The sequence below is a fragment of the Microvirga sesbaniae genome, from assembly GCF_025460805.1.
In the GTDB taxonomy this organism is placed as follows: Bacteria; Pseudomonadota; Alphaproteobacteria; order Rhizobiales; family Beijerinckiaceae; genus Microvirga; species Microvirga sesbaniae.
Map to the genome: position 1 here is coordinate 1 of NZ_JAMXFJ010000010.1, position 115,343 is coordinate 115,343.

Here is a 115,343-nt window from a genome sequence, read left to right on the forward strand (position 1 = left end):
TTCGTCAGGCGTGTGCCGGCGGATCAGCGCGCGGACCTGCGCTTCCTGCTCGGCCTCGAGAAACCGTCCCGTGCCAGGGGCCGGGCCGCGCGGCCCGCTGGCCAACCCCGCCCGGCCCTGCTCGGCGAAGCGGCGGCAGATGTCGAAGACGCCGGTGCGGGTCAGACCTACCTGCGCGGCAATGGCCTCATAGGTCAGCCCGCTCTCGCGCAGGCCGATCACCTGCCGCCGGCGCTCCTCTTGCGCGGCTGCTGGCAGCTTGCGCATATCCACATGCTTCATCCCGCCGACTTGGGGCAACTGACCGCGGATTTCAAGAGCACCCGAGCCGGATCAATAAAAAGCTTGAGGACAGATCAAATCCACAATGGCGCGATGTAACGAAAAGCCTTTCTGACAACCTGGTCAGCGAGACACCAACCGGGCGCTCTATGACGGCCAATGAGGTTCAGAAGCAGCTTCTCCGGCGCCTGGATCGGCAAGTCTCCACCCGAATTCCGACGGGTCTGCGAGCACTGGACGCGCGGCTAGGTGGCGGTCTCCACCCAGGTACCCTCACGATGCTGGGCGCCTTTGGGAAGACCGGGAAAACCACGCTCTGCGCCACCATCAGCTACAACATGGAGGCCGCGAATATCCCTCACCTGATGGCGTGCCTGGAGCGGGGTGGAACCGAAGTCGAGGAACTCAAAACGGCCAGACGGCTCGGCTGCAAGGGCTTCGACCTCGGTAAGTACAAGGACAAGATCGCAGCTCTCGCTCCAGCCAAGCGCTGCTGCCACTATGTCCACGACACGGCCATGACCGTCGACGACCTCCGACACGAAATCCTGTATCACAGACGACGCCACGGTATCGTCGCGGCCCTCATCGACTTTTGGCAGTTGATCCAGGGGAAGGAAAAAGGGGAGTCCCTTGATGCACACCTTACCCGGGTTGCTCAGAGGCTTCAGGCTACCAGTGTCGATGCCGATATCCCGATCTTCATGACCAGCCAGCTCAGCGACAACGGCCGGAGCCGTGACAGTTCAGCTGCGCTAACCGCCTCAAACCTCTTCCTCATCCTCCACCGGGACAAAGATGCTTCCGAGGCGTGGATGGAAACCATCGTGAGCAATATCACCGACGAACTCGATATCGGCAGCATCGGATCTCCCCAATTCATCCTCGACCGGGAGGCTGGGCCCCATTTCCGGGACATCACCACACTATAAGGGACGGAAGGAGCATTTCCGATGAACAAGCCGACCCAGCTCGCTCGCCTGAGGACACAGGCGGGGCTGACCCAGAGGGACATGGCCAGTCTGCTTAAGACCAGCCAGCCGTGGGTTTGCCGCCTGGAAGCGGACCCCGATGCGGCGACTGTCCGATCGCTACGGCGGTATCTCTCGGCGTTGGGCTACGATCTGGCTCATGTTCCCGCAATAAATGGCAATTCCGCTTCATAGTAATTCGTAAAACGGTTATAGAGTGATCCTCGGAACGAATTCCAAACCGTTCACGAATCATAGGTGGCATGTCGCCTATCAGCAGAGAGGGTTTCAATGAGGTACAAAACGCATCTGGCAGTCGCGGCCTGCGCACTTGCCGTAACGGCGCTGATGGCTGTCGACAGCTCGGCGTCCGCTCAGGTGTTCGGCGCCCTGGAGACAAAGGGCAAGAACGCCTTCGAAAATATCAAGAATCTGTCGTTTCTGGTTGGTGGCTTCGGCATCATCGGCCTCGCCGTAATGGCCTATTTCGGCCGTTTTCAGTTCAAATGGCTCTTCGCCCTTGTCGGCGGCCTTGCGCTGATCGCTGCCTCCGGCAGCATGATCGACTACGTTACCCAGAGCGGTAGCAACTCCGAGCAGGTTTCGATCACCCAGACGGACTTCGGCGATACGCTGACCGCGCGCTAATCTGTTGATCGACGGTCGAAAGTTTAACCAAGGGGGCCCTTTTCGGGCCCCTTTTTGTCGACGACTGCTCCCGAGCCGAGGTAAAAGGGGGGACCGAACTAAAATTCTCGAATCGTACAGAACAATTCGCTAAGCAGATAAAGGTGCCGTCGTGCAGGACATCGACACCAAGATTTACCGGCCCGTCTCGATGCCTCAGAAATTCGTCGGCGCTCCCCTGCTGCCGGCCGTGTTCTCCCTGTGTTTCTCCGTCCTCAGCTTCCTTTTCCTCGTCTTTTATGACTTTGGGTTGCCGAACGCGCTCGTCGTTCTGGGCTTCCTGGTCTCGATCTTTGTCGGCCACGGGGCTCTCGTCATGCTCGGGGGGAAAGAGCCGCACATGACAACCCTCATCCAGACAATGCGCTACTCGCTCCAGAAGTGCCGCCGGATTGCCGGCAAATCCCAACGCCGGTTCTGGCCCTGATCACTCGCCCTTCACGTCGTCACGAAAGCCGCTCACATGAGCCAAACCCTAGACCTTCTCCTCACCTATCAAACAAGCCTTCGCGCCGTTGCGACGGTTCTTGGCGCCGGGGCAGCGGCCGCGGGCCTCGCCTTTACGATTCCATCGGTTGTTGACCGCCTTCGGCCCCCTGCCCGCCAGGAGACCTTGGCCGACTTCTTGCCGTTCATCGAGTTGCTGCCGAACCGCAAACACATCAAGTGTGTCGCTGACCGGTACATATCCATCGTCGAGATCGGGGGTGCGGAGCTAAATCTCAGCTCCTTCGAAACCCGGGCCGAGCTCTTTCTGGCCCGAAAGTACATGCTGGACGAGGCCCAGCGGTCAGCTTTTGCTGAAATCCGGCTGTTCACGACCAAGGAGCGCCTCCCGATCAAGGCATCGCCAAACCGGACCAATCCTCTGCTCCAGGCAATCTCAGAGCAATGGAATAAGGATTTCAGCCACGCATACTCCTTGCGCCACTTCGCGCTATTGGTGGTCAAGTCCAGCGACGACCAGGAGGCCTCAGAACTGCTGAAGCAGTCCGAGGATTTCATCCTCCGTACGCTCAATGCTTATGACTGTCGGGTTCTCGAGGAAGGTCCGGATCCGACAACAGGTCCGGCGGCAGTACTTGCCCGCCTGATTAGCCCTGTCAGCCGCCCGTCCCCCAAGGTGGCGGGACTGGAAGAGCGGGCAATGAACCGAATGATCGCCGTGGATTCGATTGACTTCGGCTCTGACGACAGCGGCATCTTGCATTTCTCGAATGGCCGTGAAGAGAAGCTCGCAACCATTCTCGGCGTCCGGGATTGCGGCGAGAAGACCTCGGAGAATGCCTATAGGGAAATCATCGGCATCGATGCCGAGTTGGTCATTCACCATGCCATTCAGCCCCTGAATACCTCGCTCCAGATGGCGAAGCTGAAGCAGGAGCAGATGGCCGCCCCCATGATGACGCTGTCACAAAATGCGTCCTACGAGATCATGGAGGCTATCAGCCTTCTCGACGGGCAATCCGAGATGAAGGCTACGCTGCACAACTACTCGATGAATGTTGTGATTTACGGCCAGACCCCAGAGGATATCGGGGAGATTGAGAACGAGATCGTCTCGACGATTTCCCGGACCGGCGCCACCTGCGTTCGTGAGTTGATCACCGCTCAGGCCGTCTGGTTCTCGATGTTCTCCTTCGACCGGCTTTGGCCCCGCCAATTCAGGTTTATGAGCCAGAACGTCGCCACCAACCTGGTCCTGCATAAGCCGAACATCGGCCTAAGAAAATCGGACTGGTGCAACGAGCCCCTCAGTTACTTCCGTTCTGTAACCGGCGAGGCCTACGCCTTCCAGTTCCACGCAACCGAGGACAAGGAGGCGGTGCCCCACTGTGTCTCGATTGGGCCAACCGGAACCGGTAAGACGACCCTTGTGAGCTTCCTCGCTGCCCAGGCGCTCCGCTTGCCTGACCTTAGGGTTTACCTGTTCGACCGCCTCAACGGCTGTGAAGTGTTCGTCCGGTGCGCCGGCGGCGACTATGTCACTTTCGACGGCGATGCCTCCTCCGCCAAGATGAACCCGCTCCTGCTGGCGGACACCCCCGACAACCGTCAGTTCCAGCAGCGATGGCTGCGCCTGCTGGGCGACGCTAAGGATGCCTTTGATGAGGAGGAGATCACCCGAGCCCTAGACATCAACTATGCGCCTTACCTCGATGCCAGCTTCCGGAAGCTGGACTCTCTTCACAAGGCAGCCTTCTCGCCTCACGGCAATCTGAGGAAGTCTCTTCAGCCTTGGGTCGATCCCAACATGCTCGGCGGCTATTTCAATGCCGAAGAGGATAATCTCGACCTGACAAAGACCCGCCTTGCGGGCTTCGACATGACCAAGATCCTCGGGGACCACCGGTTGGCTCCCCCGATCGTCGACTACATCATCCACCGTATCAGGTCGAACGCCACCACCACCGGGTCGCCTTCGCTCGTCTTCGTCGACGAGACCGAACCCATGCTTCAGAACGAGCTCTTCCGGAACAACTTCGTGAAGGTTGGTCTGCAGGAGGCGAGAAAGCTCCGCCAGGCCTACATCTTGGCCTTCCAGCGGCCGGAAGCCATCAAGGCGACCGGGATGTCCGAATTGATCCGCGGCCAATGCCAGACCGTCTTCTTCTATCGAAACCGCAACGCCAAGGCTGAAGACTACGACGATTGGGGTCTCAACGAGAGCGAACTGGCCTTCGTCCTCGGCAAGGACTTCGCCGGGCCGGAGCATAAGTACGCCGTCCTGGTGAAGAAATACTCCACCGGCCAGTCGGCCATCCTCGACATCGACCTGTCCGTTCTGGGCCGCTACCTCAAAGTGTTCTCTTCCGGCCGTCCAGCGGTCATCGAGCTCACCAAGGCAATCGAGAAATACGGCAAGGACGCGTTCCTCGAGCCCTACCTGAACGGCGAATTCGCCGCCCGCTAGTCCGCCCCCCTGACCAACAGAGGCTATCATGACCCTACGCTCCCTTCGATCCCGGGCATCGGCCATCACGTCGATGCTGGCTGTTATGCTCATGTCCGTCTGGCTCAGTGCGGCAGGCGGAAGTTTCGCCAACGCCCAGGTGCCTGTTCTGGACTCCAACGTTTTCGGCCAGGTCCAGCAAACGATGAAGACCGTGGCTAACCAACTGGGTCAGTTGCAGAACATCCTTGGCACGGTGAACCAGTTGCAGCAGGCAATCGGCCAGCTTGGACCGAGCCAGATCTCCGGGATCCTCGGCCACCTCTCTTCCATGTTCTCGGAAATCAAGGGCGCCGGCGGCATCGGTCAGATGATGAGTTCTCTCCATGGGATCAAGGCCACTCTGGGCTCCCTCGAGAGCTTCGGTAACCTTGGACGCAATGGCAGCTTCACGTCTTCCTTTAACACCCTGCAGAATGCGTTTGGCCAAGCCTCACAGGGCGTCGGAACGGTCCAGAGCGGCATCACACAAGCGCTCTACGTGAACAAAGCCGCTGGTACCCAGGCGGATGTCGAAGCCATCAATGCAGTGCGGGCCATCAACACTCGCACCGCGGCAACCAGCGCCATGGCAATTGCCATCCAGGGCAAGGATCAGGTGTCCAAGACCTCTCAGGACATTCAAAAGATCTCGGATCAGGCCAAGCAGTCTCAGGACATGCGCGGTGACCTCGCGGTCAACAATGCCATCATGATCAAGATGTTGGAGCAAGTCATCCAGAGCAATGCCCAGCTCTCCGCCATGCTTCATCTTCAGTCGGCCAGTGCTATTGGCAACGACAGCTACAACAGCCAGTCCAGCGGCCAGTAAGTCGCCTGTTCCCGCCAACGAAATGAGAAGTGCCATGCAACGCAAGAAGGTCGTACTCGCTTCCACGGCGATTATCGTCGGGCTCTTTTCCAGCGATATGATCGGGCAAGCCAATCGGCCTCTCATCTCGGAGGCTGCCGGCAGGTACCATCCAACCCCATGCGAGATCGCTTCCGGCGGTACGCTGTGGGGTTGGTTCCCCTGCCCCATCATCGATCCCAAGCGTCTGGCAGATGAAGTCCAGACGACGCTGGACGAGAACTTGAAGCTGGGTGCCCTCGTGGAACAGCTTCAGGAATGGCAAAAGACCCTCAGCAGCGTCACGGCACCGATCTCCCAAGTTAAGGCCTTCCTCACCAGTCTCTTCTCATTTGCTGGTTCAGCCGGGCCTCTCACGACCTTCATGGATGACGGGAGGGTCAACCTTCCCCAGGTGATGGCCTCAGCCAACCCAGCGAACGTCCCCGACATGTCACGGGCGGTCGCAGACTTCTTTTTCCGCCCTGGAACGTCCAATCCGGCAGAACGGACGCAACTGTCCCGCTCGGTCTACACCGACGGCTTGGGGGCTGCAGTGGCCGCCAAGTCCGTGGTCACCAAGAACCAGGATGAAATCAAAAAGTTGTCCGAGGAGGTCGGAAAAGCCAAGACGCTCCGCGATGACTTTGTCGTTAACGCCAAGATCCGCCTGACGCTCCTCCAAGCTCTTGAGGAGCGCAATCGCCTCGTCGCCCGCCTCACATCAGGCCAGGCCGTCAGTCACCTTCGGCAGATGGGCCAGGATACCTTCGCTAGCAACAGCAGTTGGACCTCCAACTCCAACGCGTACGGAAATCCCCAAGCCTATGCGAACAGTGTGGAGCAAGAAGCCCGATCCGAAGAGGCTGTAAGCGCGAAAGCACTGTTGCAGGCTCAGGATGCTCTAAACGCCGGCCGCCAGTCACTTGTGTATGCCGTCGAGCTCCACAACGGCCTTATCACCGGCCACAATCTGAACCAGAGCATTCAATCCGGCGGCGCATCCGACTCCAACTACTTGAGAGAGGAACTGCAAACCCTCAGCCAACGGTATGGCGCTTCTCTCGATACACCAGAGCAGGTCCATGCCTTCATCAACAAGCTCGCAGCGGAGACCCAAAAGGGCATCCGCACCGCTACGCAAATCATGCAGCAGCATCCCTCTCTCGCTTCAGAAACATCGCTGCGCCGGGTGATCACCGACCAGCAGATCGTTCTGGAAAATCTACGAAACGATTCGAGTTACCAGTCATACATCTCGGTTAACGCAAACGTGCCTCCATCAGGCACTCTGACCGACTGAACCGGCCTGTATTAACCATTTGAAACTATTACATTTTAACTTACCTAGTCATTTCCTACTCATATCCCCGCGGATTGTTCCCGACCCCGGCGAAATAGATTGGACGACCGAATTTAAAGGTATAGAAGCGAATTAAAGAACACCGATCACCAGGAAAGATCGAATGTTGATTCGCATTTTTGTCGTCGCTCTTACTGCCCTTACTCTCAGCGCCTGCGGAACATTGACCCAGGACGACCCAATCGGCATCGGCCGCTCGCCCAACGACCTGAAGAAAAGCCCTTGCGCCTGCATTCAGCTGCCAAACGCAGCGAATGACGTGCCTGTGCTGCCAGTTTAATCCTTTCAATCGGCGTCGTTTACCATGACCTCCAGCGTCTCCCGCCTCCAGCGTCTCACCGATCGTATTTCTCCTAAGAAGGAAGGGGATGCTGCACCCGCAACCTCGGCGCCCGAGCCCCAGATTCATGCTGAGCGTGTGGCCCTCTTCCCCTCCGTCTCTAACCAGAAGCCCAAGGACAAGATCGGCGGCTACCTGCGTGACCATGATGCGCCTCATGCCGCTGGCCGGCGCGCTGCAGTCTCGGACAAGCTCCTGATTGCCGTCGCGGGCGTGTCGCTTGCCATCAATGTGGTGCAGGCTGTCGCGATCATGCAGCTTATCCCGCTCTACCGGGTCGTACCTTTCTTCGTCACCTGGTCCGACAAGTCCGATCAGGTCGTTCGCGTCGAGCCGCCGACCGGCAATCTGAAATCGCTGGCGATCCTCGAAGAGGCGAACGTCCGTGAATACGTGACGATGCGCAATACGATCACGGATGATCCGCAGCGCACGATCTATCAGTGGGGCACCATCGTCCGGCTGATGTCCTCTAAACCCGTTTACGACCAGTTCCTTGCTGAGACGAAGCCTGTTTATGACTCCCTCAAGGAGAGGCGCTTTACCCGCAGCGTGTCGCTCAAGAGTGTTCTGAAGATCCAGAATGGCTACTGGCAGGTTGAGTTCGACGTCATTGACCGGCGCATCGGCTCCGGCCTCACCGACGGTGGCGACGAACGCAGGACCTTCGTTGCCCAGCTCCGCGCTCAGAATGTCGAGCAAAGCATCAGCTACGACAACCGCTTCCTGAACCCACTCGGTTTCACTGTTACCGCTTACACAGTGGCGTCCAAAAAAGACTAAGCCGTCGCGGCGCCAACAAGATTACCAGGACCTTACACAATGACCTCCTCGCGCTCTCGTCACCTCTCAACCGCCGCGCTGGCTGCCTTCATTGCCACTTCTGGATTGAATGCTGCTCTCGCGCAGGGCACTCCGATGGGCCCTGCCGGGCAGATCACCCAGGCACAGGCAAATGTACCGGTCGACTACGCGAAACCGGGGGTTCCCGGCCTCGCGCCGGAGCCTCTCGATATGCCCTCGCAGGTGACGGCACAAGGAACGGCCAGAATTGCGACGGCCGTCGCCTCGAAGCCCCTCGGCCTGGAGCAGAAGGCTTGGCTCGACCCGAACAAGCATAAGTCCCCTCGCCAGACGCGCCCTGGTTTCGTGAAGATTTCCTGGCGTCCCGATGATGTGATGGAGGTCAACGCTCGTGAAGGCCTCCTGAGCGTGATCAAGTTCCCGCGCCAGGAAGAAGTCGTTCAGGTGATGTCCTCGGATCCCGGTTCGTTCGAGACCTCGACTGCCCCCAACAAGCGGTCGGTTGCCATTCGCGCCATTTATCCAGGCGTAGACGGTAACCTGATCGTCTATGGCAGCTCGGGCAACGTCTATAACTTCTATCTGCGCTCTCTTCCCTTCAATGCTGATCGCCTTCCCGACACGACGGTTGAGGTTGTGGTCGGCGGCATGGAGGCGGGAACCGGTGAGACCCTTGCGTCGACTGCACCTGTGTCGATGCCGTACACGAACTACAAGGATCTCTACGAGCCCGCTGTGAACAAGGCGACCGCCTATTTCGATGCCGGAGGACGGGAATATGCCCGTGGCGCTCCGGTCAATCCGGGCGATATGCGCAACAACATCAGCATCGAGGCCCGCTCGCAGGACGATGCGGTCATCGCCCCTATCCGCGCCTGGCACGACGGCCGGTTTACCTACCTGGATTTCGGCCCCAACGCCTCGTCAATGACCGAGTGGCCTGTGGCCGCGCTTGTCATCCAAGGTGTCGAGAGCCCGGTCGGCACCCGCGTTGCCGGCAAAGACCGATCGATGATGGTTATCGAAGCCATCGGCAATATTACGCTGCGCAATGGCGGCCGTCTTGTCTGCCTGCGCCTCGCTCGCCCTCTGGACGATAACCGTTACGCCAAGGACGCGCCGATCGTCGACCCGCGTCGTACTGTGGTGGTCAAAAAGCCGGTTTTCGTCGAGCGTGAGGTCCCGGTCGAGGTCCAGAAGACCATCGTCATCGAGAAGCCGGTCCCGGCGCCTGCGGTACGGCCTGTTCCACCCGCTCCCCAGCCCCCACTTGTCCGGAAGGGCGCGATTGAGCCCGTCGAGAAGAAGATCGTCGCATCTGCCGCTCCTCTCGTGGCTCCGATGGCCATTCCCGGCCCTGCCGTTGCGCCGGCTCCGGCCGCAGCTCCCACCCCTGCCGCGGCTGTAATTCCCGCCGCCCCGCCTCCGGCTCCCGTGTCCAGCGCGCTCATCCTCGGCCCCTACACAAAGGCAGAAGGCGAGCAGGTTTGGAATCTCTATCGGGCGGATAATCGCCTGCAGGCTGGCAAAGCAAAGCTGTCTTGGCAGTCCCAGGCCGGTGGCTCTCTCAAGGCAGCTCCCGCCTCGGGCCGGGCCATGATCAAGATCAGCGGTGTCGATCCTTCTGCGGCGACCTCGATTTGTGATGTCCGTCGTCGGCATGGCGACACCTGCCTGGTCGCGGAATAAGGGGCTAGACAATGAGCGATGATCCCAAGCGCAAAATCAAAATCCGGCTCCTTACCGCTACCAGCGCCTTTGCGCTTTTCGGTGTGACCCTGTTCCTTCTGACACTGCCTGAAAGGAATACAGCGCTTTCTATGAAGCAGGCTGCCCTGCCGCCGTCCGAGCCTGTCTTTGCACCTGCCCAGCCGGAGGCGCCAAAGGCGCCCCCACGTGAGGGTGATATCTCCCCTGATCGGGCCACGATCGAGGCACGCGACATCCCGGCCGGAAAGGAACGCTTCACGTCGACATTCTCGATCCGGGCGACGGATATGCCGGCGACCATCAAGACGGTCAACATGCCCTATGCCCAGGAAGCCGGTATCCGCCTCGATGCCAGCAACTGCGAGGGCGTCCGGCTCGAGGTTGAGCAGGCTTGCCTTGTCCAGTTCGTCTATGATCCTGCCATCCCAGGCCGCGTGGATGGCCGCATCCTGATTACGGCCGCCTCGGAGCGGTCGGACGGTTCGATCCGCAATGTCACGAAAGTGGTCAGCGTCGATGCTACCGCGATCACCCCCGTTGTCGCCGAGCCCGTAGTTCTTGCCCCGGCACCGCCGCCGGAACCCGAATACGATCCAGCAGCGGAGGCAGTTCTCCGAAACAGGCGGTCGGCTAGCCTTCTGACCTCGCAGTCGGATGCTGAGAACCTGACCTACCTGGGCCCTCAGCGGCCTAGCGAGGAGGATTGGGAGTCCATCGGCTATAAGCGGAACTCCTCAAGCTATCCGGTCGACATGAGCCGCGTCGTCACGATGGACAAACCCATCCCGGCGGTGATCAAGATCCCGATCGATACCCGCAACGCCTCCCGTGCGGTTGCTACCGTCGAGCGGGACATCTATGGCGGCGACGGACGTCTCGTGATCATTGAGCGCGGATCGACGCTCATCGGAACCGTCGAAGCTATCGGCTCAACGGGCGAGGAGAAGGTTGCGATCGCCTGGGAGCGATTGGTTCGACCCGACGGCGCGGCGTTCGCATTCCAGGCCACCAGTGGCGATGCGATGGGACGTGCCAGCATCCCCGCGCACATGGATAACCGTTGGTTCGAGCGCTTTGGGACGACAATGCTGATGTCGGCGCTCAACGTGGGCGTGACCTTGGGCCTCAACGGCTCCCAGACGGTTGTCACTTCGGTCAGCCCCTATGGAGCCGGGTCAGCCAATATCGGCCAAGACGCCAGAGGGATTGCCACCCAACAGTTCCGCGAGGATACCCAGCCCCTCATTCAGCAGTTCACCGAGGAGCAGTTGGCTCTGCCGCCCATCCGGACCGTTCCGGCTGGAACACGTATCACCGTGTTCCCAAGCACCGATCTCTGGCTCAAGCCGATCAATCCTACCCAAAAGATGCGTGAGGAATACGCCAGCAAGGTCCGCGCCACCCCAGAGTATCAGGCAGCGCGCAACAATCCTGCTCGCTCTCTAGGCCAGGGTGCAACTCAGCAGGCAGGTACGGCAGGCCCGAACCGCTTCAATGCACCGATCGGGACCAGTGTCCCGCAGTACATGCAGAACGGCGGCGTGGTTCAGAACCCGACGGCAGGCATGAACAGCCCAGTGGTTCAGGACCTAACCCGGGCGGGAAGCCAGAGGCGAGGACAAGCCGACGACAGCCTGGATTTCATCACTGCCCCATCGGCGAATGAAAAGCTTCAGCAGCGGCAGCAGTCTCGCCAGAACTCGCAGCAACAGTCGGCAGCTGGGACCCCGATGGGTCAAAACTGGTCGCCATTCTAGGAGATGGTCCCATGAGCAACACCAGCACCCAGGTCCTCCTCCAGAGATTCATCGGGCCTCTCTATGAGCGCCTCCTCCACCCTGACGTGGAGGAGATCGCCATCAACAAACCCGGCGAGATCTGGGTCCGCCGGCGCAGGCCTGACGAGCAGGGGCGCCAGTGGATCCCCGAAGAGGCTCCCGACCTCACAGGACGGTACCTCGAGAACATCTGTCACATGGTGGCCAACCTGCAGAACATCCCGAACTTCGGCGCAGCCGGAATGCCGGTGGTCTTCGGTACCGTTCCAGGCGGGCATCGTTTCGCGGCCGGAATTGGTCCCAACATTCAGTCCGAAACACCTGAGGGAACCAGCGAAGAGGGCTCGATCTGCGTTTGTGTCCGCCAATACAACAAGGAGCAGACGGTCGATCTGCAGGACTACGGCATCACACCAGGTCAGAGGCTTCGCCCTCCGGTGGCCTCGATCTTCACCCGAGCGACCGACCCTGATGATCCCTTCGCGCAGATTGTAAACTCCCTGACGCGAGGCGACCACATCCTCCTCTCTGGAGCAACCAGCAGCGGCAAGACCACCTTTCTGAACCGCCTTGTCTCGTTCCTCGACGACCGTAAGCGGATCCTCACGGTCGAGGACACCCGCGAAATCCGGGTTCTCCAACCCAACCGCGTCCACATTCTGATGAGCCGTACGCAGCAGGCCAACAAGTTCGACTATCGTGCTGTGCGCGATCTGATCGTTCGTATGACCCCCGATGTGGTTATGGCCGGCGAGATCTCGAACTCGAACGCGGCCACGATCTGGGAACTCATGACCACCGGTCACGGCCACTTCATGACGACGATCCACGCCAGATCCCCGGACGAGGCGCTGACCACCTTCATCAACTGTATCTCAAACGCCCGGTCGATGGCGGGAAACACGGATGCCATCGATCGCGACGAGCTCCGGGCTCAGATGGTCGAGCACATCCGCGTCATTCAGATCGAAAAAGACTCCCTCGGCCAGCGTCGCATTTCAGCCGTTGCCTAACATTGAGGCTCATATGATTTTCCTAGTCGCCATATTCGTTCCGCCGATCTCCCTCGTTATCCGAGACGCCAAGTATGACGCCATTGCCAGTCTGGTGATGATCTGCCTTTGCATTCTCCTCGCGCCAGCCGTTCTCCCGTACATCTGGATTGCGGCTATCGTGCACAGCTTCCAGGTTATCCGCCGACAGGACGATGACCGGAGAACCCAGGAGATTATCGCCGCGATCAAGGGGCGTCCTGCCGTGAGCGACCATGCTTCGGCTCCGGCTCCCGAAGCGACAGTAGGCGGCCAGATCGCCATGCAGGCGGGAGCATAGATCAATGGCTACGAAACTCCCGAAGGGGCAGAATCTGAACGCGACTTTGACGGCGGTCAACTCCATTGCTCTCAATGTCCTTCCTGCACAGCATTATGCGGCACATCTCCTCCCGGCTCGGATGCTGTTAAAGGGGCTGCTGCTGGCCTTCCTCGACGATCGTGCGCGAGAGCCCGCCCTGGACGACGAGGATGCTCCTGATCCGACGCTTGAGAGCTTCGCCGACGCCACACTCGCTGACCTTCACAGCCATATGGCGGGTACCAGTACCCCTCTACTGCAATGGCTCTCTGAGAAGGGCACACTCGGCAAATCGGACACACCTCTGCGCCGGATCGCCGCCACCCACCTGCTGACGGTTCTGCAGGATCAGCCAGCGGCCCGTTATGGCGTCATGGCTGTGTTCGATGCTCTAGGCCAACACATTACGGACGGCTTCGCGCTCGCAGGCGCCCAAGAAACGCCTGCTGAAGGCACTGGTGCCGAGATCCCTACAGTCCTTTCCGCAGCCGCGTGAGATCTGAGACCCGGGACACTCAACGTCCCGGGCAGCTACACCCTTCGCCCTCAATTCCGGTTTCTGTCATGAAGCTCCACAATCCGTTAAAAACCGAGTATCTGCCCGAACACATGACGGAAAGTCAGCGGAAGCATTACCGCTGGCTCGGAATCACCGCGGCTATTGGCCTTCCGCTCGCCGCTGGAACAACCCTATGCACTCCCCTTTTTCGGTGGCTCATTGATCAACCGTTGAACCAGCGAACCCTGGATGGGGTCGGGGCGTTCGTCGGCCGCGTGGCGGGTGGCGACATACTCTCGATGAACTATGCCTTTGTTGTCTCGCCCAACTACGGCGGGTTTGACGCGCTAAAGGCATATCTTGGGGTCGCATTTGTCAGCACCGTTGTTTACATGGCCCCGGCGCTCCTCAACCCCTATCTTCGCCAGGTTATGAAGGGCGGCTTTGCCGACTGGTGCGACGACGAAACCCTCGGAGAAATGGAGGCTCGGGAACAGGTCGGCATTAAAGGTGGGCACCTGATGGCCCTTGGTCGATGGCCAAAAGGCCCTCGCAAAGGGCAGATGGTCATGATGATCGAGACCCTTTCCGCTCTGTGTCTTGCACCTCCCGGAACTGGTAAAACCGCTGCCTTCGTGGTCCCAACGCTCCTAAAGGGCGACAACGTTTCCTTCATCGTCAACGACCCGAAGCCTGAACTCTACGAGATGACCGGGCACTATCGGTCGACGGTGAGCCACGTCTTTATGCTCAACTGGGCGAAGGTTGACGAGCCCAACTACATCCTGACGTTCGATACGAACAAAACGGGCCCGTTCTGGGACGTGTTTCTTGAGCTTTATGGCAAGGGCACCAAGGGGCAAATTCCCGAAGAACTGGTTGTCGGCTACAAGGCCCGCGAGGTTGCCGGAGGTAAGGAGGGCACATTCGAGGCCTCGGTCGCTCCTACTCGGATCAAATTCGTCAAGGATTGGGTTAATGAGCGGGACGGCGCGGGAGTCTATACAGTCCGCGATCCCGTGTTCTATCCGCGGTTTAACTTTCTGTCGCCGAAACTTGTCCCGCCGCAGGGACCTGACCGGGACACCTACCTAGACACCGTCGCCAAGACCCTGATCCCGAATCCGGATGGCGGTAAAGGAAATGACTACTTTGTGACCAAGGGCCGGGCCGCGCTCACCGGATTTATGCACTACCTGATCTCGAAGGTAGGCGACAAAAAGAACTATGACGGGCTGCCGGCAAAATGGAATGGTTATGAACCGTCTATCCCAATGTTGTCGGACTGGCTGGCCGTCTCCCAGTTCGAGAGCACCAAGAAGACGGGCGACGAGGATCCCATGGCAGCCATGGGTGCCGACAAGATGGGAGACTGGATTCGCACCCTCTGCGACGACGTTGTCCCTGCCGAGCAGGGCGGCAAGTTCCCCTCCCCGCGCGCCTTCGTTGAGCTAAGCTCGCTCGTCAATATGGCGGATAAGGAAAGATCCGGCGTATTCGGCACAATGGATCAGGCGCTTTTGCCATTTAAGAATGCTGCCGTTGCTCAGAGGACTTCGGCCTGTGACTTCACCCCGGATGACATGCGGGGCATGAAAGCTCCCGGATCGGACGAGATCAAGCCGGTGACGCTCTACATCTGCGTGAACCAGGCGGAGGCCGGGGCATTCGAAACCGTCACGGCCCTTCTCTATGAGGTGTTCTCACAAAGCCTGATCTCCTACGGCCCCGGAGAGTTCAATCACAAGACGGGCAACGAGCTCGGCCCCTTCCCAGTATGTTTTGCCCTGGACGAGTTCGCCAAGCTGCCGCGTATCGAGTCGGTGATCACCGGCCCCGACCTTGGCCGCTCTAAGAAGGTAAGCTACCTCCTTGCTGCACAGGACTTCGGCCAGATCCGAAAGAAGTACACGGCTGAAGACGAGTCGGTGATCATCACGACGACGGCCGTCAAATACGTTCTTGCGCAGAACAACACCGACACCATCGACAAATTCAAGAAGATGGTCGGTGAGACCACCATCCAACGGGCGCAGAAGACCTACAACGAAGGACTCTCGAAGTCCGCAAACCCAATGGCCTGGAGCCGGTCCGAGCAGATCGAAAACATCAGTTTCCTGCGCAATGAGGACGTGGCTTCTTTGAAACCTGGCAAGAACATCGTCCTCGTCCAGAACTTTCTGAACCGGCCAATGAAGCTGGATACGCCATACTTCTTCAAGGACAAGGAAATGGCCGAGAAGGTTCGCTCCCGCGGCAAGGGCCCGATTGCGACACAGACCATTCCAGACTTCATTCTCAAGGACCGCCTGAATGCCGTCGATCCCGCCGAAGCTGCGAAAAGGAAAGCCGGTCGGCTGAGGAGAGAGCGGGACGATCAGGACACACGACACCTGACGCCGGAGGTCGTGGCTTATGAGGGCTGAGGGACGGGCATAGCCCGGGTTAATGCTACTAATGCATGCTTTCCCTCCGGTACCCCCGATCTGCTAATGCCTGGATCTTGGTCGCTTCGCTGCATGCAACTGTGGCGATAATGACCTAGGTCTGATTAGGAGAGATTGATGATCCGCCTATCCGCACAATGTGCCGCACTTGCAGTATTCCTATGTTTGTCTTCCGGCCAAGTTCTGGCATCTGGTAGCTTTCCTGTCGCGTCCTGCGCCGGATGGAGTGGAACTGCTGTTGAGCAGGATGGAATAGACACGCCGTCAGCAACAATGACCGGCATGGTCACTAAGGCGGATCTACAAGAATACTGCGAGCGTGACCCCGGTGGGGAGACAAAGCAGAACGGTGGCAAGCTCACTGTCGCTCAGTGCGTTGCAAAGTATCAAAAAGAGGAAGGACGCACAGTTCTGACCTCCAAAGCCAATTGCAGGACTGGCACGATCGAGTTTCGGTATGGCAACAACGCGCCTCAGCGAGCGCGCTTCCCTCTTAAAGATGACGAGGATACATCCTGCGCCTCGGGAAAGCCGCCTCTTATTGCGCAGTTCGTTATTATGTGCCCGACCGCAGCACGTCGGATGAAGCTAAACTAAGCGAGCTGAACGGCGCGAGTTTCTGAATGCCCAGAATGGAAATATGGTGGATCCAAACACAACAGGATCCATCATGAATTACTGGCCCGAGGAACTCGCTCCAAAGAAAGCTCCAGACGACGCGAAAGAGCCATTCCAGGATTGGTGGCGGCGAGTCAGAAGTCGATTCCCCAATATCCCCGCTGACGTCGGAGAGCAGTGGCTTTATGATAATTGGGGCAGCTCCCCATACGGATATCTGATTTCCCAACCATATCGCTTCGACGTGGCTGTCTGGGACTCAGCCAGATTGGCTGAAATCCGGGAACGCACCTACGATTGGGAGATTGGCGGGGAAAAGTCAGAAAATAAGGGTCGGGTTATCATTAGGAACCTCGGCGAGTACGAATTCAGAACTGCCCGCTATTTGGTCGACCACCTGAGTTTTCCAAGGCCGATCATCGTTCTCGACAACCGAGACGGGCACCTTCGCAAAGGTATTCCTCCAGTCCCAGAGTCGGAGAACCTCCCCGCATCCTATTTACTCATTGAGGGACACCGCCGCTTCCAGATGGGGCTCTATCTCCAATCGATGGGGAAGCTAAATCCAACGGTTGAGCTATGGATTATGACAGCCGGTTCTCAAAACGCTTAATTGAACAGGGCCCAAAACCCAGAAAGTAACCGTTACGGCAGGGAACGAAATCAAGAGGGAGACTGAATCTCAGAGCATCTCGGAATTGGGAGCGAATTCGAATTGATCGATCAAACCCCTAGAAGAGAACGCCATGCCAGATTTAGCAGCCACGATCTCGGCACATCCGTCGAACGACACATCTCTCACAGACGGCTTGAACCCCCAACAAAAGGCAGCGGTCAAAGCTTTTCATAGACCGCTGCTGGTCCTATCCAGCTCCGGAACCGGCAAAACCCACGTTCTGGCGACCAAATTCATCTACGCGGTTCAGGTCCTCGGCTATAAGCCGGACGAGATCATGGCGGTTACTTTCACCAGGAAGGCTGCTCATGAGTTGAAGGAGCGCATCGGCCGGAAAATCGTCGCTGACGTCGAAAACCTTTATGTCGGGACGTTCCATTCTCTTTCATCCCGCATGCTCCGGATCCACCAGGCGATCCATACCGGCGAGAAGCCATTCACGATCGTCGAGCCGGAAGAGATCAAGATGACCCTCACGGGCATCCTCGCGAGCCTGGATGGGTTTGGGAACTCGTCGAGCAGCCGAGAGATCGATAAGCGGATCAACGCGCTCCTCAAGACCATCGATGCTGCAAAGAATATAGGCGTCAACCTCGGCTCCGATAGCAACTCGACATGGATCACGAGCGCTCCGGGAATCTCCAAGGAGGATAGTGATATCCTCGCCCAGTATGAAAAGACGATGCGGGAGAACCGCTGTCTCGATTACAACGATCTGATCCTGGATTTCATCCGGCTCACGAACAGCAACCCCATTGTTGCGCGGTCCTGGCGAAAGAAATTCAAGCTCGTCCTGGTGGACGAGTATCAGGACACCAATCCCGTTCAAGAACGCTGGCTGCAGATCTTCTCTGACGCGGGAAACAATCTTGCGTGTTTCGGAGACGATGATCAGGCTGTCTATGGATGGCGCCATGCGACTGTCGACAACATCCTGAACTTCGAGAAGCGGTATCCCAATTCCGTCGTCATCAAGCTGGGAATCAATTATCGCTGCCCTGAGCAGATTGTCCGGAAAGCAGGGAAACTAATTTCCGGCAACCAGAAGAGACACTCGAAGACGGTCCGATCCGGCAACAAGGGTCAGGGCGATGTCGCGAGCATTTCCTGCAACGGACAGCCGGGGATGCTCAACCAAGCTCTGGTCCTGATCCAATCAGTTGCGAAGGCCCAGCCCAGGGATATTACCATCCTTGCCCGCACGAACAGCGACGCCGATGAGGTGGCCCAGTTTCTCAGCCGCCACGGGGTTAACATCTTTCGGTTCAATCCCGATGCGGACTCTTCCCCGCAGCTCCAGACGTTTCTTGCCTGGCTCCGCCTGCTCGCAAACGAATCCGACAGCCCGGCAGCGATCAAGATCATGACCAGCCTCGCCGGTCTCGGGACCGCCCAAGCCGTCTGGCGGGCCGCCAGGATGGAGGGCGTTCCGGTAATGCAATGGCTGAGCAAGCGTGCAGATGCCGGCAGCCTGAGGCAGGACGGACTTCTCCGGCTGATGGATATCTATCAGGGCCTCAGGAGTGCGACGATGATCTCGAGCACATCCGAGATGATCGAGCTCGCCCTGACCTATACGGATCTCGACAAAGACATTGAGGCCCTCAACCCAGCCCGCCGGGCTCGCTTCTTCCGCCAGTACATGGCGATCTCGGAACACGCCCATCGGGTCGAGGATCTCGCCACAATCATCGCGACGGCCCAGACGGAGATCGCCGACGTCGATGGCCGGCCGGATAACGCGGTGGCGGTTTCGACGATGCACGCCATGAAAGGACTGGAATCGCCCGTTGTGATCTCCCCCGGATGGAGCAAAGGGAAATTCCCAAGTGGCTTCGATAAGGGAGATGAGATCGACGAGGCCCGCCGCCTTGCCTTTGTGACCATCACCCGCGCGTCAGCCCGATGCTTCCTGCTTTGGGATAGCCAACTCGGCCCCTCTCCGTTCCTGACCGAAATGGGTCTGGCCTGATACCGTCCGAATTTCAATCAGAAAGAAAATCTCCCATCATGACCAAATCACGGCTCGCTGGTCTTGCCAGCCTGGTCGGCTTTCTACTGACCGTTCCCCTCGCCAACTACTTCGTCTCGCGGATCGGCACGATTTGCCTGCCCGACGGCCCCTGTCTCATCCCAGTGGCGCCGGGGATCATGTCCCCGAGCGGCGTTATCTGGGCCGGGGCCGCCCTTATCCTCCGCGATCTTGTCCAGCGGCAGCTCGGGGTCGCGTGGAGTACGGTCGGAGTCCTGATCGGGGCCGCACTCAGCTATCTGATCAGCCCTGCCTTGGCCCTCGCAAGCGCGGTCGCCTTTTTGATTTCCGAACTCATCGATCTGGCTGTCTACACCCCGCTCCAACGCAAGGGTCTTGTCATCGCCGTCGTCGGGTCCAGCCTCGTTGGACTATTGGCGGACTCAGTATCGTTTCTCTGGCTGGGCTTTGGCTCGCTCGACCATTTCGCCGGGCAGGCCCTGGGGAAAGCGTGGATGATCGTTCTATCTCTGCCGCTCCTCTATTGGCTGAGAAACCGGGATGCACGAGAATTGAGATCAAGCAATCGCCTCCCGAAAGGACCGGCGGCCGCTCGTTTCCAGACATCGTAGTTCCAGCACGCCGGGGGAGCCCTCCTGGCTCCTCCGAGATCGCATTTCATGGCCCACTGTTCCTACCTGCGTGCCAGCCTCGTCCTTTCTGTTGTTCTTTTTGGAGCCACAGCGGCACATGCCAAGACCACAAAGAAGGCAGAGAACGTGGCCCAAGCTCCCAAAGTTGAGACCGTCAGCGCAACTCAGGTAGTCCAGCCGGAGAGTTCAACATGCCGGAAGGTTCGGCGCCGGCTTTGGGTTGAAGATCAAGGATGGGTCGTTAGACAGGTTTCGAGCTGTTCCTAGGCTCAGTGCCTCTCAGGGCGCGACCACTCCATTGGTGAGAACAAGGCTACCATTCGCTTCCTGCACAAGTCCCTCGATGCGGGCGTTACACTGAGACTTTGGAACTGGGCCACTACAGTTCGCCAAAACCCATTTCATGCTTCCCAGGTCCAGCGTACCCCGATCGAGAATGATGTCTCCCACCCGTTTCGACCCATCGTATACGGCACAGGAAGGCGTGCTCATCCCGATCAGGTAAACGGTACAGAATTCGACTGCGACGTGTTCTCCGATCACTTCCCGCCACAGGCTGATAAAATCACGGCTGTCGAGGGAGCCATTGGCAGCCCGCTTCAACTTCAGGGCCTTGCCGGAGGCGTCGGATCGATTTTCCTCCGTCCGCTCCACGGTGCATTCGGTTTCGTGAATGGTCTTCAAGTAGCGAAAGTCGCTTCCATCGAACACGAAATAGTGGAACCCGCTCTTTCCGTCGCTCGGATCATGCCAGGTACTTTCATCGTGCTCGAACTTCCCAGTCATCACGATGAGCGAACTGTCCAACTCAAATCCGAAATCTGGTCCACCCACATAATGTGTTTTGTCGCTACACCAATCCCCGGTGCCCGTGACGAGGCTGAACGGAAGCATCTTAACCTTTCCGGTCGCCACATTAACTACGGCTCCACGATTGCAGCCGGTCCCGCAGCCCCACGTAGTGATGACGTATCGGCCGGCGAAGTTCGGGGGTTGTTGAGCTGCTTCCCGGATACGGGTGCGGTAGTTGTTCTTGTCTGGATCGTCTAAAACTGGTTTTGCGTTGGTGCCCTTGTGGATTTTGCTGGCCGGATAATCCGGGAATTGTGGGACAGACACCCGAGATTTCTTTGGCAGGGCGGCCTCTGCCTTCGCGACCGCAACTTGCTCCTGGGCAGACGTCTTTGACGCCTCGAGTGTATGCACCAGTGATGGATCTGCTTCGCCCGGCTTAGGGTTTGGCTGATGAGTGCTGGGCACGGCTTGGACGGCCTCTGTCGCCACCTGGACACCGTGACCGGTACCCGATGTAACTTCGGCCTGCCGCATGACTTCGCAGCTCGTCCGTGCCCAATGCCCATCAGGCGGAATATCCGAGGTTTCTGGCTCCTGATCATTCCGCATACGGAATTGCCTAAAGGATTCCGAGATGGCGTTGAGGCTTACCGAGCCAATCTCACCAGCCGCGTCCTTATATAGGCGCAGCTCTCCTCCAAGCTCTTTCTCGGCCTCGGATGCTCCCACCGCAACCAGGATTTCCTGATTGTCGTTCCTCCGCCGTTGCTGCCGGAATTGGAAGGTCTCGCCCGTTTCGATGATTCTCAAGTCCCACGGCGCGTCAGCTTTCCGCGGATCGGAGATCAGGAAGAATCCGAAGGCGTCCTGGATAGGTGCGAAGACGATCTTATCAGTGTTGCACGGATAAGGACCGGGCGCGTACCGCAGCCGGCCGATCATCTGGTCAACCGCACGGGGCAGGTCCTGAAGGTATGCACCGGCCACGAAGCCAGACCCGGTTCCCGGGCCAAAGATCCGATCATGCTCGGCTGACATTCGGTCGACATCAGCCTTACACGCCTTGAGGCCCTCGCTAAGATGGGTAAAGACTTCCTCCGGCTGGTGCTGCCGCTTTAAGGTCCGCTGCACGTGGTCAGCGACACATTTCGTGGCAGCCCTGACAAAGGGCACGTGAGCCCTTCGTTTGGCCTCTCCGGAAGCCTCCTCCGCTGAGAGGCGAGCACCCATTCCGGTACTCGCACAGATAGCTAAAGACAAAACCCCAAGCACGAGCCCCTTAGATAGCATCCTTCTCTCGCCCCCACCCATAGCCGCCCAGTATGAATACCGTCCCAAGGGAAGTAAACGGATGCCGGGTGATCCAAATGGCGCATTGGTCGGGATCTTCTTGGGGAGCCCCTCTCGGAGAGACGAAGACAGTCAATCCCCATAAGAAAAGAGCGGCCCACCGGACCGCTCTCGTAGACGAATAGATTTGATTGATGGATCACATGCCCTGGCTATTCTGCTCCATCATCCGCCGACGCATCTGAAGGCGGGAGAGTTGTGCTGGCTGCGCGGCCTGGTTCTCCGCAGCAGGCTTTTCCTCTGTGGCCGGCGCGGGCCGATCCTGGGACTGAAGGGCAGCCTTATAGACGCCACCCTCAGACCGGCCCATCGTCAGCCGGTAGCCAGACGGCATGCCGAAACGCTCAACATGGATCTTTTCCAGCGCATTGAAGCCACGACGAAGGGAGTCCATCGGGATCTTGTCCTGCTGATCTAAAGTGACCCCGCCCCCCAAGCGCTTCTGATCGTCAAACTCGAACCGCATGAATGCGCCGCGTAGGACGAACTTTGCCTCCGTGCTCTTCCCAGACTTCAGGTTCTCGACAGCCGAGGTGATACGATCTTGGAACGCCTTATCATGGTCGATGGCTCGCGCCAGCTTCTCGACTTCCGGCAGATGGTTCTGGATCGCGTGGTCAAACCGCGCAAACTTCTCCTTGTTATCCAGTTCCTGGAAGCGCTTTACCGTCCGGTCGAGAACCTCGGTAATCTCCTCACGAGTCGCCTCACGGATCATATTTAGCTGTTGATCCCGCCGTTCCGGGTTTCGGTCACCCGCCAGCATGAGCCCGCCACGGATATAGGCCGCCACCAGCTTTAAGCCCTGCTGGCTGGCTGCCTCGGCCCTTGCGGAGTACGCAACCTGCTCGTCACTCACCTGACCCTGCTGCCGGCGCGGTGGGGTCGAAGCGACTTTGGTCGATACCGGAGTGGCAGCCTCACGGACCTTCGCCATCTCCGGCTCTCGGCTGATGGCATCCGCTGCGCCGAAAAGGATCGCCTCGAGATTAAGCTGACTCGCCCGGTCTTCCTTCCAAAGCGCATGCGATTTGGAATCCACTCCGTAACGCTGGACGGCAGTATGGTTAACATCCGGGATGGCGCCCATGGGGGCGGCGTAGCAGCCATACTCCTCGTTGTAGCTGGCCCGGATACCCGCTTGGCCGAGATCCTTAATCATTGTGTCTGCTTGGGCGCGCGGTGCGAAGAACCCGGTCAACCCTTCGGACACCAGCCCGAGAGCCACGAAATCAAGTCCTGACTTACCACTCACACCAGCTTCCACGCTCACCTGACTTGTCTGCATCGCGGGATCTCCGTCTCCGATAGCGAATTAACGACACAAGACCTGTAGCATAAATTCGGGTACAATGCACGTAATTCGGCACGATTTGCAAAACTCGGTCGCCCGAAAGGCAAAAGGCATGTCTGGTCAAACAAACCTATTGGTTTCCAATCCCCGGAAAAATCGATGAGCCCAGATCCAGACTATGTCATTCAGGCCCGATACGTCCCGACGCTCCTTGGCCTCAAAAAGACACCATCCCCTTGGGAGCTTTGGCACGTACTCAAGGGCAATATTCCCTCGGCGCAGGTCGAATCTAGCCGCGGCTTCTGGAGCCGCCGCCTCCACCGAGAGTTCGTGATCGGCCTGCAGGAACGATACTCCTGCATTCTGTTCGATCGGAGCAAGGAGCAGATTTACCCGACCAGGCAGATCCTCTCCCGCCACCTGGTAGAGGTCCGGTCTCGCGGACAGCTGCCCCTCAGCCACGATACCAAGCACATCCACTTGATCCAGATCTCATCCGAGAACTACGCGATCAACTGGAATGTAAACGGAGTTGTCCAGGCTCCTCCTTATATTGTGGCCGAAGTTCACCCGATCATGGCGGCGCTCGGCATCGAAAGCCTCGCGGTCGCTTTGATTGTGGCCGGCGGCGAATTCGAGGCATTCGTCGAGATCGATTTCGATCCTCCCCTCTGGGAAATGATCAAAGCGGCTACGACCGACTTCATCTTCTCCCTGGACATGGACGAGGAGCCGGCCCCTGATTTCGCCATCGACGGGGACGCTATCGAGAAGCGGTACCGCCCGACGAATAGCGATCCCGCCGATTACTCGGAGGATCGCGCCTTCAACAAGCTCGTCACGGAGTACGAGGCCATCACCCAGGAGATCCAGGGGCTCGAGCGGGATGTCCGGGAGAAGGACAAAGCCAAGCGCAAGCTGAAGGCTCAGCTCATCACAGCCCTGGGGAACCGGTCGGCAGCACAGGGCAAGGGCTTCAGGCTCCTCCGCGATGAACACCACGTCGGGGAGCAAAAGCGAGCCGCTTACTCCTATTCGACCCTCAAGATCGACCGCCAGACACAGGCGGTCTGATCGCAAGCTACTGATTTCAGATCAATTTTTAGAGGTTCAAATGCCTGCACGCACTAACTCAGACGTCGTGAGAGCTTTAAAAGAAAAGGTCGCCAACGAGAACAAAAAGGACCGCCAAGGCGATAATCGGTCGAAGCTCTATTATGTCAAAATGGAGTACGACGCGACCAAACTGGACGAGATTTTCGGTCCGGAGAACTGGAGCGCGGAGATTCTCAATCAGGAATCCCGTGTTTGGGAGCAGGATCTCGTCAGCTTCAAACAGAACAAGCAGGAGGTTTACAAAGCTCGGGTCGCATCGGCCTGGGTCACTGTTCGGTTGACCGTCAAATTCCCTGACGGAAGAGAAACCTTCCGCGACGGCGTCGGCGCCGGTGACGCGATCCGGCGCGCCGACAATCCAAACTCTGTGGAAGCCGAGGGTCTGGCCCTAAAAGCCGCCGGAACGGACGCCATCAAGCGTGCTGCAACCCTCCTCGGCAACATCTTCGGCCGCGGCATGGAGAAGGACGGTACGCAGCGGTACGATTATGATTACGTGCCACCTTTGGATGATGAGGCGGACGAGGAAACCCGTCCCACCTCGGACGTCGTGATCGCCAATGACGTCGGCCAGCCCCAGAATCCGCCTCAGCAGCAGGTCCAATCCCAATCTCGGCCCCAGGCGCAGACGCGGCCCCAGCCTCAGTCCCAGTCGCCGCAGCCGAGGACACAGGCTTCGGCCCAACAACCGTCGTCCCGTCCTCAACAGCATCACGAGCCAAATGTCACCAGCGGCCTGTCACGCCAGGCACCGGAACACGCTCCAGTGGCACCGACCGCCCAGCCGCAGCATGCCTCCCAGCCCGGGCCGGCGGACGACTTCGATAACGCCCTGAATCAGGCCTCCGTCGATGTCCGCACCCTCACCGATCCGCTCTCCGAGCACCTCCGGCTGATCATTCCACAGGGAAACCTGATCGAAGTTGGTATCCCTGAGCGCTGGAAGAACATCTTCTCGCAAATCAATGAGGCCCGGAAGAACTGGGTCACAACAGTCGAAGATGTAGCCACGATGAAGGCTCACATGGCCGACTTCCGGAAGCGTGCCTCTAACGAGAACATCATCTCGGGCACTTCTGCCGGTGCGAAAGACATCAAGCATTACTTCGACACGATGGACACGTTCATCGAAAAGCGCCGTCAACATATCCTTGGCATAGGCCAAGCGGCGTAGGCCTAAACGGGCCCCGCATCCTGCGGGGCTTTTTCTGTGCTCCCATCAATAATCCCTTGGAACCAGGGGAAAGTGAAAACCCCGAAAGCTCGTTGAGTACAATGTCAGAGAACCTCAAGCTCTCCGCAGGTGACCTTGCCAAACAGATCGGAAGTGGCAAGGAGCGCCGCTACAGCGACGACGAATGGGAAACGCTGTGTCCCGCCCATGATGACCGCAAGCCGTCCCTCGTCATTACGCAAAAGGGAGACCGACTTCTCCTCTACTGTCGGGCAGCCTGCGCCCAGACCGTTATCCTCGATAGGCTCCGGAGCAAGTACCAGATCGAGCCCAGGCAGCTCGGACGCACCCAGAAGCGCGAGTTGCGGTGTGATGGCACCCAACCGCGCCAGCGCGTTGCGCCCATGGAGCGCCGGAAGAAGAAGGGGCTCCCGGACGGCGCGATCTACGCGGGCACGTCCCAACAGGGAAAACCGCCTTCATTCCTCCTCAAGAACAACAATGGGGTGTGGTCTTGGCACGACAGGCATGGCCGCGAGTGCTTTTACACAGTGCGTTTCGATGACCCAGAAGGCGGCAAAGATATCAAGCCCCTCACCCCCTGGATGATTAAGGGCAAGGTGCAGTGGATCCGATATGCCCCTCCGGATCCGCACCCGATGTACGATCTTCACCTGGACGATGGTGAGTGCCCTGTCCTCGCCGTCGAAGGGGAAAAGACCGCCGAGGCTGCCAAGAAGCTTATTACCCGGCCTTCGGAGATCTTCGGCGGCGCCATCCCGTGGACCACCACCACCCTTGGAGGTTCTCGGAAGGTCCACATGGCCGATCTTGACCCGTTGGAAGGCCGGGACCTGTTCATTGCCCAGGACATGGACGCCGCCGGTCTCAGTTATGCGTCCCAGTTCCTGCGGAGTAAGGCAAGGTCCATCACTTTAATTCGGATGCCACGATCCGCGCTCCCTAATGCAAGGGGCGCTCGGGCAGAGGATATCGAGCCCGGATATGATTTGGACGATTTCCGGCAGGAAGGCTGGACACTCGACCATTTGGAGGAGATCGCCCGCAAAAAATACCTGCTTTTCCGCCTCAGATAACAGATCAAGTGACGAAACCGATATGAAAAGTGGCAAAACTGCGTTATAATTCGTTTTGCCGGGATACCCCATCCACCCTTTGTTCTTTTCATCGTGCCAGGAGCAAACTCCCGATGAGCGCTAAGTCCTTCCTGAACCACTCCGATGCCCCGTTCCGGCGAGACATTACTGTCATCACCATCGGCGATCGTCACCCGATCCAGGACCCCAACCGCCCGCAGTTCGGCAGCGACCGTGATAAGGCTGCCTCCTTCGCATTCCACATCGAGCAGTCCCTGACCCAGGACAACGAGCTTGCTCGCGCTTCCTACTGGAATGAGCTTCGCACCATCGCAGCTGTCGCCACCCGTGGCGTCCTCTCGGCCGAGCAGGGCCGTGGCCAGGTGCGCGACCGTGCCAATCAGGCTCTTGAGGCCAGCGACGTCGACCTGACCCCCCGTCAGATCGAAGGCACCATGAATGTCACGATGGCCAAGCGCCAGTTGACGGACCTGATGCCGAAGAACCTCACGGTAGCCCAGACCAATCAGGTCCTTACCCGGCTCGTCAATGAGGCGATCGGTACCGCTCAGGGCCACATCATCACTGATGACAGCGACTCGACGGTTGTTCGCCTCCGGAACACGCAGGCCTATCGCACCCTTAACAAGGCTGTCGGCGATATCTATGCCGATACGACCGTTCCCTTCAAAGATGACGAGGATGAGCTCGGGAACATCAAGGATGTCTCCGCGGACCGCCGCGAGCAGATGACCCGCCAGATCCTTCGTTCTTCTTTCGCTCCGGAGGGCAAAGCCCCGGCACAGCAGGCGGCAGACCCGTTTGTCGGCAACGAGACTTTTGAGCAGGCCGTCTACAACCGCCTGCGCCTCGGCTCGATGATCTCCGAGGTAATTTCTGACGAGAAGGAGCGCCGCATGTTCGCGGCCTTCATCGACAATGCCGCCATGGGCGTCCTCGACGGCACCAAGGACCGCCCCGAGTGGATCCTGCGTACCGACATGGACAAGCAGAAGGAAAACTACGACCAGCTGGTGGCAAGCGGCTCTGACCGGGCCGAGAAGCACAGGTTCACGGCTGACCTCAATGCGCTCGCCAAGGAGGTTCTCGCCTCAGACCTCTTCCAGAGCCAGAAGCAGGCCCTGGCCGACCTTCAGAAGAGCGGCCTGGAGCGCAATGCGATCACGGCTGCCATGGGCCGCCACGCCTCGCAGCAGATGGACCGGACTGATTTCGTCATGGCTTCCCGTCAGCAGGCGCTGATTGCCGAAGCCTGGGTCTCGTTTGCAGCCTCGGCTGGTCCGAACGTGCCATCCCGCACCGCAATCGCGAACGCCGCCAAGCAGATCCGGGAGGACTTCTCCCGCCCGGTCGAGATGGCGTCTTACAAGAAGGCCGAGGACGGCAAGATCGTCCCGGTGAAGATGACGATCCGCCCTGCCCTCTTCGGCCCCGAAACCAGCGGGCTGAAGTTCCCGACGGTCGCCGTTGAAGGCTCCCGCTTCTATAAGAATGCCGGCGCCATCAATGACTACGTGGCTCAAATCGCGGTGGCCAACAAGGCTCTTCCGCCCCACACCCGCACCAGCCTCGTCGTCACCGTGGATGACAAGTCCAAGTCCTATAAGGCTCTGACTGAGGCGGCCGAGAAGAACGGCTTTGGCGTGATCAACGCCACGGTCTCTGCCAAGACCACCCGGATGAAGATTGTCGGGGAGAACGGCGCCAAGTCGTTCAACGAGCGCAAGATGCAAATCACTGTGCCGAACCCGTCCAAGCCGGATGAAGCCTTTGATCTGTACTCCCGTGAGGGTCAGCGCGCCGCCCGTGGCAAGCTCATCGTCCTGCATCCGGATGGCAAATCCGACAACCAGGCCCGTATGATCGGCTGGCAGGTCGCCCAGTCCATCTCCAACAAGGTCGCCGTCTTCGGGCTTGAGCAGAACGACTACAACACCTGCCAGCACGTCCGGCGCGGTGTCGAAGGGGGCAAGCAGATCGAGGTTCGGGACAACGCCGGCGCTCCGGTCAACTTGGAGGAAGCCTACAAGACTGCCGTCATGGGTGCTCCGACCCCTCAGGAACGAGCTCGCCGTGAAATCCAGAGCTGCGCTGCCGGTCTCATCAATCCGGAAACTCCTGGCATCAGCCCGGAGCAGAAGACCATCGCCACGGTCAACAGCCTCGCTCTGGCCCAAGTGTGCGGCATCAAGAACCTCGAGGTCATTCAGAAGCAATTCTCGACCTTGGGCGATGTGGTCGAGTTCGCGTCGCGGTCCGGCAAGAACGTCGTGACGCTCAGCAAGGAGGAAATGGCATCCCTTCGCCCGGTCGCTGCTGCCCTCCGGGGTGGTGTCGAAAAGCTTCGCAACCCGGCCGCTCTGGAGGCCCTGCTTCTCGCTTCATCCATGAAGGTTGAGGCAGCGAAGCAGAACGATATGCGCTATGACCTGACGTCGGACTTCGCCAAGGCTCGCGCCCTGCCTGTCGTGGTCTACGGAGAGCCGTCTGTAGGCAACGCTGTTGCGATCATCGGTCACGACAATGAGATCGGAGCAAAGACGAAGGGCGCTATCGAGCAGCTTGTCGTCGAGGCCCGTGACAAGGGAGCGATCATCCACACCACCGCCGAAAAGGGCATTGGTGAGGCTGTGATCGAGGCAGCTTCGAAGCATGGGGCGAAGTTCGTGGCATTCTCCCCTGACCGGGACGCTTCGGGTCTGTCCGACAAGGCTGTCGACGCTCTGTTCGATGCCATCAACAACGGCAGCGGCTCCATGGTCTCAGCCCAGGGCTTTGGCAAGAACGAGATGGCTGCGAACCGGACCAAGGTTTTGCAGATGGCTACCGAGACGGCGAAGAGCGTCGTGCTCGCCGCCGCCAACGACAAGGACGTGTCAGCCCTAATCGCGGTTGAGTCCGGTCAGACCCGTCCGGTCGCCACCCTCTCGCCGAACCCTGAGGAGTTCTTGAATTTCACGGCGAATGTCGCCCTCACCCGCGAAATGGGAACCATCACGGCCAAGACCGGCCGCGGCGGAAACACCATCAGCCCGGTGGGTGTCGGCTTCCAGGGTGAGGACGGAGTCTTCGAGAGCAACGGCTACAACGCTGACGGTGGCATGGACCCACAGTCCAGCCCGATGGTTCGCGTTGCGTCCTTCTCTCGTCCGGCCACGGTCATCATGAAGACCGGCGAAATGGGGGCGTTCATCGAAAACGTTGAAGCCGGAAAGGCCAACACTCTGACCCGCGACGACCTCAATGGTCTGACGGCGGCTCAGATTGCTCTCAAGTATGGAGTTGTGAGGCACCCAAGCGAGTACGAGCAAAAAAGTGCTAAATCCCCTGAAGAGATCTCCGTTGCCCTCGCGGACAATGACAAGCGCGAGTTGGAAACGAAGCTCTCTAAGCTGGCAGCCAATGACAAATTCCGTGTGGTTGCCAGGGCCCAGCAAAATGGGGTCGGGATGTAACCTCTTCTAACAATCTGGTGACCATCAGCCCCGGCCCTCGGCCGGGGCTTTTTCGTTTCAAAGGAGGCAGACCATGATGCAGGATGTTCAGACCCGCCAGCAGGCTTTCTTCACTGTAGGTGAATGGGATGGCCGCTCGGTTCATGTCACCCGTCGGGTCTATCAGCGCGCCATTGGCACGGATCCCGATTTCACCGGCTTCGACGGAGCCGATATGCGAGCCTTGGCCCTGGTTGAGGCTTTCGCCAGTGCCGCAGCGGCCCTCCTCCGCTCTGACCCGGAGACAAAGTCCGTCACCTTCTCCCACACAGTTGCCGATCGCGACTGGAATGGAGATCCGGAGAAAATCGAGGATCAGCGCGTTGCGCTCGTCGCCACAATCTCCCGCCGGTCTGTCACCATTGATTTCAACGTTCGCCGCGTCTCCTACGACAAGGCCGACGAGGCCCGCTGGATCGATTTGTGCTCCAAATCCCGCCGGCGCTTTGCCAGGGATGTGTGATCCCCGCGACTATTAACCATCTAATCCGGCGCACGAAATAAGAAGCGTTATTTCTGCATTACACTTCGCGCTTGAGCGGGGTATACACGGATTATGAGCTACCAAGTTTCTTGATTTGCGAATCAACGGAGAAAGCCATGTCTTGGCTTAATCAAATCTCCCTCTGCGGGATCGTGAAGGGCGATATCAGCATTAAATCCTTCGACGGTTCGGGAGGGATGATTGCTGAGTTTACCCTCACGACCAAGGCGTCCTTCACCAAGGGAAAGGGCTCTCAGAAAGCCTCTGTCGTGGAAAAGGACGAGAACCACCGGATCGTGGTCTACTCAAAGGAAATCATCACCGATGAGATCCAGGGCGTTCTCAAAGAGGGCGACTGGGTTACCTTGAGCGGCCGTCTTCAGTATCGCGCGGACAATGAGGGGGATTCTGGATCTCCCTACATCTCCATCAAGCGCGGCAACCACTTCAATCGTTTCAATTTTGCTCCCGCCGACGCGGCGGAAGTGAATCCCGAGCTGGCTGCTCCCAGCGAGCTTGCCGCATGACCCTTCGCCTCGTCTCCTCGACGGATCGAGTTTCCCACCCCTCCAACAAGCCACGTGAAGGTTTCCTAGCTATGGTCCCCCAGCCCAAACCCAATGACTCAGGATCGCGCGTCGTCGTTACCAAAGTGGTCGTCGAGCAATACGCCGTTGAAGGCCAGCAGACGCCAGCCAGCATCATCTCCAGCCTCGAGCGGCAGCTTGGCGACCAGTTCACCCTGAAGCGCATTTCCATAGCCGAGCCATCCGAAGGCGGCCTGATGGGCGCTCACGTCCTGAAAGAGTATGACGCGAACGGCAAGGATCTGGCCCGTCGCAGTGCAGACATCGTCGACCGTGACAACAAGCTGATCGTCCGTTTCCGGTTCGACGGTGAAGAAATTGCCGGAATCGAGTTCAAGGGCAACGGAAGCGCAAAAGCGGTGATTGCGCCGCAGCTCGCAGCGCTTTGGCGTGACGGTTCAATCGAGATTTGAAAGTGGCGGGAACCCAAACCCCAAAAGTTCTGACGGCCGAGGGCCGGATCGTCTTTGTCGATTTCGAGACTAAGACGGTCCACCCGACCACCGATACAGGATCAGCGGACACCGTGATCATCGGAGCACTGACTCCGGAGGGCGCGGTGAACGTGGGCGGCCGGGTTTACCGATTCATCGACATCGCTGGCAAACGTCCTGACGTCGCTGTCAGGGCGGGCCGCCTCATCGCGCTTATCGGCACAGAGGCACGCCACGAGCCCGCCACCCAAAAAGTCGCCGTACGAAGTCCCGAGAGGGCCCTAGAGCCCACCGGAGGTTAGAAGGATGGGTTCCCATGTCTCTCGATCTCGTTTCTGCCAATCCCTTTGATCAGTTTGATCTCGACGAGTCCGAGACCCCGTTCCTGCCTTCAACCCCCGACTATGCTCTGGAGGACGATGTTTTCTCCGAGATCGAAGATCATAGCTCCCTTGGGCATGCTGCGGTCTTCGATGCTGAGGAATCCCGCGTCAAAGCCCTTACCAGCCTCATCGAGATCCAGGAGGCTGCCGTCACCCACGGGATTCATCCCCTTCTGATCCTGGCCGGCGCCGGAACTGGCAAAACGAAGTCCCTTACCTCCCGCATCGGGTTTCTCGTGGGCTCCCAGCGAGTTCAGCCCCATCAGGTCCTGGCTGTTACGTTCACCCGTAAAGCCTCCCAGGAGATGAAACACCGTCTTGCCGCCATGATGGGCCCGGTGGCGAAAGCCATGGACGTCGGCACCTTCCACGCCATTTCGGCTCGCCTCCTCCGGGACAATGCCGATCGCGCCGGGCTGGAGTCCAACTTTTCCGTCCTCGACGCTGACGACCAGAAGAACGTCGTCAAGGATTGCTATGCCAGCCTGTCCTATGGCGAGCACATTGTTCCCCCGGATTCCACCGACTCCCGCCGCCAAGTCGATTATGCGTTCATCCTCGACTGCATCGAGGCCAAGAAAACCGGTCGCGGCTTCCCGCCGAACTTTAACCGCGGCACATTCCTGACGCCTCACGGAATCGAGCAGATGTACCACCGCTATGAGCGTTCCAAAGAGCGCATGAACGCGGTTGATTACAACGATATCCTGATCAAGTGCCGGGACCTTCTGCGCGACGACGAGGCCGTTCGCCGGTACTATCAGACACTCTGGCGTGCCGTCCTGGTCGACGAGTATCAGGACACCAATGACATTCAGCAGGAATGGCTCGACCTGATCACCGACCACGGGCAGGGCTGCTATTTCACCTGCGTCGGAGACGACGACCAATCGGTCTATAGCTTCCGGGGCGCCAACATCGACAACATTCTCAGTTTCGCCGACCGCTACCCAGGTGCCCGGATCATTCGCCTGGAGCAGAACTTCCGCTCGACCCGTGCCATCCTTGATGCCGCGAACCATGTGATCGCCGGAAACGAGAGCCGCCACGGCAAGGCCCTCTTTACCAAGGGGACCCAGGGTAGCCCTGTTCTCGTCCATGAATTCTCGGAAGATCGGGGGGAGGTCTCCTGGATCGTCGACGACATCGAGCGCAAGCTCAAAGCCGGGATCCGCCCGAGCCAGATTGCGATCATCTCCCGCGCCTCCATGGAGCTCAACGGCTTCCAGCCGGCGTTGACCATGCGCCGAGTCCCCTTCACCGTTACGGCAGGGCGCAAGTACAACCAGACTGCGGAGATCAAGACCCTCTCGGCGTATCTCCGCCTGATGCTGAATCGTTGCGACAACGCCGCCTTCGAATATGCGATTGACGCCAAACCCAGAGGGTTCGGCAAGGAGAGCCTCGCGAAGCTGTCGGATACCGCCCGGATCACCGAGCTTCCGATGATCGACATCCTGGCGGACCAGATTCGGAATGGCGCTATCCGCAAGGCCGCCATTGAGAAGGTCAAGGCCTTCATCGAGTTCATCGACGAGATCGGTGACGACTACCGCCTTGGTGTCCCGCTCGACGAAGTAATCCAGAAGGTCATCGCTGAGTGCGGCATCAAAGAACATGTCCAGGAACTCCGCGAGAAGGCCGAGAACCAGTCGGACCGCAAAAAGGCCGATCAGTTCCGCAAGCAGGCTTCGGCCATCGAGGAGCGGGTCGAGCAGTACCTCTTCCATGCCAAGGAGCAGACGAACATCCAGGATTTCGTCGACTCGATGAGTTTGCTGGAGACGGACAGCTCTGTCGATGATGCCGTCTGGCTCGGCACGATTCACGCGGCCAAGGGCCTGGAGTTCGATTATGTCTACCTGGTCGGCTGGGAGGAAGGGATCTTCCCTGTCGTTCGCCCCGATACCGACCTTGAGGAGGAGCGGCGTTTGGCCTATGTGGCGATGACCCGCGCCAAGCTCAGCCTTCTGATCAGCTATGCCAAAAGCCGGATCAATCGAACCAACGACGGATCAGAACGGCGCCCGAACGTCTACATTAACGATATCATCGAAGCCAATCTGTGCACGTTCAAGCAGTTCCATTAGAGCAATGCCCTTGCTTCCTTTCCCGAAGCAGGAGTTGAGGATATGACCTTTTAATTCCCCAGGTAGGAATCCACGATGATGAAGACCCTTTTGACCTTTCTCGCAGCGACCTTCGCTCTGTCCGGCGCTGCTCTGGCTCAGGATTGGCAGGTCCTGACCTACAACAATCTGACCACGCCGTCCGCTGCGCCCCCCGCAATGTTGCAGATCTGGGGTGACCTTATTGCCGACAACAACCGGTATTTCCGCGATGAGTTAAAGGATCCCCGCTTTAAGACCGGCAACGCTCCGGCCGAGTTCCTGTCCCACACTTTCACGGATGGTCAGGAACAGATCACCGTCAGCCTGATCAACATCGCTCGTCGGTGTGATAACGGCGCGAACTCGGCATCGAGCACGGACCTCCACGGGATCTGCCCTCTGCGGGTTGTGGTTACCGGCCCAAGCGGCTCTAAGACCACACGGACTACGGGTTGCTTCCTTGTTGTCCCGCCAGGCGATCCCTCTGGCCTCGACCCGCGCAAGAACGCCACCTACGCCGCCTATGACCCAAAGCAACGGACCGTCACTGTTCGCGCTCTTCGAAACGGCCGTCCACTCAACGGCTGCACCGCGACGGTGAAGATCGGGTAACAACCGAGGCGAAGTAAAAGGCCAATATGGCGAAATAAAAAGCATATCCGGATAGAAAGAGGGCTGACGCCGTGGTAACCCACGATATGGCGTCGGCCCTTTTTTTGTGCAAGGGCCGATGATTTGAGAACGCAACCACGGTATCGGCTGAATGAGAATGAGCGCCCCCTTACGCTGGATTGCCTTCCTGGCGATCCTCATGGTCGGATATGTCGGCTTCATGTCAGAGGCTTGGGCTGGGAAGTCGCAACTCGGTCCCAAGACGAATTACTCGGCCAGCGACATCGCCAACGCCGTTCGCAACTCCAATCTCAATCCGAGCCTGCGGCAGTATGCCGACCAGATGGGCAACCTCGGGATGTTCGAATCCTCAGGTAATGCCGGCATCTATAACGGTAGCTGCTGCACAGGCGTTTTTCAGCTCAACCGCTCCAATTTGGCTGCCGCCGGCTACACGCCCGAGGAATATGCGAACGCAGGCTTAGACGAGCAGGTAAGGGTGTGGGCCAACCTCACCAACCAAGGAGCCAACACTGCCGTCGTGCGCCAGCTTCAACAAATGGGGACCTTCGACGGCCAGCCGGTCGACGGCGCGATGATCATGGCCTGCATTCAGCTTGGTACAGGCAACTGTCAAAGGATGGTTCAGTCCGGCAAATGCTCCGGCTTCTCAGACATCAACGGAACCACGATCTGCGCGATGGCTCAGAAGATGCGGAACGGAGCCTCTACCCCTACCGAGGTTTCCGACCCGTTCCAGAACATCGCGGAGGGAACCGACACCTCCGATCTGTCCTCTCGCCCGGATCTCCAGGTTCAGGAATGCTGGGGCTGCGACGGCGTCGCCCGCGTTGTTGAGATCACCGGCCGCATCGGTCCCGCTCTCATCAACAAGTTCGGCACGGAGGCAGCAAAGCTCATGGGGCTTATCTTCAGCATCGTCTTTGCGCTGCTGATCGCCGGCAGGCTGTTCTGGATCTCCCGGTCGGGCGGATGGAACGACATCTTCTGGCTGGTAATGCGGTTTACCTTCGTGATCACGCTCATTGGAACCGGATCCGTCTACACCGAAATCGTCCGCCCCTATGTTCTCGTGCCGTCCATGTCTCTCGGTGGGGAACTCGGAACAAAGCTGGCCAATGTTGGAAACAACGCCTTCAAGAACAACAAATCCACCGGTGTGTGCCGGTATGATCGGATCAGCGGAACCGATCAGGAAATCATCCGGGCCGGCGAGAGCGTGATCAAGCTGGTTTGCGCTGTCCATCTGACCGTCAACGAAGCAATCAAGAAAGGTTCGGAACCAGCAAGCAAAATCGAAACGGCTGACTCCTCAGCAAGGAGCACAATAGTCAGTTTCGCCCTCTCGATCTTCTTCTTCATCGTCTTTGGGCTTTACTGGCTGGCTCTCTTGCTCTTCGCCTTCCAGATCGTAGAGGCGCTGGTTCGCATGGGCTTTTTCGTGGCCTTCGCTCCCTTCCTTGCGTATGCGTGGGTCTACAAGACCACCCAGAAGACATTCACCAATGCTCTCCGGAGCTTCTTCTACGGTTCAATTCTGCTCGTCATGTCGGGCCTCCTGTCGGCTATCGTGCTCTTCGTTCTCGCCCAGGGAATTGAGAAGGCGGGTAATCCGACCGCTATTTCGATCGGCAGCGCACAGGGAATGGGCAACGCCATCTACTTCCTGATCTATTCCTTTGCTACCGCAACAATGGCCGCTTCGATTATGCGGGCCGCCCCCAGCCTTGCCGCATCGATATCCAGCTACCAGGGCATGGCCGGCGAAAACTCGTTCGCTGCGGGCGCTGTCTCGAGCATCATGCATGGAGCCCGTGTGGCGGCCTCTCTGGGCGGCACAGTTGCCCTCGGCGCTGGAGGCCTGGCAGGCAGGGGAGCCGGGTTTGCCGGTCCCAAGGTCTGGGATTTCCTCAAAGGTGCCGCGAAGAATTCCCTTGGGGGCGCCAAGGGGATTCCGAACATCCCCGGGGCGGCTTCGACCACGCAGACGGTCAGAGCCTTCTCCGCTGGCCCCTAGCCACATCGTTTTATAATCAAGAAGAGCCCTCGGCCGGCTGGCGCGAGGGCTTTTGATTTTTGAATTAGGTTGACAACAACAGGCCCGGGAAACTCTTATGGGGCAGAGATCACTGGTGACTGTTTTGAAATGTTATTGCTGATTAGTGAAGTGTGAAAATCGGGACGCTAGAATCCCCTAAAAGAAAGATCATCACATGTTCATCTTCGCCATCATCCTCGCTTTCCTCGCGCCGTTCTTCTGGCGTGTTTTCTGGAAGAGCTACGACGAGTTCGACGAGCTGGAAGACCGGTTTCTCGCCGGCTTGCCGGAGATCGTCGGACACATCATCGGCGCTCTCGTAGTTGCCGCGCTCCTTGCGCTGGGCCTTTACAAGTTCGCCGAGTTTTCGATCGAGGCTTCCGCTGGCACCGCAATCACGGTCGCGGCCGTGCTCCTGCGGCTTAATCTCGGCACCTTCGAGAGCCGGATCATCAGCAGGATCGTCGCTTCGGTCCATGGCGGAGTGATGGCCCTTAAGGCTCGGAGCATCCGGTAGTATGACCAAAACAAAGGGGGCGGCCCGCCGGCCGCCCCCTTTTCTTATTCGCCCTTCGTGTCCTCGTCTGGCCCCCTAGGTCGCCTCGGTTGTGCGTGGCGTACCAGCCCAACCAGTCTTCTGCGGGCCTCAGGCTCCCGCGCTTGCCAGCACAGCAAGCCAATCAGCCCGAACAGAACTACGACTGAAAGGCCTAAAACAACTCTGATCACCAACTCGCCCCCGGTTGACGTCAAGAACGTGAGGCTCAGGTATCCCACCACCCCGATTACGCCCAACAGGGCCAGTTCAGCGCGGCGGCGGTATTTTCTGTCCCGGGTGCCGGAGGACTCGAACCAGCTCATGGCTTAGGCCCTATGGGTCCGAGAGGTTTCCTCCTCGAGGAGCTTTCGCTCGACATACTGGCAGAGGCTCGGGTAGGTCACCAGAAATCCATCACCCGTGGGCTCCTCACGGCGACAGAGAGCAGGCTTTAGGTTCTGATAGTCTGCCACAGAGCCCCAACACGCGAGGATATAGTCATAGATCCGCCCCTGCTGGATTTCGCGCTCCGAGATCTCGAAGTGGTGGATGAAAGGGGCGCCGTCAGAGTTCCTGAGGAAAATCACGCTGCACTTGGTTTTCGGCTCATCCTGGACGGCTCTAATTTTGGCTACGGCGTTCATCAGCGACAAGGCTCCATGGGAAAGTTTCGACAACTTGGCGGAACTCAACTTCGCAAATCAAGATTTGCAATGCGTTGGAAGGTCGGTATAACTCTTACCATAAAGGTCGGGTTATAAGCACACATAAAAACCCAAAAGGGTTGGTTCCCATGCGCGGCACACCATTTGCGATTGCCAACAGCTTCAAGAGCGCCTCGCTCGCTTTCATCTTCCTGGTTGAGATCGCTGCCCCGTACTTGCCTGACTTCGCGGCAAGATACGTGGTCGGCACGCTTCTCCCGATCAACGAGCGTTATCCCATTCTCCTTGTTCTTGTCGTGATCCTTGCAGCCCTCTTCATCGCAGCCTCCATGAAGGAAGTTCGCTATTGGATGAGGTTCGTCTTCAACGGACTTGTCACGCTGACCGTGATCACTGCACCGATCGTGGTGCTCGCCCGCTTTGTCCCTCTCACTGTTGCTGTTGCCGTCGTAACGGTATTCTGCCTTCTGACTGGGCTTATCATCACCTTCCTCACACCCCGGTCAGATAGCCGACTCGCCTGACGCAGGTCGGCTTCAACACAAGATCTAGCTCAGGACTGAAATGCACATCAGGCTGTCACGCGCTGATATCGACCGCTATTGCCAAGACACCAGAGATTACGAAGACCTCGACCAGCCGGAGCTTTGGCTGTCCCGTAAAGCCCGGAAGATCTTGTTCCATGCTTGTGGAATAAGCCCGAAGCTGCAGGACACATTGGAAGCCTACTATGGTGGGCGGCTCCCGTTCGTCTTGGCAACCGACCCATTCCGCCTTTACGCGGAGATCGACGCCGTCTCCTTCGACAAGGCCGCTCGTCTTTGGCGGAGAACCGCGGAAAGCGCAGACCGGCGCTGCATGCTCCGAGCCGCAATCCTCGAAGCGTTCGATCACTTCGAGCGGGCCGGCCACACCTTCGCTGACAGCCAGACGATTCTTGACCGGATGGCGACGACGTCCGGCGCATCCATGCAGGAGATCGAGTGGGCGTGGCGCCAAGCCCTTGAAACTGGCCTTATCGTAGAGCTAAGCCTGCATGGTATCCGGCGAGCGATGCTCAATCGGGTGTTCTATGAGGAAGCAACCATAGCGAGTGAGGTCAAGCAGCGGCTTGGAACGATACCCTTCTCGGTCACGGCTGCGGATGTAATCCGCCACGCTACGCGTCTGGGTATCCCGCAGATCGACGACAGCCAGGTCAAGGCCGTCATAGCCGCCTGCACTCACCGTACCACGATCATCTCCGGCGGACCGGGAACCGGGAAGACGACCATCATCAAGATCATTGCATCGATCCTGATGGAGGCAGACCAAGCCCTTGTCCCTCTATGCCTCTCCCTTCCCGCCCGGATCGCCAGGACGATCCACGAGAAAACCGGTTTGGCCGCAGACACGCTCCACAACCGGCTCGAGTACATCGATGGCACGTTTGGACGAAACAAAGACAACCCACTCGATGAAGGGCTCATCTTCTTGGAGGAGGCCTTCATGGTCGGGAACTCCCTCGTCCTTGCCCTCCTCCGTGCGCTGCGCCCATCGGCGAGGCTCGTTATCATTGGCGATGCGGAGCAAATCGCACCGATTGGCCGAGGCAAACCGATTGAAGCCCTCCTTGCTTCGGGGGCGGTCCCCTCCGTCATCCTAAACACGAATCATCGCTCGGGAGCAGGATCTACGATCCCCAGCTCAGGTAAGCGGGTCATGAAGGGGCTTATGCCCATGGTCGGCCCCGACATCCTCTATACCCAGACGATAGGGCCCAAGGACACGCTGTTGGCTGTGACCAAGGCCTGGCACGCGGCCAAAAACGCAGTGGGCGTAGACAATGTCCAGGTGCTCACCGCCCGTCATGAAGGCCCAGTTGGGACAAAGGCGATCAATGACGCTATCACCGGCCGGAGGGAATTCGCCGTCGGGGACCGGGTCATGCAGCTAAAGAACGATCGTGATCAGGACTTCTTCAATGGTGAAACCGGAACTATCGCGGACATCAGTGAAGGCACCATAAGTGTGGTAACCGATGCAGGAGTTGTGGCCGAATTCGACCTTAGGGCCACAGGCACCCTGTCCAAGGCCTACTGCATCACCTTCCACAAGTCGCAAGGCTTAGAATTCCATACCTCTATCGTTGTTGCGGATCCGGGCAATGCGAACATGCTTGACCGCAATATGCTCAACGTCGGGATCACCCGAGCGCGCCAAAAGTGCGTCATCATCGATGAACGAAACCAGTTGCGCGTCGCCCTGTCCAAGTCATCCAGCGCCAAACGCCGGACGCTTCTCGCGCCCCTTATGGCGACCTCTCCTCAGGTTCACCGTCTCGGAACCTGATGTTTAATTCGGATTTCTGTGGTATATAGCGGCCTCCAGTGACTAGGAGCGCCTGCGATGGACGATGACAGCCTCGAAGACCAGATCAACCAGACCAGGCACAATCTCCCTGTGCGGCTTTCCGAAATCTATGGTGACTGGTCCCATGGCTGGACTACTGGACCAAGCCTTCGAACGGCGACAGTGGAGGCCGCAGGCGACGACAAGTCCAAGGAAGCGCGCGACAAGCCCGAGGTAAACGATCGTCAACGGGAGCAGTCGCGCCCGAACCACACCCTTGCGAACCAGGCGCGCAAGGTCGGAAGGTCTTTGAAGAATGCGGCGCTCTCTGCAAATGACCCTGGGCGCGAAAACCTGAACTCCGCTTCCCAGGAACTGAACACGGAAGCTGCGGATATCGCCTTTGCAGGAACTGCTGGGCTCATCCGAGGGCTGAAGGCGGGATACGCCTCGCACAAGAAGCATGCGGAAAGGTCCCAAAAGGGAAAGGAGGGCGAGATTGTCTCCGCCGATCCCGCAGCAATCGACGCCTTCATCGCGAGTTTGCCCCCTCCGCCAAAAGCAATCGCTCCGCCCCTTAGGCAGCTTCCCGCTCCGGGCCGCTACTCCGGAGCCGAAAGGGATTGATCATGCTGATGGATCGCCAAACTGTTTCAGATGCTGCTCTTGGACTTGTCTCCCAGGGCGTAGGGTCAGCCACGGATTGGGCTGCCGACAAAATCTCATCAAAGGTTGCCGCTCGCTTTGCCGCAAAAGCCGGTTCACGAATGATCCCGGGGATCGGAACCGCTCTCTTGGCCTACGATGCCGTTGACCTTGGCCTCTATGCGATCACCGGGAAGTCTCTGTCCGACCGTATCGGCGAGACTTCCGTCGGCCAGACAATCGGCTCAGCCGTCTCCAGTGCCGGAACAAGCATCTTCGGCGCAGCCGGAAAGCTCTTCGACAACATGGGATTCGCTTCGGCCGGCAACTATGTCCGTCAGGAGGCCTCCTCCTATTTCTTTGGAGCGGAGGTTCCAAATCCATCTCCAGCTGGACGCGCAGCAGCCGTCTCTCAGGATAAGGCTCAGGTAAACGTCCTCAAGGACTATCTCCCGTTCGGCACAAAGCAAAATCCCCGGAGCGTCATCGATCAGGCTCTCAAATTGTTCGGATCGGCAGAGCGCATGGATGATTCATCTATGCCTGCACTCGGCAGAAGGAGAGGTCGAGACTTCGGTCTCGAATAGACGAGGTCCAGGGGCACAAATGACAGAGGATGTGCTCTCGATGATGAACTATCTCTCCCCTCCCCAAGATGGCCGGTCCCAGCCGGCCATTTTCGTTGATAGGCCCACCTCAGTCTTCTTGGGTGAGAAACGGGCCACGAAGGATAACGGCGACGGACTGTTCTCGTTTACCGTTGCGGTTCGGCCGGCTGACATTCCCGACGACCTGAAGTTCGCTCCCGCACGCAGCAACTTTAGGCTCGCCGTCGCGGTGATCACTGATACTGGTCCGCTCATGGGCGCAACGAAAGCCCAGCGGCTGCCAATCAGTGATCTCGGAAACGGTTTGGTCTCCCTTGCGTTCGCAGTTCTTCCGAATTCTCTTGCCAACGAGATCCTCTATTCGAAAAGAGGAACGCAAATCAGGATATCAGCCCAGCCCGATCCGACCGACGACGTCGACCATACTGGTTACGCCCCTGAACAGCGCCGGAAAACAATGCAGAGGATTGTTCTCCTCTGCAAAGAGGACGAGTTTCGCCACTGGCTTGGGAAGCACCACGACCCGGCCGGCCTGATTGAGAAAGCCTCCCGCTCACCAGACCTGTCCGAGCAGGCCGCGGCGGAAGCCATCCTGAGGAGAATAGGCGCTCATAGCCGAGCCGAAATCCTGAGAAATGCCATCGTTTGTGAACGTGCCGAATTGTTAATTCGCCTTTGGAGAGAAACCCGCTTCGATCCTATCCCAATTTCCTTTGGCATAGCGGCCTGATCCGGCCTGCAAACGCTTGAATTGTTGCGCGTAAAAGTTCATTTTTGACATCAACGATTTACGATTTGAGTTTGTTGATGGCTGACGACGCCGAACTGAAAAAGTTAATATCAGGCGCAGCCGAGAAGGTGCTGGAGCTTGTGCAGAATAAGCATGAGCTGCAGCATACGATGCTGATGCTTGATCCCCAGGACGTGATCCGCTCGATCAGCGTTGCATCTGACCTCGTTGAGGAGATCACCTCCAGCTGTGACGATGAGGATACCGTCAACGAGTACCTCCGCGACAGCTACGCATCGATCCTGCGGGTTCACAAGGCAACGTCCTATGCCATAGTGACACCGGCATACTTCGAGGACCCGAAAACCAGCGCCAGCGAGCTCGTTGTCGTTCTCGGTGCCTATACGGATAGCAGCAGCGTTACTGGTTACTTCCCAGTCAGGCAGGAAGGCTCCACTCATAAGGTCGAGCCGTTTGTCGCTGATGCCGAAGTGGAGAAGATCTTCCATTTCAAAGGTCTTCTCGCGCCCATCACGGTTCACTGAATTAGCCATGGCAACCAGTAAGCCAGATTGGTGGCAAACCCCAAAACCAGACACTCTGAGATCACCTGTGAACGGGCTAAAACTCAAGCCCGAACCCAGATGGCAGGACCAATAAAGCCATGCGCAGTTATCTCCCACCCGGAACGCAAGCCGGGCCCATCAGCCCCCAACTCCCGACATCTTCCTGGAATGGCCTTGCCATTATCGGGGAGGCCCCTGGGCGCCAGGAGATCATCAATGGCGTCCCATTCACTGGACCGGCCGGCGATCTGCTCAATAAGGTCCTCGAGCGTGTCGGTATCAACCGCGACGAGACACTCATCACGAATTGCTTCGCTCACCAGCCGGCGTGGAGTGCCAATCAGGACGGCAAGCGTCGTAACAACGATATTCTGAATTTCTTCACCCTCGACCAGACGATCGCCAACCCCAACCTGCCTTCCTATCGCGGCCGCTATCTGCTTGAGGATCTTGCGGCAGATCTACGAGCTACCTGGCGCCTTCTGCGTGAGATGAAGCCGAAGGCGATCTTGGCGATGGGCTCAACAGCGCTTTGGGGCATCGCCCATTTGGAAGGCCTGACAGAGAACCGCGGCCAGACCCTGAGCACACGCGCCTGCGATGCTCCGCTCATTCCGACATTTCATCCGGCCTTCGTTCTTCACCGCAAGGACGACGCTCTGATCGACAGGATCGAAGAGGATATGAGGAAAGTGCTTCCTCTCCTCTGACGTAAGCAGAAGATCCAAACCTAAAACCCCAGAAATCATTGGCTGCTGCCTTAACCCGTTGAGGATTCTCAATGTCCGGGAACAATCCTGCCTATTCTCGCTACGCCGCAAATGCTGCCGCACTCGCACTACTCGCGGAAGAAACAAGCAATTACGCCGACATCGACAACCATATGTCGGATCTGTCCGCCAACAATGACAACGACTTAGCGGGGACCGGCACCCAAAAGCCGCAATTCGACAACCATAAACACCAACAAAGTGCACTCGATGCACTTGTAGGGGGCCTAATTTTAGATAGTTTCGCTGGAGGTGGCGGAGCATCTACCGGGATTGCAATGGCGCTTGGACGCCAGCCTGACGTCGCTATCAACCACGATGGCGAAGCCCTCTCAATGCATGAGGCCAACCATCCTGAAACGATCCACGTTCGCCATGACATTTGGCGTGTCGATCCGCGCAAATATACGAATGGTCGGCCCGTCGGTCTAGGGTGGTTCAGCCCAGATTGCCGGAGCCACAGCCGCGCGGCAGGCGGCAAGCCAAAAGCTAAGAATATCCGTGACTTAGCATGGGTTGTTGTGCGCTGGGCGAAGGTCGTTCGGCCCAAAGTAATCCTTCTTGAGAACGTCGAAGAATTTGCCGAATGGGGTCCGCTGACGCCCGAAGGAATGCCTTGCCCGAAGCGCAAAGGCCAGACTTTTGCGGAGTGGGTCTCCAAGCTCGAACGCTTGGGTTATCGCGTCGAAAAGAAAGAGCTCCGCGCATGCGATTTTGGAGATCCAACGATCCGCAAGCGTCTCTTCATGGTCGCACGCTGCGACGGTAAGCCCATCGTGTGGCCGGTTCCGACGCATGGTGACCCCAAGAGTGCCGACGTGCAATCCGGCAAGCTCCTGCCCTGGCGCACGGCCGCCGAAATCATCGACTGGGAACGTCCCTGCCCGTCGATATTCATGTCGAAGTCTGAAGCACTGCGCTTCAAGGCTGAGACTGGCATTCAGACGAAGCGTCCGCTGGAACGTGCCACCCTAGCTCGCATAGCGAAAGGGGTGCGCAGATACGTGATTGATGCCAAGGAACCGTTTCTGGTCTCCCTCACACACCAGGGCGGAGATCGGTCGGAGAGCATCAGCGACCCTATCCGCACAATCACCGCGGCCAATCGCGGCGAGAAGGCACTCGTACAGCCCTTCATGACGAAGTTCCGCCAGGGCGCCGTCGGATCCGCTGCGAACGACCCGCTACCGACAGTCACCGCCAATAGCTTCGAAAAGCGTCCTGGGTGTGGCGTTCCGATGGGGCTCGTCGCGCCGGTCATGACCTATGCTCAGCAGGGCGGCCTCAATCGGTCCCCTCAAAAGCCTCTGCATACGATCACTGCAAGCCGGAAGGATCAGAACGCCGTCATCGCTCCTTATCTGGTGCCCCGCTATGGCGAGCGCGCTGGCCAGGAGCCCCGCACCTACCCGATTGACCGCCCCACCCCGACGATCGTTCCCGATGCGAATGGAGGCTCGCTAGCAGCCGTATCGATGATCCGGCATTTTGGCGCGTCTATCGGATCAGCTGCTGATGAGCCTGTTGGCGCGGCGACAGCCGGCGGCGGCGGCAAGACTGGCATGGTCGCCACGTTCCTCGCGCAGAACAACACCGGCGTGATCGGCCACGCGGCTGACGAGCCCCTCTCAACAATCGTTGGCAAGGGCTGCACCCAGAGCGTCGTGGCCGCTCATCTGACCAAGTTCCAGGAGAACAGCATTGGCCAGATGCCGGACGAGCCGATCCACACGGTTATGGCGGGAGCCCCACGTCATGGCGTAGTCGAGACCCACATGGTCACGGCACCGCATGTGATCAACATGAAGGGCTCGGACATGCGGTCCTCGACCGCAACTGATCCGATGCCGACGGCAACTGCACAGGGCAACCACATCGGGACTGTGGGAGCGTCCCTCGTCGCCTATTACGGCTCTGACCAGGACACCCCGGTCAGCGATCCGATTCACACGATCACAACTCGCGATCGCTTCGGCCTCGCCGATGTGAAAGGCGGCCTACCGCCGCTCGCTCCCGAGCTCTTAGAGAAGGCTCGCAAAGTTGCCGATTTCCTGCGGGAGTTCGGCTGCTGGGATGATCGCGAGATCGTGACGGTGGGCGCATACGTCGTGGTAGATATCGGACTCCGCATGCTGACCCCTCGCGAACTTGCCCGTGGTCAGGGTTTCCCGGATGACTACATCCTGGAGGCCGTGCACGATGGTAAGCCACTCACGCGTACTTCGCAAACCCGCATGATTGGCAACTCGGTTTGCCCTGGTGTTGCCAAGGCTCTCGTGCACGCGAACGTCGTGGTCGCGTCGATGATCAAGGAGCCACCGCCGGTCTATCGCGCATGGGGTGCCCAGCTCAAAGCTCGATTGCAGGCACGCGAGCAGCAGGCCAGCATTGAACAGATGTCGTTGTTCGGTGAGGCGGCCTAAGGCCGCCTCATCACACTTCAGGGTCCAACATGATTGATGAAGGCGCCAGGGTAACTGCCATCGAAGCGTACTGTCTCGGCAAGCTTATCAGTGAGGCTGGTGAGCTTGGGCAAGTCGCCGGGAATGCCCTCTGCTTCGGGATCGACACACCTGACCACGGCAAAGCCGCTCGCGTGCGGATCGAAGAAGAACTCGGCGATTTGCACGCGGCGATGACGTTCGCAGCCTGCCATGGGATTATCCGCAGTCATGCTGTGGCTCATCACTCGATCCGCAAGCTCCAGAAGCTGCTCGATCCCAGGCAAAAGGATAATCTCGGCCGCCCACTCGCTCCCCAACCCGAAAACACCTCAGCAAGTCCCATCCCTCCGCTCTTTGACCCGCGCGTTCCAAAGAAAGAGGCTGCGGAGGAGCCCTTGATGGTCTCTGGCCAGGTGGCTGACGCCATCCGCACGCTTACGGAACACAGCCAGGTAACGGTCGATATCATGCTCCGCCGTCTCCTGAAGCTCGGCCCGGCGGTCTGCTTTGCGCAAGACGGCTCCGTGGGATACCGGGATCCTGGTACTGGACTGACGCTTCCTGAAGGATTCGAGATCTTTCGTGTCTGGCAGGGTAAGACCTACCGGGCGAAGGCCAAAGGGGGCCAGTGGGTCACGCCTGAAGGACAGCGGTTCGATAATCTCAATCGCTTGAACGCGAGCCTCGGGAAACCCAACCCGGAGAATGCATGGATCGTCTGGTATTTTCTGGACGGACAGGGACAGCGTCAACTCCTAAACAGCATCCGCCCTCTTCCGAAGCCTCGCAACCGCCGTCCCCGAACACGCCAAGCGAACTCATAAATCGCTTCCCAGTCAATCGAGATCAGGCCTGCAGTGAAAGCTGCGGGCCTTTCTTGTTCGAGCCCAGTTTCCCTTAAACCCCAATATTCAAAGGATCAGGTGTGAGCAATCCTGTCATTGAGGTCTCCGAGGACCTCCGCGATAAACTGCTTTTTCTGCTGAACGACCATCAGAGCGACGAGGTTCAGCAGTTCATCGACAAGCTCCGCAAGGACAGCCTACGGGACTTCAAAGGGTTTATAGCCGGAGTTTCCAATCTCCCTGATCTCTCCCCTGTCAATCGGGCCCTCCAGGCAACTTGGTGGTTCATCGAAAACGTGCGTGAAGACGACTGGCGCCGGAACGAGATCTACTTTGAACTCCGCAGCCTCGTCCGCCAGGTGTCCTCTCAAGAACTATCGGCACCCGAGAGTAAACCCTCCACGTACATCCGGTTCGAAACCGGCCGCGAAGATCGGTTCAGCGAGAACCACGGTCCCTTCGAATTCGTCCAGGCAACGAATGGGACAATCCGGGTCGGCTCCGACGGCGAGCGAGAAATCGCCCAGTTCGTAGATGGGCTCTGGCACACCACCGATGACGGTCAGACTTGGTCTGATTTTGTGATCTTCACCGAGAACAAGCCCAATGCCTGAGACCCGCAAACGTTTTCAGCAGGGTATGCGCGTCCGGTGCACCGCCCTCTTCGCCGGTATTCCGAAGGATACCCTCGGGACCGTTGGGACGGTCGCCACCGGTCGGGGACCTTCGGTCTACTGCGACCCAGCCAAGAACATGGTGTTTGTACGCTGGGATAATGGTCAGCAGAAGGGCGTTTTCCGCGGCGAGATTGAGACGTGCAACGAACCGCGCGTAAGAGCTTGAGAAAAGGAGAACGGCATCAGTCAAAGAACTCCACAGGGTCGCCGACTGCGAGCCATTCCCTCAACTTAATTCGCCGCGCAGCTCGCTCTATCCCGAGCTCAGCTTCGATACAGCTGTCTCGCTCCTTCTTTGCCAAGATCGCGTCTGCCGCTTTGCCGGATCGCATGTCACGCCAGAAGGTGTCGTCGGCTTCCTTCTCTGCGACAGTATTGCACCTCGCCATCAGCCATTCCGAGATTTCTGGCGGATAGCCGAAGAAATCCTTTCGGATCTCCAACGCGCTGGGCACATAGATCTCACGGGATGAAGTGCCAAACATAATATCAATGTACCTTGATGGTACGCTCATATCCCGCAGGTACTGAGAGATGGGTTCACGAAAAGAGTTTATCGCTTTGGTCGATTGCTCAAGCGTCAACTTCTGATTTGTGCGAGGATCGAGATAGGCCCGGTGGATTCCGACATACCCCTCATTCCTCCAAGCGCCAGCGGCATAGATTAAAAAGCATGCTGATGCGCAGATGCAGGGCTGATTCCTGTACCGAGGTGATCCAGGCAAGCCCAGAATCCCCTGCTCGATACAACGTGCTCTCTCACCTCCGGCATACTCCCCGTTGGCATAAACCTCATGATCCATCATCGGAGCATGAACATTCAGGAGCTGCGCCCTTACTTCCCGGCCAATCTGCATTGCAAGACCAACGTTTCCGCCAGGTGAGCGCAAGATCACCGATGACACCCGAGCCGGCGCAGCACCAAGCACCTTCTCGAATTCAACGAAATCACCTTTTTCAATCACGCCACTAATCAGAATGCTGTCGGGCTGTACATTGTCACAGGTGCCACCAGCAAAACATGACCAGGATACAAGTTCTATCGTCGCGCCGACTGCTGCGCCCGAAAAGGCTCCGAAGCAGCTTATCAAAATCGCCGCGGCAAATCTCAGCCTATGCAACATTCTTCCCCCCCCTGCACGACGACCCATCCTTTGACATTCAACCACAGCGGTTTGACCGTAGGAAGCACTCTCAAGTGGGTTGGTCATGACACATCAAGGCTTGGAAAACCGAAGTGGGCCGGTAGGGAGGCTACTCCAAGCTCTGAAATCGCTTCAGCCCCCTCGCGAGCCCGCCTCCCACGAACAGGCGGGCTTTTTATTGTGCATCTCCAATCACCCGGTGGAGAGAAACCATAGAACAAACCCCAAAAGCAGGAGCCGCTATGACCGAGCGCGAAATCGAGCAATCCACTAATGAGGGATCCGGCTACACGCTCCGCATCGTTGAGCTATCTGGGAACTACGCAGGCTTTCGTGTCCAACGCCTCGAAGAGGGAATTCTGCAGAGCCAGCCGTACTGGTACCAGCTTGCGTTCGAAGACACTCTTGATGCCGCCCGCGAGGAAGTCCGCTTGATTCATCTGGCCGGCGTCGAGCTCAAATCGCTCACCCGAGAATACATTTCCTTTGGCCGGAACGGTCCGTACACCCCCGATGGCTCATCGGCCGACTACGGCTACAAGTACGCAGAAGGGGTCTGGAAATACAATACTCCCGGGCATGGATTTATGGTCCTCGATGAGGAGCGGAACCAGCAGATCCACGAGGCGTGGAGGAATACCCGCGGCTTCTACGAGGAAGACGTCTGCTGGGCTATTGTCGCTCACCATTACCCGGAGCTGTTTACGACGCGGGATCGTCGCGACGCCAAGCGCACCCTCATCAATTACATGCCTCACGAGTACATGGCGGTGACTGGCGAGACACTCGCGCAGTCCGACAGCATGCGACTCCAGGAAGAAGCCTTTATTGAGGCATCCAGGGACAAGTGGGTGTCTATCTCGGCGAGCTCAGCCGGCAATGGCATGCTCAAGATCACCGCGACCATCGGCGGAAACAGAGCGTTTCGATCTGTTTCTCACAAGGAAAAGACCTTCCTTGTTGCAGAAGCCGAGTACGAACACCGCGCGAAGTTCGGCATGATCATCGATCCCGAAATTCACCAGGAGGTCCTACCGGACCACCCTGTCCTGGCCGCCGCCTGAAGCCGCACCCAACAATCGATTTGGATTCTTACATGATTGAGTTGACGGCGCGACCGCCGCAGTTGGATTTTTTCGAAGACGCCGAGAGCCCCGTCATGGCCGCCGCTGGCTTGGGGGTCGACAGTGTAGCGATGTTGATACACATGGTCGAGAATGGCGAACGCGTGGACGTTGCGCTATTCGCCGACACCGGAAGTGAACGACCCCAAACATATGAGTACCTCCCAATCTTCAAGGCATGGCTTGAGGAACGGGGCGTGCCATTCCACGTTGTCCGATACGAGCCCAAGAATTTCAAAAATTATCCGCCCTACCGGACGTTGGAAGCTAACCTCCTGGTCAATGGTACACTGCCGTCCAAGACGTTTGGCTATGGTTCATGCAGTCAAAAATGGAAGATCGCGCCGCAGGATCGGTGGACGGAAAGCTGGGAGCCTGCTCGTCGCTGTTGGGCTGCTGGTGGCAAGGTCATCAAACTGATAGGGTACGACTGCAGCCCGGCTGATCAAAAGCGCTACAAGGATAGGGAAGGATACGACGATCCGAAGTACTTGTACAGATACCCACTCAGAGAGCTGGGCTGGAAGCGCGAAGATTGCATCGAACGCATCAAACAAGCTGGTTTGCCGGTTCCGATTAAAAGCGCTTGCTTCTTCTGCCCCGTTACGAAGGCCCACGAGCTTCACGATTTGGAAAAGTCTCTTCTTCGCCGGATCGTTTTGATAGAAGCACGGGCCAAACCGCGCTTGACGACAGTTCAAGGTCTTTGGCGCACTCCGGTCAAAGGCTGTCGAGGTGCGACTCCTCGCCCAGGGTCAATGACAGAGTACATCCTTGAGAAGGGCCTCCTTCCAGAGGAGGAGGTACGCATGATTGCCGAGAAAACGCCTCAACAACTCATCTCTTGGCAAGAGTCTGTCGGCGGGATTGAGCTTTCTAAGCGCCCCGATATGCAGCAGTGGATTGAGTTCTTCAATATGACATCGGGCGATCTGATGAGAACGCCTTCAACGCCGACGATCTCTGAAGGGTTTCAGAAGAAGGCTGCATAACGGCCATGTCCCCAGTCTTCTGCTGTTCCGATCGCCGCCATCGAATTCATCCACAGAAGATCGATTTGAGCAAAATCGGCTCTGCAGAAAAGCGTAGAAGCGCAGCATACACCTGAGTTATCTGTCGCATCGTGAGTAACATCTGATCTCCGGAGTAATCCCGTATGAAGACCTCTATCATGCTGGCGGTAGGCCTCGCTGCTCTCGGACTCGCAGCATGCTCCTCAGAAGACAAGGCCGTGTTGGCTTGCTCTGAGTTCGCCAACGCATACAAAGAAGCAAGGCTCAAGCCGCTGCCCAACTCGGCCCCGGCAACTTGGACCTATGACCAGGCTGTCATCAAAGGCCAATCGGTGGAAGGCAGGCTCGTCAAAGCTCGTGAGGGTTCTGAAACCAAGTATGACGATCTCGCCTGTAGCTTTGTTTACACAAGGGGCTCGAACGAGCCGGAAAAGACGTTCAAGTTGGACGTCGTTTCCTGGTCTTGGTTGAACAAGCCCGGCCACTACGCAAGGATTCTCGGTGAAGACACCGGAGCATTCGAAAAGGCGCTGCGCGATAAAGGGCTTGATCGGATCAGTTCTTCTGACACCAAGCTGGTGGTGCCGTAATAGCACTCCTCCCAATACAGCTGACTCAACTCTTCGATCAAGCCGCTGCTTATCATCCGGTAAGCAGCGGCTTTGTTCTACCTGCTTCGGCCTAAAACCTTCTCTGAACGATCAGGATTTCGTTTCATTTCAAGACTGGAATTCACATGGCTGAGGGAGACGTCGCTACGCTGGTCCTCGCTTCGAACGACGAGGCAATCGCTATTCTGTCTATGATGGAAGGTATGCTCGACGTGCTTAAAGACGATGGGCTACAGAATTCATCTGACAGTGAAGATCTTGAGGCCGCTCGGGTTTGGCTTTCCGAAATGCTCGAGCTCCATCCCTTCCCCGCTCAAATTCCGATCGAACTCTCGGCAGCAGAGCAAACCATGCTCCGCAATGCCATCTCCAATGTGAGTGACCAGGGAGAGTTTTGGGATGACGTTGAAGGCTCCGAGAAAGCCTTCACGGCTCACATTGAGAACTACAGCGGAAATCCGTAAAGACGAGACAAATATAGATCCCGGTCTTACCAATTGGAGCAACGAGCCTGCTCCAGCCGGTAGTTCTCCGCTGTGTCTAGAGGCGCATTCAGGCGGCGCGACTCTTCCATCATTCGGTTAAATACTCTCGCCGTCGCCTCAACCATTGTGTTGAACGCAAGCTGCTGGGCTTGCGGAGAGCTCAAGTGCCGCTGGTTTAGGGTCCCGGCAGCCTGGTTGATCTCAAACTGCAAGCTGCCTGCATGATTCAGGAGCGCGTTCCGGTAGATCCGAACATGTTGCATCTCGTGTTGGCGGATATTCTCATACTCACAGCTTCCTGGTCGGTACTTGGCCGCGATGAACACTTGTATTGGTTCTTTGAAGCCGAAGGTGACCGTCACCACTCGAGGCCGGTAGCATCCGGGCGTAACCTCACCCTGCAGCTTCAGATCGTATGACGGCCGAGCCTGAGCTAGTCCGTTGATATGCCATCCCGAAGGCGCCGACGACCGCACCTCGTAAGCATTCCCGGACGCTGAGACCACATTTTGCGCCGTTGTCAGAAGCACCTGGGGCTCAGGCGTAATGACATTCACCTGGATGGGCATCGGTCGACACTGAGCGTAGGCCGCCCCCGGTAGGAGCAACCCTGCAGCCACCGATATTAGGGTAATCGTCCGCACCAGTACCTCCTGATCGGCTCCTGGCCGAAATAGAAATCATTATTCCGTTTTATAAAGCCTATCGCCGGGGCTCGGAAGCCCAAACCAGCTGAAAAGTCGCACCACCCCGAAGGTCAGAACCAAAGTGTCTACGGACTGACCATCAGCAAATCCCCATAAAAGGAGAGATCATATGCCCACACTCATGCTCAAGACGTTTCAGGCTTTCCCCGCCGAGGGACCGAACGGCGCGCCGCGCACGGCTCTTGCCCGCCTTCCTGAGACGATCCCCTTCCCTGACCGCGCGGTGCCGATCACATCTGCTGCCGACGCCCAAGCCGCATTCGATAAGTACTGCGAGGATGCCATCGCTAATGGACGGCCCGCGCACGCGTTCGGCGACCTTAAGAAGGGCGACCGTGCCCCCCGCGGCTTCAAGGCATTGAAGCTCGATCGCTACGTCAACGTTTGATCTTTCAGCGACCAACAGGACGCTACATCCTTATGGCAACACTCATCCTAGCTTCTCACCCGGCATCGTCTGACGGTTCCGGATTCAATTCGATCCACTTCCATCTCGACGGGTCAGAGCCACCGCTTCCTCAGGAATCCGTCGAGATCCGAACTGCCGCAGACGCAGCGGCCGCGTTCGAACAATATTCTGAGAGGGCAACCGCGAGCTCAAAAGGCATCTGGATCACGGCCAGCCTTCGCAAGGGCCAGCGTGCGCCCAGCGGCTTCCGGAAGCTGAAACTGGATCGCTTCGTCAATGTCTGACCGCCAAGCGCAAAGCGAGCTCCTCAGCAAGGCTCTGGTTATCGAAGGACGTGGCGACACCTTCGCCATCCTCGGCCCTTCTGGAGACGAGGTGCTAGCCGAAGTCCGATACCATCCGGTCGACGGCCTCGAACCTCTCGAGACCCCTTCCGGCCAGCTCGCCACACAGATGGCGGCCGCGCCGGTGCTCTTAGACGTTCTTCAGGACGCCAAGGATGAGATCGAAAACATGCTGGCCGATCTCGTCGACGCTTCTGAAGGGCACGTTCTTGCAAAAAGGACTCTTTCCAAGATCGAAACGGCTATTGCGCTGGCGTCACGGAATGCGCCCGACGCGACCTGATGGACCACAGATTGCGGGATCGCTTCAGACAACGCCATAGCCGCGCCCCTCGGGCGCGGATTTCAGATGAGGCCCGGGCGTTAAGCGCCTGGGCCTTTTTCTTTTTTGTCAAAACCAACGTTGGAATTTCCCACATCAAAACCCCCAAACGCTGGCTTCGGCCACGCGGCTTTCGGCCAAAGCCAAACGAATGAGATTGTCCATGATGTCAGAAGCTTCGACTGTCGCGATCAACCTCGCGGATCAGATCGACGAGTGCCGTGAATTTTCGCGCTCGAAGCGCGTGAATATCAGCGAGATCGCCACTCGATTCGGTATCAGCCTCAAAGAGGCCCGGTCACGCGTACAGCTCACGACGGTTGCTCCCCAGATCATCGCCCTCTTTCGGCAGGGCCACCTGGATCTGGAGCAGATCGAGGCCCTGAGCATCACGTCCGACTTCAAGGCCCAGGAAAAGGTCATCTTCCATGCCCTCAATGAGTGGGCGGCCGAGCCCGATCAGATCCGCCTCATCCTGAGCCCCATGGGCATTTCCGAGGGACACCGGCTGGTCGGGTTCGTCGGCCTTGATGCCTATAAGGCCGCCGGTGGCTTCGTTCAGCGCGACCTCTTCGGCGAACCAGGCAACGGCACCCTGTCCGATCCGTCCCTGCTGGTTCAGCTGGCCTCCCGGAGGCTCAATGCCATCTCCGGCCAGGTCAAGGCGGAAGGCTGGAAATGGGTTACGACCGGAAGCGCTCCGGACGCTGCCTGGGATATGATCCCCTATCGCTCCCCGGATCTGTCGCTTGCGGCTCCTCTGACCGCCGTCACAATCCCGAGCGAATGGATTGCGGTCTCCGGTGCCCTGATTGGTGTTGACGAGAAGGGCGCGCTCAAGATCCAGCGCGGTCTCGTAAAGCCTCAGGACCTCGAGGCTGTAAAGCAACTTGCATCGGCGAATGAGAATGTCCCGGCCGCCCAGAGGGTCGAGATCGTCACCGAGCCCCTGTCTCTCCCGCTGCAGATCGAGCAGCATGAGATCTCCGCCTCTCTTGAGGCGGCATCTGCTCCGGCGGGTGAAACCCTGCTGTCTGAGGCTGAAAGCACCTCACCGGTGGTTCCGCCCGAAGCACCGGCGGACAATACGGACCCGTTCGTCGGCGATGTCGTTATCGACACTGTTCTGGACGAGGCCGACCTTGTTTCGATCGCTCCGGACGACGAGCTCGACGGGCGTCGCAACTATCGCATCCAGCCCGGCGAACTGAAGCGCCAGGGATCCTGGAAGGAAACTGCCAGGCGGAACATCGACATCATCGAACTCGCCAAGGCCATCACCGCTGAGGGCCGGGAGGCCACAGACGAGGAGAAGTCTCTCCTCACCAAATACACGGGCTGGGGCGCCAGCGAAGTCGCCAATGGCATGTTCGGCGTAGGCTACCGCCACGACTGGTACCAGCTCTCCGACCGCTTGAAGGCTCTCCTAACGGACGACGAGTACCAGGAGGCCAAGCGCACCACCCAGTATGCCCACTACACCAGCGAGGCGGTGATCACTTCGATCTTCAGGGGCATGCAGCGCCTGGGATTTAATGGCGGCTCGATCCTTGAGCCCGGTATGGGTATCGGTCTGTTCAACGGCCTCATGCCCGAGGATATGGCCGCAGCCAGCACCTACACCGGCATCGAATACGATGCGGTCTCGGCCTCTATTGCCCGCCTCCTTTATCCCCGAAGCCATATCATCACGGGCGATTACGCCAAGACGGCACTTCCGCGGGACTTCTTCGACGCTGCCATCGGAAACCCGCCGTTCAGCTCCACCAAGGTCCTGAACGATCCGGAGTACAAGAAGCAGTCCTTCCTCCTGCACGATTACTTCATTGCCAAGACCATCGATCGCGTCCGCGAAAGCGGCATCGTTGTCCTGATCACCAGCAAGGGCACGATGGACAAGAAGAACGACAAGGCCCGCCGCTACATCGCCGAGCGTGCCGACCTTGTGGCGGCTATCCGTCTACCCCAGACCGCTTTCAAGGAGAACGCAGGGACCCAGGTCGTGACCGACGTCCTTTTCCTGCGCAGGCGCATGGCTGGCGAGAAGGTGCGCCGGACCAGCATGGGCGCTGCCCTGTACCGCACGAACGAGCGCGGTGAGGCCGTCGGCGAGCCGGTTCTCTACCTGAACGACTGGATGGAGACGGCGAAGATCGAAGTTGAAGGCTACGACTTTGAGATCAATGAGTATTTCGTCGCGAACCCCAATATGGTCCTCGGCCGACACAGCGTCAGCGGCTCGATGCACCGGGCGGTTGAATACTCCGTCGACCCTCTGACTGACGTGACCATCGAGGATGCCTTTGAGACGGCTATCCTGACCCTGCCCGAGGGCATCTATGCCCGGCGACCGAAAACCTCATCGGTCGCCTCGACCGCGGCCAACGGCCCGACCATCGACCTCGACCCGAGCAACCGGAAAGTCGGGGGGCTGTACCTCTCCGAGGACGGGACTGTCATGCAGTTCGAGAACGGGATCGGCCAGCCGCTGACGCAGCGCTTCAATTCGTCCGGGAAGGCGATCGATCTGCGCCCGAGCGAGCTCTTCTGGCTGAAGGGCTACATCAAGCTCCGCGACGCCCTGAAGAAGGCCCAGGCGGATCAGCTCAACGACGGTAACTGGGAATTCTCGCTGGCTCGCCTCAACGAGACCTACGACTCCTTCGTCAAATCCCATGGCCGGATTCTGCAATACACCGTTATCGAACGGTCCAATCCCGATGGGACCATCACCGAAACCAAGCGCTTCAAGAACGATCCCCTGATCCGGATCGACGCCGAGGGTGCGCTTGCCTACGCCCTGGAAACCATCGCAGAGGATGGGGAAATTCGCCGCGGGCCGGTCCTTCAGGGTCGGGTGCTCAAGCGGGATCAGGAACCCGCTATCAACACGACCCAGGATGCCCTGTTCGTCTCTCTGAACCGCCTTGGCCGTCTCGACATCGACGACGTGTCACGCCTTGCTCAGCTGAGCCGCGACGAGGTGATCGCGGATCTTGGCACCTCGATCTTCAAGGATCCCGCTGGCTGCCAGTGGGTCATGGCCGACGAGTACCTGTCGGGCAACGTGGTCCAGAAGCTAAGGGACGCGATGGCCGCCTGCAGCCTCGATCCGAGCTACAAGCGGAACGTGGAAGCGCTGATGGAGGTGCAGCCGAAGCCGCTGGCGGCCTCAGACATCATGGTCCGCCTCGGCGTCAACTGGATCCCGACCTCCGACATCGAGGAGTTCGCCCAAGAGGTCATCGGCGACCGGATGAAGGTTGTCTATACGGCATCGCTCGGAAACTGGACGGTCACCTGTCATCATCATGCCGTGTCCGAATGGACCTTCGATCGGATGGAATCCTCTGATGTTCTGCAGGCCCTGCTGAACAGCAAGCAGATCAAGATCGTGGATCGCCATGAGGACGGCACTTCGACCGTCAACGTGGAAGCCACCGAGAAGGCGAACGACATTGCAACAAAGATGCGCGAGGCCTTCCAGAAGTGGCTCTGGACCGATGCCGACCGCACGGAGCGTCTCGTTTCCTATTATAACGAGAACTTCAACAACATCGCCCCGCGTGTCTTCGACGGCTCGCACCTGACCCTTCCGGGCCTTTCGCTGCGGTTCTCGCCCTATGCCCACCAGAAGCGGGCTGTCTGGCGCATCATCCAGCAGGGTGACGTGTACCTGGCCCACTCTGTTGGTGCAGGCAAGACTTTCGAAATGATCGCCGGCTCAATGGAGCAGAAGCGCCTCGGGCTAATTTCGAAGCCGATGTTCGTGGTCCCGAACCATATGCTCGCCCAGTTCTCGCGGGAATTCCTCGAGATCTATCCGGCGGCGAACATCCTGGTGGCGGACGAATACAATTTCCACACCCACAACCGCCGCCGGTTCGTGGCTATGGCCGCTCTGAATAATCCCGATGCCATCATCATCACGCACTCGGCTTTTGGGCGGATCGGCATGAGCAACGAATTCTATAAGGAATTCATCGACGACCAGATCCGCGAGTGGGAATGGCTGCTACAGGACGTTGAAAGCTCCGACCGCCGCACCCGTAAGCAGATTGAACGGCGCATCGAGGCGCTGGAGCGCCGGCTGGAAGCTCGTCTCGCCTCGGACAAGAAAGATCAGGTCCTCACTTTCGAGGAACTTGGCGTCGACTTCATCAACGTAGACGAGGCACATACCTTCCGGAAACTGGATTTCGCAACGAACCAAGGAAATATCAAAGGCATCGACCCGGCTGGTTCTCAGATGGCGCTCGACCTCTTTATGAAGGTCGACTACCTCCGCCGGAACAACAAGGGCCGTGCCTTGGTCATGGCATCCGGCACCGCGATCACCAACACCATGGGCGAACTGTTCACGGTGCAGCGGTTCTTCCAGCCCGCTCAGTTGGAGGCCGATGGATTGGGCAGCTTCGATGCCTGGGCGGCTCAGTATGGCGACATTGTTGCCGGCTTCGAGCAGAACGCAGCTGGTGGCTATGAGATCGTGAGCCGCTTCGCCAAGTTCTATAACGTGCCGGAACTTATGCGCCGTGTTCGTAGCTTCATGGACATTCTTTCCAGCAAGCAGCTCGGCGAACTGGTCGAACGACCCCTCATTGAGGGAGGTCAACGACAGATCGTCGTGACGCCAGTCCCCACGGGCTATAAGGAGTATCAGAAAGAGCTCGAAGCCCGTATCAAGGCGATCCGCAACCGCTCCGGCGCCCCGAAGAAGGGCGACGACATTATCCTGACCGTGATTGCGGACGGGCGTTTCTCGGCCATCGATATGCGCTTCGTCGATCCGAACTGGCCGGCGGACCCGGACAGCAAACTCAATCGGATCCTCAGTGACGCCATCGACGCCTATCACGAGACCGCCGACTTCGAGTTCTTCGATCCGGTGACCAAGAAACCCGAGCCGCTGAAGGGGGCAACCTCCATCATCTTCACGGACATTGGCTTGGGTGAGCAATCCGCGATCAATCGCGGGTTCGACATGAAAGCCTGGATTCAGCAGCGACTGATTGACGGTGGAGTCCGCCCGGAGCACATCGCGTTCATGCGCGATCACAAGCAGCATGCCAAGAAGGAACGCCTGTTCGCAGAGATGCGCGAAGGCAAGAAGAGGATACTAATTGGCGGACGTGATATGGAAACAGGAGTGAACGTCCAAAAGCGCCTCTATGACCTCTTCCACCTGGATGCTCCGTGGTTCCCGGCTTCCGTCCAACAGCGCGAGGGCCGCATCGAGCGCCAGGGCAACCAGAATAGCTCTGTTCGTATCCGGGCCTATGCGACAAAAGGCTCTTATGACTCCACGATGTGGGGTATGAACGCCCGAAAGGCACGCTTCATCGAGCAAGCCATGAACGGCGACGACACGATCCGCAGCATGGACGACGTCTCCGAAGCCTCGGCGTTCCAGATGGCTGCCGCCTTGGCCTCCGGCGATGAGCGCTATATGCGCGTCGCCGGCCTGAGGGCTGATGTGGAGCGCCTTGAGCGCCTTCGCCAGGCCCACAACTCTGAACAGGGTAAACTGCGCTCTGAAAAGCGCTGGGCTGAGAAGACCATCGAGTCCTCTACCTCCACGGTCGATGTAATCAGGGAGGCCATCAAACAGCGCCAACCCGTCCCGGCCGGTGAATTCAACGGCACGGTCGAAGGCATCGCCTATGACAAGCGCGAGGCGTTCGGCAATGCGATCATCAAGGCGGTTGCACAACATGTGAACCGACAGACGGTGGGTAACCGCGAAATCGGCAACCTCGCCGGCTTCAATATCGTGTTCGTGGGCATCCGCCCGACGAATTTCACGAAATACGGCGCCGAGGTCTACATGGACCTCCCGGGAGACCCTGATCCGATCGTCACATACCCATTCGATCAGGACCTCGCCCCGGGCGGTATCGCAACCCGTGGCTTGAACCAGGTCGGTGGCCTGGAGCGCCTTCTTTACCGGCATGAGGACGAGATCCAGCGCAATCAGCGCAAGATCGAGCAGATCCGAAACCGCCTTGGCGTACCGTTCGCCGAGGAAGCTGTCCTGCTCGAAAAGCTGGCTGAACTCGATGCCCTTGAGGCAGAGCTCGCCGCCGAGAAAGCGGCGGAGGCCGCAGCCGCTGGAGATACTGACGAAGGCGAGGAAGCAGAAATCCCTGAAGCCGTTTCTGATGACGCAGTTCAAGACGGCATTGAGGAGGTTGCCTTAGAAGTCCCTTTAGTCTCATCGGACCTCAACCAGTTCGAGGAACCGCCCCAGCCTGCCAACGATGACCTCTCGTTTACCCAAATGGCGGTTGGGTATGCACTTTAATTCGGACTGCTGCTATAAGGTGCAAATCGGGCGAACGAAAGTTTGCGAATCGCAACATGAATACATCGATGATTGACGACAGGACCGTCTCAGCAGCAATTGAGGAACGGGTGGCATTAGCACTGCTGCTCGTCCTCAACCTTGTTGGTCTCGCCGGATGGCTCACCCTCGCCATCTTGGCGCTCCTCGGAATCGCCGGGATGCTTCGCTCTCCGGGACGCCGACCCCTCCTGCAGGCCGTCGGTCTGGAGCGGATTACCTGGAAGCAGGATCTCTATAGAGCGTGGCGAGTCCGCTATACCCAAAGCCGAATGGCCGCGAAGGGCAACTTCAGCAAACTCGATACCCTCAAGCGCTTCCGTCGCAACCTGGAATTCTACCAGAACCGCACGTTCTACATCCTGACGTTCATCCTCGCCGCCGTCCCTTACGGCTTCAACATGCCTCCGGTTTTCGCCGTCGGCATTCTCATTATGCATACGTTCGTCGCCACCTCACGGTGGCTCGCTGTACGCGAACATGAGCGGAATGTCGCTGCGCGGAACGTACTTGGAACCGCCTAATCCTATCTCCCAGTGGGAAATTGCCAGAGACAATCTGAAAACCCCAAAAAGCGTTCCATGAACGCTCGACATAGCCAGCTGCTCAACAATTCCCCGCAGTTGCTATCCCGGCTTCAACATTGACGCCGGATCATCTCCTCCAACAGTCACACTGAGGTTGACATGCGTTACCGTCCTTTCCTTTCGCTCGCCGCCTGCGCTGCTATGGCGATGTTCGCAGTGCCCGCATCTGCCGCGGATCTTCCTTTCACGTCCCAACCCGTTCCGGTGCCGGCCTTCACGGCTGTCGGCTCGGGCTATAACTGGACCGGCTTTTACGCTGGCGTGAACGCCGGGTATGGCTGGAACAACAGCGATGACGTGACGGTGTCCGGCTCGGAGGGCTTCTTCTTCAACGACGCAGCCTTCGGCGGCTTCGATACGACTGGCGGCGACGGGTTCACTGGTGGTGCCCAGGTTGGCTACAACTACCAGATTGGCAAGTTCGTGGTCGGCGCGGAAGCTGACATCAACTATGCCGACCAGGAAATCAGGTCCTTCGGCGCCCTCGACTCCGCCTTCGTCAATGAGTCTCTGGAGTTTCGCTCCGATCTCGAATGGTTCGGCACTGTCCGCGCCCGCGTCGGCTTCGTTCCGGTTGACCGCTTCCTCGTATATGCGACCGGCGGTCTTGCCTATGGCTCGGTCGATGTTTCAGCAACTGACACCCTGACCCTCCCGCGCCTCGGACGGACCGAGATCTGGAGTGGCAAGGACTCGGACACGAAGTTCGGCTGGACCCTGGGTGCTGGCGCTGAATACGCGATCACAAACAACCTCACCGCTCGCCTCGAAGGCCTTTATGTGGATCTCGAGGACACGAAGGTCGCTGGCGCTTACACTGGTGACACCGCCGTTCTCGCAGAAGACACCTTCACGGCAAAGGCCGACAACAAGTTCACGGTCCTCCGTGCAGGTCTGAACTATAAGTTCTAATCCTCAAACGCGCCGTTTAGAGGAAAAGAGAAGGCCCGGTGCTTCACACCGGGCCTTCTTTATGCTCGCGCACAAACTCCATCTAGCGCACGCCGTCCATTTCTTCACATCTTGGATTGCCTGACAGAACGCACATTCGCTTAAAGAGCAAGTGGAGTTCTGACCTCCAAGTGTCGACGAGCCGATTCACCTGCAACGGTCTTAGGCAAACATCCTCCCCTTCCTGTGCGGGTAATGCCTCCGCCCGAATCCGACACCCCTCAAGGAAGCTGGTTGGGATCGTAGCTACATTCTTGATATCCCTGAGCGCGCACGTTTGACGTAATACCACAGGTTGTCGCGTAGTGCCGCCGCCCCCGATCATACGAGGGCTTCCGTCTGCCACTAAACCGGGCGGACAAGACGGGCTAGTGGAATCGACATTTTCGTTGTAGGTCAGTGCACAGGCCTTCACTCGCACCTGTACGCATTTGTGGTCAACAACGAAAATATCCCTCGGATCGTTTGTGAGTTCAGCAAAAAACTGGAATGCTTCGACATGGAGCGCATCGCCTGCTCTCAACGAAACAAACTGCGACGCTTCCGCCCTGGTACGAAGTGGCACTCGGCCGAAAGCAGGATCAGCAAGAAACGCCTGCCGTAGAGTATAGGCAGCTTCTGGATTATTCTCGGTTAATGTCTGAGCCGCAGTTGCAGTGACACGATCGAGAAGTCTGTCGCGTATATCAAGCAGTGCACTCCCGCTATTTGGCGTATCAATCAGATTCAGTCTTAGCGCTGATGCACTCGGAAGCGGCACCAGCAGCGGAGAGCCATCGCTTTTCACGAGTTTCAGGTGCCAGCCATACTGGTCGCCGGCCGTGACCAACTCCAGAGGAAGATCCGGGAATAGCTCAATTAGGGCCGCTGGATGCCTCAGCTTAACGGCATGGTCATACTCAAAGAGCCCGGCACCTTTTGCGCGAAGCCCAGCCGCGATGATACGGTCTATGACATTGCGCTCAAATGCCGGATTATCACTCAGAAGACACGAGAGCACCAAATACTCGTGCTTAGCCCACTCTTCTTTCTTGAGGCCATCATCTGGAGCTGCGCCAGCTCTCGGCACGCAGCGCTCGGCGACGAACCTTTTTACCTCGTCGCTTTTGAAGTCAACCAGTGTCCCGAATTTCAGGGCCTTGATCCGCTCTCCGAGCCTCTCAGCAACCAGCCCTCCACTATGCAAAAGAGTTTGCGCATTTGCGATATTAACTAAGTCTAGGTATCTGCGAGGCCAGTCGGTGGCCATAGAACGGGGTATGTTCCTGTCGAGTTGCCCCGCTGCCAGCTCCTCTTCAGTCGCTAGGCGATGACGCGGCGGCCGATTCCGATCGTTCTGAATCAGCTCCCAGTACGGAGCGATGAACATACTGGTTTCAACAATTTCGCGGACTACGCCCGGAGCCAAGGTATACTCAAGCGCGTCACTGGCGTTGATGGGTGCTCCTTCGACGTTAGTATAGCCTGCATAGGAGGGGATATCAGCATCGGCGCAGTTCAATTTTACATCCGGAATGTCTGCGAATTTCCTGGGCGCCGCGCTCAGCACGGATAGGAGGCGATTCTGGCAGTTTGGCTTCTCGGATATCCCCAACGCATAGTAGGTTACATCGCGCATCCTTCGCTGGATCCAAGGATACAAGCTTCTGTTCCCAACGTCTTGGTGCTCAAAGCGAAATGCCTGGTGCACCATCATCACGAGATTTGCCTGCTCCGGCCGAGTTTGCGGGGGCTCGACGATCTTCATTTGGTCAAGGAGCGTGGAACAAGTGCTAAACGTCGGCGTGTCCCGTCCCTGATCAGCATCGAAGTGACGCCGTCGATCCTCAAAACTCTGGAACATTCCGTTTCGCATCCGATAAGGTTCAGCTTGAGCTGTTCGGACGAACTCCGTACACGCGCTAAATGGTTTCCCAACTAGCTCATACAGTAGCTTCTCATTTGCTAGATCTACCTTTGACTCTACCTCTTCCAATCGAGCGAGGATGGCTCGCGTGCTCATTTGGATCTGCTCGGAAATTTGTTCCAGACGCCTTAACGTCTCGATTTGCAAGTCGATAATTTTTTTCAGAGTATCCATTATCTCAGCGTGCCGGCTCGCCGCCGCTGCATCAGGATCTGCACCTCCCCCACCAAAGAGACCGTTCAGGGACTGCGCTGCGCCATACCAGTTTCCTAACGCAATATTGGAAATAAGATTAACAGCAGAACTAGCATCGTTGATGTTCTTCTGCAGGTTGTAGTTGTCTATGGGGATACCAATTCCCTTTGCCAAATTACCAAGAGTACCAAGGCCTGACAGTCCGTTCAAAACAACGTCGCGCCTGTCCATAATGGCGGTGACGTTTCTTAGCTTCGCCCGTAAATCCTCACGTTCGGGTCCTTTGAGTTCGGGTAGGAATCCGTCATCCAATGCTAGTAGCTTTTGATGAGGCGTCATCTCGCGCCACATCGCTGACTGAACTGCGACTGACGGATCGGGAGCGGACATCTGTTTTTCTAGAGCGGCCAGATCAGCTTCTATGCCTTCCCGCAACGCACTAACAGCCCGTGTAGAATTGTCGAGCTCCCCTTGAAGAGCATGAAGGCCCTTGCCGAGTAGGGACATCTCATCCTTCATTGCCGATAAGGAAGCATCTGTATCGACACGGAGTTGATCGAGCTGGGACTGGCTCTGTTCGCTCAGAAAGATGACCGCGTCATTGAGTAGGTCCGTCCGTGCTCCGAGAATGTCTGTTTGGACCTCGACCGGCAACCCAGCCAGAATGCCTCTCGACATCAAATCTCCGGCAGCCCCAAACAGTTCTCGACGCGCCTCAACTTGATTATGAGGCGAGATCCCAACAGATCGCCATTTCGCAAGCACCACCGGATCAGCATCGGCAACGACTCTTCGCACTGCCGATGTTACGGCCGATCGGTATTTCCTTTCATTCGCCTCGGTCAGAGTTTGAGCTATATCGCCGCTATTGGTTGAAATTGCTTGAGTGCCCAATTTCCCTGCTAACTTCGAACCGACTTTTGACGCTGCGGTGCCGCCGCCTGGGATCAGCGAGAAAACAGATGTTAGATCTGCGTTCCCCTCCTTAAAAGACTCGATTCCATGCCGTCGTTTCAAGTAATCCTTCCTCGCGGTGTCGATGCTTTGCATCATGTCGAAAACCGGTTTCGAATACGCGGGAGTGAAAGGAGCGGTCTTGGTTGGTGATAGTGGATTCGAGATCCGCTCTCGATGAACTTGGGTGGCGGCATCCCGTGCTAGAGAGGTGTCGGTTCGGAGCGTCCGAGGGCCGTATTCAGCTGCTAGGATCGACTGAATGACTGGCGAACCGTGCTCAACGCCATGAGCCCGGATCTTAATCGAACTAGTCGAAACCGCTGCTGGTTGCTGGGCCGCCGTGGGTGACACCCATATAAGAGCAGTCGCCGCAACACTAACTCGACTTAAGAAGCGGTACCCAGGCATATCCGTGGCCTCCCTCTTATTAATGGAAATAGACTAGCACATGCTCCACGAGTGCGTTTGATGCTAAAGAGACTGAAATTAATACCTAAGAGATACATTCGGTTACTTGATTTATGATATTAGGACCGATGGCGTCTGAACATTGGGCAGGAGGCATCCCTTGCGCGGTAACCGGACCCTTACATGTTCAGTTTTATTCTTCTTGATTTGCGTGGACCCTTCTTTGGTCCGCAGTCAGGAAGTAATGGTCGTTGATCAGCAGTGTGTCGAAAGCAAAGTGCTGGCTTGTATGAAAGAGTGGAAACTTGCCGGCAAGTCTGCACTATCACCCAGACGCCCAACGTGTCCGGCGGGAACGAGAGTCGTTGAATTAGGTAGGCGAGGAGATTTCACCGATTACGAATGCCACTTCGAAGCGCCGGCTTTTCTTTCCCAAGGTCGCGGCTCCGTGACGGCCGAAGAACTAAGAACATTTCACGAAACTCTGCGGCACTGTAGCACAATAGCGGAGGCCTTTCCGGGATCGTTATCTTATGTGCCGAACGATAGCTGTTTGCGTCCGCTTAGGGCCAATGAGCTTGTAGGAATTTGGCGAGACGAGGTGCGTGCCCTCTTCAAGCAACTCTGTGCCGTTTCAGGCAGTGCTAAGTGTTTGGAGTTAGACACGCCTCGTTAGGTGTTGTTAGAGTTTGCACCTATTTGGTATCGAACGACGCTGAATACTGAGTCCAACGGATCGGTGAGATCGCCCTCGAGAGCAGGAAGTGACCATCGTCTATCGACCGTATGTTAGCCTGCTAGCCGCGCTTTAAGGGATTACCTACCGAGCCTGCGCGGCTGCGTTGACTTTATTTAAGGGTATTCCACTAGGCCCAGCGATAGCTGGGCCCAGGTAATGTAGGCCTCGGCTATCGAGATATCCCATGATCGCGGCCACGGACTGGACGACCAAGATCGACGCTTAGATTAAGCGGCGCCATATTCATAGCTTTGGCCTGGTCCAGCACCTTATCGGCTCCCGTCGGCTCCATCCCCGCAGGGAAGTTCGAGGGATCGGCAGCGAACGCTCCGATCTGGTGTACAACGCTCTTCGGAAGCGTCTCAGCGCCGGTTTCCGGCGAAACCGAAATCCCAGGATCCTTCAACTCGCGGCTGGATATAGGCTTGCCGCGATCGTCCAATTGCGAGAACACAGCCCGGCCATCGGAAATTTCCACCGCGCCCGCCCCGCCCCGCCCGGAGAACCGGGCCTCCTTGCTGACGCGTCCGTCCTTGTTGAGCATGGTCGCCACATCGGTTTCACGATTGCCGACGCCGACGATCTGTTCCAGCGAGCTCTCCCCCATCGCTTTGCTCCCGATTTGGAGAGCCTTGTCGGCCTGGGAGGACAGATCGACTCCGTTCTCCCCCAGTCTTAGCGATCCTTCCGGCAACTCGCTCACGAAGTTGCGCTTCCGTACAACACCGTCCTCGGTCTTCTGGGCATAAGCCGACATGGTTTCTCGGCCGCCCCCCGTGGAAAGTGCGATAACGCTCTGATCCTCTTTACTCCCAGGGTCCTTATGCCCAAGGACGAACGTCTTGGTATCCGTTGGCTCCAATGAGGCTAGCTTTCCTTCTGAGACTAGCCTCCCGCCCTCTGTCTGGCTTTGTCCAGGAAGGTTGATACCGACCGCGCCAGCGACTTCCGCAAGCTTACCGTTCGCCTGCTGCATCCCTGCCTGGTCGAGCCGAACCGCCTGTTCCGCCCACTCACCCTTCTGCGGGGCGACTCCCGCCGCCTTTGCCTGTTCCGCAGCCTGTGGAGTGTCGGGATCAACGCCTGTCAGGTACTTCACCATGGCCCGGCGGGCGAGAATGACCAGTTCCATAGTTCCATATGCAAGGCCAGCATAGGCGCCGAACCGCGCTGCACCCTCGGCGAGTCCCGAAAGCTTGTCGTTCCGTTCCGCCCTCTTCAGAAACGAATTGGCTACATCGCCGATACCGTCGTTGCCATCCCTGCGCGAACTCCGCTCTGGGTGGCTGCTGGATCCAGGCGTTCTCGAATCATCAGACCGGTCGTGGGGCCTCTGATGGGCCGACGGGCTATCTAAATGTCTGTCCGACTTTACCCCGAATCCGTCGATATGTGGTTTCTTTCCTGCCATCGGGCACTCCTATGAACCCACCGCTTTTAACACGAAGTCCGAATTAAAAACACATTTGTACGCTTTGCGGTTCAGGAAAGCCGATTTTAATGGTATGATCAGGAATCGTAGTTGCGTTTGGTTCCCATACTCCCAGTTTCGGATTCTCTGATGCCCGTTGATCACGAACTCCGGCAGGCGATGCAAGATCGCGTGACCACCCAGGCCTCGGAACTCTTGGCAACCGGCCAGAATGTCCTGGTTGTCTCGCCTACAGGGTCCGGCAAGACCAATATGTTCACGGACGTCATCAACAAGACGCTCCAGCGCAAGCCTGATGCCAACATCCTCGTCATGCAGGATCTGATCGCGGTCGCGCAGCAGAACAAGCGGCGTGCTGAAAGCCTTGGGCATAAGAGCACTTCGCTCGGCATAGACGGGAAACTCGACCAGACCGGTCAGATTGTCTACGCGCTCCCTGAAACCGTGATGGCAAATATCCGGTCTTTGAAGCCCTATGACCTCCTGGTTGTCGACGAATGCCACCACGCAAGTGAGAATGCCGACTCCCAGCACTCCGCCATCATTAACGCGGCTCGGGCCATCAATCCCGACTTAGTGGTGATGGGAGCAACCGCTACCCACGAGCGACCTGACGGCAAGGAACTCCATCCGGATCTGGCGAATGCGAAGCTCCTGAGGGTTTCCTATCAGGAAGCCCTGAAGATGGGTGCGATCGTACCGACGCGAACGGTCACCCCGTATATCGCCCTCAAAGACGGATCCTCGATCGAGGCTGCGGTCAGCAAATACATCGATCCGAGAAATCCGATCGAAACACAGTCCGGCATCCAAAGCCATGTCCGAAACAACCGGCCGGCGGACTACCATAAGCGGTGCGTTCAGGCATGGGCTAAGGAGGGGGGCTCCACCATGCCAACCTTCGCCTATACCGGCACTATCAAAGACGCCGAGAGTCTTGCCAAAGCCTTCAAGGATGCTGGCTTCGCGGCCCAGACCGTCCATTCCCAGCTGTCTCCCACTCAGATCGACAAGGCTTTCAGCGATTATCGTCAGGGTGCCGTCCAGGTCCTCTGCAGCGTCGATATGCTCATCGAAGGGGTGGACGAAACAAAGACCGCCTGCATCCTTAACGCAAAAGAGATCACCAGCCGCGCCGAGAAGCAGCAAATGGAAGGTCGCGGCATGAGAGCCCACACGGAACGAGACGGTTCCGGGGCTGTAACCTTCGACAAGAAGGAGTGCTTGGTCATCGATATGGGAGCCTCGACCGTCCTTCACGGACGAATGGAGGATTATATTGAGATTGAGGCCTATGTCGTGGAAGGGCCGAACGCGAGCAACTATCGCCCGTGGCGGCGTCTGACCAAGGAGAGCGATCAAACGGAGGTTCTTGGCCTCCATACAGGAGACAAGAGCCTGTTCGCCGTTCGCCCCCCGGGTTCACGCTCATATCTTCTATATGAAAAGACGGAGAACACTGGAGGGCGGAAGCAGGGACAGGTCCGTGACATTAAACCTGCTCGGCCCAGCGCCGTCACAAGGATCGATCTATCTAAGATTGGCCATGAAGCCGTGCGCCGGAACATCTCTCTGTTCACGGTTCTTGAATCAACCCGCGTCGACAAGGGTGACGGCAAACGCACCCGGAAGATGACGAAGATCCTGATCGACAGTTTCAGGGAATCCAGGGGATCGCTGATGACCTTTACCCGCTTGCAAGTCCAGCACGCGAGGAACGCACAGGCTGTTGCAAGATGAATTGAGTGGTTCAGGAGGGCGACAACGCCCTCCTAGAATGATTACGCCGGTCCCACCTGACTATTGGCGTAGCGTGATGCTGAATTGGCCGCGCGAGGGGCTTCCCTTCACGGATGTTCCCACGTCACCGGGCAAAGCTCTTAATGATTAGGAATGCCGCCGCTATGCCGATGATCCACTGAAGGCGATCCAACGCGAGCAGGATCTTTTCAGCGTGTTTGGATGTTTCGCGCGGCTTCGCGTTTCCGAAGATGTCTGGAACAGCCCACTCCTCGCCGACCCGACCTAGGCTCTGGTCTACATCGATGCTCACCAGTTCGGCGAAAGTGGCTTTCTCGCCCGGGATCACGCCGTACCTTTCCAATCCCGATGCGAAGCAAGGCATGTGGAGGGTTAGATAGACACTTGCCGGAGCCGAGTTAGTCCAGAAGTTACTGAAGAGTGAGTCAAATAACTCCCCGCTGAGCCGGACAGAGATGGCTGCGATGTTCTCGTCCGTTGGTAAAATAATTACTTCGCCTCCCCGTTCCAAATCGGGAGAATGGTAGAATGCTATTTCGATCTCACGCAGTTCTCGACGTAATATCCCACCATCGTAGGGGAAGATCTTCTTGTCACATTGTACATTGCGACACACGACCCTTCGGTTGAGAGTGTGCTCGTCGACCTCAAACTCAATTTTGCCTGGAGTCTTCTCAACGTAAGGCCATTTTTGGGTCACGCCCTTCAACTTATTGCCGTCCTTGTCACGCACTACGCTTTCAAAATAGCCCGCGTTTCGAGTGCTGACATCGTGGGAGATCATGCGCAGATGGAGATGTGTTCTGCTTAGGCTGTCAGGCTGCTCCTTCTTCCTATGCAGGATAAGCTTGGTCTCGCCTTGTGCCTCGACTTTGGTGACGTCTTCCAACAACCTTGCGCCCCGTTTGGATCAATAGCTGAGCGAAATCATAGGCATAACCTGCTCGAATTAAAGGAATCAAAAGGCGGTTTCCCCAGGTCTTGGCATACTCTTCCGACTAGTCTGCTGGCGAAGTCCGGCAAAAGCAGTGTTGACAAGCAAGAGTAGGAGCAAATGGTCGGAGTATCCGCCCCTCCGCAAACCATCCTTCTAACCAAAGAAATATCAAATTGATCCCAATGTGTTCTTGAAATTACACATTGAAGCAATCCCCAATGTCCGAGATCGGCGAACAAAAATCATCCCTTATCAACCTTTTGGTCGGTCTCTACATTAAGAAGACCTACTTCCGGATCACACGCAGCCGCGGCGGCGTGTTCTTCCCCAGCCAGGACGAAGTCGCTGACCAGTTTCGTGGCATCTTGGCGGAGGCTCTTGGGCCCCAGCAGGCGCAAGCGATCCTCTCCAATTGCATCGACGCCGCCCGAACCCTCGTCCACAAAGCGATGGGCCAGGTAAGATTCGATCCCGCCTCGGAATGCCATACTGGCTTCTGCAAAGAACTGACCGACCCTGCCAATGCCGACGATATAGAGGCGCTTCGCGAGCGCATGAAGACCGCCAACGATCGGGCGCTCGCCGACGCTATCAGTGCCTTGGCCCAAGCCAACGCTACCCTGCCCCACCAGACCCCACTTCAGGAGCCCGTCACCGACCTTGTGACGACGGCAACTCCGCCCTCTCTCAGTTCGGCGCCGTCAGGCGGTTATGAACCAGTCGGTCGGCTCGCTCTCGACCGAGAGATCCTCTCGAGCGGTGACCGTCTGATCGAAAAGGCCACCAGCGGCAAGTTCCGGAGCCTTGAGAGCGTCTTCAGCAAGCTCGTTGAGGCCGACCGGATCGCAATCTCCAAACCCGCGATCGCACCCTCAGCCCAGATTGTCCCGGCTCACGGCAGCTATCCAGAAGGGCGCCCACACCAGGTCAAAGCCGCGGATCTCTTCGCGGATGCGCTGCGCCACCCAAGCGACGCCGACAAGCTGGATTTCCCCGTTACCATTTTTGAATGGTCCGGCCAGCATCCACGCGTTCCGAACATCGATCATAGTCATCGCTTCGACATCGAGCAGCTTCGCCTCATCCTCTGGGCAATGGACAGAGGGTACAATTCAGTTCTCACTGGCCCGCCGGGATGTGGGAAGACCACGGTGACCAGAGAGGTTGCCGGCAGGCTACGGCGCCCCTGGTACCGGATCCCCATGCACGGTGACATGGGCAAACGTGACATGCTCGGTGGCTTCAAGCAGATCAGCACCCACCAGGGACCAGAAACCCGCTGGTTCGACGGGCTCCTCACTCAAGCGATCACCCAGCCGGCCGTCATCGACGTAGACGAAATCGACCGGGCCGATCCGGATCTCCAGTACATCGCGCACCAACTCTACGAGGGCGAAGGCATCACCATCCTGGAGGATGAAGGTCGCTTTGTGCCTCCCCATCCCAAGGTGGCGCTGCTGGCTACGGCGAACACAAAGGGTCGGGCCGACAGCCTAAACCGCTATCAGATGATCAATGAGATGTCGGAGGCCACCCGTGACCGCTTCTCTGTCTGGGTCGATATGGACTATGCGCCGCCCGATGAGGAGGCCGAAATCCTAACCGAACGAGGCATCATCAAGAGTCCCTCGGCCGCGACCAACATCATCAAAGTGGCGAACCTGATCCGGGCCGCCTACAAGAAGGGCGAGATCAGCACCACCTGCAGCTTCCGTCAGCTCGAAGCGGCTGCCGACCTCGCCTCGTTCTACGGTGACGAATGTGAGGCCGTCCGGCGGATCCTCTATGCCCGGGCCCCTACGCTGGCCGATGCCAAGACAATCTATGAGCTCGCTCATCAGATTTACGGCCCGTCCTGGAATCCTCCGGCTCCTTTCTGACCAGCACCATCATGACCACCATTCCAGGGTACATCCTGCGCCGGGAGATTGCCTCAACGCTCTCGGCAATGGGGAACCGCCGCTTCAACATAACGTTCAGAGGAAGCCGAGCTTTCACTGATGGCGTGCACATAAATCTACCGGCGATCTGGCCGCAGAGTGAATACAGCGACGCAGATGCCAAGGTCCTGAGAGGATATGGGAACCATGAAGTGTTCCATCCCCTCTACAGCACCCTTTCTCGCCGCCTCCCTTGGATCGAGAAGGTCATTGGGCTTCCTGTGGCCGAGATGGACAAATCCCAGGAGCACCGCCTTCGAGTCTGGCTCAAGACGGAGAATTGTCTGGAGGACTGGCGGATCGAGTCCATTGGAGCGAGGGAGTTTCCCGGCTCTCACATCAATATCGGCTATACCCGCAACCACATCGTCTCCCGCGAACTCAACCACCTCCAAGCCCGGGATCCCTCTGTTCCCCCGCGCCTGATCCCCAACGTTCACCAGGTCCTCACCTGGTTCGGTACAATCGCCAATGCCTATCCCTGTGCACCGACGGCACAGGTTGCGATCGAGTTCATGCGCGAGCATGTGGATTCGGAGGCAGTCGAGGTCGTCCAGCATTATTGGCCTGTGATTTCCCGCTGCAGGGATAATCCTGAACTCTACCCAGTTGCGCTCCACCTCTCCGACCTGTTGATCCGCCTTTCCCGTGAGCGAACCCAGGCTAATCAACCGCAAGACAGCCGACAGGAGAGCCGGGGCGACACACTCAACCCGCCCGGGCCCCAAACCGGACGAAACGCACCTAGTGAGCAGGATTCCGGATGCTCCACCGCCCACGGTGGGACAGCGAGCGTCCCTAAACCGGGTCTCGCCGATGACGGTGGTCAGCCTGATTGGCAGGGAGACGACGCGGACCAGTTGAACACGCCTCTGCTCGACATCTCCGATGTGGTTACGAGGATCGTCAGCCGAACTCAGATCGATGTACGGACGTACAACCGATCGGTTGCCCGCGCCGAGGCCTCCGGGCGTTCGCCCAGCCATTATCGGAGAGCATTCTCCAGCCCCCTGATCATCGCTCCAGAGACCCGGCAACCGGAGGACGGAGATGCATTCCGGTCCATCATGGAAAACGCGAGCAGGGATGCTGAAACACTCGCCGCCGCGGTTCGGTCACTCCTTATCTCGCGCCAGCGGAAGGTGGTCCGCCGCCACCGTCTAGAAGGAGAACTCGACGATCAGAACATCATGGGCATCGCCATGCGCGATCCGGATATCTTCCGACGCACTGAGCGCCGTACCGGGACAAGCGCCGCCGTCCAGTTGATGCTCGACGCCTCAAGATCGATGCTCACGTCTGAGGAGCAGCCCAACGGAGGCCAGTCGGACCCCAAAGCTCGAATGAGCCGTCGCGATGTTCTCCTGCGGGCCGCCGGAGCGGTCATCGAGGCTATCGGCCACCAACGCCAGATTGACCTTGCCATCGACAGTTACACCACCGACGATCAACTGAATCCGACGATAGTTCGCCACAAAGCATTCGGAGAGCCCCCTTCGACGATGCGGCCAGCTCTCGGGTCCGTCCTGCGCCGAAGGAACGGCGGAACACCGACGGCCGAGGCCATTCTCGAGGGAGCCCACCAACTTTACCGGTTGAAACACGACAAGAAGGTTCTCATCCTGATCACCGATGGCGAAGCCAACGATCCCATCGCCGCCGAAGAGGCGGCAAACGTCGCCATCTCCTGTGGCGTTCATCTGATCGGCATCGGGATCAGCCAGCAAGCTCCATCCATGAACATCCCCGGGTGGCTCGTCATAAATGATGTGAGTGAGCTCCCAATCCAACTCCTTGAGGCTGTACGCAGGTTTCTCTGGCCCTCGCCTTGGATTAAAAGCGAGGGATAACGCGGCGAACCTGCAATTTAATTCGCGATTCGAGAACGGGTGCTTCCCGGATCGCTGCAGCAATAAGGAGCACAAATGGCCCCCCAGCATACCTTCGTGATCTCGGGAACGCTCAATGAGCAGACCTCGCAGACCTCTGTCTCGCTTACGGGGACCATCGTCCTTGAAGGGGTGACCTTTGAGGTTCGGACCCAGCAAAAGGTGTCCAGGGATAGAAAACGGTATCAGGCGGTATCCGGAAGGAGCGCTGCCGGAGAACTGCTTAAGGGCGCGATCTTCACGTTCGCCCTGACAGATGCCGACAAGAAGGCCAAGCGCCCCTGCTTCAAAGGCAAGCTCAATCGAGGAAGCAAGGTTTACCACATCGCCGGCTGGTACAATTCAACACCAGATGGGGAGGTCATCCGAGTGGGAGAAAACAAACGTAAAGCGACCCCTGCCTCTGAAGAGCGCGCCTGCCCTCCCACGGCCCAAATGGGTGCATAAGGGACACAAAGCCCATCATTCCAGATTTTGCCCTCTCCCCTTTAGAGGGCAAAAACCCCAATAAAATTAAAAAGTTGAACCCGCCAATGCCTGCATCCGCCCCCCAGAACCAAACGGTCGAACGCTTCTGGATTGCTGATACCGAGACCACCGGTCTCAGCGTCGAAGATGGCGACCGGATCATCGAGCTCGGCGCTGTTGAGGTCGTGAACCGCGTCCGGACTGGGCGGACATTCCACTCCTATATCAATCCCGAAGGGCGCCGGATCTCCTATGGCTCATTCGAGGCCCATGGGATCCATGACACAGTGGTTCAGGATGCTCCGCTGTTCGGCGAGGTCTATCCGAAATTCTGCCGCATGGTCGGTGACGCTCCTTTGGTCATCCATAACGCTCCGTTCGACGTCGGCTTCATCAATGACGCCTGTCGGCGGGATGGGTTACCGCCACTCCCGAACCCAATCATCAATTCCATCGACACCGCCTCGCTCATTTGGCCAGGCCGGACGGTGAACCTCGACGCAGTGGCTGGGCGCCTGGGCCTCTACGATCCCGAGCGTGCGAAGAAGCACGATGCGATCAAGGACTGCACCCTCTTGGCGGAAGTCTGGATCAGAATGCTGGCCCTGCGGGAGAACCCGCAGTCTCAGAACGATCTCTTCGCCGGTTCCCAAGCCTCCAAGATTACCTCGCCTGCCGTGGCTGTTCGCGGCTGGTCCACGAAGCTTCTGTGATCTCTGATGCCGAACAACCTTAAAACCGAGTCCTACTACTCCTTCGGCCGGTCTTGCTTGTCGCCGGAGGCTATTGTCAGCCTCACCAAGGCTGCAGGGCAGAGCACCGTCGGTCTTTGTGATCGCAACTCGATGGCAGGATCATATGAGTTCTGCAAAGCCGCCAAGAAGGCGGACATCAAGCCTGTCCTTGGCCTTTCTGTCGAATCCAGCATCCAGGGAGCCGAAGCAAACACGACCCTTACTGGGTGGGTGACCCTCTATGCCCGCAACGAGGCCGGGCTGAAGCATCTCTATAAGGTGGCTTCAAACTGCCATTCAGGTCCGTTGCCCTTGGAGCTTCTGGTCGAGGGACAAGCGGATACGATCTACTTCCTCACGGGGCCTACTGCGGACGGCCTCCTGCCGAACGCGACCCGATCCAGCAACGCGCGAGCCTACGTCCGAACCCTCTTTACCACCTTGGATGCCAGCGGCGTCACCTACGCCGTCGAGCTGGAGCGTCGGCAGAGACCGGAATCCGTTGAGGCTCGTATCCTCGACCTGTTGGACGAGCTCGGCCTGGAACCGGCTGTGGTCGCCACCAGTGAAATCCGTCACGGGACCGCTGCAGACCGCGAGGCCCTTGAGATTATCGACTTCGTCTCCCGTCGTAAGGAGACCGGGGTCGCCGAGGCCCTAGCGGAGAAAGGCAATCTGACTGCTGGGGTGACCTTCAAGACGCCGGCGGAACTTGAGACCCTCTTTGAGGACGTACCTCAGGCCCTCATCAACGCCGATGCCATTTCCAGCCGGTCGGAGGCCTTCGTTCATTCGAGCCAGCCGCGCATCCCTCATATGCCCGGTCTGACCGCTGAGGATGAGATCGAGCAGATCAAAACGAGGGCCCGGGAAGGACTGGCCGCACGGATCTCCCAAAATCCCTACATCGAAGAGAAGAAGCAGGCCTATCTCGACCGGCTGGAATTCGAGCTCGATCACATCACGCGTCTGGGCTTCTCTGGCTACTTCCTCATCGTGTCCGACTTCATCACCTGGTCCAAGCAGAACAACATCCCCGTAGGGCCTGGGCGTGGCTCCGGTGCAGGCTCACTTGTGGCATGGTCTCTGTCGATCACCGAATTGGACCCGATCCGGTTTGGTCTGTTCTTCGAGCGGTTCATCAATCCCGAACGAATTTCGCTGCCGGATTTTGACGTCGATTTCTGCAAAGCTCGGCGCCCGGAGGTCCTTGACTACGTTCACCGGCGCTATGGGGCTGATTACGTGGCGCATATTGGCTCCTACGCCACGCTGGCAGCCAAGGGCGCCTTCCGGGCGGCGGGGGCATCCCGAGGCATGACCCCGGGTGCGGTGGAATCCTTCGTCAGGCTCATCCCTGATGATGCCAAGACCCTTGCTGATGCAGCCCAACTCCCTGCGGTAGCCCGAGCGCTGTCACAGCCGGAGGCCTCAGAGGCTTTCAAGGCCGCCCAGGTCGTCGAGGGATCGGTCACCCATGCCACAAAGCATGCTGCCGGTATCATTATCGCAGACCGCCCGCTGATCGAGACGTGTCCACTTTACCCGCCAGACAAGAGCGACCTCAAAGTCGCTCAGTTCGAAATGGGAGCCGCCGAGGCCACCGGACACGTCAAGTTTGACTTTCTCGGTCTGGAAACCCTCACGGTCATTGAGAACACCCGCCGCCTCCTGAAGGCCGAGGGAATCGACATCGATCCCTATGCGCTCCCATGGGAGGACGAAGCGACCTTCACCATGCTCAATCGCGGCTGGACGCTTCGCGTGTTCCAGATCGAGAGCCCTGGGATGACCAAGGCGCTCCGGGAGATCAAGCCGAGCCGGTTTGAAGACCTGATCGCGCTTGTGGCCCTCTATCGCCCTGGCCCGATGGAGTACATCCCGCAGTATGCCGCTCGAAAGGCTGGCCGTGCCAAGGTGGCCTACCCCCACCCGAAGCTGACCGAAACGCTGGCAGAGACCTACGGGATTATCATCTACCAAGAGCAGATCATGCAGATGGCTCGAATCGTGGCCGGGTACAGCCTGGCCGAGGCCGACGTTCTGCGCAAAGCCATCGGTAAGAAAATCCCCGAAGAAATCGCTAAGCAGCGGACGATCTTTGTCCAAAAATGCATCGAGCAGGGCGAGACGGAGAAGGATGCCAACGAGCTCTATGACTTCGTCCTGCCCTTCGCGGCCTACGGTTTCAACAAAAGTCATGCCGCAGCCTATGCGCTGATCACCTGGATCACAGCCTACCTAAAGCGCCACTACACCCATGAGTTCCTCGCCGCCAACATGGAGCAGGAGATTACCAAGGTCGAAAAGCTCATGCGGACCGTGGACGAGGCCAAGAAGATCGGCATTACGGTTCTCCCACCGGATATCAATGTGTCCGGCGCAAGCTTCCAGATCGAGAGACGGCAGGACGGCTCGAAAGCCATTCGGTATGCTCTTTGCGCTCTGAGCGGCATCGGCCGGGATCTGGCAACTCAGATTGCAGCCATCCGAGAGGACGGACCCTTCAAGTCTCTCGAGGATTTCGTCGACCGGACCTTGGGTACCGTCAAACAATCTGACATCCTGACCCTGATCTTGGCCGGCGCCTTCGACCGTCTCCAGACCCAGAATACCGACATGCCTGTGGCTCCGAAGGACAGCCAGGCCCGTATCGATCTGCGGGCCAAGCACCTCTCTGCTACGGAAGCGTTACGGAAGCAGGCGACAAGCCGGAAATCGGCAGGCGTGAACCAGGGCGATCTCTTCGGCAGCTTTGCTCCGGTACCGCTTAAATTCACGGTCGACCCTCTTTCCACAGCCGATGCAATTGCTGGTGAGGAGAAGGCTTTCGGCTATCGATTTGCAGCGCACCCCATCGACATCTATGCCGACCTGATCGGAACGAACGGGATTGTCTCCCTGACGACGGCCCGCCGAACCATGCGGGAGATCACACCTGACCAGACCTCTCTGAAAGCTCTGGTCGAAATCGTCAGCATCCAGGACCGCAATGTCGATGGAACGGTGATCACCGAGATTCAAGTCGGTGACGCCTGCTCAGCGATGCGGGCTCAATTCTCGAATAAGGTCGTTCCGCCGATTCTTTCTAAGGAACCGCTGATCGCCGTGGTTGAGATCGACTGGTCTAAGGGCAGCCCTGTGATCACACGCTGGTCGCCCGCGAATGCCGAACAGCAGAAAGCAGGCTATGGCGCGGTAGTCCGCTGTGCGGATCAGACATTGGCCGTTCAGGTTCTCGGTCAGATCCGCTCCCATAATGCTCTCAGAACCCAGGCTGAAAATGGTTCACGCCTGTTTATCGCAATTGGGAGCAACGCACCCAAAGAGACGAGCCTCACCATCAAGACCGATGATGTAAGCCTTGGAGCCATCAAAGCCATGAAAGGCGTCATCGGAATAGAAATGACGGGATAGGACCCATGAACCCGACAAGAATTGAGATTCGGCTCTCTTCCACTTGCGGAGAATCCGGCCTCGCCCAGATCCGAGACGTCATCCGGGAGAAGGCACTCCGCCCTCCCGGAACCTCCGGTCTGGTATTTATCGTTCCCACGCCCGAAGCCGACGTTACGATCGACACTCAGGTGCGCCGGATCAATTCCTCACGCGAGCTCATCGCGGCCCTCGAGCGCCTGGATGTGGTCGACGCCGCGACGCTTGTGGACGATCCTATTCAAAACGTCGCCTGATTTTGGAATAGAAGCCAAAACCAAGCACTAGTCCTTTAAAACTGCTCGCGACCTTAACCCCGCGCAGGATATTCTATCGTCAGGCCATGCACGAGCCCCGAATCTAGGTCGATCAATACAAACCGGCGGCTGCTTAATTAGGGTCCGGAACAATCGTCGGGCTATCGGATGGCGGCAAGTTTTCAACCGGAACATTATACTCTCTGAGAATGAAAATTGCCTGTGTCTCTACGTTGTTCGAAATGTTGCTTTGAACGCGGATTTCTTCCTTTATGAGATCCGAACTGGACTTTGCGCGTTTGTTGATCGCATCCAGTTCTGCCAGAACACCATCCCTTGTCGATTGGGACCTTACCGCCGACTGGTCGCTTGCCGACAACCCCTCCGAAGCCCTCTGTACAAAACTCGCAAATGAGGCGCCCTTATAGAGCAGGTCCAAAACCACCATGCTCTCAGCCGATTGCCTCGCTCGTTCGAGTTCTACTCGCAGTTTTTCATTTAACCGGTTCAACTCCGTCAATGCTGCTGCTCGGCTAGAGGCCATCTCCTCAAGTTTCGATCTGACTTCAGCCTTGTCTACGGATGCGGAGAGTTCCTTCACGAGCCTCTCCAGCTCACGTCCTCTCGCCGCAGACCAACTATACTTCGCTAGATTTCGCTCCGCATGGAGACCAAACATCGCTCGGCGAAGCATGCTCAGCGGTTGATGGGTAACAGTAATAGATCCGTCTGGATTCTTTCGAAACCAATAGGCTAAGCTCGCCTCGGCATCCAATCGTTTCCCCTGGTCCATGACGTAAAACGGGTCTGGGTGCTCAGTATGAGAGAGTTCAGCGTCCGCCGGTGTCATACCGATTCCAACATAGTCAAGACGGTCGCTAATTAGACTGCGGTAAACTCCGGAGTCAGTTTGTACCGACTGTAATCGAGCAACAACCAGAACTCCGCCATTTCCGGCATACTTAAGATCATTGAGTATCTTTGGCTCAAGCTTCGTCATCTGATCGCTGATTTTTAATCCCAAGCCATACTCATTCAGCATCGGGAGCCCCATTTTCAAGAAATCTGCGACGCCCTTTGCTGTTTGAGGGCCGGATGGAGGTCCGGGAGGCAGGGTTGGAACCTGCTGAAGCGGCGTAGTCTGCAATCCGTCCTGCGCTTCTGCGACCGGGGGAATTGCAAGTATCCACAACAGCGGCAGAGTTTGATGTATTCTATACAGATTCAATTTGCTTGAGTTGGTCATTGTCGCACCGCATCGGTAAGATCGACCGCAGGGAGGGTCTGTTTCATTCGTCGAACCTGACTGAGGTGCTCTACGACATGCGAGAGACATGCCGTGGCATAGGCGCGCTTCAACCTCTGTAGATTAACTTGATCCAATATAAGCTGAGCATCTTTCCACGCTTTGATTGATGTCACTTCTTTCCAAAGCGTCCCGGATCCAGTCCTAACGTTCTGAAAGACAACGGGTGCAAGAACTTTCCAGCTCCGAAGGTCGCTCGGATTCGTGGATCGGGCTACTCTGACAAGATGATTGTAATCGATTCCGTAGAGAGGGAGATCTTGCCGCACACACTTCGATTGATCTATCTCACCGATTTTCGGATGAGCGAGCCAGGTAGTCCCGTCTGGATTCAAGTGATGGTATATATGGTCGACGTCTTTAATGTTCTCCAGGAAAGCTGCGCCACTTTTGTCGACGACGTCCCTTGTGAACCTCGCGGCGAGGATTGATTTCGTCACTCCCGTTCTCATCCACCCGCGCCCATCCTGGGCGTAGCTTTCCGCGTCCATGTTGTAAATGACACATACATCAGCGGGAGATCCAGAATAGACCTTGTATGCTATATAACTCGCGGCATCACCCTCCTTCTCGAACCTCTCTTTTGCGTCTGAGATGATCTTCGCTTCGTTCACCCCGGCAATCCGAATAGCCTCTGCTACCGAATGTTGCTGCGCAGGATCAGACATTCGATTGAGCCAGTTTACGTGGTGGTTCGCCTCGATAGACAACTGAACGTCTGTGATGATGCCCCAGCCAAACGCCGCACAATCGATGGCGAAGCAAATAGAGCAAACTGAGGAGGGAAGCGTTGATCGTCCCTCGGGCAGATTGACCAACTTGTCTCTCGCAATATCGAAGTTTTCGTACCTGGCCTTGAGACGGTCTACAAAATCACCTCTGTTCAGGTTATCTGCGGCAAGAGACACACCCCGGGTCTTCGCCTCAACCATCAAGTCTTGGATCCTCTGTATGGCCGTGACCACTTCATTGTGGATTACGTATGCTGCTTGCTCGCCTAGAGCATCAAAGATATCCTTCCGAAGTTTTGCAATTTCAGTGACGACGTACTCGATGGATTTTTGAATTGCTGCAAGCTGACGGATCGCTACATCAAGCTTGCCGTTCAATGTGGACAAACTGGCGCCAAGACCGCCATCGCCACGACTTGCATCTGCGATAGTTTTTATTACGCCGATTGCTGCTACTATCACTTCGACGTACTGAGCCTGAGCCGGTCTGGTTCCTAAAGCTGGGACAAGAGGCACAGATGCCAGTCCAGAAACGGCTGTAGATGCAATCAAGTTACGTATGAACTCTCGCCTATCCATAGTTTCGAGCTCCATTTGGCTCTCATGGATAGTGGGGGACAGCGCCATTTTTCACAATTCTATATCCTTTCAGGGGCATTGCTCAAAAGGATTAGGTCACGACCGCTGTCCAGACTCTCGGTCAGGCTAGGCACACAATCCGCATCCAGGGCTTTGGGACTCCGAAATAACACGTGCATCGGCAGAAATAGAACGTACTGTGCGACTCCGCTGCTCGCGCCCTCAAACCCTGAGCGTGGTTAGCCTTTTGATTCCAGAATGATGGCAGAACACGCCATTCATGCCCTCCGTAGTCATTTGCGAAAAACCATCCCAAGCCCGTGACATCGTCACGGCGGTTGGAAACACCTATGGGCAGGTGCTCGCCGCCTAATGACACCTGCTCCGGCTGCATCTCCCAGGTGAGATCAATCCCGCCTGGGAGAATAGCGCGACACGGGTCATGAAATTCGCGTATTCATAGCAGATCCGTCAAAAGGACAGTTCGAGAGAGGATCTGCTCTCTTAGCGATTAGTGAAGCTAACGGACTTCGAGCACGCCGCCGCTCCCGATTTCCGGCAAGCCGAGCCGTGTAGTTCCAGGGTAAAACTGGCCTTCCCACCGCGATTCACGACCTTATACCCGCGGACGTACTCGTTGAACCTCTCAGTCCATTTGTTTGGACCCGTCGAGATAAGAACCTGGGTGAGGCTTCCGGCACTCCCGCTAAACATCGAGTGCATGCCGTCACAGACCAAGTCGCCGTAGTCGATGATCCAGTCCTTGAACCCGTCCCCGTTCAGGTCATGCTCATTCGTGGCAAATCCCTTCCGGAGCTTGAAAACATCACAGGAGTCCAGGTTCCCCTTGAAGGCCTCGACTACGTCCGCCGGGTAGCCGGAAATGTCCGATGATTGCTCACGCGGCGGTGGCGTCGTGCTCGCCTTGATGAACTGCGTCGGAACCCAGCCGCCGTCATCGTCCCCCTGGCTCACGTAGCAGAAGCGGGGGAGGCCCCGTGATGCCGGGTCCTCATCCATGATGACCTTGCCGGCCGCGTTGACGTTATTGCACGCGCTGACCTTGAGCCACTTGGCATCGTGTGAAACCTCGCCGACCTTGTGCGACTTGGGATCCGGCCAGCGTTTCAGAATGAGCTTTTCCCCCGGTGCAATGCCGGTCACGTCGACGATCTCCGGATCGGCCGCCAAGGCTGCTCCGGTTCCGATGATTAAAGAAAGTGAGAAGGCGAGTAGGGTACGCATGGTTGATTGATCTCTGTTGGTGCCGGCCTTGTAACAGTTCCCAAGCGAAGCGGTAGATGTGGCGTCACCAATCCACTGCTTCCTTGATAAGGGGGCGTGGGCACGGCGCGCCTTCTTGGTCTGTTCAAACATCATTAGCAGCCGAGTTTAGTAGCGCCAATCCGAAATAAAATGTAGTCTGCGACGCCCATGCTCTCGTCCCCAAACCCCGAGCATGGTACCGGTTGATTCCAGAACGATAGCAGAACACGCGATTCATGCCCTCCGTAGTCATTTGCGAAAAACCATCTCAAGCCCGTGACATCGTCACGGCGGTTGGAAACACCTATGGGCAGGTTCTCGCCGCCCAAGGACACCTGCTTCGGCTGCAGCTCCCAGGTGAGGTCAATCCGGCCTGGGAGAAATGGACTGACGATCTCCTCTACCCGCAGGGAGGCCGCTACGGCTATGTTCCCGGAGAGGGTGGCGGCAAGAAAGAGGCACTCGACAAGATTAAGCGAGCGCTCTCGTCCGCCGACGAGGTGATCATCGCCACCGACTGCGATCGCGAAGGCCAGGGTATCGGTCAGAGCCTTCTGGAATTTCTCAAGTTCAAGGGGCGCGTCCGCAGGGCCATGTTCACGGCACAGGACCCGACTACCCTGCAAACGGCCTTCAAGTCGCTCAAACCCAATTCCGAATATCAGGGCATGTACGATGCCTTCGTCGCCCGTCAGCAGGGCGACCAGATCTACAATCTCTCCCTGACCCGCGTTGCGACCAACAATCTCCGCCCTGAGGGGAGCAAGAAGCCCGTTGGGATCGGGCGCGTCCGAAGCCCTACCCTCGGGATCCTCTGCCGGCGCGAACTCGAGATTCGGAACTTCCTTCCGAAGGAGTATTTCGAGGTTCGGCTGAACGTCTTTGGGGCCTCGGGCAGCGCGGACCTTTTCTATCGTCCCTCTGATGAGAACCGCATCTTTATCCGAGGCACTGCCGACCAGATCGCGGGGGCGGCGAAAGCCTACTCCGGCCCGGTCCACGTGAAGACCGAACGGAAGGAACGGTCGCCAGCCAAGCCGATGGACCTGCCGACGCTTCAGAAGCGGGCCTCTCAATGGGGCTGGACGGCAAAAAAGACCCTCGACACCGCTCAGGACCTCTACGAGACCTTCAAGATCATCACGTATCCACGATCCGAGTCCCGCTACCTTAATGAGAGCTTGATCCCACAGGCAGCTCCTCTCCTCGCAATGCTCAAGGAGGTTTCCGATTATGCCTCCTACTCGCTGAAGGCTCCGGTGATCCGGAAAGGCAAGAGTGGGGTGTTCTCGGACAAGCAGCTTGAAGGCATCTCTCACCATGCCATCATTCCGAACATCAACTGCCCGGGCGGCTTCGCCAAAACGGTCGGCCAGCTCAATCCCGACCAGAAGCGCCTCTTCGACCTGATTGCCCGGACCTTCCTCGCAGCGATCGGCGAGCAGCACATCTACGACCAGACCAAGGTTTGGGTCGACGTGCAGACCCCTCTGGTGCCCCCTGGCAAGTTCACCTTCTCGGTGACCGGCTCGGTTCCCGTCTTCGCTGGCTGGAAGGAGATCTTCGAGGACAAGTCGGACGAGGACGAGGAGGAAACCAAGCTTCCTCCCCTGAAGAATGGCGAGCCTGTGAGGGCGCGTGAGACGGAAGTTCAGGTCAAGATGACCAAGCCGCCCCCGCGCTACACCGAAGGCAGCCTGATCGAGGCCATGCAGGAAGCGTGGAAATTCGTGGACGACCCCGCCGAGCGGGAGCGTCTCAAGGAAGCCAAGGGTATTGGAACCCCTGCTACCCGTGACACCATCATCGAGGGCCTTAAGCTTCAGGGACAAATTACGGTTCAGAAAAAGAACCTCGTCCCGACCGAGCTTGGCATGCAGCTCTACCAGATCCTGGCCTCTGCAGCGCCGGTTATCGTCGATCCCGGCGCAACGGCCCGCATGGAGGCACGCCTCGACGATATCCTGAGCGGCAAAGCAAGCGCCGACCAGGTCATCAAGGAAATCTCTAAGGTCGCCTATACCCTCATTCCGAGCATCAAACAGAAGAAGGGGTCAGTCACCGCAGCAGTGGCAACTCCTCCAACCAAAGCAATGGTTCAATTCGCCCAGACCATCGCCGGCCGGAAGAATATCCCTCTCCCCCGCGAGGTCACAAAAAACTTCAAAGCCTGTAAAGCCTTCATCGACCAGCACAATGGAACACCCCAAACCGGGGAAGGAAGCGGCGATTGGCTCCTCGACAAAGCCCAGAGACTTGCCCAGGCCACGAACACGCCACTGCGCGATTCCATCAAGCAGGATCGCGCCGCCCTCAAAAAGTTCGTCGACGAGGCTGACAAAAAGCGCGGGTCGGAGCCTGCGAGCGACAGCCAGATGGCCTGGGTCAAGAAACTCGTCGATCAGGGCGCCACTCCGCCAGACGGATACCCGGACGCCGTGTCGAAGACCACAGCCAGCAAGTTTCTCGACGCTGCGTTTGCCAAGAAAGCCGCCAATGGTGGACCCGGCGCGAGCTCCAGTTCTAACCGGCCAAGCTCGGGGAAAAGACCGGCAGGGAGTCCGGCTCGACGCTCCACAGGAGCAAAGGCATAAGAGCCGCTTGTAGCTCACCCGATTCTACCTGGAGTAACGGCATGGCCACTGACCGTGATGACTATGATGTCTTCCTTGATACCTGGGAGCCAAGCAAGCGCCTAAAATATGCTACCCTTCCCTCCAACCTATTTGACTCCATCGCCAATCAGCGACTGGTCGAAGACAGTACGGGGCAGGCTGATGTCGAACGTGAAGCTTGGGCTCCAGGCACAAAGGGAATGACGGACCAGGAAGTCCGCTTGAGAGGCTCCGGGTTCTTCGAGGCCCATCAGCCAGAGTGGTCTGCCGATTTCCGAGATCGCCTAATCAGCGAAGGCCTCGACCCTACTAAGGTTGATCACTTTTTGAGGTGCTTTGCCGAAGTGTGGGTCGACGGATTGAAAGATCGACAGAACTCCGACGCAATGATGGCAATCAAAGCATCAATCCGGGACCACGACATACGCTATCATCCCGAAACAGCTGGCAAATTCGTTATTAACCAAGTTCCATCTGATATTCAGCCTCTCTTCAGGCCAGAGGAGATGAAGGCCATATTTCGGGTGAATTCCAACCTCCTCGAGGTACACATCGCTCTTTACCACGACCACATTCATGGCGAAGGCGAAGGCTCGATTAACAGAGAGTATGTCCGGCGAGGGGTCTTGATGGGTCATCCAGGCCAGGTGCGCCGAGAGCTACAGTATCTGAGCTCCTATTCGCTAGCAGTGACGCCGGTTGAGCAATTCTCACAGACCAGAGCCTCCAAAACTGCAGCCAGCGACGTTCCAACCATATTCTCCGCTCCACTGCCTGCGGTCCAAACACGAGTGGTGGCTTTCGCTCCTCACATTTCGGGGATGTCCCTAGGCCAACTCGAATTGGTTGTAGCCCCTCCAGTTCAGGCGCAGCCGCTTAAAGATCTAGAGATCCACAGAGGTATCCATGAATTCTGGTTCGAATAAAGAATTGCGGGAGGCTGATAAAAAGAAGGCCGGGGAACCCCCGGCCTTTATTCTTTAGCTCTCGCTTGGAAGGGTAAACATGCCCTCTATTTCGCTTTGGGCTCGGGCAAATACATCATACGGGTGGGCGTGCTCCGCCGTGATTTCCTCGAACATCGTCGCCATCAATTGCTTGTTGCCGCAGAGTGCAAACAATGTTGCCGCATCGTTGACCGCCTGGACTTTGCCCTCGTAATCCTGATGATCCGGGCGGCTATTATAGATCTGGACCGACGCACCGTAGATTGAGGACTGGATTTCCTTAGGTGTGAAGCCTTCCGGAGGCGGCAAATCACTTTCGGCCGGGGCCAGCCTCTCTGCAACGTCCTCTGGGTACGCTGGAGCCGGTTCCTCGTCCCCTGTGGCGCTTATCGGAACCAGGTCTTTGACATCGCTGAAGGTCTCGTCAGCCATTCGCTACCTCCTTTTTGGCTGCTAACTTTAATTCGGAATAGCACATTAAAAGGCATGGCGCGACACCCGTAATGCGCGATATTGGCGTTCCTCTGAGCCAAAAAAGGGCAGAACAAACGCCATGATTCGAGAGACCTCCCGTACCCCGTTCCTGCGATCCAGCTTCGAAATCGTCTATGACCGAGGGGTTAGTTCTTCTTCAGATGGCAATTACGAACCAGCGCTCTTGAGCGCCCGTGCCGCTTCAGCTGAGATCCTTGCGAGGTCCATGAGCCTCCTCGTCAACCGAAGTGCCACTGCCCAGAACGAAAATGACGTTCTCGATATGCGCTATGTATATGCGGGTCTGGCGCTATCCGACGAGAGCAAAGTCGCCAACGCTGCCCAAACGCAAATCATGCGCCACGCACGGTCCGCACTGTTGGCCGCCGATAACACAGACGGCGTCCTCGAGCGCACCCAGTTTGCCCTCTCGTCGCTGTCCCTTCCCGGCAAAAGACCCCTCATGGTTGATCTGCCACCAGCAATGTCCGGCCTGAGGGAACTCGTCTGGGATTCCAGTGTACGAAAGGCAGCAGCAGGAACGGCCCTTGATCCAAACCTTACCGCAACTGCACAAGCCCTCGCATTCGCTGCAATCTGCAGGCCATGCCAATGGTTTAGCCCTGATACAGGCATCATCGTACGGGCCGGCTGCTCGATCCGCCCCTCAGGGCGGGGGTTCCGCCTTACCCCTCCTTGGTCCCACTCCCTTCTGCGTCTGTCTCATGAGGCGAGCACGACCGTCATCAAGGCAGGATTTGAGCGTGGGCTGACCGAAATGGAGCTTCTGGACACCCTCATCACTCTCAAGGATGTGGCCAGCCAGTCCAATCCCCAGGAAAGCCAAACCGCTGCGACGGAGCGCGGACGTGACTATGTCGTCTACGATTATGCGGTTGAGGCGTACGCCGCCGTCGAGCAACAGAGCCAGATATTCGCCGACCCAGTCCTGACCCTAGCGGCAGCCACGGCAGCGGCACTCACCGTTAACCATTGGAACGCTGAATAAAGGCTCCGCCCCCACAAAAAACCGAGTTGTCGTGCGGTAAAAAGATATAAAAGGAGGGCAACAGCAGTTTAATTCGGCGAACACGAATCATAATGGAAATCGGATACGGCTCATGAAGAAGAAGAACGCACTGTTTTTGGGAATTGCAGCCGTATCGGCTTCCTTCGCTTTCATCATCTCGAACGCCATGACGCCGGAGCCGCCCGCCCCGGCGCCTGTGAACGCCGTTCAGGCTCCGGCTGCGCCCGATCCTCGAGAGTTGACCGAGGTTCTCGTCGCCAGTGAGGACATTAAGATTGGTCAGCAGATCAATCCGGCTCTGATGACTTGGCAGTCCTGGCCGAAGACCAATATCCCGCCGCACGCGATCACCCGCGATAGCCAGCCTGACGCCCTTACCGTCTATGAGAAGGCTACTGCCACGGCGACCGTGATGAAGGGTGAGCTCATCGTCGAAGCCCGCTTGATCCGCACGGACAAGTCAGGATTTGTCGCAACTTCCCTGCCCGAAGGCTATCGCGCCTTCTCAATCCGCCTCGATGCGGGCGGCGCCAATGCGGCCGGCGGAATGATCCTGCCCAACGATCGGGTCGACATCTACGTTACCGGTCAGGCTCCCCTCCCGGGTCGGACTGATATCGATTCCACGGTTCTCATGGAGAACATCCGTATCATCGCCATCGACCAGAACATTGAGAAGGCCGAGGGCTCTCATGCGATGATCGGAAGCACGGCGACCCTGGAGCTTACGCCAGAGCAGATCGTCTCGATCAATAAGGCGCAGAGGAATGGAACCCTTACCTTTGCCCTCCGCCCGATGCAGGAAAAGCAGGCGCAGACCCTGCGAGCCTCCGCCGAGGCAGCCCCGGCAAAGCCGGCCGATATCCAACTCATCCGCTTTGGCGTTGCGTCCACGCTGAACTGATACCGCTTTTCAAATTCGGATAACAATAATGACAATTACCAGGAACCCGAGCGCACGGAACTTTCGAGGCGCTCTCACTCACGGTGCCGCATCACTCATCATTGCCGGACTTAGCTTCGGACTGTGCGGTCCTGCCAGTGCTGCCGATCCAGTGGCGGATCCCCTGGTAGGGGCTACCGCGGTGAGGGTGGCCAAGAGCTCCATCACCGTCGGGATCGGCAAATCCACCTTTCTCGATCTGAAGGCCGATGCCCGGGACGTGATTGTCACCAACCCGAGCGTCGTTCAGGCGACCATTCGCTCTGAGCGCAAGATGATGCTCCTAGGCCTTGGTGAAGGTGAGACCCAAGTCTATGTCATGGACGCCGAAGGGCGCCGGATCACCAGCTACACGGTGCAGGTTTCACGCGACACAGGCCGTCTCGAGGAAATCCTGCGGGAGGTCATCCCAGGATCGACTATCCGGACCAAGATGATTGGAAACTCTGTCATCCTGTCCGGAGAGGTGGATTCCGACATTCAGGCCAAGCAGGCGGTCGATGTGGCAACGGCCTACATGACCGCCGGGGTTCGGTCCCCGGACTCGGCTGCAGGCGGTGCCGGCATCTCCTCCGGCGCAGCCGGGGAAGGATCCCTCGGCCCGGTCATCAGCGCCCTCACTATCAAGGGGCGCGATCAGGTCATGCTTAAAGTCACGATCGCGGAGATCCAGCGGAACGTGCTCAAGCAACTCGGCATCAAATGGACTGGCTCCTGGAGCCTGCAGGACGCGACTATCAATGCCGCGTTCTCGCCTGCCTATCCAGTCGCCGGTTCATCCCTTGCAAAGGCCACCCTGGGAGCCACCTGGCCGGGCGGTGACACCATCAACCTTGAGGCGATGGAACAGGCTGGCGTTGCCCATACCCTGGCCGAACCGACGCTGACGGCGATCTCGGGTGAGTCTGCCAGCTTCCTGGTCGGCGGCGAAATGCCAGTTCCAAGCGGAACGTCCTGCAGCGGCGACGGTAATTCAAGCTGCCAACCGACGATCACCTATAAGAAGTTCGGCGTGAGCCTGAACTTCACTCCGGTTGTACTCTCCGCAGGAAAGATCAACCTCAAGGTCGGAACCGAGGTCTCCGAAATCGACCCCAACAATCAGATCATCGTTCCGGCCGGGAACAACCAGAGCCTTGCCATTCCTGGCTTCAAGGTCCGCAAGCAGGACACCACGGTCGAAATGCCGTCAGGTGCCGCTTTGGTCACAGCTGGTCTCATCCAGCAGCAGACCAAACAGGCGGTCAACGGCCTGCCTGGACTGATGGATCTGCCGATCCTTGGGACCTTGTTCCGCTCCCGCGACTACCAGCGCCAGGAAACGGAACTCGTCATCATCGTGACCCCCTACCTCGCAAAGCCCATCGAGCCTCAGAAGATCGCTCGGCCCGACGATGGCTTTGCCCCAGCCTCCGAGCCAAACGCTGTGTTTCTCGGCCACATGAACCGGAAGACGACCAGCAAGAGAGAGGCCAAGCCGATCTTCAAGCAGCCTGGTTTCATCATCAACTGACGCCGCCTGACCATTCCCGAAGGATTTCCCATGTTCAAGAAACTCACCGCGGCGGCATGCTTCTCCCTCCTGGCGGCTGGCTGCGCCGACCGCGAGCTTCCCGCCTACGCCCTTCCTTACGCTCCCGACGTGCGGGACCGCCACCCGATCGTCCTGAAGAACGAGCTTACGGACCTCGACATCTATCCGACACAGATCAGTGGCTTGGACCTTCGCCAGAAAGTCGATCTGCGGGACTTCGCACGCTCCTACCTTCCGGCAGGAAAGACGAATCTTATCGTCTCGTCGCCGTACAAGGCGCAGGCGGCCGACAACGCTGCCGTCGACAGGTTCGCCAGCGTTGTAGTGAAGGAACTCGTTTCGGCGGGGGTGCCCCGCGCAGCCATCGAGATGAAGAAGTATCAGAGCTTCAACGAAGACCGCATTGAGCCCGTAAAGGTCGCTTTCGTGCAGGTTGCGGCGGGCGTCCCCCACCCCTGCGGGGACTGGCCGGAGGACCTCGGCGCGGGCAGCCCAGTGGTCGACATGGAGAACCTCACGTCCGCGAACTTCGGCTGCGCCCACCAGCAAAACCTTGCTGCTCAGATGGCGAACCCCATGGACGCGGTTCGTCCCGCCCGCGAGACCTCACCCGACTCTACCCAGCGTGTCCTGATGCTGCGCCGCTACGTCGCCGGCGAGGCCACCCCGTCCAAGCAGACTTCGGGCGGGTTCCAGGACAGCGATACGTCGTCTTCAGGCTCGAACTGATCTCGGTAAGGACCAAGTGATGAACCACATGAATCCTCTCCTTAACCACTCGATGGCCACTCCGCTGGCACCTGTTCCGCGGATCACCATCGATGCGTTCTGCCAGACCAAGCCTGTTGCCCGCTTTGTCGCCGATGCCTTCAAGGATCCTATCCTGACCCGCGCCAAGACCGATCTCCTGGAAGGCGGTCTGCACGATGCTATCGCGTACTATTCCACCGGAAGCGGCACTCCCAGCGTGATTGTCCTGGAGATTGGCCCGGACGAGGACAACTTCCTGCCCGTCCTGGACGAGTTGGCTACTCACTGCGCCGAAACCACGAATGTCATCGTAATTGGCCACCGAAACAGTGTCCGTATCCATCGGGCTCTTCAAGACCGAAATGTGCGTGACTACCTCGTGGTTGAGGAGCTCGACCGGTTTGACATCATCCGGGCGATCTCGCGGATCTATTCCGAAGATTCCGGCGTGGGGCATGGGCATGTCACCGCTGTCATCGGCAGCGTTGGGGGCGCCGGGGTGACGACGGTAGCCTCCAATTTGGCGGCAAGCCTGGCCAGCATTGTCCCGTCATCGGTGCTCGTCGACCTGAATTTTGGCTTTGGCGCCTCTGCGTTCAACTTCAATCAGGAGCCGAAGCAGGACATCTCCGAGGCCTTGTCCACCCCGGAGCGGATCGACGCCAACCTACTCGAGCGTCTCCTCGTCCAATGTGACGACAATCTTGCCATCCTGCCTGCCCCTGCAACTCTCGATAAGACCTGGGACGTTCGTGAGGATGCTGTCTCCCGGATCATCGAGACACTACGCCGAGACAACACGAACCTTGTGCTTGATATGCCGCGCGTCTGGACGAACTGGACATTGCTCGCGCTGCAGGTCTCTACCGAGGTGATCTTGGTTGTCACGCCATCGCTTCTCAGTATCCGGAACGCCCAGGAGACTGTGGCAGCCTTGGATCGTATCGGAAAGCGCCCTCGCCTCATCGTTAATCGGCATAGCGGCCCGAAAAGCTCGGACCCTTCGATCGCCGACATCACCAAGGCGTTGAGCGGATTGGAACCCGATGCGGTGCTCGCGTATGACCGCGATTTGCACCATGAGGCTTCTGAGAACGCTCGGATGCTGGCCCAGGTTCAGCCAAACAACCCGACAGCACAGAGCCTTAAGGAGATCGCACGCTCTCTGGCTGGTGTTGTTACATCAAACGCCGTTGAGCAGGCCGCCAGTCCCCCTTCGTCAGGACTTTCGTCGTTGATCGGGCGTCTTTCCAAGGCTCTCCCGAGCAGAGCCAAGTCCAACTGAATTGAACCAATCGAATTGAGATCGTCATGGCGTTCGGCACCAAGAAATCTGAACCTCGCTCCGTCAACGAAGTTGCTAGACCAATAGCGCCCGTCGCCCCAAGGACAGCGCCGGCGGGCTTCGGCAGCTCAGTGCCTCCTGCGCCCGGGGGCTTCGGTCAAACGCCCAAGCCCGGCTCGGGCACCGTTGTGGCTATCCCCGCGGCAGCCAACCCACAACGTTCCCCTGCCCAGATCAAGTCGAGCGTCTCGGCCTTGCCAGCCAACACGACAGTGATGTCGGCAAATTACTTCGAGTGGAAGAAGCGGGTCTCGGATCAACTCTTCGGCAACCTGGATCTAATGCAGCGTCTTGGAGCCCTCGATAGCTCCCAGGCAGCAGAGGAAATCCAGGAAACGGCCAGGCAGATCATGGCCGAGTTGGAGATCGCAATCTCGAAGGTGGAACAGGACCAGATGCTTCGCGATCTGGTCGATGACATCCTCGGCTTCGGCCCCCTCCAGCCGTTGCTCGATCGGCAGGATATCGCCGACATCATGGTGAACCGGCCCGACCAGGTTTACATCGAGGTTGGCGGCCAGATGGAGCTCGTGCCGAACTGCCGCTTTATCGATGAAAGCCACGTCTTCAACATCGCTCAGCGACTTGTTGGTCAGAGCGGCCGCAGTGTCGACGAAGCCAATCCTATCTGCGAAGCCCGCCTCTCAGACGGCTCCCGCCTTAGTGTCGTCGTTCCTCCGATCACAAAGTACACGACCATCACCATTCGTAAGTTCAGAGCAGAACGCCTGACACTCAACGACCTGATCAAATTCGGGACGATTTCTCCGAACGCGGCTGAGTTGCTCAAAATCATCGGCAAGTGCCGGCTCAATGTCATCGTCTCGGGGGGCACCGGTTCCGGTAAGACCACTCTCCTGAACTGCCTCTCGGCTTTCATCGACGACAAGGAGCGCATCCTGACAGTCGAAGATACGGCTGAACTCCAGCTTCAGCAGCCCCACGTGGTGCCCATGGAGGCACGGCCGCCCAGCATTGAGGGTGTGGGGGAGATCAATATCGAGAAGCTTGTGAAGACCACTCTGCGCATGCGCCCAACCCGCGTTCTGATCGGTGAGGTCCGCGGCGAGGAGATGTTCTTTCTTCTCCAGGCCATGAGCTCGGGCCACCCTGGCTCGATGGGTACTCTTCACGCCAATGATCCGAAGGGTGCACTGACAAGGATGGAGTCATTTGTGGTCATGGGGCGGCCGAACCTCAATAAATCCGACGTTCGCAAGATGATCCATGAATCTGTCGACGTGATTGTTCAGGTCAACCGGCTGCCCGACGGCACGCGTCGCATCACCCACATCACAGAGCTTACCGGGATGGAGGGCGACGTGATTTCGACCCAGGATCTCCTGGTTTACAAGATCGAAGGTGAAGACGAGCGCAGGCGCATCATCGGCCATCACGAGTTTCAAGGCGTGGTAAAGCCGAAGATCTACGAGAAGGCGGCGTTCTATGGCGAAGGCGAAAGGCTGATGAAGATCCTTTCGGGCGCGGCATAAGGTCGAGTTCTCATGCAAACATCTCAATTGATCATCGGGCTCTGTAGCTTTGTTGCTATCGGTTCCCTATCGTATGTCTTTCTGTCACCGAAGATCTCAGATGAGTCTGTGGCGGCCACCCGCCTGTCCAAACTCACCAAGGACGGTGCTGCCGTCAATGCCAAGGCAGTCCTTGACCGGCGGCGCCGGCGCGCAGTGGTTCATAACCTTGAGGACCTCCAGGCGGAGGAGAAAAGCCGGAAGAACATCCCGATGGATGTTCTCATTCGGCAAGCCGGCTTGGATTGGACGACCCAGCGGTACTACCTGATGATGGCCTCCGGCCTGGCTATCACGTCCATCGCTGTGTACCTCCTTTCCATGAGCCTCTTTGCGACCGCCATTGCGGCTCTCATTGCGCCTATGATCTGGCCCAAGATGTACGTGTCTCGGCTCCGGGAAAAGCGCATTCAGAAGTTCCTTGATCAGTTCCCAAGTGGCCTTGATATCATCATCCGCGGCCTCAAATCCGGCCTCCCGATCCGGACCTGTTTGGTCACCATAGCGACGGAGGCTGAAGAGCCCCTTCGGTCCGAGTTTCAGGCTGTCATGCAAGCCCAATCCCTTGGAATGACGATCGCTGACGCGGTTGCCCGGATGCGTCTGACGGTCCCTTCGCCCGAAACTAATTTCTTCATCACCCTCATCGAGGTGCAGCAGGCGGCCGGCTCAAACCTCGCTGAGACGCTTCAAACCCTGTCGAATATGATGCGTGCCCGGAAACAAATGCGGGAGAAGATCAAGTCTCTCGCGGCCCAGCCAAAGGTGTCCGCATACATCATTGGGGCTGTGCCAGTCGTCGTGATGGTCGCTGTCCAGTTTATTTCACCTGAGTACTTGGAGCCGTTATTCTACACGACTCTCGGACACGTGGTACTTGGCGGCTGTATCCTCTGGGCTGGCTTCGGTGCCCTTCTCATGAAGTCGTTCATGAAGATCAAGATCTAGGAAACGCTGCCATGCACCAATTGATCATCATTGGATTGATTACGATTGCACTTACGACCGTCGGCATGGTCGTCATGCAGATGTTCGAGCCGGAGAGCGTAGGCAACGTTCGCCGGCGCCGCCTTGAAGAGACTGCGCCGGATAAACTTCGGTCGGCGGGACAGACCGACGGCATGGGTCGTGTGAAGTTCATGCCCGGCCGCCAAGTTCGGACCATCGTGACCCGGCTCAATCTCGCTCGATATCTCGGTACGGAGGACGCCCGGGATCGCCTCGTCCAGGCGGGCTACCGCTCCCCCGCCCACGAAGTGAGCTTTCTGTTCGCCCGGTTCATCGCGCCTGTTTCCTTGATCGTCCTCACGACGTCCTACCTGTTCCTGACCGGGGCCCTTGCCGGGAACCTGCTGCAGCAGGTGCTGGTGATTATGTTCATGGGATTTGCAGGCCTAAGGCTCCCTGAGATCTTCCTCAGCCGAACGATCCGGGCGCGCCAGGAATCGATCAGATTGGCTTGGCCGGACGCGCTCGACCTCCTGAACATTTGTGTGAGGTCCGGCATCTCGGTCGAGCAATCTATCCGCAAGGTCTCGGACAAGATCGGCCACCAATCATTCCCGCTGGCGGAGGAATTCAGGATCCTGCTTGCTGAAATGGCCTATCTGTCTTCCCGCCGTCAGGCATACGAGAACCTCTATAAACGGGTCGAACTGGGTCCGATCCGCAACTTTGCATCAACCCTGATCCAGGCTGAGTTGAACGGTACACCCGTTAGTGATGCTCTGAAAACGTTGGCCGACGAGGGGCGTCTCGAGAGAATGAACGAGGCAGAACGTCGGGCAGCCGCGATGGGGCCGAAACTCACGCTTCCGATGATCCTGACACTCCTTCCGGTGCTCATCACGATCATTGTCAGCCCATTGCTCATCAAGGTCTTGACCGGCGGTCTCTGACTGCCCGCTTCACGGCCGGGACCTTGCACATTCCGCGGTTCTAGAGGGGCTTAAAGCCCCTCTTTCCGCAATAGAGTGGCCAAATAGCGTTTCATAATTCGTTAAACTTGGCCTATAATCCCATCGAACAAATCGCTGGCGAGTGACCTGGCCGGCTCTGACCTCCCAATGACTAGGACAAGCCATGGATATCCGCCGCCTTTCAGCGGGGTCGGGAGCTCGCGCGATCCGATCCTTCGCTAACGACACCCGGGGCAATGTCGCTCTGCTTTTTGCCCTCACTCTTCCCGTCCTCATCCCGGCGGCTGGAGTCGCCTACGACTATTCTCGTATTTCCGCCCTTCACAACGATCTGCAGGGGTCGGTTGACTCGATCAGCCAGACGATGACCCAGCGGATCAATGCCTGCCTAGACACCATCCGTACCGACAACGGTGCTGGCGGTTACACCCTCGACAACGGATGCCTCAACGCGGGCCAGTACGGAGCTGATCGCCGTGCATTCGACCCGCAGTCGGAGGCCGAGAAGCTCCTTGCCTCGAATTTCAGCCAGAAAGGCTTCGACCCAGCTAGTCCCCCCAAGGTTGTGGGATCGGTCGAGATCGACAAGTATACGGGCCGCTACGTGGTCAACGCCCAGGTCGGGTACAAGTGCGTGTTCATGTCACTCCTCAAGAAGGATTGCACGGTTTCGGCCTCATCTTCTGCCGTGACTTCGAACGCCTTCGCCCAGGCCGACCAGCTGACCCTCACAGGTCCTGCGACCGTCGAAATCTGGGCTGGGCAGACCTCGCCTGGACTACCGTTCAATTTGCAAGCGGCCAAAGGCTGGCCCGGCTATACCTATAGCGTGGGTGCGAACATGCCGGCGGGCCTAGGGGTGAACCCCACCACGGGTCAGGTGAGTGGGCAGGCCCAGGCCATTGGTTGCACTTCGCCGTGCAACGCTCAGACCCTCCCGCCCACCACCTTCGGTGTCACGGACAGTGGCGATCCTGCTCGGGGCGGCATCAACAAGCAGACGGCGTATCACAATGTCGTCTTCACGCTGATCCACCCTCTCAGCCTCTCTTATACCGGCGACAACTTTCAGACGATCGTTGCCTCCGGCCAGTATACGTACACCAAGACACCCGTTCGCTCGGGCGGAAAGGGGCCTTACACCTATTCCTGCTCTGGGCTTCCTGCGGGTCATCCCAACAACCCGTTCACGTGCGACGCCTCCACTGGCGTGATCAAGGGTCAGCCTCTTCTTACGGCCGGGCAACAGGCGATCGGCGGGACCATCACGGTGACGGTTCGTGACGGCCGGGGCCTGACCGCGACCACTCAGCTTCCCTACAACTTCAGTCTGCCGGCTCTGTCGGGGCGGGCACTTAAGGTGATTAAGGGCGAACTCCAGGACGACATCAACGTGACCGGAGCCTTCGAAGGGACCGGTGGTTGGGGAACCCTACGAGCCTACTGCTCGGGCCTGCCTGCAGGTCTTGCATGCGCCGGAACAGGCACAGACAGTCGCTTTGACGGCACCGTTTATGGACGCCCGTCAGATAAAAACAGGATGTCTGGATCGTTCAACGTCACGATCGTCGACGACACCGAGCGTACGGTTACCTTCCCGGTGTCGTTTTCGTTCAGCCCGAATGACAAGGTCTCGCGCTACGACTGCGGGAATGAGAAATGGATCGCCTGGGTAGACGTCATCTACAATTCAGTGCACTGCAAGTACGGCTGTGGCTACCAGCGTCGGGTTTACGTTTCATGTGGATCTCAGACGGACCTCAACATCATGGGCGCTGGTCCCTATAACGAGGACGTTGGTCCTTATGGCAAAGCGTTAAAGTCGCGGTACATCTCCAAGGCACAAATGGACGACGCGCGCCAGTTTGCCCGGTCGGAGATGTGTGAGTTCGTCGACTATCACCGCGACGTCTTGTGGGGGGGGCGCCAAGGCTCATTCTGCGGCAGCGTCCAGCTCAATGATGTCTCGAGCATCGCAGAGTTCAACAATAGCGCTCCTCCTCCCCCCGCGCCGCCCTACTGCGCACATTGGAAGCGGGACAATGGGTGGGGTATGACACGTGCCCAGGGCGTACAATGTTTCGACGGAAATGGTAATCCCACGAGCTAAGTGACAAGCGAAGGGACACGCAACAGAGGGGAGGTCTTCGGACCTCCCCTTTTTTATTCGGATAGATCACCCATGGCTCTCGATCATCATGAGCATCAAAGATCCTCTCCGATAATCCTCCGGCGCCGGTCCCAGTTCCACCCTTTGACTTATTCCTGAACCTCAGTCCTCAACCTGCCAGCCGTCTATTCCATATAACGAAGGCATTCAGGAATCCGAGTGCATGAGGCCAGCAAGAGAATCTTAAAGCTAAAGCCCAACCATCCAACTCGGTCCGCATGGCCACCCAATATGCGGGGTGCACCGGCGCCCTCCAAAACCGATATGTTATCTCGGCCGCTAACGGGAATGAACCAGAATAAGGGCTGGTCTGAGCAGCTGTCGGCAATTGCTCCGGAAGCGCTTATAATGGAGTCTCGAACATGCCGAGAGCCTCTCATTAAGCCGGCTCCGACCCTGATCCGATGATTGAGGGAAATCCCGCATTTCTTCTCGCGTTGGGATGCCTATCCTCACGGTTGAAAGGAGACATAAGCATGAGCATCCTACCACTGAGCAAAGAGCCCCAGCCCGACCAGGCCGAGTTCAACGCTTTCTTCCCCTCGAAGTTTTCGCTGAAGCAGTTCACCAGTTCCAAGAGCGATCTGGACGGCGCCACCTATCCGCAGCCCTACCGTGGCACGCGCCGTATCCTCGTGATCGGCACCGACGAGCGCTACGTGAAGATGGAGAACGGTACCCTATTCTCGACCGGAAACCACCCAATCGAGACGCTCGTGCCGATGTACCACCTGCACGCAGCTGGATTTGAGTTCGACATCGCCACCGTGTCCGGCAACCCGGTCAAATTCGAGTTCTGGGCGATGCCCGACGAAGACGAGGCGATCACCGGTCTTCATCGAGCCTATCTCGAGCAATTCCATAAGCCACTAAAGCTGTCGGATGTCGTCGCCGGACTTGGTCCGGACAGCGACTATGTCGCCATCTTCATCCCCGGTGGCCACGGCCCGCTTGCCGGCCTGCCGTTCAGCGAGGATGTTGCGGCGGTGATCCGCTGGGCCTTCAACACCGATCGGCACATCATCTCAATTTGTCATGGTCCCGCGGCTTTCCTCGCCTGCGCGCGGGAGGGGGACACCGGCAACTTCCCCTTCGGAGGCTATACGATCACGGCGTTTCCGGATTCAACCGATCGCGAGACGCCGGAGATCGGCTACATGCCGGGCCAGCTCACTTGGCATTTCGGCGAGAAGCTGAAGGCGCTCGGTGTCACCATCGCCAATACTGAACCGGACAAGTCGACGCACAAGGACCGGAAGGTGCTAACAGGCGCGAGCCCGTTTGCCGCTAACGAACTCGGTAAACTTGCGGCCGAAACGCTGCTCGCCGAGGTCACGGAGGGCTGACCATGAGCCAGGCGGCGCTTGGTCGAGTGGTAACGACAATCGCCGCAATCGAGCGGAGCGCGGACATGTCCACGCTCCGCCACGCGGTCCGGGCTTTCGCTGGCCCGCTCGGCTACGATCGCTTCGTTCTTTATGCCGCTCCGCCGCCGGGCGACGGCATCGTCGAGCGGCTTCTGTGGCTGGAGGGCGATTGGTTCGGCGGAGGGGACGAGGTCGACCCCGAAACCTACTTGGCGCGATGTCCCGTCAACAGGCACGTGCTGGAGACCGATCATCCGTTCTTCTGGACGAAAACCAGACGGGCGGGTCACGAAACCTATCGGATTGTGCGGCAGCCTCATGGTCCAGGCATCCATGGGCTTCAGGTGCCGGTATTCGGTCATGTCGGGCTTGTTGGCGCGGCAAGCTTCGGGGGAATGTCGATCGATAGTTCAACTGATGCACGACTGGCTCTCACGCTCATCGCCACGGCCGCCTTTCGGACGGCATTATCGCTAAGCAATTCGAATACATCCCCATCCTCACCAAGCCTGTCCGCCCGTGAGTTGGAGGTAATTCGGTGGGTCGCCTCCGGTCGGCGCCAGTCCGATATCGCGACACTCCTAGGCCTGTCCGAGCGTACGATCGAGAACCATCTGCGCCGCGTCCGTAAGCGTCTGGGCGCGGCCAGCACGGCGCAGGCCGTGCACATTCTGGTGCGCGCGGGCGAACTCGAAGCGTAAGATTTGGCTCGGACTGGGCTGAGTCGTGGCCGGAGTATTCGGATACGCTCGAATGAAAACGGCGGCACCATCACTGGCGCCGCCGCACAGGAGAGTTCAGGTAGATTTGGGTCTACCGCCCGAACCCTGCGGGTTTAGCCGCATCGCCCAGGTCTACACGGCTCTGGTGTTGTTGGTGCCATGTTCGGCCAGGCGACAGTGAACGTCTTCGACAACCCTCTGGAATCACGTACTGTAATAGTGAAGTTGTGTGCAGCAAGGTTATCGGAATACACAAATGTTTGTGTACTCGCACTGCCTCCAGTGGCCGAATGATTGCTAGTGATATTGGTTATCGTAACGGCCTCCGAGAAGATGATCCGAAGTGACTCCCCAGCTGCACCGGTGCTGACGATCGTCACGGTCGACGCCGCTGGCGTGAAATTGTAGGAGATCGGCTGCGAGCTCGCCTGTCCGGCCGAGTCGTAGATCGTCACCCAGATCGTTCCCGATCCTGCTGCTGACGGCCTACCTGTCACCCATGCTGTGCTCCCATCCCAGCCCAAGCTCATGCCAGCCGGGATGCCCGACGCTGACGGCGACTTACCACCCCAGCCTCCACTCGAGTACACGTAACGGGTATAGCTCGTCGTGCAGCAGACAGCGGTGCCAAAGTTTCCATTGGTCGACGTGTAGAGCGGCGGCGGATTGTAGGTGAACCACATCCCAACCGAGACACGCTGCCCAGCATCATCACGGATGACCACGGTAATCGGTCCGCTGCCCGGATACGGAGCCGTGCCGTGAATGGCCCACTGCCAGTAGCCGACCAGTTGAGGGTAAATCCCAGCCGGCCCGGAAACGCTCTCGACGGTCAGATTGCCCCAACCACCCGATGCGGCGACATCGCCTCGGACGTACGAGCCCGCCTGACCAGCTTGGTTGCTCACCAGCCATGCATTCAAGGCCGGCGGCTTTACGTTCCAGTACATCTGGAAGGTGAAGGTCTGGTTGTACGAGTCTCTGAACGTGATCGTCCCCCAACCCTCGCCCAACTGCTGCGGAACGCCGTTGACGCTTCCGTCATAAGGGGTTGCCGCGCTGCCAGGACCGCAACCCACACCGGCCGGGAAGCCAGAGCAGGTGACCGTGATAGTGCCCCAGCCGCCACGTGCGTGGATCCCCATCGCGCCATAGGAGTTGCCCGTACCGTAGAAAGAGCCATCACCCCATCCACTAAGCGCCGGCGGCTTAATATCGTAGACGAAGGCGTCATCCGTCACGACCGTCCCACGGGCATCACGCACTGTGATCGAAACCTGATCGTAGACACCAGGAATCTGCGGGGTGCCCTCGACAATCCCGGTTGACGCGTTGATCGCCAGGCCCGGAGGCGCGTTCGCCATCGAGTATGTGTAGCCCGGCTTTCCGCCCTGCCGCTGCGGGGCGGGGCTCCTGAAGTATGTTCCCACAGTTCCGACGGCACTGGGTACCGTCAGGCGCAGGGTGTGAATGAGATAAATCTGGAATGTCTTCTGGGAACTGGTGTTTGCGCTCCCTGCCCACAGGTCACTACTGGAGTCCTCGGCCTCAATCGTGACATTGAGCGTTTCGGGATCGCAGGCGCCAGTGGTGCATGTCTCCGTGATCGCGCCCGACACATCCGCATCAGCGCTGTTCGGAGTAAAGTTAAGACCCGGAGGCAGGGTCGATTTCAAACGGATCTGGTATGCCGGAATCCCATCTTCCGCCCGCACCGTGAAGCTGTTGAACTCTCCTACTGCGAACTCAGTGACCGCGGGGCCGACAAGCCGTACAACTCCGGACGCGCACGTGACGCCTGGGTTCTTATGAACTGTGACACCTGCCGACGTGGCACCCAGGCTAAACACCGATGGGACGATACCGCCCGAGTCTGAAGCGCCTGGGGTGGCCGCGGCAACGCTGTTCACCACACCCCAGAAGCCAGTATTGAAGGAGTAGCGAGCCGATGCCTTCACGGTGACGAGGTTATCCACGTCGGGTGCGCTTTCCGAATACTGGATCATCTGCGTCTGGCCGTCGACAGACTGGGGCGCCAAGAACTGGCCCATTAGATCCTTGGCACCGCCGGAGGTGTGGAAGTTGCGGACAAACGCGCGATAGCTGCAGTAGTCCCTTGGGTAAGGAACCAAGTTGTTGACCGCATAAGCGGCTGTCTGAAGCTTTTTGCTCAGTGAGGCGAGTGTCGAGACATAAGATCCACCCAAGTAGATGAAGAGCATCACTGGCAGGATCAGCGCGAACTCTACGGCCACCGACGCCGTGTCTGATTTCAGAATTCTACGGAGAGCACGAATGGGCATCGGGAAACTCTTGAGACCGCCGTGAGGCTTAATGGATGGCGTTGTTGTATTCAGTGAGAGCCCGCATGCGGAACGCAGACGCGGCCATCACGACACGCTTTCCTGAGTCCGTTGAAACACCCGGGCCGACCCACGCCAGGTTCGGCACTTCGAGCGCCGCGCGAAGCATCACGATTTTTCCAGGAGTTGCGCCTGACTGATCGGTGAATGCCCCTCCGTTCACGTTTCCATTTGTGACAAGGGACGGCATAGCGTCGGTCCCGTCTCCCTTCAGTACCCTTAGGTCGAGGAAGAGAGCGCCGGCCTTGCACTTTGCTTCACCGACCAAAACGAAAGGGGTTTGCTCACACAGACGGTCCTTGAGACAGGACTGGTTGTAGGGAGAGGCAGCTCCAGGAGCCAGCCCACACAAGGGGCGCCCCTCATACATAAGCTGAGCCACCTTCTCTAAGCCCTTATCCAGCGTAGCGCTCGTCCAGTAGAGCAAGCCTATGTAGATCAGGCCGAGGATAGACATGAAGAATGGAAGGGCGATCAACGCGAACTCGACCGCAACAGACCCACCTGTTTCTCGAATCATACGGGACGATCTCAGCGATCTCGCCAAGCTTTTCATGGTCATGCCTGCTCCTGCTCGCGACGGCTGTCGGTGATCATTGCGCCTCAGCGGAGACCCCTTCCATCTTGGGCGCGGGCCGCGCGGGGATGACCTCCATCCCGTCATTGCTTCGGCCTGGACGCGGGCTCGACCCAGAGGGTTTTGCCGGCGGGGAGGAAGCCGGAGCCGAAGGGGCAACGGCGGGAGCGGAGGCTGCGACTTGGGCAATCGGGCTCGGAGCCGAGCCTGCCGAGGATTGCGCCGCCTGCTGAGCGTTGCTCGTCAAGGTGCTGATCTGGCTGCTGACCCCGGAGAAGGACCGCTCATCGTCTCCGATGACTGCGATCGGCTGGCACCTTGGATCACACGACACTGTCACCTTATTCGACGTTCCGGATTGGACGCTCACTAGCGATTTGCGATCGTCACCGACGATGAGGTCGGTCTGAGCGATAATCTCGCTATGCTCATTGAGAATGATCAGATTGGTCTCACCAAAGCTCCTCCCGGTCACCACAGCCAGGCCGGACTTGTCGAAATTCACGTGGGCAACGGATGGGTTACCGATCACGACCGTCCGCATACCCTCAGGCATCTTCACCAGAACCGCCCGGTCCATCGAGGCCCGCAGGGTTGGCCCCAGTGCAGGAACCGCGAGACGGTCCTGGGCCTGAGCCGCCCCGACTGAAACGCAAATCAAAAGTGTGCTGGCGATGATTCGAGTATTCGCGAGAATTCTCATCAATTGGTGCCTTTTGCTCAATGAGGACTGTGGAGGGATCGCCGCGTTCAAGCAGCGATCAGGCTAAAGTCCTTCTACACGACGAAATATAAGGGGGAAAGGGGAGCCGTAAGGCGGAAATCCGAAATGAAACGCTAATCTTTCTTGCGCGGGATTCGGTGCAGGATTAAAACGAATGGTGAGCCGGTCACAGAAGCCAAGAGCAAGCGCTGCGGCGTGACGGCGGCCAACCCAACTATCCCCAGCAGGGAATGATTCCCGTCGATAGCGGGTAATGACTCCCCAAAACATCAACAGGACGTCGTAGAACCATGAAGAACATCATCTCGCGCACCGCCGCTGCCACGAAGCGTCTCGTAAAGGACGAAGATGGCTCCGCCATCATGGAGTATGGCCTTCTCGCAGGCCTCATTGCTGTCGTGGCCATCGGTGCGGTCACCACCATGGGCTCGCAGCTCAAGACCGTATTCACCAACATCGGCACCGCTCTGACCACGGCCACCGGCAACATGAAGGCTAGCTAATCGAGCCTCGTTGCGGATGAAGGCCTATAGGTAGCCTTCTGCCTTGGATGCAAAAACCCGGTCTTTGAACAAAGGGCCGGGTTTTCTTTACCCTAAAGGTTTCAGGACCATCGATATGCTACAGAACATGCAGGTCGGCACCTTTGTTATCCTGATGTGTGCCGCAATCTTCACCGATGTTCACCGCATGAAGATTCCAAATATCCTGGTGGGGCTTTGCCTCGCCGGGTTCTTTGTTTTCGCAATTCTGAATGGAATGGCCCTGAAGGACATCCTCCTGCACGTAGCGGCCGGGTTCATTATTCTGCTTGTCGCAACCATCCCGTACAGCTTCCGAGCCATGGGGGCCGGGGACGTCAAACTAATCGCCGCTGTTGCGCTGTGGTTTGGCCTCGGCGAGGAACTGATTACGTTCGGGATCCTGTTCTCATTCTACGGAGGCCTTCTGGCACTTGCGATCCTGAGCTACCGCCACATGCCCCTGCCAGCGTTGGTGAAAAGCTGGAACTGGGCGGCCAACCTCTACAATCCTTCCAAAGGCGTCCCCTATGGAGTGGCGATTGCAGCAGCGGCGATCACGTTGCGCACAGCAGTTCTTTGATTCGAGAACGGATCTGGCTCGCCAACCAGACTGAGACGTTCCGCTCCCGCATCACGGTGTAGGTTTAGACCCTACCAAATCCCCAAATCCAAAGAAGAAGGGCGGCCCATAACTTGGAGCCGCCCTTTTCAGTTTCCGCTGGTAGCTGCGTCGATCATTTCCTGAGGTATTCCTAGAGGCTTCCCTTCCATCGACATCAATCGCTCCTGTGGAGTCGGCGGATGTTGCTCGGAGATCCTTTTGAGCTCACCAGGCAGAAGCCTTGTTCTGACCTTGTAGTGCTCGCTGGCATACATCAGTGCCCGTGCCACAAACCCGTGCCAGCGTTGGTCGAGGGCATAGGTTCCCTTCTCCCGGTCCACCACCACATCACAGCCTGCAACGGCGGAAACGGGCTTCTCGATAGGTCCCAGCTTGAATCCATCGAGCGCATCAGCGACCGGGGCAGGGACGACAAAGACCAAGTGCGGGTCGGCCAAGGCGCTCCGGTATGCAGGATCCTTACGGCAGGCCGAAATTCCTTGCTTGAAGCAGGGCATTGTTGCGGCCAGCTCTTCCTCCCCCACGATCCGCACCACCTTGAGGATTGCGGCATCCTCGGTAGCCGCCTCAATCACCGGCCTGCATTCAAGTGGCTGACCGACACGCCCCTGCCGGCTGTCGATCTGACACCCACATGCCATGTCCTTTAGATGGCCCTTCACATCCTTCCGCTTTGTGATCCGATCCATGATTGAGAGAGAGACCTTCAGCGGGTCAGAGGCAGTCCGAGAGACACCCTTCCACTCGCTGCGGGACGGCGCCACCTGAGCATAGGAGGGTCCCGCGGCCGCAAAAGCAAGGACGAGTAGTCCGATCCTGGGGCCGGGCCTTATCCCTGCTGACCCTTTGGCTCTCGGCATACGGTGTTTCGAGGTCGCCGGCATAATGTTCATCACGAGTTAGCTTCCGAACTGCCGTCACCAGAGTCGATCTCGGGGAAAAGCAAACGGTAGACCCTCAGGTTGTCGCGAGCCTCCTGGATCCTGACCTCGAGATCGCCCAGAGCCTCCATGCGCGAAGCCAACGCCGATCCGTCGAACCCACCAGGGCGGATTAGGGCCTCGCCACGACCGACATAAAGGTTGTCGACCTTAATCCTGGCCGTGAGTTCCGGAGCCATCGGGGCCAGCTTCGGATCGGACAATGCAGGCACTCGGGTAAGGTCAACCTCCATCACGGTCTGCACGGCTGGAGCGAGCGCAATGGGTGGCTCATGCTTGACCCGCCCATAGGCCACGACTTCGCCCTTTCGGTTCACCAGGTCCACGGACACCTCAACTCCCGTCATGGGAACGTCGAGAACGTTGAAGATTGAGAATCCGATGTAGGGCTTGCTCTTGGCCGTTTCTGACCAGAAATAGCGGGTGCGGGCCAATGATACCTTTCCGAGGAGGTTCCGCCGGCGCTCTTCGTCAAATTGCTGGCTGCTGACGTCCCGGCGCTCCCGCCGACGGTATTCGCGTATCCAGTCGAGTTGCTCCTTGAGAGCGCGGGAGTCCTGGGCAACGTACACCGAGACGATGGCAGCAGGGCTCATTTGGTCGAACTTGCCCACTCCGCCTTTGAGGATCGCGTCCAGGTAGGCAGGAGTGCCGAATGATGGCTCGGTTCCACGATCGGACACGAGACGCAGCCCTTCCTTGCCATTGAACTCGTCCGGCGGGGCCTCAAACGAGACCGGGTTAGCTGCCCGATACAAAGCCTTGAGAAAGGCCTGAGCCCGCCCGCGACCGTCCTTATCCTGGGACGCGAGATCCTGAGCGACCTCGTTAACACTCTTCGAAAGCTCCTCGTGATTTGTCCCGGTAATACCCGGATCGCCGCACCCCGACAGTATCGCCGATGCGAGGCAAACTGCTAAAATCCGAACTGCACTTCTTGATTTGCGAATCATAAGTGTAGACCACTTTCTAATGCGTCTCTTCTTTAAGGGCTGTATCATGCGTATACCCACCAGTCATCGCACACTAATTCGCGCTGCCGGTTTTTCGGTTGTCGCCACCGCACTTGCTCTTGGGGGATGCCAGACCCAATCGGTCTCGCTTCCATCAAATGAGCCGCTTGTCACCACAAGTCCGAAAGTTGGAAATATCGGGCAAAGCCAACTGCCGGCGATCGCAGCGGCCACGGGTAAACGCGAAATCGATGTGGCGAGTAATTCGAATTCTTGGGTGTTGCGCCGTCTGAATGCCGATAAGCAACAGAGCCCCACGGGCGCCCAGGCAGCTCCGGCCGTTAACCCAGCGCCAAAGCCGAAAGCCGCTCCTGCGCCCGCCTCCTCGACCCGCAGCAAGGGGCTCCGTGACGTCTCCCTCGCCGAGATCCCCCTCTTGGATCCGACCCACTACGACCCGAAGCGGCTACGATAACGAGAGGGAGCTTCCCTCCTCGAATCCAATTCTCCGCGCAATCCCATTACCAGGTTCACAGCCTCCCGCGCATTTCCGAGCGACTTCATCCTGATATTCACGACGCCGCTCGTATCGAGCGCGATGTCACCATACCCCATCATCCGACCATCAATGGACTGGTTAAGCTCCGCGCCAATGATCTCTCTCAGTGAGGCAGATTGTGCGTAGCGGCGGATGAAGCCCGAGCGCGCTACCACACGGTCCGGATAGATGATGAACTGGGTGGTATGCCAACGAACATAGACAAGCAGGACTGCTATCACCCCGGCTGCCACACATCCTGTGTAGATCAACGTCCATGTCGCCGGGCTGAGAAGGCGCCAAGGCTGCGTAAGTGCCTGAGCATAGGCAGCTGCGATTACCGAGACACCCCCCACCACCAGCGGACTAATGAAGACAACCTTGGACAGTCTAAAGACCCTCAGAGGCCTGCTTTTGTCGTGGAACTCCTCCGACATCCCTTCGTGGAGATCGGCATCCATGCGGCTTTGCATCAGTGACATCTTTCTCAGTGCGGCTCTGAAAGTTTTGCAAATCGACAGAACGATTGATCGTTCACGCCGAATTTAAGGTGTATTATACCGCTTGCTAAATCGGGAACAATATTGAGATTCAACGTCATGAAGCGCCTGCAGAAACGCAAATCAAACTCGCTCTCCCCGCTGATCGGGGCCAGTTTAATCGTGCTGTCCATTGTGAACCCAGTTCACGCCGTCGAAGGTTCAGGCCGCTTTGGGACAGGGCCGAGGATCGCGCAAGCAGCAGCCGCGGGAGAGCCGCAGGCGCGAGCTCAGTCAAGGACTGCGGACGCATCCCTGTGTCAGGATACCCTTGGCCTTTACCTGGACGTCTCTACCAGGAAATTTGAATCCAAGGTCGCTGCCGAAGTTCTTCTGGAGACGATCGCCCGTCATGAGTCCTTGGCCAGGCTCATTGCAATGGCGACGGCAGCTGGCTGTGAACTGAGACCTTTTCTTGAAGAAGAGGTCAGGCGCAGCAGGCACTGACCACGAACCATCAGATCCCGCAAAGGATAATTCCAATGAAGAAGCTTTTAACTCTGACAGTGGTTGTGCTCGGAACAGCCACTTTGTCGGCTTGCGCAGACCGCACGCAACTTCCGAACTATGCCCTCTACGTGCAAGCTGGGCCATACGTTGACTACTGCTGGATGTACTACGATACGCCGGAAGATTGTTTGAAGCCGACGGTAGCAAAAAAACAGCCGGTGAAGAACACCGGCCGTCGTGACAAGGTTCTGGTTCGCAAATACTGAAGCAGGCCGGACTAAGCGTTGCGCCCGCTCAGGAACCGCGACAAGAGCGATACCTTCGCCTCTTGCCGCGGTTCTTCTGTTTCCGCTGTACGTACCTCGAGCTTGTAGATCACGCCAATCGGCGCCCGTTCATGCACAACTTCGTAGATCGGGATCGGCGGCTGGGCACGGAACGCGGACTTTGGTTTGGCAGCAACCGGCTCCGGCGGCACCACCGCCTTCTTAGCTCTGGGCTTATGCGGGCGCTCCGGAGCGGCAGGCACGGAGGATACTGGCTCTACCTTCGGACCTGCTCCGTCACCTTCATCCTCGAAGATGTTGTGCTGCAGCCGGTAACCGGACGCGATTCCGGTATCCACCTTCTCATCCCGATACCTGTCCGAGTATCTTTTGGCGGCAGCCGTCACATCCCTCCCTAAGTCGGCGGCAGTGAACGCCCGAACAATAAGCCCGCAGGCAAACCTTGGTGTCATCCAGTTACCGAGCCGGATTACATGCTGAGCCTCGGGCTTGCGAACCTTCCCTCGGCTGATCCGAAAGTCGGCTTCGTCGGCCGAGACCCTCGCGACGCCCATCATCTCAGAGCGCCACATCAGAGCCGTCTCAACAGCAACCCCGAAGTGGCCGAAGGGAAGAATGGTGAGGCGCGAGAGCGCCCCTCCCTGTCGATGGACCTCGATCGTCAGGGAAAGATCTGATCCGCTCTTCTTCACGTAATAGGACGCACCGGCCGCCTGGTCCCGGCACATGGCGACGTCGGCTTGAGCATCAAGAACCCAGTCCTGCATGGCTGCCCCTTACCTCATCATCCGAACGGCGCCGGAGCCGAGCGACATCGCGCCCGACCCCATCAGTTTTGCGCCTCCGCCAGCGATGCTCATACCCGAGCTTGCCTTGTCCTTCAGGTCGGCTTCAGTCTCCTTGCCCGCGCCGGTCAAGCCACCCTGGAACTGGGTAATCTCTTCCGCAAGCTGGAACACGATGCTGGCCGCTTTGGTCGCGAGGCCCCAAGCCCCCATCAGATAGAAGAACGACAGCCAATTAGCCTCATCCCCACCGCTGCCGGTGCCAACGAACCAGTTGAACCCACCCTGGGACATGGCGTTCAGGAATGCTTGGCTTCCGTCTGCCGTGACGCTGGAGCCGAGCGCCTTCGAGAACCCGAAGTTCATGATTTCATTGCAGATCACGAACACGAAGCCTGAGGCGGCAAACACGGCTCCCATGTAAAGGAGTGACCGCAGACCCGCATGGGCGATGCTCCGAGTGGACTGGAAGATCCAAAAGAAGAGGAAAACGGGTAGGAGCGCCAGGGTCAAACCCGCACGAACGAGTGCGTCCAGGTACCGTAACCCGAAGGTGATGGTGAAAAACAGGAACGCCACCGTCATGACGAGGCCGGCGACGATGACGGCACCAAGCGCGCCCCAGGACGGATTGTTCATGGACCTCGGAGCCTCGGTAATGAGCCAGGTGCCGGAGGCAATCCCCGCGACGCCCATCGAGTGGAACGACCAGAGCATTTTACAGGCGATCTTCAGGTGCTCCCTCGCCATGTCGGACAGCGACCCGGATCCAGTTGTGGGGTCAGCACAGGTCCGATCCTGCAGTTTCGCCTTTGTAATTTGCCCCGTCTCGTCGACGAGCATCTTCCCGACCTGGGTTCCGAGCAGAAGCGGCCCGTCCACGAAGAGGACTTTTGCAGGATGCTCACTTCCAGATCCGGTGTTCGTCTTAAAGGCCTGTGCTGTCAAAGGCGTCAGGAAAAGAAGAAAAATAACCGCAACGCGGCCTATGTACTTGAAAACGTCACCATACGCCGAATTGAAATCTTGAGCCGCGGGGGCGCTGATGATCAGGAAGACCTTGATTACCAGAATGATCTGCGTAACGACCACGGCGAGCGCCACGATCTCTCTTGTTTCGACGAAGAAGGAGAACGTCTCGCCTGCAAGCCCCATCAGGGCGCCGAAGATTGCGGAATAAGTCTCGCAGGACCAGCAGCTTGCATCTAGCTTCGAGACCACCTCCCGGACCCAACTGCCGGAACTCGCGAGTTCGTTCTGCAGGTTGGTCATCATAAGCTGATTGGTGATCTTATCGGCCGAACAGTCCGATGATCCACTCATCACGCAGCTACCGTAAGCGTCCACGAAGTCCTTAAGCTGCTTACCCTTGCTGAGCAGCGCTTGGCTGTTTTCGTTGAATTTCTGCTGGAACCACTCGGTCGTTCCCATCTGAGGGGGCTGCCCTGGTGGCGTTTCAGCGTATGCGGAACCGAGCCCAAATGCTGACCCAAGCCCAATTACGAGGGCCATCACTGTCAAAAATCCCCAAAACGTCATGCCGCCTTTAGCCTGATTGCGCATCCGCACGGTCGGCATGATGGAGTTCCTTCCGAAATACATTGACGATTCGCGTTTTAAAATGGTCACAGGGCGACCTATAATACATGATTGCCGAAAGCGAGAGAGCTAAAAGCCAGCACGGCGGTGGTTCAGCGGAATTCCGTTCGGCATCCCAGCGACAGAGTCACTGCTCCCTTCTGCTTCGGTTCCCACTCATTCATCGGTAATGCCGCAAGCTCCACTCCACCCCGGCCAGTATCCCAGCGAGAATGACGCCCTGCAGCGCGCCTTGCAGGCAGGGGATGACCTGCCCGCGGTCTACTCTGCCGGCGAATGGAACACGGGTAAGAACTATGGAGCGATCCTGCTCCTGGATGGAGAAGCTGACGACGTCACCGCATGGAGGGTCCTTCTAAAGTCGCCCCGCTTCTCGCCGCTCGCTCAGACTCTTGGGCTCAAATATGACCCACAGCGACTTGCCTGGCGCATACCTACTCTTCGGGAGGTCGGCCTCCTGTGCGGCTTTGCCCCTGAGGCAGACCGGCGCAAGCTCATGGCCAAATGCCCTCACCTCGACGTCTTGGAAGAGCCGATCGCAGCGCCCTGCGTGCACTATATTAGAAGTCGTGACCTTTTCATCTTCGTAGGGGCCTTCAGCCATCGCGGCTGGGCCAAGAACACTGGCTGGGCATTCAGCGACAGCGGATCGCTCTGGTACACCGACTCTGCTCTCAAGGCGGCTGGCCTCTATAAGCTCGCCACAGCCCAGGCCCGGGCGAAGATCGAGGATGAACTGGCAGGACTGAAACTTCTCGCCGCCGTCAAGAAGGGCCTAACGTTTGGCCGCCCCTGGATGACGTATGATCCCCGAAAGGAGCGTCTTGTTGTCCATGGGGAGGAGGATCTGCAGTCTGCCCTCGGGCCCTGCGGGTTCAGGGCTCGTATGTCGCTGGGTACACGCAACGCCTTCAGCGGCAGGTTCACGACCCGAAACCTCCGGGCTGCATGCGACTTGGCCCAACTTGCCGATCCAATCCTAGCCACCGGGCTGGCAGCGATCGCATCGAAGCTCCAGTTCCTCGATATCGGCACTATCGACATCTCGGCCCTTCTCGGCCAAATCGTCTCCACCGACAGCAGCGACAAACAGAAGAAATCCGAGGCTGACCGGGCCCTCAAGATCGAGCTCCGGTATGTGAAAAAGCAGAAGCGCTTCTTCACGACAAGGGTTGAGGCAGCCAACGACAATGCTTGGACCGTAGCCAAAGACGCTGTCTGGATGACCACCGACCCGGTGGCGGCCTCCAAATACCGGAAGTGGGGAGACGACGAAACTGAGATCGCGATCCAGACGTTGATCGCGGAGGAGTATGCGGCGGCAGCGGCAGCAAGAGTTCCGGCGCCTGTCCCGGCTCCTCTCAAGGGCCAGAGCTATACGCCGGATCAAATCGCAGGCATCAACTTCGCCACAACCCGGCCTTGGGCAGTCCTCGCGGACGACATGGGTTACGGGAAGACAATGCAGGCGGTCGGCGTCATTGACGTGCTTCGTCCCCGCTATGTGCTGATCCTCACTCTTGCTTCAGTCACACCTTCATTCGCGAGAGCGGTCACAGACTGGGTGTCCTACCAACCGCACGTTAACCTGTTTACCAATCTTACCAGAACGCCGGTCCAGCCAGGTGTGACGGTTGCTTCGTACGAATCCATCCTTAACAATCCGGAACTCCTCGATTACCCTTGGGACTACGCGGTCTTTGACGAATTCCATAAGCTGAAAAACCAGACCGCAAAGCGTGCTAGAGCCGTCATCGAACGGCTCGGGTACAAGCTATCGGGCGGCTTGTTCCTGTCCGGAACGCCACTTACCCGACGGCCTCAGGACCTCTTCACGCCCCTCCATCTGTCTCTCCCTCAGGCTTTCGACGACTATGGCCGCTTCTCGAAGGTTTATGGCCTTGGCGATCTGGACTCCGACAATGAGGAGCGGCGTGAGAGGCGCAAGACGCTTGGCCGCATCGTAATGGGCAGCATCATGCTGCGGCGCCTCAAGAAAGGCCTCCCGCCCAAGCGACGACGGCCGATCGAACTCGACCTGATGGACCCCTCCCTTGTGGATCTCCTCAAGGAAGAGAACCTGATTTTCGACTCCTATAAGAACACCGAGAACAAGGTCGAGAAGAAGAAGATTATGACGAAGCTCAATGCGCTCCGGCGCAGGACGGCTTCGTTTAAGATTCCCTATGCTGTCGAGTGGGTGATCACCAAGTATGAGCAAGGCGAGCCGGTGCTGGTGTTCGCTCATCACCAGGAGATCATCGACCAGCTTGCAGACATCATCTCGGCATTCGGGCCTAAGGTGGCCAAACTCCACGGTGGGGCTAACACGCCCCGCAAGCGTCAGAAGCTCATCGACCAGTTCCAGGCAGGTCAGATCGACGTCATCGTCGCAGGCATCCAGGCTGCGGGAACAGGGTTAACAATGACCCGAGCCGCTGAAGTTCTCTTCGTAGAACTCGATTACGACCCGTTTGCCTTGTTGCAGGCAGAGGATCGCTCCCACCGCCACGGCCAGACCAGGCCGGTCAACGTCTGGTACATGGTCATCAAGGGGTCGATCGACGCTTACATCTGCAGCATCGTCGACACCAAGCTCCGCATCGCCAATGAGATCTATGGTGACGAGGAGAAAATCTATAGCGCCGTCGGCAGCGATCTCGCCATGGCGGCTGCCGCCTAATTGCCCCCGAATTAAACCGCTGATAAAGTCCCCGCTAATTCAAAAGACTAAGAGCGGGAATTTCGATTCTCGAATCATGTCACCAGGACGATCCATGCTTAACCGCCGCCAAATCCTCACCGGTCTTGCTGCATCGGCAGGCCTCGCCCATAGCACCCTCGCCCGTGCCCAGGTCGCATTCCCCGTCGGCACTCAATTGATCCCGTCGCTTGCCGGGCCTGAAACTCTCGAGATGCCCTCGTTTGATTTTGAGCCCTCTGCAGAGGCCCCCGCTCTGCCGAATGACATGAAGAACACTGATCTTGCTGCGATCACCGACAAAGCCCCGTTAACCCAGGCAGGGCTTCCCGCCCACCGCGGGCTCTGGCTGGTGAACTACAACACCAATGAGGAAGTTAAGACCGTCTTCTGGAAAGAGGGCGTGTACGATAAGCCAGCCTACTCCCAGCTCTGCCACATGCTCAGGGATTGGCGGGAGAAAGTGACGATGGCCATGGACCCCAAGCTGTTTCACCTGCTCTGGGCAGTCCAGCATCGCATCGGCTTCCAGCAGCCGATCATCGTCACGTCTGGATTTCGCACCAAGACGACAAACGAGATGCTTCGCGCTGAAGGATCAGCGATCAACTCGCTTCATATGCACTCACAAGCATCTGACATCGTCGTAAATAAGGTTTCACCCACCGATATTGCCAAGTATGCTCAATCTCTGGGTGTAGGTGGTGTGGGTTTCTACTCTAAATTTGTGCATTTAGACACCGGCCCTATCCGTACATGGGAAGGATAATGTCGCGTCGCGCATAAGTTGCGACCATGGACGCATAAAGTGCGACCAGATAGCGAGCTTATCTCACGCTGTTCCCGCAAAGACGCGTCCCTCGTGCCGGTCGCGGAAGCGAACGAGCCCCTCGCCTTTCCCCTCTGCGCAACCATCGCGCGTGAGTGATCCCGGGCACCCTTGCAATTACCGACGAGCTAGCCACCTTCATGCCGACGAGGCTTGCGGCCGGTCTCGCCCGCAACTCGCCACAGGACCGGGAGAGGAGCCTGCGTGCCGATGGACAGCTCCTCACCACTTTCGTCGCCGCCGAATGCCGTCACGCCGGGCATGGCGCTCAAAGTCCAGATCGCTGTTATCGGAGCCGGTCAGGCGGGGCTCTCGGCGGCCTACCATCTCAAGAGGCTGGGATTGGCGCCGCACAAGGGGTTTGTGGTGCTCGACCAGTCTCCAGGGCCAGGTGGTGCCTGGCAAGACCGCTGGCCCTCGCTGACCCTGAGCACGGTCAATCGCATTCATGACCTGCCAGGGATGCCCTTTTCGGAGGTAACCGGCACGAACAGCCCGGAGGTGCGGGCGAGCATCGCCGTCCCAGCGTATTTCGCGGCGTACGAGAAACGTTTCGACCTGCCGGTCTACCGCCCAATGACGGTGAAGGTCGTCTGCGACAGGCACGATCACTTCAGGGTCGAGACGGACCGGCTCCAGGTGTCCGCACGCGGGCTCATCAATGCCACGGGAACGTGGGAAAGCCCTTACGTTCCCGACGTGTCCGGAGCCGACCGGTTCAAGGGCAGGCAACTGCACACGAAGGATTACCGCAGCGCCGAGGAGTTCACGGGTCGACATGTCATTGTCGTGGGGGCTGGCATCTCGGCGATCCAGT

Annotated in this window: 100 protein-coding genes and 1 pseudogene (1 of these 101 running past the window's edge); 77 read left to right on the forward strand and 24 right to left on the reverse strand. The window is 58.1% G+C overall.

Annotation, left to right across the window (positions count from 1 at the left end; translation table 11 throughout):
* Positions 1-267, reverse strand: a 267-nt coding sequence (locus tag OCW50_RS15095) for a helix-turn-helix domain-containing protein (protein WP_262298141.1), incomplete at its 3' end; no start/stop codon positions are given.
* Between the two features lie 164 nt (positions 268-431).
* Here OCW50_RS15095 and OCW50_RS15100 point away from each other — a divergent pair.
* From OCW50_RS15100 to OCW50_RS15145, 11 genes are all read left to right on the forward strand, one after another.
* A complete protein-coding gene (locus OCW50_RS15100; protein WP_262266967.1) occupies positions 432-1,214 on the forward strand; it encodes a DnaB-like helicase C-terminal domain-containing protein in 783 nt (260 codons plus the stop codon).
* A gap of 21 nt (positions 1,215-1,235) precedes the next feature.
* A complete protein-coding gene (locus OCW50_RS33380) occupies positions 1,236-1,448 on the forward strand; it encodes a helix-turn-helix domain-containing protein (protein WP_373371406.1) in 213 nt (70 codons plus the stop codon).
* A 96-nt stretch (positions 1,449-1,544) separates the two neighbouring features.
* A complete protein-coding gene (locus OCW50_RS15105) occupies positions 1,545-1,901 on the forward strand; it encodes a TrbC/VirB2 family protein (protein WP_262030493.1) in 357 nt (118 codons plus the stop codon).
* 151 nt (positions 1,902-2,052) lie between these two features.
* A complete protein-coding gene (locus OCW50_RS15110; protein WP_262266968.1) occupies positions 2,053-2,367 on the forward strand; it encodes a VirB3 family type IV secretion system protein in 315 nt (104 codons plus the stop codon).
* A 36-nt stretch (positions 2,368-2,403) separates the two neighbouring features.
* Positions 2,404-4,854, forward strand: a complete 2,451-nt coding sequence (locus OCW50_RS15115) for a VirB4 family type IV secretion/conjugal transfer ATPase (RefSeq protein ID WP_262030495.1) — start codon at positions 2,404-2,406, stop codon at positions 4,852-4,854.
* Positions 4,855-4,882: 28 nt separating this feature from the next.
* The gene (locus tag OCW50_RS15120) at positions 4,883-5,704 is read left to right on the forward strand and encodes a hypothetical protein (protein ID WP_262298142.1); all 822 of its coding nucleotides are present in this window, start codon (positions 4,883-4,885) and stop codon (positions 5,702-5,704) included.
* Positions 5,705-5,738: 34 nt separating this feature from the next.
* Entirely contained in the window at positions 5,739-7,025 is a 1,287-nt protein-coding gene (locus OCW50_RS15125; protein ID WP_262266970.1) for a hypothetical protein, read from the forward strand.
* A gap of 163 nt (positions 7,026-7,188) precedes the next feature.
* Positions 7,189-7,365: a hypothetical protein gene (locus OCW50_RS15130; protein ID WP_262266971.1), complete on the forward strand. Its 177-nt coding sequence runs from the start codon at positions 7,189-7,191 to the stop codon at positions 7,363-7,365.
* Between the two features lie 24 nt (positions 7,366-7,389).
* On the forward strand, positions 7,390-8,208 hold the full coding sequence (locus OCW50_RS15135) for a VirB8/TrbF family protein (protein ID WP_262266972.1): 819 nt from the start codon (positions 7,390-7,392) through the stop codon (positions 8,206-8,208).
* 39 nt (positions 8,209-8,247) lie between these two features.
* On the forward strand, positions 8,248-9,918 hold the full coding sequence (locus OCW50_RS15140; protein ID WP_262298143.1) for a TrbG/VirB9 family P-type conjugative transfer protein: 1,671 nt from the start codon (positions 8,248-8,250) through the stop codon (positions 9,916-9,918).
* 11 nt (positions 9,919-9,929) lie between these two features.
* Complete coding sequence (locus OCW50_RS15145) at positions 9,930-11,696, forward strand: TraB/TrbI/VirB10 family type IV secretion system protein (RefSeq protein WP_262298144.1); 1,767 nt, start codon at positions 9,930-9,932, stop codon at positions 11,694-11,696.
* Here OCW50_RS15145 and OCW50_RS15150 read toward each other — a convergent pair.
* Positions 11,693-11,914 (reverse strand): hypothetical protein, encoded by a 222-nt coding sequence (locus OCW50_RS15150; RefSeq protein WP_262298195.1) that lies wholly within the window; start codon positions 11,912-11,914, stop codon positions 11,693-11,695. The genes OCW50_RS15145 and OCW50_RS15150 overlap by 4 nt on opposite strands.
* On the opposite strand from OCW50_RS15150, the gene OCW50_RS15155 reads away from it, so the two are divergent.
* The gene (locus OCW50_RS15155; protein WP_444547394.1) at positions 11,915-12,730 is read left to right on the forward strand and encodes an ATPase, T2SS/T4P/T4SS family; all 816 of its coding nucleotides are present in this window, start codon (positions 11,915-11,917) and stop codon (positions 12,728-12,730) included.
* 22 nt (positions 12,731-12,752) lie between these two features.
* Here OCW50_RS15155 and OCW50_RS15160 read toward each other — a convergent pair whose 3' ends face one another.
* Complete coding sequence (locus tag OCW50_RS15160; RefSeq protein ID WP_262298145.1) at positions 12,753-12,986, reverse strand: hypothetical protein; 234 nt, start codon at positions 12,984-12,986, stop codon at positions 12,753-12,755.
* Between the two features lie 67 nt (positions 12,987-13,053).
* On the opposite strand from OCW50_RS15160, the gene OCW50_RS15165 reads away from it, so the two are divergent.
* The 6 genes from OCW50_RS15165 to OCW50_RS15190 all read left to right on the forward strand — a co-directional run bounded on the left by OCW50_RS15165 (position 13,054) and on the right by OCW50_RS15190 (position 19,914).
* A complete protein-coding gene (locus OCW50_RS15165; RefSeq protein ID WP_262266977.1) occupies positions 13,054-13,566 on the forward strand; it encodes a hypothetical protein in 513 nt (170 codons plus the stop codon).
* Positions 13,567-13,634: 68 nt separating this feature from the next.
* Entirely contained in the window at positions 13,635-15,995 is a 2,361-nt protein-coding gene (locus OCW50_RS15170) for a type IV secretory system conjugative DNA transfer family protein (RefSeq protein WP_262266978.1), read from the forward strand.
* A gap of 138 nt (positions 15,996-16,133) precedes the next feature.
* Positions 16,134-16,613, forward strand: coding sequence for a hypothetical protein (locus tag OCW50_RS15175; RefSeq protein WP_262298146.1), 480 nt, complete (start codon positions 16,134-16,136; stop codon positions 16,611-16,613).
* A 73-nt stretch (positions 16,614-16,686) separates the two neighbouring features.
* Positions 16,687-17,247, forward strand: coding sequence for a hypothetical protein (locus OCW50_RS15180; RefSeq protein ID WP_262266980.1), 561 nt, complete (start codon positions 16,687-16,689; stop codon positions 17,245-17,247).
* A 133-nt stretch (positions 17,248-17,380) separates the two neighbouring features.
* Positions 17,381-19,282 carry an ATP-dependent helicase gene (locus tag OCW50_RS15185; RefSeq protein ID WP_262266981.1) on the forward strand — a complete coding sequence of 634 codons (1,902 nt, stop codon included), beginning with the start codon at positions 17,381-17,383 and terminating at the stop codon, positions 19,280-19,282.
* A gap of 38 nt (positions 19,283-19,320) precedes the next feature.
* Entirely contained in the window at positions 19,321-19,914 is a 594-nt protein-coding gene (locus OCW50_RS15190) for a VUT family protein (protein WP_262298147.1), read from the forward strand.
* A gap of 300 nt (positions 19,915-20,214) precedes the next feature.
* On the opposite strand, the gene OCW50_RS15195 is transcribed toward OCW50_RS15190, so the two are convergent.
* Together OCW50_RS15195 and OCW50_RS15200 are read right to left on the reverse strand one after the other, a co-directional pair.
* On the reverse strand, positions 20,215-21,903 hold the full coding sequence (locus tag OCW50_RS15195) for a hypothetical protein (protein WP_262266983.1): 1,689 nt from the start codon (positions 21,901-21,903) through the stop codon (positions 20,215-20,217).
* Positions 21,904-22,219: 316 nt separating this feature from the next.
* Complete coding sequence (locus OCW50_RS15200; RefSeq protein ID WP_262266984.1) at positions 22,220-23,368, reverse strand: hypothetical protein; 1,149 nt, start codon at positions 23,366-23,368, stop codon at positions 22,220-22,222.
* Positions 23,369-23,533: 165 nt separating this feature from the next.
* Between OCW50_RS15200 and OCW50_RS15205 the strand changes: the two genes are divergently transcribed.
* From OCW50_RS15205 to OCW50_RS15255, 11 genes are all read left to right on the forward strand, one after another.
* Positions 23,534-24,448 carry a hypothetical protein gene (locus tag OCW50_RS15205; protein WP_262266985.1) on the forward strand — a complete coding sequence of 305 codons (915 nt, stop codon included), beginning with the start codon at positions 23,534-23,536 and terminating at the stop codon, positions 24,446-24,448.
* Positions 24,449-24,488: 40 nt separating this feature from the next.
* Complete coding sequence (locus OCW50_RS15210; RefSeq protein WP_262266986.1) at positions 24,489-25,664, forward strand: Rad52/Rad22 family DNA repair protein; 1,176 nt, start codon at positions 24,489-24,491, stop codon at positions 25,662-25,664.
* Between the two features lie 101 nt (positions 25,665-25,765).
* Positions 25,766-26,761 carry a hypothetical protein gene (locus OCW50_RS15215; RefSeq protein ID WP_262298148.1) on the forward strand — a complete coding sequence of 332 codons (996 nt, stop codon included), beginning with the start codon at positions 25,766-25,768 and terminating at the stop codon, positions 26,759-26,761.
* Between the two features lie 113 nt (positions 26,762-26,874).
* A complete protein-coding gene (locus OCW50_RS15220; RefSeq protein WP_262298149.1) occupies positions 26,875-30,237 on the forward strand; it encodes a hypothetical protein in 3,363 nt (1,120 codons plus the stop codon).
* Between the two features lie 73 nt (positions 30,238-30,310).
* Positions 30,311-30,739 (forward strand): hypothetical protein, encoded by a 429-nt coding sequence (locus OCW50_RS15225; RefSeq protein WP_262266990.1) that lies wholly within the window; start codon positions 30,311-30,313, stop codon positions 30,737-30,739.
* A gap of 137 nt (positions 30,740-30,876) precedes the next feature.
* Positions 30,877-31,287, forward strand: coding sequence for a single-stranded DNA-binding protein (locus tag OCW50_RS15230; RefSeq protein ID WP_262266991.1), 411 nt, complete (start codon positions 30,877-30,879; stop codon positions 31,285-31,287).
* Positions 31,284-31,760, forward strand: a complete 477-nt coding sequence (locus OCW50_RS15235) for a hypothetical protein (RefSeq protein WP_262266992.1) — start codon at positions 31,284-31,286, stop codon at positions 31,758-31,760. Before OCW50_RS15230 ends, OCW50_RS15235 begins: the two co-directional genes overlap by 4 nt.
* A 337-nt stretch (positions 31,761-32,097) precedes the next feature.
* Positions 32,098-34,254 carry an ATP-dependent helicase gene (locus OCW50_RS15240; protein ID WP_262266994.1) on the forward strand — a complete coding sequence of 719 codons (2,157 nt, stop codon included), beginning with the start codon at positions 32,098-32,100 and terminating at the stop codon, positions 34,252-34,254.
* 75 nt (positions 34,255-34,329) lie between these two features.
* On the forward strand, positions 34,330-34,887 hold the full coding sequence (locus tag OCW50_RS15245; RefSeq protein WP_262266995.1) for a hypothetical protein: 558 nt from the start codon (positions 34,330-34,332) through the stop codon (positions 34,885-34,887).
* A gap of 157 nt (positions 34,888-35,044) precedes the next feature.
* Complete coding sequence (locus OCW50_RS15250) at positions 35,045-36,925, forward strand: hypothetical protein (protein WP_262298150.1); 1,881 nt, start codon at positions 35,045-35,047, stop codon at positions 36,923-36,925.
* Between the two features lie 196 nt (positions 36,926-37,121).
* Positions 37,122-37,463 (forward strand): hypothetical protein, encoded by a 342-nt coding sequence (locus tag OCW50_RS15255; protein WP_262266997.1) that lies wholly within the window; start codon positions 37,122-37,124, stop codon positions 37,461-37,463.
* Positions 37,464-37,810: 347 nt separating this feature from the next.
* On the opposite strand, the gene OCW50_RS15260 is transcribed toward OCW50_RS15255, so the two are convergent.
* Positions 37,811-38,128, reverse strand: a complete 318-nt coding sequence (locus OCW50_RS15260; RefSeq protein ID WP_203447121.1) for a hypothetical protein — start codon at positions 38,126-38,128, stop codon at positions 37,811-37,813.
* A gap of 149 nt (positions 38,129-38,277) precedes the next feature.
* On the opposite strand from OCW50_RS15260, the gene OCW50_RS15265 reads away from it, so the two are divergent.
* From OCW50_RS15265 to OCW50_RS15310, 10 genes are all read left to right on the forward strand, one after another.
* Positions 38,278-38,673, forward strand: coding sequence for a hypothetical protein (locus OCW50_RS15265; RefSeq protein ID WP_262298151.1), 396 nt, complete (start codon positions 38,278-38,280; stop codon positions 38,671-38,673).
* 40 nt (positions 38,674-38,713) lie between these two features.
* Positions 38,714-40,480: an AAA family ATPase gene (locus OCW50_RS15270; RefSeq protein WP_262266999.1), complete on the forward strand. Its 1,767-nt coding sequence runs from the start codon at positions 38,714-38,716 to the stop codon at positions 40,478-40,480.
* 57 nt (positions 40,481-40,537) lie between these two features.
* Entirely contained in the window at positions 40,538-41,107 is a 570-nt protein-coding gene (locus OCW50_RS15275) for a hypothetical protein (RefSeq protein WP_262267000.1), read from the forward strand.
* The gene (locus tag OCW50_RS15280; protein WP_262267001.1) at positions 41,104-41,712 is read left to right on the forward strand and encodes a hypothetical protein; all 609 of its coding nucleotides are present in this window, start codon (positions 41,104-41,106) and stop codon (positions 41,710-41,712) included. Before OCW50_RS15275 ends, OCW50_RS15280 begins: the two co-directional genes overlap by 4 nt.
* 40 nt (positions 41,713-41,752) lie before the next feature.
* Positions 41,753-42,463: a hypothetical protein gene (locus tag OCW50_RS15285; protein ID WP_262267002.1), complete on the forward strand. Its 711-nt coding sequence runs from the start codon at positions 41,753-41,755 to the stop codon at positions 42,461-42,463.
* A 77-nt stretch (positions 42,464-42,540) separates the two neighbouring features.
* Positions 42,541-43,008, forward strand: coding sequence for a hypothetical protein (locus OCW50_RS15290; protein WP_262267003.1), 468 nt, complete (start codon positions 42,541-42,543; stop codon positions 43,006-43,008).
* 119 nt (positions 43,009-43,127) lie between these two features.
* On the forward strand, positions 43,128-43,739 hold the full coding sequence (locus OCW50_RS15295) for a uracil-DNA glycosylase family protein (RefSeq protein ID WP_262267004.1): 612 nt from the start codon (positions 43,128-43,130) through the stop codon (positions 43,737-43,739).
* 71 nt (positions 43,740-43,810) lie between these two features.
* Positions 43,811-46,222, forward strand: a complete 2,412-nt coding sequence (locus tag OCW50_RS15300; RefSeq protein ID WP_262298152.1) for a DNA cytosine methyltransferase — start codon at positions 43,811-43,813, stop codon at positions 46,220-46,222.
* 29 nt (positions 46,223-46,251) lie between these two features.
* On the forward strand, positions 46,252-47,067 hold the full coding sequence (locus OCW50_RS15305) for a hypothetical protein (protein ID WP_262267006.1): 816 nt from the start codon (positions 46,252-46,254) through the stop codon (positions 47,065-47,067).
* Positions 47,068-47,168: 101 nt separating this feature from the next.
* Positions 47,169-47,702, forward strand: a complete 534-nt coding sequence (locus OCW50_RS15310) for a hypothetical protein (protein ID WP_262267007.1) — start codon at positions 47,169-47,171, stop codon at positions 47,700-47,702.
* Between the two features lie 245 nt (positions 47,703-47,947).
* On the opposite strand, the gene OCW50_RS15315 is transcribed toward OCW50_RS15310, so the two are convergent.
* On the reverse strand, positions 47,948-48,889 hold the full coding sequence (locus OCW50_RS15315) for a COG3904 family protein (RefSeq protein WP_262298153.1): 942 nt from the start codon (positions 48,887-48,889) through the stop codon (positions 47,948-47,950).
* Between the two features lie 263 nt (positions 48,890-49,152).
* Here OCW50_RS15315 and OCW50_RS15320 point away from each other — a divergent pair, with 263 nt between their 5' ends.
* From OCW50_RS15320 to OCW50_RS15350, 7 genes are all read left to right on the forward strand, one after another.
* Positions 49,153-49,974, forward strand: a complete 822-nt coding sequence (locus tag OCW50_RS15320; RefSeq protein WP_262267009.1) for a DUF7007 domain-containing protein — start codon at positions 49,153-49,155, stop codon at positions 49,972-49,974.
* Positions 49,975-50,006: 32 nt separating this feature from the next.
* Positions 50,007-51,026 (forward strand): adenine nucleotide alpha hydrolase family protein, encoded by a 1,020-nt coding sequence (locus OCW50_RS15325; RefSeq protein ID WP_262298154.1) that lies wholly within the window; start codon positions 50,007-50,009, stop codon positions 51,024-51,026.
* 164 nt (positions 51,027-51,190) lie between these two features.
* Complete coding sequence (locus tag OCW50_RS15330) at positions 51,191-51,637, forward strand: hypothetical protein (protein WP_262267011.1); 447 nt, start codon at positions 51,191-51,193, stop codon at positions 51,635-51,637.
* 146 nt (positions 51,638-51,783) lie between these two features.
* Positions 51,784-52,122: a hypothetical protein gene (locus OCW50_RS15335; protein WP_262267012.1), complete on the forward strand. Its 339-nt coding sequence runs from the start codon at positions 51,784-51,786 to the stop codon at positions 52,120-52,122.
* 837 nt (positions 52,123-52,959) lie between these two features.
* Entirely contained in the window at positions 52,960-53,238 is a 279-nt protein-coding gene (locus tag OCW50_RS15340; protein ID WP_262267013.1) for a hypothetical protein, read from the forward strand.
* A 32-nt stretch (positions 53,239-53,270) separates the two neighbouring features.
* Complete coding sequence (locus OCW50_RS15345; RefSeq protein WP_262298155.1) at positions 53,271-53,543, forward strand: hypothetical protein; 273 nt, start codon at positions 53,271-53,273, stop codon at positions 53,541-53,543.
* Positions 53,536-53,886: a hypothetical protein gene (locus OCW50_RS15350; RefSeq protein WP_262267015.1), complete on the forward strand. Its 351-nt coding sequence runs from the start codon at positions 53,536-53,538 to the stop codon at positions 53,884-53,886. Before OCW50_RS15345 ends, OCW50_RS15350 begins: the two co-directional genes overlap by 8 nt.
* A gap of 337 nt (positions 53,887-54,223) precedes the next feature.
* Here OCW50_RS15350 and OCW50_RS15355 read toward each other — a convergent pair whose 3' ends face one another.
* Positions 54,224-54,904, reverse strand: a complete 681-nt coding sequence (locus OCW50_RS15355; protein WP_262298156.1) for a hypothetical protein — start codon at positions 54,902-54,904, stop codon at positions 54,224-54,226.
* Between the two features lie 72 nt (positions 54,905-54,976).
* On the reverse strand, positions 54,977-55,315 hold the full coding sequence (locus OCW50_RS15360) for a hypothetical protein (protein WP_262298157.1): 339 nt from the start codon (positions 55,313-55,315) through the stop codon (positions 54,977-54,979).
* Between the two features lie 126 nt (positions 55,316-55,441).
* Between OCW50_RS15360 and OCW50_RS15365 the strand changes: the two genes are divergently transcribed.
* The 3 genes from OCW50_RS15365 (at position 55,442) to OCW50_RS15375 (ending at position 61,767) form a co-directional block, all read left to right on the forward strand.
* On the forward strand, positions 55,442-60,229 hold the full coding sequence (locus OCW50_RS15365; RefSeq protein ID WP_262298158.1) for a helicase-like domain-containing protein: 4,788 nt from the start codon (positions 55,442-55,444) through the stop codon (positions 60,227-60,229).
* 56 nt (positions 60,230-60,285) lie between these two features.
* The gene (locus OCW50_RS15370; RefSeq protein WP_262298159.1) at positions 60,286-60,792 is read left to right on the forward strand and encodes a hypothetical protein; all 507 of its coding nucleotides are present in this window, start codon (positions 60,286-60,288) and stop codon (positions 60,790-60,792) included.
* 162 nt (positions 60,793-60,954) lie between these two features.
* Positions 60,955-61,767, forward strand: a complete 813-nt coding sequence (locus OCW50_RS15375; RefSeq protein ID WP_262267018.1) for an outer membrane protein — start codon at positions 60,955-60,957, stop codon at positions 61,765-61,767.
* A gap of 82 nt (positions 61,768-61,849) precedes the next feature.
* On the opposite strand, the gene OCW50_RS15380 is transcribed toward OCW50_RS15375, so the two are convergent.
* Together OCW50_RS15380 and OCW50_RS15385 are read right to left on the reverse strand one after the other, a co-directional pair.
* Positions 61,850-64,960 carry a hypothetical protein gene (locus OCW50_RS15380; protein WP_262267019.1) on the reverse strand — a complete coding sequence of 1,037 codons (3,111 nt, stop codon included), beginning with the start codon at positions 64,958-64,960 and terminating at the stop codon, positions 61,850-61,852.
* 1,220 nt (positions 64,961-66,180) lie between these two features.
* A complete protein-coding gene (locus OCW50_RS15385) occupies positions 66,181-67,422 on the reverse strand; it encodes a hypothetical protein (protein WP_262267020.1) in 1,242 nt (413 codons plus the stop codon).
* Between the two features lie 150 nt (positions 67,423-67,572).
* On the opposite strand from OCW50_RS15385, the gene OCW50_RS15390 reads away from it, so the two are divergent.
* A complete protein-coding gene (locus OCW50_RS15390; protein WP_262267021.1) occupies positions 67,573-69,183 on the forward strand; it encodes a DEAD/DEAH box helicase in 1,611 nt (536 codons plus the stop codon).
* A gap of 124 nt (positions 69,184-69,307) precedes the next feature.
* Here OCW50_RS15390 and OCW50_RS15395 read toward each other — a convergent pair whose 3' ends face one another.
* Positions 69,308-70,093 (reverse strand): hypothetical protein, encoded by a 786-nt coding sequence (locus OCW50_RS15395; protein ID WP_262267022.1) that lies wholly within the window; start codon positions 70,091-70,093, stop codon positions 69,308-69,310.
* 266 nt (positions 70,094-70,359) lie between these two features.
* Here OCW50_RS15395 and OCW50_RS15400 point away from each other — a divergent pair, with 266 nt between their 5' ends.
* The 6 genes from OCW50_RS15400 (at position 70,360) to OCW50_RS15425 (ending at position 78,864) form a co-directional block, all read left to right on the forward strand.
* Entirely contained in the window at positions 70,360-72,021 is a 1,662-nt protein-coding gene (locus OCW50_RS15400) for an AAA family ATPase (RefSeq protein ID WP_262267023.1), read from the forward strand.
* An 11-nt stretch (positions 72,022-72,032) separates the two neighbouring features.
* Positions 72,033-73,931: a vWA domain-containing protein gene (locus OCW50_RS15405; RefSeq protein ID WP_262298160.1), complete on the forward strand. Its 1,899-nt coding sequence runs from the start codon at positions 72,033-72,035 to the stop codon at positions 73,929-73,931.
* A 75-nt stretch (positions 73,932-74,006) separates the two neighbouring features.
* Positions 74,007-74,417, forward strand: a complete 411-nt coding sequence (locus OCW50_RS15410) for a hypothetical protein (protein WP_262030211.1) — start codon at positions 74,007-74,009, stop codon at positions 74,415-74,417.
* Between the two features lie 86 nt (positions 74,418-74,503).
* Positions 74,504-75,151: an exonuclease domain-containing protein gene (locus OCW50_RS15415; RefSeq protein ID WP_262267026.1), complete on the forward strand. Its 648-nt coding sequence runs from the start codon at positions 74,504-74,506 to the stop codon at positions 75,149-75,151.
* Between the two features lie 6 nt (positions 75,152-75,157).
* A complete protein-coding gene (locus OCW50_RS15420; RefSeq protein ID WP_262267027.1) occupies positions 75,158-78,589 on the forward strand; it encodes a DNA polymerase III subunit alpha in 3,432 nt (1,143 codons plus the stop codon).
* A 5-nt stretch (positions 78,590-78,594) separates the two neighbouring features.
* Positions 78,595-78,864: a hypothetical protein gene (locus OCW50_RS15425; protein ID WP_262267028.1), complete on the forward strand. Its 270-nt coding sequence runs from the start codon at positions 78,595-78,597 to the stop codon at positions 78,862-78,864.
* A 133-nt stretch (positions 78,865-78,997) separates the two neighbouring features.
* Here OCW50_RS15425 and OCW50_RS15430 read toward each other — a convergent pair whose 3' ends face one another.
* From OCW50_RS15430 to OCW50_RS15440, 3 genes are all read right to left on the reverse strand, one after another.
* Positions 78,998-80,110 carry a hypothetical protein gene (locus OCW50_RS15430; RefSeq protein WP_262267029.1) on the reverse strand — a complete coding sequence of 371 codons (1,113 nt, stop codon included), beginning with the start codon at positions 80,108-80,110 and terminating at the stop codon, positions 78,998-79,000.
* Positions 80,107-81,495, reverse strand: a complete 1,389-nt coding sequence (locus OCW50_RS15435; RefSeq protein WP_262267030.1) for a hypothetical protein — start codon at positions 81,493-81,495, stop codon at positions 80,107-80,109. Before OCW50_RS15435 ends, OCW50_RS15430 begins: the two co-directional genes overlap by 4 nt.
* A 489-nt stretch (positions 81,496-81,984) precedes the next feature.
* Complete coding sequence (locus OCW50_RS15440) at positions 81,985-82,725, reverse strand: hypothetical protein (RefSeq protein WP_262267031.1); 741 nt, start codon at positions 82,723-82,725, stop codon at positions 81,985-81,987.
* A gap of 257 nt (positions 82,726-82,982) precedes the next feature.
* On the opposite strand from OCW50_RS15440, the gene OCW50_RS15445 reads away from it, so the two are divergent.
* Both OCW50_RS15445 and OCW50_RS15450 read left to right on the forward strand, forming a co-directional pair.
* Positions 82,983-85,340, forward strand: coding sequence for a type IA DNA topoisomerase (locus OCW50_RS15445; RefSeq protein ID WP_262267032.1), 2,358 nt, complete (start codon positions 82,983-82,985; stop codon positions 85,338-85,340).
* Positions 85,341-85,381: 41 nt separating this feature from the next.
* Positions 85,382-86,287 (forward strand): hypothetical protein, encoded by a 906-nt coding sequence (locus OCW50_RS15450; protein ID WP_262267033.1) that lies wholly within the window; start codon positions 85,382-85,384, stop codon positions 86,285-86,287.
* 54 nt (positions 86,288-86,341) lie between these two features.
* Here the strand turns inward: OCW50_RS15450 and OCW50_RS15455 are convergent, their stop codons facing one another.
* The gene (locus tag OCW50_RS15455) at positions 86,342-86,740 is read right to left on the reverse strand and encodes a hypothetical protein (RefSeq protein WP_262267034.1); all 399 of its coding nucleotides are present in this window, start codon (positions 86,738-86,740) and stop codon (positions 86,342-86,344) included.
* A gap of 268 nt (positions 86,741-87,008) precedes the next feature.
* Between OCW50_RS15455 and OCW50_RS15460 the strand changes: the two genes are divergently transcribed.
* From OCW50_RS15460 to OCW50_RS15510, 12 genes and pseudogenes are all read left to right on the forward strand, one after another.
* Entirely contained in the window at positions 87,009-87,791 is a 783-nt protein-coding gene (locus tag OCW50_RS15460) for a hypothetical protein (protein WP_262267035.1), read from the forward strand.
* A gap of 112 nt (positions 87,792-87,903) precedes the next feature.
* On the forward strand, positions 87,904-88,716 hold the full coding sequence (gene cpaB / locus OCW50_RS15465; RefSeq protein WP_262298161.1) for a Flp pilus assembly protein CpaB: 813 nt from the start codon (positions 87,904-87,906) through the stop codon (positions 88,714-88,716).
* A 28-nt stretch (positions 88,717-88,744) separates the two neighbouring features.
* A pseudogene (locus tag OCW50_RS33385) lies at positions 88,745-89,110 on the forward strand (pilus assembly protein N-terminal domain-containing protein); the annotation flags it as partial.
* Between the two features lie 147 nt (positions 89,111-89,257).
* Positions 89,258-90,268 (forward strand): type II and III secretion system protein family protein, encoded by a 1,011-nt coding sequence (locus tag OCW50_RS15470; RefSeq protein ID WP_262298162.1) that lies wholly within the window; start codon positions 89,258-89,260, stop codon positions 90,266-90,268.
* Between the two features lie 30 nt (positions 90,269-90,298).
* Positions 90,299-91,018 (forward strand): CpaD family pilus assembly protein, encoded by a 720-nt coding sequence (locus OCW50_RS15475; protein WP_262267038.1) that lies wholly within the window; start codon positions 90,299-90,301, stop codon positions 91,016-91,018.
* A 19-nt stretch (positions 91,019-91,037) separates the two neighbouring features.
* A complete protein-coding gene (locus tag OCW50_RS15480; protein ID WP_262267039.1) occupies positions 91,038-92,324 on the forward strand; it encodes a CpaE/TadZ family protein in 1,287 nt (428 codons plus the stop codon).
* Positions 92,325-92,350: 26 nt separating this feature from the next.
* Positions 92,351-93,877, forward strand: a complete 1,527-nt coding sequence (locus OCW50_RS15485; RefSeq protein WP_262298163.1) for a TadA family conjugal transfer-associated ATPase — start codon at positions 92,351-92,353, stop codon at positions 93,875-93,877.
* Between the two features lie 12 nt (positions 93,878-93,889).
* Positions 93,890-94,864, forward strand: coding sequence for a type II secretion system F family protein (locus tag OCW50_RS15490; protein ID WP_262267041.1), 975 nt, complete (start codon positions 93,890-93,892; stop codon positions 94,862-94,864).
* Positions 94,865-94,875: 11 nt separating this feature from the next.
* Positions 94,876-95,814 (forward strand): type II secretion system F family protein, encoded by a 939-nt coding sequence (locus tag OCW50_RS15495; protein ID WP_262267042.1) that lies wholly within the window; start codon positions 94,876-94,878, stop codon positions 95,812-95,814.
* A gap of 184 nt (positions 95,815-95,998) precedes the next feature.
* On the forward strand, positions 95,999-97,945 hold the full coding sequence (locus OCW50_RS15500) for a TadE/TadG family type IV pilus assembly protein (protein ID WP_262267043.1): 1,947 nt from the start codon (positions 95,999-96,001) through the stop codon (positions 97,943-97,945).
* A 464-nt stretch (positions 97,946-98,409) separates the two neighbouring features.
* Positions 98,410-99,351, forward strand: coding sequence for a glyoxalase III HchA (hchA, locus tag OCW50_RS15505; protein WP_262267044.1), 942 nt, complete (start codon positions 98,410-98,412; stop codon positions 99,349-99,351).
* Between the two features lie 2 nt (positions 99,352-99,353).
* Entirely contained in the window at positions 99,354-100,073 is a 720-nt protein-coding gene (locus OCW50_RS15510) for a PA1136 family autoinducer-binding transcriptional regulator (protein ID WP_262267045.1), read from the forward strand.
* 134 nt (positions 100,074-100,207) lie between these two features.
* Here OCW50_RS15510 and OCW50_RS15515 read toward each other — a convergent pair whose 3' ends face one another.
* Genes OCW50_RS15515 through OCW50_RS15525 form a run of 3 tightly spaced genes read right to left on the reverse strand, consistent with a single transcriptional unit; the run spans position 100,208 to position 103,737 of the window.
* Positions 100,208-102,397 (reverse strand): TadE/TadG family type IV pilus assembly protein, encoded by a 2,190-nt coding sequence (locus tag OCW50_RS15515; protein ID WP_262298164.1) that lies wholly within the window; start codon positions 102,395-102,397, stop codon positions 100,208-100,210.
* Between the two features lie 28 nt (positions 102,398-102,425).
* On the reverse strand, positions 102,426-103,019 hold the full coding sequence (locus tag OCW50_RS15520) for a TadE/TadG family type IV pilus assembly protein (protein WP_262267047.1): 594 nt from the start codon (positions 103,017-103,019) through the stop codon (positions 102,426-102,428).
* A 31-nt stretch (positions 103,020-103,050) separates the two neighbouring features.
* Entirely contained in the window at positions 103,051-103,737 is a 687-nt protein-coding gene (locus OCW50_RS15525; protein WP_262298165.1) for a pilus assembly protein N-terminal domain-containing protein, read from the reverse strand.
* Between the two features lie 311 nt (positions 103,738-104,048).
* Between OCW50_RS15525 and OCW50_RS15530 the strand changes: the two genes are divergently transcribed.
* A complete protein-coding gene (locus OCW50_RS15530; protein ID WP_262267049.1) occupies positions 104,049-104,261 on the forward strand; it encodes a Flp family type IVb pilin in 213 nt (70 codons plus the stop codon).
* A gap of 115 nt (positions 104,262-104,376) precedes the next feature.
* Positions 104,377-104,862 carry an A24 family peptidase gene (locus OCW50_RS15535; RefSeq protein WP_262267050.1) on the forward strand — a complete coding sequence of 162 codons (486 nt, stop codon included), beginning with the start codon at positions 104,377-104,379 and terminating at the stop codon, positions 104,860-104,862.
* A gap of 128 nt (positions 104,863-104,990) precedes the next feature.
* On the opposite strand, the gene OCW50_RS15540 is transcribed toward OCW50_RS15535, so the two are convergent.
* The 3 genes from OCW50_RS15540 to OCW50_RS15550 form a co-directional block, all read right to left on the reverse strand.
* Positions 104,991-105,797, reverse strand: coding sequence for a hypothetical protein (locus OCW50_RS15540; RefSeq protein ID WP_262298166.1), 807 nt, complete (start codon positions 105,795-105,797; stop codon positions 104,991-104,993).
* On the reverse strand, positions 105,797-106,798 hold the full coding sequence (locus tag OCW50_RS15545; RefSeq protein WP_262298167.1) for a hypothetical protein: 1,002 nt from the start codon (positions 106,796-106,798) through the stop codon (positions 105,797-105,799). Before OCW50_RS15545 ends, OCW50_RS15540 begins: the two co-directional genes overlap by 1 nt.
* Before the next feature lie 450 nt (positions 106,799-107,248).
* Positions 107,249-107,797, reverse strand: a complete 549-nt coding sequence (locus tag OCW50_RS15550) for a PH domain-containing protein (RefSeq protein WP_262298168.1) — start codon at positions 107,795-107,797, stop codon at positions 107,249-107,251.
* Positions 107,798-107,935: 138 nt separating this feature from the next.
* On the opposite strand from OCW50_RS15550, the gene OCW50_RS15555 reads away from it, so the two are divergent.
* Together OCW50_RS15555 and OCW50_RS15560 are read left to right on the forward strand one after the other, a co-directional pair.
* Positions 107,936-108,322, forward strand: a complete 387-nt coding sequence (locus OCW50_RS15555) for a hypothetical protein (protein ID WP_262267054.1) — start codon at positions 107,936-107,938, stop codon at positions 108,320-108,322.
* Between the two features lie 35 nt (positions 108,323-108,357).
* Entirely contained in the window at positions 108,358-108,591 is a 234-nt protein-coding gene (locus OCW50_RS15560; protein WP_262267055.1) for a hypothetical protein, read from the forward strand.
* 11 nt (positions 108,592-108,602) lie between these two features.
* On the opposite strand, the gene OCW50_RS15565 is transcribed toward OCW50_RS15560, so the two are convergent.
* A complete protein-coding gene (locus OCW50_RS15565; protein WP_262267056.1) occupies positions 108,603-109,379 on the reverse strand; it encodes a hypothetical protein in 777 nt (258 codons plus the stop codon).
* 9 nt (positions 109,380-109,388) lie between these two features.
* Positions 109,389-110,975 carry a hypothetical protein gene (locus OCW50_RS15570; protein WP_262267057.1) on the reverse strand — a complete coding sequence of 529 codons (1,587 nt, stop codon included), beginning with the start codon at positions 110,973-110,975 and terminating at the stop codon, positions 109,389-109,391.
* A 253-nt stretch (positions 110,976-111,228) separates the two neighbouring features.
* On the opposite strand from OCW50_RS15570, the gene OCW50_RS15575 reads away from it, so the two are divergent.
* The 3 genes from OCW50_RS15575 to OCW50_RS15585 form a co-directional block, all read left to right on the forward strand.
* Positions 111,229-113,679, forward strand: a complete 2,451-nt coding sequence (locus tag OCW50_RS15575; protein WP_262298169.1) for a DEAD/DEAH box helicase — start codon at positions 111,229-111,231, stop codon at positions 113,677-113,679.
* A 94-nt stretch (positions 113,680-113,773) separates the two neighbouring features.
* Complete coding sequence (locus tag OCW50_RS15580; protein ID WP_262267059.1) at positions 113,774-114,466, forward strand: YcbK family protein; 693 nt, start codon at positions 113,774-113,776, stop codon at positions 114,464-114,466.
* A gap of 270 nt (positions 114,467-114,736) precedes the next feature.
* On the forward strand, positions 114,737-115,343 hold the 5' portion of the coding sequence (locus OCW50_RS15585; protein ID WP_262267060.1) for an NAD(P)-binding domain-containing protein. 518 nt of this gene lie beyond the right edge of the window; the window shows 607 of its 1,125 coding nt (coding positions 1-607); it begins with the start codon at positions 114,737-114,739; its stop codon lies off the right edge, out of view.

Excerpts from the sequence above, each read along its gene's own strand:
- OCW50_RS15100 (WP_262266967.1), top strand. The coding sequence starts at position 432 with ATGACGGCCAATGAGGTTCAGAAGCAGCTTCTCCGGCGCCTGGATCGG.
- OCW50_RS33380 (WP_373371406.1), top strand. The coding sequence starts at position 1,236 with ATGAACAAGCCGACCCAGCTCGCTCGCCTGAGGACACAGGCGGGGCTG.
- OCW50_RS15105 (WP_262030493.1), top strand. The coding sequence starts at position 1,545 with ATGAGGTACAAAACGCATCTGGCAGTCGCGGCCTGCGCACTTGCCGTA.
- OCW50_RS15115 (WP_262030495.1), top strand. The coding sequence starts at position 2,404 with ATGAGCCAAACCCTAGACCTTCTCCTCACCTATCAAACAAGCCTTCGC.
- OCW50_RS15120 (WP_262298142.1), top strand. The coding sequence starts at position 4,883 with ATGACCCTACGCTCCCTTCGATCCCGGGCATCGGCCATCACGTCGATG.
- OCW50_RS15125 (WP_262266970.1), top strand. The coding sequence starts at position 5,739 with ATGCAACGCAAGAAGGTCGTACTCGCTTCCACGGCGATTATCGTCGGG.
- OCW50_RS15130 (WP_262266971.1), top strand. The coding sequence starts at position 7,189 with ATGTTGATTCGCATTTTTGTCGTCGCTCTTACTGCCCTTACTCTCAGC.
- OCW50_RS15135 (WP_262266972.1), top strand. The coding sequence starts at position 7,390 with ATGACCTCCAGCGTCTCCCGCCTCCAGCGTCTCACCGATCGTATTTCT.
- OCW50_RS15140 (WP_262298143.1), top strand. The coding sequence starts at position 8,248 with ATGACCTCCTCGCGCTCTCGTCACCTCTCAACCGCCGCGCTGGCTGCC.
- OCW50_RS15145 (WP_262298144.1), top strand. The coding sequence starts at position 9,930 with ATGAGCGATGATCCCAAGCGCAAAATCAAAATCCGGCTCCTTACCGCT.
- OCW50_RS15155 (WP_444547394.1), top strand. The coding sequence starts at position 11,915 with ATGGTGGCCAACCTGCAGAACATCCCGAACTTCGGCGCAGCCGGAATG.
- OCW50_RS15160 (WP_262298145.1), bottom strand. The coding sequence starts at position 12,986 with ATGGTCGCTCACGGCAGGACGCCCCTTGATCGCGGCGATAATCTCCTG.
- OCW50_RS15165 (WP_262266977.1), top strand. The coding sequence starts at position 13,054 with ATGGCTACGAAACTCCCGAAGGGGCAGAATCTGAACGCGACTTTGACG.
- OCW50_RS15170 (WP_262266978.1), top strand. The coding sequence starts at position 13,635 with ATGAAGCTCCACAATCCGTTAAAAACCGAGTATCTGCCCGAACACATG.
- OCW50_RS15175 (WP_262298146.1), top strand. The coding sequence starts at position 16,134 with ATGATCCGCCTATCCGCACAATGTGCCGCACTTGCAGTATTCCTATGT.
- OCW50_RS15180 (WP_262266980.1), top strand. The coding sequence starts at position 16,687 with ATGAATTACTGGCCCGAGGAACTCGCTCCAAAGAAAGCTCCAGACGAC.
- OCW50_RS15185 (WP_262266981.1), top strand. The coding sequence starts at position 17,381 with ATGCCAGATTTAGCAGCCACGATCTCGGCACATCCGTCGAACGACACA.
- OCW50_RS15190 (WP_262298147.1), top strand. The coding sequence starts at position 19,321 with ATGACCAAATCACGGCTCGCTGGTCTTGCCAGCCTGGTCGGCTTTCTA.
- OCW50_RS15200 (WP_262266984.1), bottom strand. The coding sequence starts at position 23,368 with ATGCAGACAAGTCAGGTGAGCGTGGAAGCTGGTGTGAGTGGTAAGTCA.
- OCW50_RS15205 (WP_262266985.1), top strand. The coding sequence starts at position 23,534 with ATGAGCCCAGATCCAGACTATGTCATTCAGGCCCGATACGTCCCGACG.
- OCW50_RS15210 (WP_262266986.1), top strand. The coding sequence starts at position 24,489 with ATGCCTGCACGCACTAACTCAGACGTCGTGAGAGCTTTAAAAGAAAAG.
- OCW50_RS15215 (WP_262298148.1), top strand. The coding sequence starts at position 25,766 with ATGTCAGAGAACCTCAAGCTCTCCGCAGGTGACCTTGCCAAACAGATC.
- OCW50_RS15220 (WP_262298149.1), top strand. The coding sequence starts at position 26,875 with ATGAGCGCTAAGTCCTTCCTGAACCACTCCGATGCCCCGTTCCGGCGA.
- OCW50_RS15225 (WP_262266990.1), top strand. The coding sequence starts at position 30,311 with ATGATGCAGGATGTTCAGACCCGCCAGCAGGCTTTCTTCACTGTAGGT.
- OCW50_RS15230 (WP_262266991.1), top strand. The coding sequence starts at position 30,877 with ATGTCTTGGCTTAATCAAATCTCCCTCTGCGGGATCGTGAAGGGCGAT.
- OCW50_RS15235 (WP_262266992.1), top strand. The coding sequence starts at position 31,284 with ATGACCCTTCGCCTCGTCTCCTCGACGGATCGAGTTTCCCACCCCTCC.
- OCW50_RS15240 (WP_262266994.1), top strand. The coding sequence starts at position 32,098 with ATGTCTCTCGATCTCGTTTCTGCCAATCCCTTTGATCAGTTTGATCTC.
- OCW50_RS15245 (WP_262266995.1), top strand. The coding sequence starts at position 34,330 with ATGATGAAGACCCTTTTGACCTTTCTCGCAGCGACCTTCGCTCTGTCC.
- OCW50_RS15250 (WP_262298150.1), top strand. The coding sequence starts at position 35,045 with ATGAGCGCCCCCTTACGCTGGATTGCCTTCCTGGCGATCCTCATGGTC.
- OCW50_RS15255 (WP_262266997.1), top strand. The coding sequence starts at position 37,122 with ATGTTCATCTTCGCCATCATCCTCGCTTTCCTCGCGCCGTTCTTCTGG.
- OCW50_RS15260 (WP_203447121.1), bottom strand. The coding sequence starts at position 38,128 with ATGAACGCCGTAGCCAAAATTAGAGCCGTCCAGGATGAGCCGAAAACC.
- OCW50_RS15265 (WP_262298151.1), top strand. The coding sequence starts at position 38,278 with ATGCGCGGCACACCATTTGCGATTGCCAACAGCTTCAAGAGCGCCTCG.
- OCW50_RS15270 (WP_262266999.1), top strand. The coding sequence starts at position 38,714 with ATGCACATCAGGCTGTCACGCGCTGATATCGACCGCTATTGCCAAGAC.
- OCW50_RS15275 (WP_262267000.1), top strand. The coding sequence starts at position 40,538 with ATGGACGATGACAGCCTCGAAGACCAGATCAACCAGACCAGGCACAAT.
- OCW50_RS15285 (WP_262267002.1), top strand. The coding sequence starts at position 41,753 with ATGATGAACTATCTCTCCCCTCCCCAAGATGGCCGGTCCCAGCCGGCC.
- OCW50_RS15290 (WP_262267003.1), top strand. The coding sequence starts at position 42,541 with ATGGCTGACGACGCCGAACTGAAAAAGTTAATATCAGGCGCAGCCGAG.
- OCW50_RS15295 (WP_262267004.1), top strand. The coding sequence starts at position 43,128 with ATGCGCAGTTATCTCCCACCCGGAACGCAAGCCGGGCCCATCAGCCCC.
- OCW50_RS15300 (WP_262298152.1), top strand. The coding sequence starts at position 43,811 with ATGTCCGGGAACAATCCTGCCTATTCTCGCTACGCCGCAAATGCTGCC.
- OCW50_RS15305 (WP_262267006.1), top strand. The coding sequence starts at position 46,252 with ATGATTGATGAAGGCGCCAGGGTAACTGCCATCGAAGCGTACTGTCTC.
- OCW50_RS15315 (WP_262298153.1), bottom strand. The coding sequence starts at position 48,889 with ATGTTGCATAGGCTGAGATTTGCCGCGGCGATTTTGATAAGCTGCTTC.
- OCW50_RS15320 (WP_262267009.1), top strand. The coding sequence starts at position 49,153 with ATGACCGAGCGCGAAATCGAGCAATCCACTAATGAGGGATCCGGCTAC.
- OCW50_RS15325 (WP_262298154.1), top strand. The coding sequence starts at position 50,007 with ATGATTGAGTTGACGGCGCGACCGCCGCAGTTGGATTTTTTCGAAGAC.
- OCW50_RS15330 (WP_262267011.1), top strand. The coding sequence starts at position 51,191 with ATGAAGACCTCTATCATGCTGGCGGTAGGCCTCGCTGCTCTCGGACTC.
- OCW50_RS15335 (WP_262267012.1), top strand. The coding sequence starts at position 51,784 with ATGGCTGAGGGAGACGTCGCTACGCTGGTCCTCGCTTCGAACGACGAG.
- OCW50_RS15340 (WP_262267013.1), top strand. The coding sequence starts at position 52,960 with ATGCCCACACTCATGCTCAAGACGTTTCAGGCTTTCCCCGCCGAGGGA.
- OCW50_RS15345 (WP_262298155.1), top strand. The coding sequence starts at position 53,271 with ATGGCAACACTCATCCTAGCTTCTCACCCGGCATCGTCTGACGGTTCC.
- OCW50_RS15350 (WP_262267015.1), top strand. The coding sequence starts at position 53,536 with ATGTCTGACCGCCAAGCGCAAAGCGAGCTCCTCAGCAAGGCTCTGGTT.
- OCW50_RS15355 (WP_262298156.1), bottom strand. The coding sequence starts at position 54,904 with ATGCTGCTCGATCTGCAGCGGGAGAGACAGGGGCTCGGTGACGATCTC.
- OCW50_RS15365 (WP_262298158.1), top strand. The coding sequence starts at position 55,442 with ATGCAGCGCCTGGGATTTAATGGCGGCTCGATCCTTGAGCCCGGTATG.
- OCW50_RS15370 (WP_262298159.1), top strand. The coding sequence starts at position 60,286 with ATGAATACATCGATGATTGACGACAGGACCGTCTCAGCAGCAATTGAG.
- OCW50_RS15375 (WP_262267018.1), top strand. The coding sequence starts at position 60,955 with ATGCGTTACCGTCCTTTCCTTTCGCTCGCCGCCTGCGCTGCTATGGCG.
- OCW50_RS15380 (WP_262267019.1), bottom strand. The coding sequence starts at position 64,960 with ATGATGCAAAGCATCGACACCGCGAGGAAGGATTACTTGAAACGACGG.
- OCW50_RS15385 (WP_262267020.1), bottom strand. The coding sequence starts at position 67,422 with ATGGCAGGAAAGAAACCACATATCGACGGATTCGGGGTAAAGTCGGAC.
- OCW50_RS15390 (WP_262267021.1), top strand. The coding sequence starts at position 67,573 with ATGCCCGTTGATCACGAACTCCGGCAGGCGATGCAAGATCGCGTGACC.
- OCW50_RS15400 (WP_262267023.1), top strand. The coding sequence starts at position 70,360 with ATGTCCGAGATCGGCGAACAAAAATCATCCCTTATCAACCTTTTGGTC.
- OCW50_RS15405 (WP_262298160.1), top strand. The coding sequence starts at position 72,033 with ATGACCACCATTCCAGGGTACATCCTGCGCCGGGAGATTGCCTCAACG.
- OCW50_RS15410 (WP_262030211.1), top strand. The coding sequence starts at position 74,007 with ATGGCCCCCCAGCATACCTTCGTGATCTCGGGAACGCTCAATGAGCAG.
- OCW50_RS15415 (WP_262267026.1), top strand. The coding sequence starts at position 74,504 with ATGCCTGCATCCGCCCCCCAGAACCAAACGGTCGAACGCTTCTGGATT.
- OCW50_RS15420 (WP_262267027.1), top strand. The coding sequence starts at position 75,158 with ATGCCGAACAACCTTAAAACCGAGTCCTACTACTCCTTCGGCCGGTCT.
- OCW50_RS15425 (WP_262267028.1), top strand. The coding sequence starts at position 78,595 with ATGAACCCGACAAGAATTGAGATTCGGCTCTCTTCCACTTGCGGAGAA.
- OCW50_RS15430 (WP_262267029.1), bottom strand. The coding sequence starts at position 80,110 with ATGACCAACTCAAGCAAATTGAATCTGTATAGAATACATCAAACTCTG.
- OCW50_RS15435 (WP_262267030.1), bottom strand. The coding sequence starts at position 81,495 with ATGGAGCTCGAAACTATGGATAGGCGAGAGTTCATACGTAACTTGATT.
- OCW50_RS15440 (WP_262267031.1), bottom strand. The coding sequence starts at position 82,725 with ATGCGTACCCTACTCGCCTTCTCACTTTCTTTAATCATCGGAACCGGA.
- OCW50_RS15445 (WP_262267032.1), top strand. The coding sequence starts at position 82,983 with ATGCCCTCCGTAGTCATTTGCGAAAAACCATCTCAAGCCCGTGACATC.
- OCW50_RS15450 (WP_262267033.1), top strand. The coding sequence starts at position 85,382 with ATGGCCACTGACCGTGATGACTATGATGTCTTCCTTGATACCTGGGAG.
- OCW50_RS15455 (WP_262267034.1), bottom strand. The coding sequence starts at position 86,740 with ATGGCTGACGAGACCTTCAGCGATGTCAAAGACCTGGTTCCGATAAGC.
- OCW50_RS15460 (WP_262267035.1), top strand. The coding sequence starts at position 87,009 with ATGAGCCTCCTCGTCAACCGAAGTGCCACTGCCCAGAACGAAAATGAC.
- cpaB (WP_262298161.1), top strand. The coding sequence starts at position 87,904 with ATGAAGAAGAAGAACGCACTGTTTTTGGGAATTGCAGCCGTATCGGCT.
- OCW50_RS15475 (WP_262267038.1), top strand. The coding sequence starts at position 90,299 with ATGTTCAAGAAACTCACCGCGGCGGCATGCTTCTCCCTCCTGGCGGCT.
- OCW50_RS15480 (WP_262267039.1), top strand. The coding sequence starts at position 91,038 with ATGAACCACATGAATCCTCTCCTTAACCACTCGATGGCCACTCCGCTG.
- OCW50_RS15485 (WP_262298163.1), top strand. The coding sequence starts at position 92,351 with ATGGCGTTCGGCACCAAGAAATCTGAACCTCGCTCCGTCAACGAAGTT.
- OCW50_RS15490 (WP_262267041.1), top strand. The coding sequence starts at position 93,890 with ATGCAAACATCTCAATTGATCATCGGGCTCTGTAGCTTTGTTGCTATC.
- OCW50_RS15495 (WP_262267042.1), top strand. The coding sequence starts at position 94,876 with ATGCACCAATTGATCATCATTGGATTGATTACGATTGCACTTACGACC.
- OCW50_RS15500 (WP_262267043.1), top strand. The coding sequence starts at position 95,999 with ATGGATATCCGCCGCCTTTCAGCGGGGTCGGGAGCTCGCGCGATCCGA.
- hchA (WP_262267044.1), top strand. The coding sequence starts at position 98,410 with ATGATTGAGGGAAATCCCGCATTTCTTCTCGCGTTGGGATGCCTATCC.
- OCW50_RS15510 (WP_262267045.1), top strand. The coding sequence starts at position 99,354 with ATGAGCCAGGCGGCGCTTGGTCGAGTGGTAACGACAATCGCCGCAATC.
- OCW50_RS15515 (WP_262298164.1), bottom strand. The coding sequence starts at position 102,397 with ATGCCCATTCGTGCTCTCCGTAGAATTCTGAAATCAGACACGGCGTCG.
- OCW50_RS15520 (WP_262267047.1), bottom strand. The coding sequence starts at position 103,019 with ATGACCATGAAAAGCTTGGCGAGATCGCTGAGATCGTCCCGTATGATT.
- OCW50_RS15525 (WP_262298165.1), bottom strand. The coding sequence starts at position 103,737 with ATGAGAATTCTCGCGAATACTCGAATCATCGCCAGCACACTTTTGATT.
- OCW50_RS15530 (WP_262267049.1), top strand. The coding sequence starts at position 104,049 with ATGAAGAACATCATCTCGCGCACCGCCGCTGCCACGAAGCGTCTCGTA.
- OCW50_RS15535 (WP_262267050.1), top strand. The coding sequence starts at position 104,377 with ATGCTACAGAACATGCAGGTCGGCACCTTTGTTATCCTGATGTGTGCC.
- OCW50_RS15540 (WP_262298166.1), bottom strand. The coding sequence starts at position 105,797 with ATGAACATTATGCCGGCGACCTCGAAACACCGTATGCCGAGAGCCAAA.
- OCW50_RS15545 (WP_262298167.1), bottom strand. The coding sequence starts at position 106,798 with ATGATTCGCAAATCAAGAAGTGCAGTTCGGATTTTAGCAGTTTGCCTC.
- OCW50_RS15550 (WP_262298168.1), bottom strand. The coding sequence starts at position 107,797 with ATGGATGCCGATCTCCACGAAGGGATGTCGGAGGAGTTCCACGACAAA.
- OCW50_RS15555 (WP_262267054.1), top strand. The coding sequence starts at position 107,936 with ATGAAGCGCCTGCAGAAACGCAAATCAAACTCGCTCTCCCCGCTGATC.
- OCW50_RS15560 (WP_262267055.1), top strand. The coding sequence starts at position 108,358 with ATGAAGAAGCTTTTAACTCTGACAGTGGTTGTGCTCGGAACAGCCACT.
- OCW50_RS15565 (WP_262267056.1), bottom strand. The coding sequence starts at position 109,379 with ATGCAGGACTGGGTTCTTGATGCTCAAGCCGACGTCGCCATGTGCCGG.
- OCW50_RS15570 (WP_262267057.1), bottom strand. The coding sequence starts at position 110,975 with ATGCCGACCGTGCGGATGCGCAATCAGGCTAAAGGCGGCATGACGTTT.
- OCW50_RS15580 (WP_262267059.1), top strand. The coding sequence starts at position 113,774 with ATGCTTAACCGCCGCCAAATCCTCACCGGTCTTGCTGCATCGGCAGGC.